The sequence below is a fragment of the Marinomonas aquiplantarum genome, assembly GCF_003314975.1.
In the GTDB taxonomy this organism is placed as follows: domain Bacteria; phylum Pseudomonadota; class Gammaproteobacteria; order Pseudomonadales; family Marinomonadaceae; genus Marinomonas; species Marinomonas aquiplantarum.
Window position 1 is genome coordinate 57,672 of sequence record NZ_QNRF01000001.1, and the last position, 115,343, is coordinate 173,014.

The following is a 115,343-nucleotide window of genomic DNA, read 5'->3' on the forward strand; positions in this document are numbered from 1 at the left end:
GCTTTCGCCTTGACGTGTTTATCCCGTTTTCTCTACTGCCTTGGTATCTGCGTTATACACTCGGCGCTTTGTGTGCCATTGGCCGTAAGCGCGCTAGTCAAAATCGAGGTGAACGACTGCGCTTAGCGTTGGAGTCACTTGGCCCCATCTTTGTGAAATTTGGGCAAATTCTCTCTACTCGTCGCGATTTATTAGACGATGACTTAGCCGATGAGCTGGCCAAATTACAAGATAAGGTGCCACCCTTTTCAGGCAAGGTCGCGAAAGCCATTATTGAGCGAGACTTAAAAGCCCCAATTGAACATTTGTTTGCAGCGTTTTCAGAAACACCCCTCGCATCGGCTTCAATTGCACAAGTGCATACGGCCACCTTGCACAGTGGTGAAGACGTCGTGGTAAAAGTCATTCGACCTAAAATCGAAAACACGATCGGCAAGGACATCAGTCTGCTTTACAGCTTGGCGCATTTTGTTGCCAACGTCAGTGAAGATGGCCGTCGCTTGCGCCCTATTGAAGTGGTGACCGATTATGAATACACCATTTTAGATGAACTAGACTTGGCGAAAGAAGCGGCCAATACCGGCTTACTACAGCGTAACTTTACTCAGTCTGAGTTGCTGTATGTCCCGCAAGTGTATTGGGACTATTGCCATCGAAATGTCATGGTGATGGAACGCATTTCAGGCATTCCCGTGGCCGACATTCCGGCTCTTAATCAAGCCAATGTCAACATGAAGTGCTTGGCCGAACGTGGCGTAGAAATTTTCTTCACACAAGTCTTCTCGCACAGTTTCTTTCATGCTGACATGCACCCTGGCAACATTTTTGTTGACCCAAGCAACCCTGACAAGCCCAAATACATCGCTATAGATTGCGCCATCATGGGCAGTCTAGATGACGAAGACAAAAGCTACCTTGCCCGTAATTTACTGGCCTTTTTCCAACGGGATTACCGCCTGGTCGCCGAGCTGCATGTAGAAAGTGGCTGGGTACCAAAAGGCACTCCGGTACATGCTTTCGAATCAGCAATACGCAGTGTCTGTGAGCCTATGTTTGCTAAGCCATTAAAAGACATTTCTTTTGGTCAGGTGTTAATCGGTTTGTTCCAGACGGCACGTCGCTTTAATATGGAAGTGCAGCCGCAGTTAGTATTACTTGAAAAAACCTTACTTAACATTGAAGGCTTAGGTCGCCAGCTGTACCCAGACCTTGATCTTTGGGTGACAGCGAAACCTTTCCTTGAGCGCTGGATGCGTGAACAAATGGGACCTAAGCGCGTGATGGAAGAAGTGCGCAAACAGGCACCACAGTGGGCTGGGCATTTACCGCAGATCCCTAACCTAGTGTTTACAGCCTTAACCCAACTGTCCCATCAGGAAGAGCGCATGCAAGCGCAAACCAATGAGATAAAAGAGCTAAGCCAAGAGCTGAAACTGCGCCGCCGTAACTGGCCATTCCGCTTATTGGGAGTATTCAGTTTAGCCGCAGCTTGGTTAGTCACCGAGCCGGACAAACTGCAACAACTCAAGCACGCAGACCTGACCAGTATTGGATTATTTCTAATAGGCTTGTATTTACTTGTCTTAAAACCGTAACATTTGAGAGACTATAATGAAAACCGATGTTTTGGCTGAGTTAGCAGCCACTCTAGAGCAACGCAAAAACGCTTCAGCCGATTCTTCTTATGTCGCTAGCCTGCATGCCAAAGGATTAAACAAGATCCTTGAAAAAGTTGGTGAAGAGAGCATTGAAACAATTATTGCAGCAAAGGACGCGATCACTTCAGGTGATAAATCTGATCTGGTCTATGAAACAGCTGACCTTTGGTTCCATACCTTAGTTATGTTATCTCATTTAGACTTGGGTCCTGATGCTATACTGGATGAGTTAGCTCGTCGATTTAATTTGTCTGGCTTAGAAGAAAAAGCCAGTAGAGACCAATAAGCAGTAGAAACGAATAAGCAGGAGAAATGTTATGTTAGGTGGAATCAGTATTTGGCAACTTCTTATCGTGTTGGCCATCTTAGTACTTATTTTTGGCACGAAAAAATTGAAAAACTTAGGCTCTGACCTTGGTGGCGCGGTAAAAGGCTTTAAAGAAGCGGTCGATAAAGACGGCGACGATGAAGCAGATAAAACCGCTCAGCAAAAAGTCATCGATGGCGAAGCCAAAAAAGACGATAAGAGCGCTTAATCCGTGTTCGATATTGGCTTTTCAGAACTGTTAGTTGTCTTTGTGGTTGGCCTATTAATATTAGGACCAGAGCGTCTTCCTCATGCCGCTAAGACAGCCGGTCTTTGGATTCGTAAAATTCGTCGCAGCATTAACTCAGTACAAAGAGAGATTAATGCTCAGCTTGATAACGAAGAGATGCAGCAAAAAATTGCCGAAACCAACAAGCGTATGCTGCAAGAAGGTCAGGCAATCCAAAACACCATCACTCCGCTTGCCGTGTCGCAAACTGAACCAGAGCCCGTTCCTGTCGCGACTGCGCAACACACAGACCAAGTCGATGCGGCTGGTCTGACGGAATCGCCTGAAGCAATAACCGATACGGACACAAAGGCAAAACAAGACACTAAAAGCAGCGATTAATAGATTCCTGATCACAAGATACGGGCAAGCCTTTTATGAGTACAGATTCATCCCAACAAGCCCCTTTAGTGGCTCACTTAATTGAGTTAAGGAATCGACTTCTTAAGTCGGTTTTGGCCATTTTACTGATTTTCATTGGCCTCTATTATTTTGCCAATGATTTATATTTGATCGTCTCCGAACCTCTGAGATTACTTTTGCCTGAAGGCAGCTCCTTGATTGCGACCGAAGTGGCTTCGCCTTTTTTAGCACCCTTAAAATTGACCTTCGCCATCGCGGTGCTATTGTCTGTCCCTTACACCCTATTCCAAGCTTGGTCTTTTATCGCCCCAGCCCTGTATAAGAACGAAAAGACCATTGCGATACCACTACTCATCTCCAGCATCTTTCTGTTTTACATGGGGGTGCTTTTCGCTTACTACGTGGTGCTACCTTTGATTTTTGGCTTCTTCACCACAGTCGGCCCGGGTGAAGTGACGGTCATGACGGACATTAATAACTACCTAAACTTTGTCCTCAAACTGTTTTTCGCCTTTGGCGTGACGTTTGAAATTCCAGTGGCGACTTATCTATTGATCAAAGCGGGCGCTACCACCGTCGCCAAACTCTCTAAAAAGCGACCTTTTATATTCCTTGGGTGTTTTGTGGTCGGCATGTTGATCACACCGCCTGATATTTTCTCTCAGACCTTATTGGCCATTCCCATGTGGATGCTGTTTGAAGTCGGCTTATTGGCAGGCCGCACAGTGAAAAACCAGGATGATGAAGAAAGCGAGGAGTCGGAAGACAATACTCAAGCAACAGAACCTAAAGCCTAACGGCTAAATTCATTTGAGCCTGACCATTCTGTGTCAGGCATTTTGCCCTGCAAGGTTAAATTGGTGTCACTTAATCCAGCATAAAAGTGACTGGCCCGTCATTGATGAAGGCAACCTTCATGTCAGCGCCGAAACGTCCCGTTTCAACCTTACCATGCTGAGCACGCACCTTTTCAACAAATGCATTAAACAAACGCTCACCTTCCGCTGGCACCGCCGCGCTAGAAAAGCCGGGGCGCAGGCCTTTTTTGGTTTCGGCCGCTAGGGTAAATTGCGACACCAGCAAAACACCACCACCAACTTGCTGGACATTCAGGTTCATCTTGCCCTCATCATCGCTGAACATGCGATATTTAAGCAATTTATCCGCAAGGCGCTGAACATCCATTTCAGTATCCCCTTTTTCAATCCCAACCAGAACCAGCTGACCATGATCTATGGCGCCAACTATCTCGCCATCAACTGTTACACTGGCATTCAAGGCTCGCTGCACTAATACTTTCATCCAAGTCCTCTTTTTCTTGCTCCATAAGCCAGATAAAACAAAAGCGCCCGAAGGCGCTTCTGTCGCTCCTAAGCCAAAAGGCTTATTTGCTGCTGCTCGCTTAATTGCTATGCTCAATTTGCTCTGAACATAGCATAAAACGCTTACTTACGGCCAGCGCGCTTACGCTCGTTTTCCGTTAGTAGTTTCTTACGAATACGGATGCTTTCTGGTGTCACTTCTACCAACTCATCGTCTTCGATAAACTCAAGCGCTTGCTCAAGTGTGTGCTTGATTGGCGGCGTCAGCGTCAAGGCTTCATCCGTACCAGAAGCACGTACGTTAGTCAGCTGCTTACCCTTAACTGGGTTAACCGCTAGATCGTTATCACGTGAGTGAATACCAATGATCTGACCTTCGTAGATGTCCACAGCGTGACCCAAGAACATACGTCCACGACTCTGCAAGTTAAACAAAGCGTAAGCCGCTGTTTTACCAGTCAACATACTAACCAGTACACCGTTTTGACGGCCAGTTACTTCACCGTCTTTAACAGGACCATAGTGATCGAAGACACTGGTCATGATACCGGAACCAGACGTCAGAGTTAGGAACAAACCACGGAAACCAATCAAGCCACGAGAAGGCACGATGAACTCAAGACGTACACGGCCCTTACCATCTGGCTCCATGTTCGTTAGTTCTGCTTTACGCAGACCAAGCTCTTCCATGATAGAACCTTGATGTTGCTCTTCAACGTCAATTACCACTTGCTCAAATGGTTCTTGGATTTGGCCATCAATTTCTTTTTTCACTACTTCTGGACGAGATACGCCCATTTCGAAACCTTCACGACGCATGGTTTCAATCAATACAGATAAGTGCAATTCACCACGACCCGATACGATGAACTTGTCAGGCGTATCGCCTTGGTTCACACGCAGTGCCACGTTGTGGATAAGCTCTTGGTCTAGACGGTCTTTGATGTTACGTGTTGTAACGAACTTACCTTCTTTACCGGCAAATGGTGAATCGTTAACGATGAAGGTCATGCTAACGGTTGGCTCATCTACGGTTAGAGCAGGTAGAGACTCAACGCATGTAGGATCACACAAAGTATCAGAGATGCTTAGACCATCAATACCAGTAATACATACAATGTCACCCGCGTAAGCTTGGTCAGTGTCGACACGTTGTAGACCATGGTAGCCCTTAACGTTTAGCACTTTACCTTTGCGCTCTTTACCATCAGCCGATTTCACAACGACTTGCTGGTTAGGAGACAAACTACCACGAGTAATACGGCCCACACCGATAACACCAACGTAGCTATCGTAATCCAATGCTGATACCTGCATTTGGAACGTGCCTTCTGGGTCAACATCAGGAACAGGTACACTGTCGACGATCATTTGGTAAAGCGGTGTCATGTCTTCTGCCATTTGCTCTGGATCATTACCAGAAATACCATTGATAGCAGAAGCATAAATTACAGGGAAATCAAGTTGCTCTTCAGATGCACCAAGACTGTCAAATAGATCAAATACTTGATCCATTACCCAATCAGGACGAGCACCTGGGCGGTCAATCTTGTTGATAACAACGATTGGACGTAAACCACGCTCAAATGCTTTAGATGTTACGAAGCGCGTTTGTGGCATTGGACCATCAACCGCATCAACCAACAACAATACAGAGTCAACCATAGACAATACGCGCTCTACTTCACCACCGAAGTCAGCGTGTCCAGGTGTGTCTACGATATTGATACGGTAGTCGTTCCATTTAATCGCTGTGTTTTTCGCCAAGATGGTAATACCACGTTCTTTTTCTTGATCGTTGGAGTCCATGATGCGCTCTGCACCTTCGTCTTTACGATCAAGTGTTCCTGACTGGCTTAATAGCTGGTCAACTAGTGTTGTTTTACCATGGTCAACGTGAGCTATAATAGCGACGTTACGTAACTTACTAATATCAATAGACATTTTATTTCTCTGTAATAAGCGAGGCTCAAATTAAGTGTCGCATTCCGCCCTTGCGAAACAGACTTTTAAGCACATCGGATCTAGATATGGGACAAAATTCGCGCAATTGTACCCTTATATTTGTTAAGTTCCCATTAAACTACACAAATAAATTCTATTTTCATGAATTTGCGGTTATTTAAAAGACATTCGAATCACGACCTTTGACAAGGAAATGGAACAGAGAAAATTGCACAGAGTTTGATCAAGCTAACTATTGAAGTGAACGGATTCAGGTAAGCACTTCTACAGACGTGATAACTCAGAAGGCGATTTAAACGACAACCCCCACTCCCCAAGAACCTCCTCACGTAATGCCGGCACCAAATCCTGACCTAAACCGGCGAAACTCTCTGCTTTGGGCCACACACCTTTATAGCCAGAATGCAGCGCGCCAACGCCATCATTACGCCACTCATAAAAGCGGGCATCTTTATCAGGTTCAAAAAATCGCTTAGTGCCATCTTTTGCCAAACCGTGCATTTTATCCCAGCCATAAATATGCTCCCCCAGTTTACATTCTATGTACAAGGCAACACCGATGGCCTCAGGGTCTGCATAACGACCATCTGAAAATGTCTTGGTTGGGTGCCAAGGTCGCCCCAAGGCATAGTTTTGAACCTCAACACCTGACTTAAAATCAATATTTTCACGATAAATACTACACCGTAAAAAAACAAACCCATACTGTCTATAGCGATTCGTACTAGGGGCTGCCACATACCCAAGCACCTTACTTTTCGAGGGATACACCTTACACAGCAACTCACAGGACTCCAACAACACACAACCGGAGCCAAACACAAAATCAATGTTGCCTTTTATCTGACAAGACCTTAGGTAACCTCTACCACCTTGCGCACAAAAGGTATCTTGATAGCTGTCTAAACAGACATCCTCTAAGAAAATTTGATCACTACGTTCATTCATCAGTAAAGCGACAGCTTGAGAGTGTTGCTGCTTGCTTGGGTCGTGATCTGGCTTTCTTAGGTTCTCAAGATAGTCCCATTGATTAGCAATCGTAAGCTGTCTTAAGGTGACATTAACGGCATCAATCTCAACAATTCGACTGCCAAGAGTGCTCGCTAACTGACCCGCCTCTTTCAACATACCTGCGCAAACGGCACCACAAAGCACCACTTCAGAACGCCCTGCGCCAACGATTTCCAAGTTGTCTCGAGTGATGTAAATGCACTCTTGATAATGGCCTGGCGAGAGATAAATTCGATAATAGGATTCATCCTTCGGTGCGGCCTCCAATGCTGCCTGTATACTAGAAAAAGTTCCTTCTTCCCCCTGCAAAGACACCAATGCATCAAAGATCTGCATTCTCATACTCCTCAGCCATACAAACAGACCGCGCAACCAATAAAAAAGGAAGACCATGTCTTCCTTTTTTGTTTTTCACAACACAACCAACAAATAGCCACACCGAGAAATTAATCCAACAGCGAACGCACGTAAGCTTCAATCTCAGGGCTCTGACCATTTTCAAACAAACACGCCTGGAAACGCACGCCCGTCACTGCGGATTTTACCAACTCTTGGTCCATGGCTTTTAGCGTGTCTAGGTAGTTATCCTTCATGGTAGCGGCTTTGACTTGATTTAAGATGGCTGCGTTACGAACCTGTGGCTCTTTACGCTCAACCGGATAGCCTTCACCACGCGGACCCGTAAAGGCTTTTTCGAAGATATATCGCGCATTCAATTCCGCCGCCCAACCAAAACCTTTCGCAAAAGCCATGGCAATGGCATTTCCATTATTAATTTGATTAAACAAAAAGGCGTCAGAAGGCTCCAAACAATAACCGCAAACCACACCTGGATGAGCATTTAGAGACATCATTGCCCCTTGCCCAGTACCACACCCTGACACCACAAAATCGACCGCTTTCGCATTGAGCAAAATACTGGCCATAATCCCCAGATGAATATAGGTTAAGTGATGGTCGTTTTCGTCACTCATACCAACATTGTAAACATCATGATTAAGCGGCTCCGCGACTTCGCTAAGCTGCTGTAAAATAGTGGCATTTTTGCCTGCTTGACTGTTTTCCATCATCAGCGCGATTTTCATATTAAGCATCCTGTTTTTGATAATAAGATTCTTCCAACCCAACAAAGTCTTTGCGCATTGGCGTGAAATTATCCAATAACACACCAGGCTCTAAGCACACACAACCGTGCATAACATTAGGCTCTTTGTAGAGCGTATCGCCTTGGCTAACAATTCGTGTTTCATCACCAATGGTAAATTCAAATTTACCTGACAAAACATAGGTAAGTTGTTCATGAGGGTGATTGTGCAATGGACCTACCGCTCCTTTTTCAAAATGCACCTCAACGGTCATGATGTTATCGGAATAGGCCATGATTTTGCGAGAAACCCCATCACCGAGATCTTCCAACGGGACCTGATCATTGTAAATAAACATAGGTTAACTCTTAGTATTCTTGTTTTAGACATTAACACTATAGCAGCCAAACAAAACAATACTCAACATTTTATGAAAAGCTGTTTTGATAAATTGAAATTTTAAGCATTAAGGTGGGATAAATAGATCGGTGGAAGACTTCTTTTCAGGCAAATTCTAGGCAAAAAAATAGAGGCCAAAGCCTCTATTTTTATTCATTATCTCAAACTGGTTAAGTACTAGGACTTAACATCGCCTAACTTTTCAGAAATGTCAGCAGCCGCTTCTTTTAATAAGTTTGTGTAGGTATCGAACTTCTCTTGAGTGTAACGCAAAGAAGGAAAAGACAAACTTAAACCGGCAACAACATTCCCCAAACGATCATAAATAGGGGCAGCGATGCAGCGCAAGCCTTCTTCTTGCTCTTCGTTATCGACTCCATAACCCTGCTGTTTGACTAAGGTTAGCTCTTCCAGCAATGCGTCAATATTTGGATGCGTACGAGCGGTTGAAGGCGTAAATTCCGTCTCTCTCAAGACTTCTCGTACATACTCTTCTGAACGCTCCGCCAATAACACTTTACCTATCGCCGTAGAGTAAAGAGGGTTACGACCACCAATGCGAGATTGCATGCGTAAATTATACTGAGCATCTACCTTGTAGATGTAGATAATGCCATCACCATCACGAATCCCAAGGTGCAAAGCTTCCTTAGTCAATTCGCCAATGCGATTCATGTGCGGCTCAGCCAAGGAAACCAAATCAACGTAATCTAACGCCTTGGAACTTGTTTCAAACAGTTTAAGGGTTAATGAATAGCGATCATCCTCACCTTCCTGACTAACATAACCAAGCATCTTCATGGTCTGTAGAAAGCGATACACAGTGCTTTTGGAAGTCATTACTTTTTGCGATAACTCTGTCACACCTGAAGCTTTCTTTTCAGATAAGGCATTTAAAATTGCAAACACCTTCATAACAGAGGAAACAGGTTCAATTTGCTGATTGTTGTTTTCTTCGTTTGCCATAAGTTAGTTTCATTTTTATTGAAATAGAATTTTATCAGTATAGTAGAAAATTTCTCATAGATACATCCCATCGCCTTGTCTTTCCATTTACCACCTCTGACACCAAGGTATTTTTGAGTGCTCCCAATAAAAACAAAAAAGAAACGGCTTTTTATTTTTATTGACTGCATATTGCTATTTTGTCTATCCTTGATTCTATTGAGACCAGAATACTGACAGAACGAAACAACAATAAGAGAGGGATTCATGTCACTCGGCCATCGACGATCTTTGCCATTTAAGCATTTTAAAGATGCCCAAACCGGCTCTAGTATTATTCAGCTAACCCCTGATAATGCAGTGTGTAACCGTAATTACTTCTATCAGAAATGTTTTACCAATGATGGTAATAAATTATTGCTTGCCGCTGATTTTGACCAGCACCGCAATTACCATCTCGTCGACTTAGAAGAAGAGACAACACTTCAGTTAACCGAAGGCGCTGGCGATAACGTATTTGGTGGCTTTCTCACTACCCAAGACGATGCCCTCATTTTCGTCAAACACAATAAACAACTGATTCGCGTCGACCTTAATACTCAAGAACACAGCGTGCTTTATGAGGTCCCTAAAGGCTGGGTCGGGTACGGCACCTGGGTACCAAATACAGATTGCACAAAAGTGGTCGGAATCGAAATTAAAGACAGTGATTACATGGCGTTAGACAGCTGGGAAAAATTTGCACAGCTATATCACCAAAACCCACGCTGCCGATTGATTTCCATTGACTTGAAAAGCGGTAAACGAAGTGTGGTATTTGAAGACAATATTTGGCTTGGACACCCTCTGTATCGCCCACATGATGACAACACTATCGCTTTTTGCCATGAAGGCCCACACGATCTTGTCGAGACTCGCATGTGGATGGTAAATGAAAACGGCGATCATGTGCGCAAAGTCTACGAGCAAGACCAAAATGAGTCCTGCACACACGAATTTTTCGTTCCAGATGGCTCTAAAATGATGTTCGTCTCTTATCGTCCGAACAGCCACCAGCGTGAGCTTTGCTCAGTAAATGCGGACAATTTAAGTTTTACGGTAGAAAGTGAAATGCCTGCCTGCAGCCACTTAATGAGCAATTATGATGGCAGCTTGGTGGTTGGCGACGGTTCCGGCACGCCGGTCGATGTGACAGACACATCAAGCCACCGTATCGACAATGACCCAAACTTATATGTGATTGATTTACATAAAAATAGCATCACAGCCATTGCGGAGCACAAAACAAGCTGGGCGGTTTTGGAAGGTGATCGTCAAGTGAACCACCCACACCCTTCATTCACACCAGACGATCAGTCCGTGCTATTCGGCTCAGACAGAAATGGCTCTCCTGCCGTTTACCTTGCTTCCATTAATTAAGTATTGCTCTCTGTACGAGTTTGCCCAGTTGCCTAGCAACTGGGCTTTTTTATTACTCAACCGTAACGGATTTTGCGAGATTTCGCGGCTGGTCCACATCCGTCCCTTTCACTACCGCAACGTGGTATGACAACAGCTGCAACGGAATGGTGTGAACAATAGGCTCTAGAATGGCTTCCACTTTCGGCACCTCAGAGAAGGTGACATTCTCTTCATTATGAAGGTCTGTATCTCGGTCCGCGAAAACGAAAAGCTCACCACCACGTGCTGCCACTTCTTGCAGGTTGGATTTGATTTTATCCAACATGTCATTATGCGGCACTAAGGTAATGATTGGCATGTCTTCATCCACAAGCGCCAATGGCCCATGCTTTAGCTCTCCTGCTGGATACGCTTCCGCATGGATGTAAGAAATCTCTTTTAATTTCAACGAGCCTTCTAAGGCAATAGGGAACATAGCGCCACGCCCTAAGAAAAGCGCATTGTGCTTATTGGCGAATTTATCGGCAATCTGCTTGATGTGCGCATCTTGCTGCAAAGCATCGTTTACATGAGCAGGCAAAGAGCGCATGGCCTGTACCAAAGCTTTTTCTTTTTCGGCACTTAACCCGTTTTCCACTGCAATCGCTACACTGGTAATCAGCAAGGCGGTCAGCTGTGTCGTAAAGGCTTTAGTGGAAGCCACACCGATTTCCGTACCGGCATTAGTCAACAAGGTCAAAGCAGATTCACGTACCAAGGTACTGGATGGCACGTTACAAATGGCTAAAGTAGTCAGATAATCTAGCTCTTTAGCCATACGTAGCGCCGCCAAGGTATCCGCGGTTTCACCCGACTGAGACAAGGTCAAAAACAAGGTGTTTTTTGGCACCGCTACTTTGCGGTAACGATATTCACTGGCTACTTCCACACTGCAAGGTAAGCCAGCCAAGTCTTCAATCCAATATTTTGCCACCATACCTGCGTGATAACTGGTACCACAGGCAACAATGTGAATGTTTTCGACTTTTTTGAGGAAGTCTGACTCAGCGCCAAAGCAGCTGGTCAGCACCTTAGAATCACTAATACGACCTTCCAAACACGCACTGATCACATTCGGCTGCTCGTAGATTTCCTTCATCATATAATGACGGAATTCACCTTTATCCGTAGCATCAACATTGTGGTTAAAAACGCTCACTGGTCGTTCTTGAACGTCACCTTTGACATCATAAATGATCACCTCATCACGCGACACTTCCGCCACATCCCCTTCTTCCAAGAAGATAAATTGATCTGTGACGTGCAACAACGCCAACTGATCAGAGGCAATAAAGTTCTCTTCAATACCAACACCCACTACAAGTGGACTGCCTTTACGAGCGGCAATAAAACGTTCATTGTCGTCTTTTTGTACGACACCGATCGCAAAAGCCCCTTCTAAACGAGATAAGCTCACTTGCACGGCTTTCAACAAATCAGGCTGAGTTTTCAATGCATCGTGAATCAGATGAACAATGACTTCGGTATCCGTTTCCGATTTAAATTCATAACCCTTTTCTTTTAACTCACGGCGTAATGGTGCATGATTTTCGATAATGCCATTATGAACCAGAGCGAGATCGTCGCCCGAGAAGTGCGGGTGAGCATTAGCTTCTGTTGGTTTACCGTGTGTCGCCCAACGGGTATGAGCAATGCCCATTTTGCCGTCCAAAGGTTGTTCAGCAAATTTGTCTCGCAATGCCTGAACTTTACCGACCGCGCGATGTGAGTACACGCCTTCTTCATTATTGATCGCCACACCAGACGAATCATAACCACGATATTCCAGTCGACTTAATCCTTCGATTAAGATTTTAGAGACATTACGACGTGCAATCGCACCCACTATTCCGCACATATTGAATCCTTTTGAGACAGACCGGCACTCGCGCCGATCTATCAATACTGTTTGTTTCAAGCTTTATGTCATATGTTGCAACATATGACGACATGTATAGGTATTATTTTGGGTTCTAACCGTTACTTTTTAACCGGTCTTGGCCAATTATCTTTGTTGGCCTGTCGAGAGCGGGCAAAGGCTAATTGCTTTTCGCCTACCGCCTTGGTAATGGTAGAGCCTGCAGCAATGGTCGCACCTTCAGCCACCTGAACCGGCGCCACTAGAGCAGAGTTTGAACCAATAAATACGTTATCGGCGACTTGTGTCAGATGTTTATTCACACCATCGTAGTTACAAGTAATGGTACCCGCGCCAACGTTTACGTTAGCCCCCATCTCTGTGTCACCTATGTAACTCAAATGATTGACCTTGCTGCCTTCACCAATGTTCGCTTTTTTGGTTTCAACAAAATTGCCGATTTTCGCTTTGTTCGCCAACCGAGTACCTGGTCGTAACCGCGCAAATGGACCAATATCGCATGACTCTCCAACTTGGCTGTCATCGATCATAGAGTGGCTTTTAATTACGGTGCCATGACCAATGACACAGTCTTTAAGGTGACAGTTCGGCCCAACTTCCACCCCATCACCCAACACAACCTTGCCTTCAAACACACAATTCACGTCGATGATCACATCTTCGCCTGTGGTTAGCTCACCACGCACGTCAATGCGAGACGGATCTAATAACGTGGCGCCATTTTGCATCAATTTAATGGCTTGTTGCTGCTGCCATTCACGCTCCAATGCGGCCAACTGAACTCGATCATTCACACCAGCCACTTCCGCTTCGTTTTCCGGTTGTACGGTGACAATCTCTATGCCGTCTTGCGCCGCCATAGCAATGATATCAGTGAGGTAAAATTCCCCCTGAGCATTATCATTGGTCAACGCAGCCAACCAAGTTTGTAACAGCTGGTTAGGCGCCAATAAAATGCCAGTATTCACTTCCTTAATAGTCAACTCTTCCGCTGACGCGTCTTTTTGCTCGACAATGGCACACACTTTTCCTTCGGCATTACGCACAATGCGTCCGTAACCTGTTGGGTTATCAAGGGAAATGGTTAACAACACTAAGGTTTTTGGCGTAGATAAGGCCGCCATTTTCTCTAGGGTACTGGCTCGAATTAATGGTACATCCCCATAAAGTGTCAAAGTGGCTCCTTCTGCTTGTAGAGAAGAAGCCACTCGGCGCAACGCATCGCCTGTACCCTGTGGATTATTTTGCCAAACCACATTGGCTGAAAAATCCTGACAATGCTCTGCCACTTGTTCGCCTTGATGACCAACAACTAGATGCAGTTTCGCGTCTGCCATGGAAGCCGCTGTCGACAGCACTCTTCTTACCATGGTGACGCCACCAACCTTGTGTAATACCTTGGAAAAAGAGGATTTCATTCGGCTGCCTTTGCCTGCAGCAAGAATTACGATGTCCTGACTCATGACGCTTCCTTGTATGATATCTGATGATGAATATTGGAATGTTAGCTATTTGACCTATTAGATCGTTTTCACCAAAACACAACAAGCCAAATTGTCAAAAATAAAATGACAATTTTATATTTCTTCGCTAACACTCTGATTTATGTCTTCTAATCGAGCACTCTAAATAAATAATTGTCAGCGTTTTTTCACCGACAAAGAAGAACATACTTTTATAAGTGAGATTGATTTACAATACAGCCAGCTGTCTCCAGTCATACTGTCCATCCGAGGGAAATGATGTCACAAATAGTTAACCACGATGCTCTAAATGCACTCTATGATTCACCTCACCCACTTGCAGAAGGCAAGGAAATCAAACACTTAGAAGAGCATGCTATTCGCTTTATTGAACACAGCCCTTATGTCGTCATTGCTACTACAGACCAAGCCGGATTTAACGATGTCTCGCCCCGAGGCGGAAAGCCAGGCTTTGTTAAAGTTTTGGATCCACATACTCTGGCGTTTGCGGACATGCCGGGGAACAACCGTTTAGACAGTATGAGAAACCTAATCGACAACCCAAAAATGGGGCTGTTATTTATGATTCCAGGAATAGGAGAGATTGTTCGCGTACAGGGTTCTGCGACTCTTCATACAGACGAAGCTTTGTTAGATACGTTTTGTGAAGGTCGAAAGCGTCCCAAACTGGTGGTAAAAATTGCCGTCGAAACCACTCTCTTTCACTGCCCGAGAGCCATTGCGTTCGCCAAGCTATGGTCAGACGATTACAACGTAGATCGAACCTTCTTACCATCTTTGCTCAAAATCATACAAGATCAGGTTGCGTCATAACGCAACCTAAATCACTAAGCTGACAAGGGGTTTACTCTACTGGGACAGGCATTGCATTCCTCTTGCAGCAATTCCACTAACAACCTTGTTGCAGGTCCAGTGCGTTCGCCTTTACCGAAAATAGCGTACAAATGAAAGTTGCGCTCACTACCAGACATCAAACTCAACTTTTTCAGTTTGCCATTGGCTAATTCTTCTGAAATATCCGCTTTCGGCAACCAAGCAAACCCAACACCGCTCACCACAATTTCTAGCGCCGATTGCACGCTAGAAACGGTCCATCGCCTTTCCGTGCCTAACCAACCCGCGTCCATGGAAGATTCCACAGCGGAATCACGGATCACCAATTGCAGTTCTCGACTCAGCCGCTCATTGTTAATCGCTTCTTTCTCTGCCATTAGAGGGTGTAACGGCGATGCCACCGCGACCAACTCTACTTCCACGATCGGATCAGCCAAATAGCCTTTCGGCACTATGCCACTGAGCACCAAGTCAGGTCGACCATTCTTGAGGGCTTCTAAACCACCGCTTAACACCACTTCTTTTAGCTGTACTTGCGTGCCTTGGCTCTGGGGTTCAAAGGCCTTCAAAGCACGCAGTAAAGCAGGGGTTGGAAACGTTTGATCAACCACTAATTCCAACTCTGGCTCCCAACCTTGCCCTAACGTATGTGCCAATTCTTCTAGCTCAACAGCCTCTTTGATCAAATGGCGGGAACGACGTAACAGAACTTCCCCGCGCTCAGTCAACTTGGCCTTTCGCCCTTCAATAATTAATAGAGGGTAACCTAGCTGCTCCTGCAACTTAGCCACGGTATAACTCACAGATGACTGACTTTTGTGCAAAGCTTCTGCCGCTTGTGCGAAGCCACCTCTATCAACCACGGCCTGTAAGACTCGCCATTGCTCTAATGTCACTCTTGGGGATTTCACGTTTGTGCTTCTTTCTCAAACCAATTTGTCATTAAAGTATCGTATTATTCGATCAATATCTCCAAAAAATGTCACTTTTTTATCGAATAATTTGGTTATATGATGATTTCACTTTCAAATCACAGAGCCATTAAAGCTCAACTCTTGTTAAGGAGATGTTTACATGACGACTTTATTACGTATTGATTCTAGTGCTGCTGGTGCTAACTCTAAATCTCGCCAATTGGCCGATGCTTTTGTTGAGCAATGGTTAGCGAAAAACCCGGATGGAAAAGTAGTCACTCGCGATGTTGAAGCGAATCCACTACCACACTTCACTGGCGAAACCCTAGGCGCTTTGTTTACACCTGAAGCCGATCGCACCGCAGAACAAAAAGCCATCGTTGCCATTGGTGACGAATTAATCGACGAATTGGAAGCGGCTGATTTGATTGCTGTTTCCGCGCCAATGTATAACTTCAGTATCCCGTCGACGTTGAAATCTTACTTTGATTACATTGCTCGTGCTGGTCGTACTTTCCAATACACAGAAACTGGCCCAGAAGGTTTGGTTAAGAAAGATGCTTACGTCTTCACGGCGAGTGGCAGCTTCCTTGCAGACACACCAATGGATCACCAAGCGCCGTACATCAACACATTCCTTGGCTTCCTTGGTCTAAACGTGAAAGAGACGTTTATTGCCGGTGGACAAGCCTTAGGTGAGCCAGGCGAACAAGCGTTTAATCAAGCGAAGCAACAAATTGCTGCTGCGGTTTAAACCTGCTTTAAGTTGATATTCCCTTTTTAAAAACGCCAGTTAATTCATTAACTGGCGTTTATTTATTTAATGCCTTACGAAAATCCTTGCGCCTTTAGGGCAATGCGTTTTCGGTTCACATCCACCTCTAACACCATCACCTTGACCACCTGACCGACTCGCACTAAATCTCGTGGGTCTTTTACAAATCGATCCGCCAGCTGTGAAATGTGAATTAATCCGTCTTGATGTACGCCCAAATCCACGAATGCCCCAAACGCCGCGACATTCGTCACCACACCTTCTAGCGTCATACCCTCTTGCAAATCTTCTAATGACTGTATCGTCTGGTCAAAAGCCGCGTAGGTGAACTCTGGACGTGGATCTCGTCCTGGCTTGGCCAGTTCACTCAAAATGTCTGAATAGGTAAAGTTGCCAGCACTTTGAAAGCTAGGCGCTAACGTTTTCAACTGTTGAAGCGCCGCCGCATTATTCAATAACTCGCGGCTAGTCAGTGTCAGCTTCTTAGCCATACTCCGCACTAAATCATAGGACTCTGGATGAACGCCCGAGGCATCCAAAGGCTCTTTGCCATTCAAGATGCGCAAAAAACCAGCGCATTGCTCAAAGCACTTCTCGCCTATGCCTTTAACTTTTTTTAATTCCGAACGTGATTCAATACGGCCTTTGGATTCTCGATAAGCCACAATGTTATGTGCAATTCGTTCCGTTAATCCAGACACATAAGACAGGAGTGACGCGGACGCGAGATTGATATCAACACCCACTCGGTTCACACAATCCTCTACCACATTGGCAAGAGACGTCGACAAAGCGCTGACTTTAATATCGTGTTGATACTGCCCTACGCCGATGGCCTGAGGATCAATTTTCACCAGCTCGGCCAATGGATCTTGAAAGCGTCGTGCGATGGATATAGCCCCACGAATAGTCACATCTAAATCAGGAAACTCGGCACTGGCTATGAGGGAGGCCGAATACACCGAAGCACCAGCTTCACTGACCACAACCGCCTGACACGACAAGGCTTCTGACGCGATAAGGTCCTTCAGTAGTGCTTCTGTTTCTCGTGAAGCCGTTCCATTTCCGATTGCTGCCCAACGTACTTGGTGCTGTTTAATCAATTGACAGAGCTTGTGCTGGGCCGCTTGCACCTGCTTTTGAGGAGCATGAGGATAAATCACACCATGATCCAAAACATTTCCTTGCTCGTCGATCACGGCCAATTTCACACCATTACGAAATCCTGGGTCGACACCAATCACACGATGCGCTCCAGCAGGGGCTGCCATTAATAAATCTTCTAAATTATTCGCAAAAACTTGAATGGCACCTTCTTCCGCTTTTTCTTTTAGCTGTGCAAGCACATCGGTTTCTAATTTAGTCTGTAATTTTGTTCGCCAAGCAAGAGCTATGTAAGACTTTTGAGCCGCCGATAAGGACGCAGAGTGCTGATGATTGTCGAATAATTTTGTTAGATGGGGCAAATAAAGGAATTCAGGACAATCTTCATGTCCTTTAAACACAATGCCTAATTTTAATATATTCTCTTTCTTACCTCTAAACAGTGCTAAAAGGCGGTGAGAGACTACTTTTGAAACCGCCTCTTCATACTCAAAGTAATCGCGAAACTTTTCGCCTTCTTGTTTTTTTCCTCGTAATACTCGACTGGTAATCACGCCTTGTTTCATCATGGCTTGTCGAGCTACTTTTAATAAATCACTGTCCGTCGAAATTTTTTCGACCAAAATGTCTTGAGCACCCTGCAAAGCCAACTTGGGATCGAGATTGACTGTATTCTGCTGACACCAAATCGCTACTTTCGCAACATCTGAGAGACACTTCCCTTGCCAGAGAGCGACTGCTAAAGGCAACAAGCCCTTTGCGACCGCGTCGTCCATTTTACTTTTTCTGGACTTCTTATAAGGCGCATAAATATCTTCTAATTCTGTTTTCGATATCGCGTTTCGAACTTTTTGTTTAATTCCTTCGGGGACATTCATTTCTTTTGATAAGGCAGACAGAATGCTCTCACGACGTTTATTTAATTCAACAAGGTATTGCCATCTTTCATAAAAGGCTCGCAGTTGAATATCGATCATGCCTCCCGTGTTTTCTTTACGATAGCGGGAAATGAAAGGCACACTGGCACCTTCTTCAAACAAATCAATAATATTGTTGGAATATTGTCTTGATAATGAAAACTCGTCACTTAAAACTTGAGAAATGCCTTTCATTTATTAACCTATTTTCTTACACATTGATAACAATTAGCAGATAAAATTGTATTAGCATATTAATTATATTTTGATTAGAATCTACAACGAAATTAGACTTTTCGATTACATTGAATATAATTTATGTATTCTATTTTAATTTGTTAAAGCATTAAAACAATGTCTTTAAAAGACATTTAATAATCGTTGTCATTTGAACACATATATAACTGGGTTTAAAAGATGGATCTATTTTTCAGTACAGGGCCATACGCAACCAGTTCTCACCGTTAAATAGGGGAAATCAATGAGTTTATTAATTGAGTTAGCTGGCAATAAAGCAAAAGCACGTGCTGCCGCAAAAGAACTAAGCGTTGCACAACTTGAGAATCTAATTGCGGGACTTAACAACGCATTAGAAAAAGCAAAAGAAGAAGAAGCGTCTAAAGCCGCTGAACAAGCAGAAAAGTCTGCTCGTGCTGAAGAAATTGCTAACTTAATTGCTAAAAGCGGTTTAACCATGGAAGAAGTCGCTCTTCTTACAACACCAAAAGCTGGTGCCACAAAAGGTAAAACAGTTGAACCTAAATACCGCCTTGAAGTAGCTGGAAAAGTTCATGAGTGGACAGGCCGTGGCCGTACACCAAAAGTTTTCCAAGAATACTTTGACGCTGGCAACAGCCGTGAGAGCGTGGAAATTAAATAATTCAGCGCCCATAGCAGAAAAATAAAAAAGCGACCTTAGGTCGCTTTTTTATTGTCTAAACAAGAATCACCTTTTGTTTTGCAACTTAGGTAAACAGCAAAATTTAGGCAAACTCATTTATCTAAAGTTACTTCTTAGTGTAAATTAAATCCCAAACACCGTGTCCCAATTTTTCGCCACGGTTTTCAAATTTAGTAAGAGGGCGCCATTCAGGTCGTGGGTAATATTGCTCTTTACCTGCCGCATTTTCATACAGGCTTTGCTCTTCCATCACTTCCATCATATGCTCTGCATAAGGCTGCCAATCGGTTGCCATGTGGAATTGCCCGCCTGTTTTTAAAACATTTGCCACTTGCTGTGCAAATAACGGCTGCACAATGCGTCGTTTATTATGCTTCTTTTTATGCCATGGATCAGGGAAAAACAACTGAAAGCAACTGGCTTCTTTTTCTGGCAAACACTTTGCCATCACTTCAATGGCATCATCGCAATAGACTTTTAGGTTAGTAATGCCTTGCTCTTTAGCTAGCATCATTAACTTGGCAACGCCAGGCGGGTGCACTTCAATACCAATGAAATCTTTTTCAGGTGCATTTTTGGCCATTTCCGCCAAGGAAGCCCCCATTCCAAAACCCACTTCTAAGACCACCTCAGACTCACGACCAAATAGGGTTTTGTAATCAATACGGCCGTCTTCTAAATTCAGGCCATATACTTCCCAATTGGCATCGTAATTCTTTTGCTGGCCTTCCGTCATGCGTCCGCCACGAACGACAAAGCTTCGTATGGTGCGCTTTTTGATTGCTTCTTGAGGACCAGACTCTGGCAATTCAGAGTCTTGAATTTCGGTTTGTTGATCTTTCATGCTGCTCTATCGTTTCAAGTTGCTCTAGTCGAGAGATCTAATGCGACCAAAAAGGCCAAACATCAGTCTAAAATTGGGGCGCTATGCTAACGTAAAAACGCGCCTCTGTCCCGCTTTCCATCACTCTATCTGTTGAAGCGTATTAAAGGGGTTTGGCTTGCCATAATCGCCAAACGAGCCAAGCCCACGCGATTAAATAACAGGTTCCGCCCAAAGGCGTTAGCATCCCCAGCCAAGTTAATTTGGTAAATGCCATTACATACAAACTGCCCGAAAATAACAGATTACCAAGGAAAAATAGGACAAGGATTCGCTGTACAGCACCAATATAGTGATAAAACAAGCAAACCAGTAATCCAGCCAAAGCATGATAAATCAGATATTGACTGGCGGTCTGCCACCAGGCCAAGGCTTTAGGATCAAATATACTGGTTAAAGCATGGGCGCCAAATGCTCCCGCCGCCACCGACAGGAAGGCTTGAAGAGCAAATAAAGACGCCCACTTGGCGGGAAAAGAAGTCTTTGTCATAGGTTATTCCAACACATTCAAATAACCGTTGCTGCCCATGGCATAATAGCGATTACTCAAGCCAAAGGACAACGCAATGACACTGGCACCAGAAGGACGTTTTTTCCCTTTATGCACTTGCCACTCTTGCAACATTTGCCCTGTACTGACTTGCAATAAGGTTACTTTACCGTTTACTTCGCCTGTGAGTAGTTGACGATTGTCATCAGAGAAAATGGCTTTGCTGATGGTGACATTACGGTATTTCAGCTTACCGGTATCAATTGACGTTAATTCTCGACCATTTACCAAAGACCAAACTTTGGCATTGCCTAACTGAGCTGAGGCGAAAGCATATTTGCCATCCGCTGAAATCGACACCGTTGAAATGCGATTATTCAGTGTCCATTCAAATTTTTTCTGTCCCGTTTGCAGATCCCAAACCATCACCTTAGATAAGTCATCACCGGTAACCCCTAAACGACCATCGGCTGTCACATCCACCGCTCTCACCTTGGCACCGGTTCTTAACGTCTGACGAATACCGCCACGCTTCACATCGAAATAACGAGCAGTCTGATCATCTAAGCCTAATAAGGCATAATCACCATTTTGAGTCAGCTTAACCGACAAGATATCGCCAGGTGTCGTCCAATAGCCATCGGATTGACCATTGACTGTTCGCCATAGAACTAAGGTACGAGCTTCCGCGGTTACCGCAAATTCACCACTGGGCGCAATATCAACACTGTTGAAAGAAGAGAATTCGCCCTGGGCATGATTCCAGCTAAAACGACGTTCGTTAACAGACGTCTTCCAATAACTGCCACCGTGCTGGATGGAACCAACCAAAGCGTAGGCTCCATCATGGCTTAAATCAGCGGAATAAAGTCCTTGTGTCGCATATTGAGCCGTTCGGACGGGTGATTCCGCAGAACAGGATAATAGGGCCACGCTCATCATGACCCAGGCTCTGTTCTTAAGCGCTTTTTTCACTGTGCGCTTCATGTAATTCCCTAATTAATTTATCTTCGTACTGAAAACGTTCCGCCAATACCACCGTTAACGCTTGTAAAGAAAACGGTAAGGCTTCCAATTGGGTGTTGCAGTGTTCTTTGGTGTCGTACTTGTCATTAAATTCAATCACCACCTCAGTAGTGTTATCAATTTCTGGCAAAAGTTCGCCCAACAAGACAATGGCACCGTCATCGTGAAACTCTTTGGCTTCTAAAGCCAATTGTTCGTAAACCGTGAAATGACCAGTAGACACATAATCCACCAACATTTCACAAAGACTCAGAATCTTAGGCGTATCAGTCGGTGTAAATTCCCCACGCTCTCGAAGGAAAAGCAAAGATTCGATCATTTGTCGGCGCTGTTCTAACCAACGGTCAATGATTTCATGTACACCGCCCCACCGCTCTTGAGCTGTTTTACAACCTTCTAACATATGCAGACTCCAACCTAATTCGTTATTTTTACGTCTTGTGCCAAGCATATTCCTATCAAATCAGCCCTGCAAGGCAATCCCCTGCAGGGATTTGTAACCTTTTATGGCAAGGATGTAGCTTTATTTTTAGACAATGCAATCATCCCATTGATAATGGCCATCCCCACAAAGGCGACTAAGGTCCAGCCGGGAATACTCAAGCCCATAAATGTCCACACCACATCCCCACATTCTCCAGTGCCCATTATCATAGCTTGCATGATTTCCTGCCAAGGAAACACCTCGAACATATAACTCAAACCGGGCAAACAAGCAGGTAATTGGTCTTCAGGCAAATGCTGTAAATATAAATGGCGAATGGCTAAAGCTGCTCCCAATATCGAAAATACCACAACTAACCAAGCACATACTCGACGAACTTTGACACTATCGAGTAAGGCAGAAATTAGAGAGATCACACCCACACCTAAGAACATGATGCGTTGCAGCATACACAAAGGGCATGGCTCTAACCCCATTTCATATTCCATATAAAATGCCACGCCTAGCAAGGCAAAAGCGGTGAACGCAATGAGTCCATGAAAACGACGGGCGGTGATAAAACTTGTCATATAGGGGTTCCTAAAACATCCAACAAAACAAAAACTAAGTCATTGTGACAGCAAGAATACCGGAAAGTGCAAAATTCCTACTGACAGCGAGCTAAAATGCCAGTTAGTATACTCACTATTGTAATGAATACGAGAAACGAACATGTCATTGATGATGCCCTTATGTCGACAAACCATCGCATTGCTCCTAATGTGCCTAAGCAGTGTATTTGTGTCCAGCGCGTATGCGAATGATGCACCGACACCCGCTTATATTGAGCTGAAACCCATTTTTATTGTGAATCACCTTAGTGAAGGTTCGCAGCTAAAATACATTAAAACCAGCATCAGCATTCGTACCGATGAAACTCGCGTGGACTTGATTGAACATAATATGCCTTTAGTTCGTGATGCCATCGTGATGTTTTTAAGCGCACGTACAACAGATCAGGTTTCCGGTGCCATTGCCCGTGAACAGACACGAGAAGATGCCGCTAACGCGGTCAATGAGGCCCTAAAGACAGAAACGGGCATTACACCAGTGAAAGACATCTTGTTTGCCAGCTTCGTTACACAATAGTCCTTTTAAAAACAGAAAAAGCGCGACCAAACTCTGATTTAGCCGCGCTTTTTTTCGTTCTAGCTGTCTTTACAGCTCAGTAATGTCATCAGGGGTTACATACCCTGTTAACTTATCGGTTTCTTCGTTATTGAAGAACTTATCCATCTGCTCCATCACGTATTTCCGAGCGTCTGGCTGCATCAAGTTAAGTTGTTTCTCATTGATCATCATGGTTTGCAGAAGTTGCCACTCTTGCCATGCTTGCTTTGAAACCGTTTGCAGGATCTCTTGCCCTTTCGCTCCAGGCAAAGGAGCTCTGTCTAACGCTTCCATTTCTGTTTGATACTTTTTACAAAAAACCATATTCGCCATAAGACTGTCTCGTTAGCTTAATTGATTAACCGGATTGCTTGTTATCGATTACTTGTCTTCATAATGGCGCTACAAACGCAAAATTCAAGTTTTATCATCAAGGTGCATTACCCTAAAGTAGCACGCAACACGCCTAATAATACAAACACCAAAATCAACAAGAGAATGGATGGTCGTTGCCACTTCAACCAAACGAAGCCAATCACAACCATCAACACATCTTGCCAAGCCAATACGCTAGAAGTGCCAATGGGATGATACAAGGCCGCCAACAAAATCCCCACAACCGCCGCATTTAACCCAGCAACGGCGGCCAAAAAGCGACGATTGTCAGACAGTTTTTGCCATACTGCTTGCGCGCTCAGCATGAGTAATAGACCACCAAGAAACACCGCCAATGTCGCAACCAAAGCCCACAACCAACTAGGCGCGCCTTCCGGTGCGGCTGCCGCCCCTAAATAACTAGCCATGGTAAACATGGGGCCTGGCACAGCTTGTGCGGCGGCATAGCCAATAAGGAGATTGGTGTTTGAAACCGTATCCGCAACAAAGGACGACAGCATAGGTAAAACCACATGACCACCGCCAAACACCAAAGCGCCTGCTTGATAAAAATCCGCGAACAGCTGCCCCAGCCCTTCAGTTAAGAAAAAGCTCAGTACAAACAGCAAGATCGCCAAACCAAAAAACACGCCCGCCATGGACACACTGGGCAACGCCGAGTAAGCCTTAGGCTCCGTGTCCAAAAGCAGAATCGAGATGACCGCGGCCACCAACAACACCACAAGACTGATGTAGCTCACTGGCCCCCATATCAACACGGCCGCACTCAACAATGCCAAAAACACCGTCAGTCTTGATTGGCAAAACGAACGCCACATGGTCAAACACGCATCCGCCACCACAACCACGGCCAACAATTTGAGCGCATGAACCACAGCATCAAAAATCGCTTCACCCTGCCAAATGTGGCCAAATTGCGCCAACAACACCATCATAATAAAAGAAGGTAAAGTAAACGCGATAAACGCCGCGACACCGCCGAGTAACCCAGCACGATGATAACCTAGGGCAAAGCCCACCTGACTCGACCCTGGACCTGGGACAATCTGACTCAAAGCAACCCACTGCGCATATTGAGATTCGACTACCCATTTTCGCTGTTGTACAAAAGCTTGATTAAAATACCCAAGATGCGCCGCTGGCCCACCAAAACTCGTCCACCCCAATAAAAAGAACGCGGTAAACACCTCCGCGACCCGAGTAAAATAAGCTGAATGTTGCTTGGTTGAATCCAACATAATGTGTGTCCTGTTGATGCGTTAATTCAATTCATTCAGATCTTGCTCTAAGATACGTCGAACCGGCGTGGGAAGCCCCAAGGTCAACGCATCCGAATGTGAAAACCACTGATATTTATTGGCTTCCATTACGCCTTTAAGTGCTGCCAATTTGACGTGACTTGGCACAATGTCTAAATGGTAATGGCTAAACGTATGTCGAAAAGGTGACAAGGGTGTGACAGACAACACATTCGTCACAAATCTTTGTTCTGCGTGTAGCACAATAGATTCCTCAACCGCCAATTCTGGCAAGCTCCACAAGCCACCCCAAATGCCCGTTGAGGGTCTTTTTTCCAATAAAATGCGTTGCTCATCGTCGGTCAAGACCAGCATTTGAATTTGCTTCTCTGGCTTGGCGGCTTTTTTGGGCTTACGAATGGGAAATTGCGTCGGATCCGGTGTTTTACTGGCCTGACAATCGGCTTCCAACGGACATAGCAAACATTGAGGTTTAGAGCGTGTGCATAAGGTTGCCCCGAGATCCATCATCGCCTGAGTGTAATCACCACATCGCTGACTGGGCATATAAGCCTCTGCCAAATGCCACATGGCTTGCTCCGTTTTCTTTTCACCTGGCCAATTGGGTACAGCATGAAAACGAGCTAACACTCGTTTCACATTGCCATCTAGAATCGCCGTTTGCTTGCCTCGCGAAATCGACAAAATAGCAGCCGCTGTTGAGCGCCCAATGCCCGGCAATTCGCACACACCTTCCAAGCTTTGCGGAAATTCACTGTCAAACTCGTCAACCAGTCTTTTCGCCGCCTTGTGCATGTTGCGCGCACGGGCATAGTAGCCAAGTCCACTCCAATGAGCCAAGACCTCGTCCTGTTCAGCGGCGGCCAAGGTTTCCACTGTCGGGAAAGAGGTCATAAACTTTTGATAATAGGGAATGACCGTAGTGACTTGAGTCTGCTGTAACATGATCTCAGAAATCCACACACGGTATGGGGTTTTATTATCCTGCCAAGGCAGGTTTTTGCGCCCATGCTCATCAAACCAAGCTAATACTCGGGGCGCAAAATATTCGACTGGTTGCATTCTTTTCTCACAACAAGGCTTGCTTTATGTCATTTAAAACAAGCTTTTCAATTTATCTTTTAGCTTTTCCTTGAGGCGTTCCTCTTCGGCTTCGCGCTTTGCTTCTAACTCGGCTTTTAATCGAGCTTCTTCGGCTTCACGTTTGGCCTGTAATTCCGCCTTCAAATCCGCTTCTTTTTGTTTCAACTCTGCTTTTAATTTGGCTTTTTCTTGCGCCAATTTCTGGGCTGCCTCTTGCTTCGCTAAATTCGTAAACAAGGTCCCAAAGCCTGCTAAATCTGGACGACATAAGCCGGCAGGGTCGTCGCTAAATGCGCCTTTACAAACCACAGGAAAAGTTAATTGTGACACGGTTTCATTGACTTGGCATGCGTCATCCAACTGGCTACCAGTAATGCCCACATTCACCTGATAATTCAATGACTGTGTGGGCAAGGAAATGGTGCCATCTCCCGTCACTTGTAAGCCAGCCGAGCTCATGGTTAAACCTGGCGTCGAGATTTGTCCATCAACAATGTGAGCAGGAAAGCGCATGGTCTCAAAGGGAGTATCGTCACCAAATTGACTGGCATTGAGTGTCTCCTTGCGAATCGATGCTATGCCTTCACACACGCTTTTGGTTAAGTTTGCTCCCACCAAAGCACCTTGTTTCATTTCCACCAGCAAATCACCTTGTATCGATGACATCAGGGCATCAACACTGTTCCCTTGACTGGTTAAATCACCACTTAAAAAAGTTTCACCGGCGATTTTATCCATCGCCATAAAGTCCGTCAGCAAAGGCTGAACCTGAACCCCAGATACGCTTGGTACCACCTCGATCTTAGGTGTGTTACCACGAACGTCTAAGCGTAACTGAGAGCTGACTTTGCCTTGGTAAAGCGAGGCTTGCAGAGGAGCAATGCTAACGACCCCATTAGATTGCGTGGTATCCAATGCCAGTTGATCAATGGTGAGGTTTTTGACCTTAATGTCATCAAATATCAAACCCACATGACCATTAAGCCCGCGAATCAACTCTACTGGTATCAAGTCTGTTGCGGCCGTATTGGCTTGAGCTTGAGGGCTCTCGGCTGTGTTTGTTGTTACAGCCTCGACCTCCGTGTCAACGGGCTCGGGTAAATAGCGATCCAAATCCAGATTCGCACCGGCAATGCTGACATCCCAACGCAAAGGAGCAAGAGACAATACGGCGTTAGCTTCAATTTTCGTATCATCCAACGCAATAGAAATAGGCTGTATGGTCACTTCGTCTAAACTGCCTTCCAGCGCGACATTGGCACTGGCTTTCGTCAAAGCCGTTGCATCTGCCATATCTGGCAATGGTACCTGCAAAGCGTTTAGTAAGGTGCGTGGGTTAAACGTCCCAACCGATAAAGTCGCAGCAAACTGAGGGTTACTTAGCACTTCAAACGCTTGTATTTTGGCGTCTAAATTAAGACCCATCGAGCTCAGCGCCAAGCCATCAATTAGCAGATTTTCTTGGGGCAAATCCATCGCCACACTGACCGCACTTAGCTTAGCCTCTAGTGGGCTAGCAGGGATTGACTCACCCGATACTTTGGCTTGCACTACCAAAGCATCCAATAAAAGGGATTCACGTTCAGGAAACACGGTCAATTGGCTGTTTACACTCGCTTCCATCTTAAGCGGTTGGTTTCCTTGTAAGTCACTCTGGGTCACACTCGCCTCCATCACCATTGGCCAAGCTTGATCCCATTGAACATCTTGCAACTGTATATCTAGATCCGCCTCAATTCGCTGCTGAGTTTGTTCATCTCGATAGACGATCTGTGCATTCTCAATACGCAACTCTTCTAGGTGTATGTCTGGAATTTTCATCTGGCTACTTTGCGCAGTCTCTTCGGCTGAGGAACTCACGTTCGAACTGCCTTTAACCGCCGCAGTATTAGCATCCGCTTTTGAAGAAGGCGGCAGCTGTAGTTGCCAATTGCCTTCACCTTGAGCATTTTTATGAAGATGGGCTTTTAGGTTCACTAAATTGACCTTGTCCACCTGAATGGTTTGTTCCAGCAAAGGCATAATGGCCAGACCAAATTCAGCGCGATCAAATTGCACGATTTCAGCGTCAGACCCTATGGCCACACCAATGTTTTCCAGTTCTAAGCCTAACCAAGGAAAAAAGGACCAACTAATGTCGCCTTCTAAGCGCAGCCTCACATTGGCTTTTTCCATTGCGACCTGTTTCAGCTCATCTTTAAAATCGTTCGGGTTCACAAACAGCCCGACATAAGCCAAAGCCAAACCAATCAAGGCCAGTAAAATCAAGACAAAATAAATAAATCGCTTAAACCAAACCATCAACAAACGCTCCCTATATAGGCGCAAAACAACGCGCAATTTTGTTCAAAAACACACCAATGATGAGCACAATTGGTGTCGCTATCATAGCATCCGAAGAGCGGGTTAATCGATGCAATAGCCAGAACTCATGAAAAAACCTACCTATAAGGCATAGCCGCTAACGAGCCCTCGTTCTATAATGGGCGCACTATGTCATTAAAGTGGCGGTCAGTCGCCATCAACTGTGGAGAACCCAATCAATGTCCGATCGCGTTGCCAGTGTCGAGCGCAATACGCTTGAAACTCAGATCAAGGTGTCGATCAACCTAGACGGTACCGGTAAATTTAACTGCGTCACAGGCGTGCCTTTTTTAGATCACATGCTTGAGCAAGTGGCTCGTCATGGCCTTATTGATCTAGACATTCATGCGGTTGGTGACCTTCACATTGACGCTCACCACACGGTAGAAGATCTAGGCATTACCCTTGGTCAAGCCTTTGAAATTGCCGTTGGTGATAAAAAAGGCATCAAGCGTTACGGTCATGCTTATGTACCTTTAGATGAAGCACTTTCTCGCGTGGTCATCGACTTCTCTGGTCGTCCAGGCTTAGAGATGCATGTGCCTTTTACTCGTGCTTCTGTTGGTGGTTTCGATGTGGATTTGTTTTCAGAATTCTTCCACGGCTTTATCAATCACGCCAAAGTGACTTTGCACCTAGACAACTTGCGTGGCAAAAATACTCACCACCAAGCTGAAACGATATTCAAAGCGTTTGGACGTGCTTTGCGCATGGCGTTGGAAGTGGACGAACGCATGGCAGGTCAAATGCCATCGACAAAGGGCTGCTTGTAAGCCGCTAGTTGTTTTAGGACAGGTAAAATATGAGTCAAGTTCACACGTCAACGGTTGCCGTCATTGATTACGGTATGGGCAACCTACACTCCGTCGCAAAAGCCTTAGAGCACGTGGCCGACGAACACACCCAAGTGATTGTCACCAGTGACCCAGCCGTCATTGATGCGGCTGATCGCGTGTTGTTACCAGGTGTTGGCGCCATTCGAGATTGTATCGGCGAAATGCACAACACAGGTTTGGTGCCTAGCATTCAAAAAGCCATGCGCGAAAAACCCTTTTTAGCCATTTGTGTCGGCATTCAATCCTTGATGTCACACAGTGAAGAAAATGGCGGCGTGGATTGCCTAAATCACTTTGAAGGTAACGCTTTATTTTTCGGTGATAATCACAAAGACCACGATGGCAGCAAACTCAAAGTGCCACACATGGGATGGAATCAGGTCAAACAGAGTATTTCGCATCCTCTTTGGCAAGGTATTCCAGACAACGCGCGCTTCTACTTTGTTCACAGTTACTACGTTGTACCGAGCAATCAAAATGAAGTAGCCGGGACATGCGATTATGGTTTGGAATTCTGCGTGGCGTTAGCTCGCGACAATGTCTTCGCGGTGCAATTCCACCCAGAGAAAAGCCATAAAGACGGTTTGCAACTTTATAAGAACTTCATCCATTGGGATGGCAAACCTTAGCCCTCCAATTAATAAGCGAACGACGTAACAGATTAGGAGCCGATATGGGCTTAGCAAAACGAATTATTCCTTGTCTGGATGTGGACAATGGTCGCGTGGTAAAAGGCGTACAATTTGTTGATATCCGCGACGCTGGTGACCCAGTTGAGGTCGCCAAACGCTACGATGAACAAGGTGCGGATGAAATCACCTTCTTAGACATCACCGCCAGTTCCGATGATCGTGAGACTACAGTACACATGGTCGAAGCCATTGCGGCACAAGTCTTCATTCCACTGACCGTCGGGGGTGGCATTCGGACTTGTGACGACATTCGCCGCATGCTGAATGCCGGTGCCGACAAAGTGGGCATCAATACCGCCGCCGTATTCAACCCAGAATTTGTCCGTGAAGCGGCGCAACGCTTCGGGTCGCAATGCATTGTCGTTGCCATTGATGCAAAGAAAGTTAGCGCTGAAGGCGAACCAGACAAATGGGAAATTTTCACTCACGGTGGCCGTAAGCCAACGGGTTTAGATGCAGTTGAGTGGGCGAAGAAAATGGTCGACTACGGAGCGGGGGAAATCCTCCTCACTAGTATGGATCGTGACGGCACTAAAAATGGTTTCGACTTGGGCGTCACTCGCGCCATCAGCGAAGCGGTTCATGTCCCTGTCATTGCCTCAGGCGGTGTCGGTAATCTGGATCACTTGGTCGACGGCGTCACTGAAGGCAAAGCCGATGCGGTCTTAGCCGCCAGTATTTTCCACTTTGGTGAATACAGCATCCAACAAGCCAAACAGCGTATGGCTGACGCTGGCATTGAAATGCGTCTTCCATAACACTCATCAAAAAAAAGCCTACTGATTAGCAGTAGGCTTTCTTCATCACGTTTTGCCAAAGAGCAAATATGTCGAGTTAAATAACTCACCCTCTAAATTTAGACAATGAAATACCCCTTCGCCACCTTGTCTTAATAAAATTTAATTATTAGTTTTTGATTTCTTACATTCAGATTCAATTTCTTACATTAAGAACCTTGTTAAAAACGCCTCAAATCACATACAGTGAACTGATAAGTCCATTTGAGTAAGAAACGCTTATGAAAAAGAATCTGCATCTCATTGATCGTTCGTTGCGCGGCATTATTGGTGTGACAGTGACCGCCTTCGCTTTATTTAATGGCGACTATTTTCAAGAGCCAGTTTTGGAGGTATTACTTGGCGTTTTTGGAGCACTCAATTTGATATCACTCGCGACAGGGTGGTGCCCTATTTATCATCTGGCCAACATCAGTACTCGAAAACCAGAATAACCATACCTGAATGTCAGATTTCAAAGAGCTTGATCAAGACAAATCACCAAGGCTCAGACTCATTCTTGGCTGTCTGGCGATGGCGTTTTTCGTTTCCGCCATTTACATCACGGTGTCGTACCGACTCGCCTCCGATTTGGGTCTCAAAACCGAACTTAATGCGTTGCACCAGCAAACCATGCTACTGCAATCTGAAATCACACAAGATCCTGCGCTTTCTGCACAACAGCTGACGCAATTTGTGAATACCATATACTTACACGATCATGTACAGGTACCGACTCTGTACGTTCAGGTAGAAGGTAAAGAATTCAGCTGGTCTACACGCCAAGGCATCACAGAAACAGACCTAGTAAAACTGATCGACAGTATACAAAACACCATCAAGGAACATACTGACCATAGTCACTCAATGCCGAATGGCATTGAAACCTTTGCTGGAAAAAAATATTTATGGCAGTTAAGTCACCTAGGCCAGTACAAAACAACCGTCATCATTCAGTCACAAAGCCTTGAAGACACCTTGTCTTACATTATCAAAAGACTGTCTATCACTTCATTACTGGTTTTTTGGTTGGCCATTTGGCTAGCCTTAACCATTTCGTCATGGATCAACCAAAAAATCCAAGAAAAGAACCACGCCCTACGTAAACTAGCAACCTATGATGCGTTAACCAATTTACCCAATCGCCTATATCTGAATAAGGTGATGAGTCAGTTCATGGACAAAAAAGTATCAAGTAAACATCAGCAGCCTGCGAAAGAAGGCTGTTTGTTTGTTATTGATTTGGACAACTTTAAAGAAGTGAACGATACGTTTGGTCATGCAGCAGGTGATAAGTTACTTCAATCCGTCGCCAATAAACTTGCAGCCAATATAACAGAACAACAGATATTGTTTCGGATCAGCGGTGATGAATTCATTGTCTGGTCACCCGATACCGGTATTGAAGAGGCAAAAGCCACAGCTCAAGCTCTGATTCTCGCCTGCAATGAACCTGTCATGATCAATCAGCTTTACATCAATACAGGCGCCAGCATTGGTTTTGCCCATTATCCATCCCATGCTAATGACTATGAAACCCTCATGGTTTATGCAGATACCGCTATGTACGATGCCAAACAAGGTCGTAAAGGTTGGAGTGTGTTCAGCCAACATGATAGATCACAAGGCGCGCATCGTTTGGAGCTAAGAGCGGACTTGGAAGAAGCGTTTATTTCACAGCATATCTTGTTAGATTATCAACCTAAGGTGAATCTTGCCGACGGTAAAATCATCGGTGTTGAAGGCTTAGCCCGTTGGCATCACCCCGTACACGGAGTGCTGTCGCCATATCATTTCATTGAACTAATTGAACAGAGCGGTCGCATCCAAGAATTTGGCCGCTACGTGATTAAACAAGCTATAGAGCAGCTTTCCGCTTGGCAATCACAGGGCATTCATACCCCTATCGCAATCAATGTTTCACCTTACAGTTTATTGGATCCGGAACTGCTGGAGTTCACCTTAGCGCTATTGAAACAGCATGACATCTCACCGAGCATGTTAGAGATTGAATTGATTGAATCCTCCATCAGCATCAATGTGGAATACATTTTTAAACGACTGCACGAATTCAAGCAAGCCGGCATCAAATTGGCTATTGATGATTTTGGTACAGGAATGAGTTCACTTTCTTACATCAGCCATCTTAATGTGCATTTCATCAAAATAGATAAGTCATTCATGCAAGATGTCGAACAAGATACGAAGAAAAGAGCCGTTATTTCAGCAGCCATTCAGTTAGCCAGAAACTTCAATGGCTCAGTCATCGCAGAAGGCATTGAGACGAAACAGCAAGCAGATATCATCAAAGCAATGGGGTGTGAGTTTGGGCAAGGCTATTACTTTGCCAAACCCATGTCAGCACAACAAGTGACTCTATTGATACAAGCAGACCAGCCTCTGCCCTTTTCAATAGAGTCATCGTTTAATGATTAGGCTCTAGCCTAAACCTAAAGCATCAAAATCACTGGCGTCATGACGTTCGTGTAGTTGCGCACCATCACCGAAGGAGCGATTCACCACACGACCGCGCTTCACCGCTGGGCGCTCTTCAATGGCTTTCGCCCAACGCAGCAGATGGGTATAACTGGTCACATCCAAGAACTCAGCGGCATTGTATAAATTACCCAGCACCAAGTTGCCGTACCAAGGCCAAACGGCAATATCAGCAATGGAATATTCATCACCAGCAAGGTAAGTATTTTCCGCTAAATGTTTGTCCAAGACATCCAGCTGACGCTTAGTTTCCATGGTAAAACGATCGATTGGATATTGCATTTTAGTAGGCGCATAAGCGTAAAAATGCCCAAATCCGCCGCCTAAATAGGGCGCTGAGCCCATTTGCCAGAACAACCAGTTTCGACATTCGGTTTTTGCTTTAAGGTCTTTTGGCACTAAAGCATCAAACTTTTCCGCCAGATATTGCAGTATGGAGCCCGACTCGAAGACTCGTGTTGGCGGTGTCGTACTGTGATCCATGAGCGCCGGAATCTTGGAGTTCGGATTGATATCAACGAAACCGGAAGAGAATTGGTCGCCTTCACCAATGTTAATAAGGTAAGCATCGTATTCCGCTTCCTTAATGTCCATTGCCAGCAGCTCTTCCAACATAATGGTGACTTTTTGGCCGTTAGGCGTTGCCAATGAATGCAACTGAAGTGGGTGCTCACCTACTTCTAATACCTTATCATGTGTCGCGCCAGAGATAGGGCGATTGATATTAGCGAACTGACCACCACTCTTGCTCTGCCATTGCCAAACTTTAGGTGGAACGTATTCCTGCTTATTCTCATCACTCATAATGCTTCCTCATAAATACTGTGTAACAAATGACTTTGTAATAAATATCAGATCTTAATCGTCTAAAAGATAGTAAATTTATTATGGGCTTGATTCATGGCTTAACAAGCACCGACCACCAATTTAATGGGTAAAAAATAAGAAACCCACATGAGGTATACAAATGAAGCGTCTCGATTCGACCACTCTGTTACATAAACTGGCGATAACCGCAGGGGTAAGTTTGTCTCTAACCATGACACCATCTGTCCAAGCGGAGCAACAAAGCATGATAGTGGCAGGCGGCTGCTTTTGGTGTGTGGAATCTGATTTCGAAATGGTGCGGGGCGTCATTGATGTCATTTCGGGTTACACGGGAGGACAAACACCCAATCCCAGTTACAAACAAGTCTCTGTCGGTAACACAGGGCATTTCGAAGCGGTCACCATCTTGTTCGATGATGAAAAAGTGTCACTAACGACTTTGGCCGAATACTTTTGGAAAACCATCGATCCGACGGATCCGAATGGCCAATTTTGTGACAAAGGTGAACCTTATCGAACCGCCATGTTTTATCAAAATGCCGAACAAAAGGCGGTGTTTGATGCGTCACTGGACAAAGTAAAGTCGACCAAGCCTTTTTCAGCAGACATAGTCACCCCCATTTTGACAGCCGCTAAATTCTACCCAGCGGAGGAATACCACCAGAGCTATTACACCAAGAACCCTATTCGATATGCTTTCTATCGCTCAAGCTGCGGACGTGATCGACGTATCGAAAATCTATGGGGAGAAGTGGCCAGTAAAAAATATCATTAATTCGAAAAAACAAGGAGTTAATGAGTATCGTCTTGTCGAAATGAGATTCAACCTCTAGTATGAAAGACAAATATCGACTGGAGGAATCCGCACTTGAATCCCATATTACAGGCTCAAAAGTCTCATAAATCGATTCGTCAGTATACGGATCAAAACATCGACAGCGCGCTATTAGAGGAACTGATTGCCGCAGCACAAGGGGCTGCTTCTTCCAGTTTTATCCAAGCCTACTCCATCGTTCAAGTGACTCAGCCGGAGCATCGCCAACAGATTGCGAATTTGGCAGGCGGTCAAAAATGGGTTGAGCAGGCGGCAGAGTTTCTTGTCATTTGTGCGGACTTAACCCGAGTGGAGTATTGCAGCCAAAAGCAAGGTTTAGGCAAATTAGAAGGCCAAACTGAGCACTTCATCGCCGCCACAACGGATGCGACCTTTATGGCGCAAAACCTGATGTTGGGGGCTGAATCCGTCGGCCTAGGAGCGGTTTTTATTGGAGGCATTCGCAATGACCCTCAACAAGTAGCCGAGCTGTTGGCTCTTCCCGATCAGGTGTACCCTATTTTTGGTTTATGTTTGGGGTATCCCGACGCAGAACCGGAACTCAAACCCCGCTTACCCGTGGCGAATATTTTACATAAAGATCAATACGATACTTCACGATGTGCTGCTGATGTCGAAGCTTATGATGCACAAATGCAAGCCTATTACGCCAGTCGTGACAGCAATCAAAAGCAAAGCAATTGGTCTGAACAGACCGCCGCTGCCGTACAAAAGAAAAAACGTGAGCATATGCTAGGCTTTTTACAAGCTCGCGGATTTCTGAAGCAATAACCCCTTACTCTTTACATTAATCGAAAAGGAAAACTCATGTTAAAGCATGTCCCTCAGGTCACTTTTAAAACCCGTGTGCGTAATGAAGACCTTGGTGGTCCAAATCCATTTGAATGGAAAGATGTGTCTACCAATGATTTATTTAAGGGTAAAAGCGTTGTGGTTTTTTCTCTGCCTGGTGCATTCACGCCGACCTGTTCCACCTCACATTTGCCTCGTTATGAAGAACTGTACGAGGAGTTCAAAGCACAAGGCGTTGATGCGGTTATTTGTGTTTCGGTAAACGATGCTTTCGTAATGTTCCAATGGGGCAAAAGCCAAAACGCCAAAAATGTCTTCTTATTGCCTGATGGTAATGGTGATTTCACTCGCCAAATGGGCATGCTAGTGAAAAAAGAGAACCTTGGCTTTGGTATGCGCAGCTGGCGTTATGCGATGCATGTTGAAGATGGCGAAATCAAACAAATGTTCAGCGAGTCAGGTTCTCAAGATGATGCGCCAAGCGACCCATTTGAGGTATCCGATGCAGACACTATGTTGGCTTATCTGAAAAATCGTTAATCTTAACTCACAATAAATAACAAAAAGGGAAGGTGTATTAATGCACTTTCCCTTTTTTATGCTGCTTATTTCATGTGTAATAAAGAATCTGTTAAGACCTTTCAGTAGGTTTTAAGTTATACCCATTAGATATCAAAAAAGAAGTACCAAATCATGCTGGGGTATTTTCGCAAGCAGTCCATCATACTCGATATGATATTGTCATCCGTCCTGTTGCCATCTTGGCAAAAGCTAACGGTCTACCTTCTTGTGTCCATCGGCATTAGCCTATATGCCCATCATGCTCTCTACCTATACCAAGAACAACGCTCCCTGCAAAATTACTTGGAAGGGGTCATTGACCGTACTAAGCAATCCGTTTTCCAAATGCGTACCAGTCTAAATTTGGCCATGACCAATGACCAAATAGCTTGTTCCGAAGACGACCTCAATAGCTTACGAGAGACTCTGTTAAAATACACTTATGTTGAAGATCTAGGACGCATTTCAGCCGACCATAAACTTCTGTGTTCTGCCTTATGGGGAACCTTTACGTCCCCGCTTGAACTTCCCGCTCAAGGCCATCAAGACAGTCATTTCAGCCTTAGTTGGCCCGACACAACAGGACTTTTCGTCACAGGTCTGCAGCGAGCCGTGTTCAGCTCTGGCGATGCTTTTGTGGTTCCCTCTCCAGCCACCTTTGCTGATTTAACTCGTTACGCTCGTAAAACAGGCAGCGTACTGTATTATTCAAACGAACAGCATATTTATCAGACCTTCGATGACATCACATTTGAAGAAGCGCAAAAAGCCATGTCTTACTCAAAAGATAATGTGCCATTGTTCCCTACTGCGAATAACCTACTAACATTAACAATCTGTCCTGCTGGTTTTAGCTTTTGTGCCGCAGCAATCGATAAACAAACGGGCTATTTCGACATGAGTGTTAAGCAGTGGCTTTGGTCTATTCTTGTTGGGGTATTCTTTGGGTTGTTTACTGCGTTTAGCTGGGCCATTTTTAAATCTAACCGACGCTCGTTGATCTACCGTTTAAAATACGCTTTAAAGAACGACTTGATCTATTCACTTTACCAACCCAAAGTGCAGTTAAACACAGGTAAAATCATTGGTGTTGAAGCACTCGCACGTTGGCAGGACCAAGAACTGGGCACCGTTACACCGGATAAATTCATTGCTTGTGCGGAACAAAATAAACTCATCACGTCTCTGACTCAACAGCTTGTGGTGAAAAATTTGGACGACATGCACCGCTATTTGCAAGCTGACTCAGAATTTACTTTGAGCATCAACTTATCCATCCAGGACCTTTCCAATCAAAGTTTTCTGCATTTCATTGAAAAACAAATAAAAAACAGAGGCATTAACCCTGAACAAATCATTTTTGAGGTGACCGAACGCTCAGCGGCGCAAAATGATGTATTAAAACAAGCAACTAAGCGTTTTATTCGTAAAGGTTATCAAATTTCACTGGATGATTTTGGTACGGGCTTTTCAAATCTGTCTTGGTTAACTGCCTTTGAACCGAATGAAATCAAAATTGATAGAATGTTCATTCAATCCATTGGCACACAAACCGTCAATCAAATCACTTTAGACAGTATTTTTCAGTTGGTCAGAAACTTGAATGTAAAGCTTGTTTTTGAAGGCATTGAATCACTTGAGGAAGTGGATTATTTAACGCAACACACACCAAACGCCATCGGACAAGGCTGGTTGTATTCTAAAGCAGTCGACGCTAAAACAATTGGTAAACAGCTGAAAAATCAGCCATTTACCTCTTCGGCTTTTTTGGCTCATAACGTGGATTGAGCTTTTTTAAAAATCCAGATTGTCTAAATCATCAATGATCTTATTGGCACCTTGTTTGACCTTTGAGGAGTGTTCAATAGCCTCACTCAATTGAGCTAAAGCATCATCTAGATCTTGCAATAACGCCAAATAGGATGTGTGAATATCGGCCAAGTCTGGTTCAGCAGTTTTCGACATGGCGTCTGATAACTGACGACCTTTTGCCAATACTTGCTGCATAACTCTTTCCGCTTGCTGTGTTGCCTGAGTTACTTCTTCTGTTCTGTCAGCCAAGGTACAAGCACCTTGTTGCAAGGCTTCAAAAGCACGATAGAAGTGCTCGAAACTGTCACCAACTAGATTAAGCAAACTGCCTTTCGGAAACCTTTTTTGGGTGAAATAGTGAACGCCATCGCGCTCGACTTTTTTCAGCAGAGCAAGAGCTCGATTCGGGTCCTCACCTAATACGCCAATCGTGTTTCGATACACCCACCACAAGACACACACAATCAGTAAAAAAGACGACAACGCGAGCGCAATGACAAGGTAAGTATATTGACTTAAGGTTTCATCTAACTCGTCCATATAAACGCCAATGCCGATCATCCATCGCCAATCCGGCAATAGGGTCATACCATTGACTTTCACATACAAAGCATTAGAAGTGGCTTTACGGCTTTCCCCAACATTAAACAGAAAGGTATGTTCATTTAAGTCACCGATATACTTAGCATAAGAAGGCTGAAAAACACCAACAACCGAGTCTTTAACATGCACCCTAGCAATGCCATTGGCATCGTTTGCCCAAACATAGTAGTTGTCGAATCGCATCGTTGAGAAAAGTGCTTCAACTTTTTCTTCTGCCTCTTCACGCGTTAATGTTTGGTTCTTTTCTTGTTCTATGTAATGACTCGCCTGATTCACCGTAAATTTTAAAATTGACTGAATTTCATGTTTTCGAGCATCAATCAGGCTTTCTTTTAAGGTATGAATGGACAAATATGACAAGCCAACAATCACGAAAAACACAACCAAGACAATCAAATTGAATTTACTGGAAAGCTTCATACATTCTCTCTCTGTGTACTATTGGCTAATTCCACTATACGATGCTTGAACGCAAATTAATTGTTTTTTTATGTAGTTCATTCTCTCGTCATATCGAAGTTTTAAGCACATAAAAATGATGATGACTCGCCTTCTTAAATAGACAAGCAAATAAAATCGCTTATAAATCCAAAACAGAGGGTGGCACCAAGCTTTTATCCACTAATTGCATTAACAGACCTCGGCTTCGCTCTCGCAGAGCGTCACGTAATAACCGCACCGCTGGTGTAATAGATTGTCGACTTGGGCAAATCAACCATAATTCACCTTGCTCAATTTGATAATCTTGCATCAATGGCAGCAAACGCCCTGCTAATAAATCCTCTGCGATATCTAAACCAGATTTCACCGCCAATCCCTTACCCGCTAAACACCAGCGCCTTACCATGTCACCATCATTGGCGGACCGAGCCGCTTTAGGCTTCGCTTTAAAATGTTTACCACCATCGGAAAACACCCAGGTGTCATTCAAGATATCTTGCAATTGGTAAAACAAACCGCTGAATTGAGACAGCTCATCAGGGTGAGTTGGCACACCATACTGCTCAACATACTGCGGACTGGCGACTAAAAAACGAGGTACATTACAGATTTTAAAGCCATATAAGTTAGCATCTGTAGGCTCTCCATAACGTAACGCCATATCCAGTGCATCACGGTAAAAATCAATATTGCTATCGCTAATATGTGCCCGCAACGCTACCTTAGGGTGTTGTTGTATAATGTCATCGATCCAAGGCAGGGCGAGGTTCCTTCCTAGATCCGACGATACCGCGATGCGCACTTCGCCATGGATGCTATCCGTCTCTTGATACATGCTTTGTTTGGCCTGATCCAGCATCGCCAAGGCTTCCTGACATTGCGGTAAATAACGCTCACCAGCGCTAGACAACCTTAAATGTCGCGTTGTCCTAACAAACAATTCACTGCCTAACTGAGCTTCGACCCGTTTGACGGCCGCACTGGCTGTAGCTACCTGCATATCAAGGTGTGTTGCCGCCGCGGTGATACTGCGAAACTCTGCAACCTTAATTACCACCAATAAATCGTCTAGCTGCATTATCTAATCTCAATATTGTAAAAAATGTTTATTATCAAATATTATTTGACAATAATTCAAACCATAGCCGCTTTTTCCCCTCTCTGACAAGCCCTACCATAGCACCATCTTTTGTTGACCCAGTCCCAATTTACGGAGAACACACATGTCACATGAAATCATTAAAGACTTAGAAGCACGCTACACCACCAAACAATACGATGCGGAAAAACGCATTTCAGCGGACGATTTGGCCGTTATCTACGAAAGTCTTCGCCTATCAGCGTCTTCCATTAACTCACAACCATGGAAGTTTGTTGTGATCGAAAGCGATGCTGCCAAACAACGTTTCCATGACACCTTTGCCAACAAATTCCAATTTAATCAGAAACACGCCAAAACCGCGTCTCACATTATTTTGTTTGCACACAAAACCCATTACAGCCGTGATGATTACGCCAAAGTGATTGATCAGGACGTTAAAATAGGTCGTACCCCTGAGGAAAATCGCGAACAAGCTTTTGGCGCGTTTGCCTTTGTTGATATGAACACAGATGAACAAGGTAACAATGCCGCTTGGACTAAAGCACAAACCTACATTGCTTTTGGTAATACCTTGCACACCTTAGCGCGTCTTGGTATCGACTCTACGCCGATGGAAGGTGTGGATCACGAACTAATCAGTGAATTGTTTGCCGACGAACTAGAAGGTTACCAATGTGACGTTGCCCTCGCCATGGGCTACCGTGATGAAACAAACGACTACAACGCGCCTTTGCCAAAATCACGCCTAGCCGCTGAAGACGTTGTCACAGTGCTATAAGCAAAGCAAGATTCCGTTCCCTTTTTAAAGCAGGCCAACAGGGCCTGCTTTTTTTTGAGACTAAATTTTCACACTTAACAAGCCTTCGATTACTTCTCTAAGCTGCTGTTGGATAAAGGGTAATTTACTTTTATCCAAGTGATATTCGTTTTGCTGAGCGGCATTTTCATCTAGGTAAGTGGCTTGAGACAGCTCCAGCTGAATGGCGTGAATGCCTTCTGCTGGCTGGCCAAATTGGCGAGTGATGTAACCCCCCTTGAATCGACCATTGAGTACTTGGGTGTAATTTGGTCGTAAGATTTGCGTGAGCATACTCGGCAGAGCCATATCACAAGACTCACCATTGTTGGTGCCCCAGTTAAAGTCCGGCAATTGTCCTTCAAACAACATAGGCACTTCGGCGGCAATGCTGTGAGCATCAAACAAAATGGCATAACCAAACTTGTCTTTCAGGCGAGCTAACTCTTTGGCAATGGTATCGTGATAAGGGCGCCAGATTTGCTCTTTGCACGCTTGGCGATGCGCTTCTGAGGGCGTTTTCCCTGCTTCAAAAACAGCTTGATCAACAAATAAAATATCAGGAAACAATCCCGTGGTTTTGGTCTCATAAAGCGGCTTGTCGTCGTAAGGGCGATTCAAATCAATTACATAACGTGAATAGTTGGCTTTAATGCAACCAACGCCCAAATCAGCCAGATTGCCGTATAGCTCTGGAATAAACCAATCCGTATCCGGCAGTTTAGCGGCCAAATCCGTCAACCCCGCTGCCACTTCTGGGGTTACATTGAGACCCGAATGGGGCATGCTAACCAATAATGGAGAATCTCCTTGAGTAAACTCGAACGGAGACTCAATAGAAGGCACAGATTCACTCATGATGTTAATTTCCCCTGCTGAATGCGCTGTTTCAATAACTGACCGCCCAACCAATAGCACAGCTCGCCTGGGCTTTCCACATCCCAGCACACAAAGTCCGCCGTTTTGCCAACCGCTAAAGAGCCGTGTGTCTCTTCGATACCAAGGGCTTTTGCCGCATGAGTCGTGGCACCGGCCAAGGCTTCTTCTGGCGTTAAAGCAAACAAGGTACAGGCCATGTTCATCATCAAACGTAACGATAACGCAGGTGACGTACCTGGGTTCGCATCAGTGGCAATGGCCATCGGCACCTGATATTGACGTAACCAATCAATCGGTGGCTTTTGCGTTTCTTTTAAGGTGAAAAACGCCCCCGGCAACAAAACCGCCACTGTGCCTGACTCGGCCATGGCTTGGACATCTGCCTCTTCAATGAACTCAATGTGATCCGCAGACAACGCCTGAAACTTAGCCGCCATGCGAGTACCACCTTGTGAAGTAAGCTGCTCCGCGTGAATTTTGACGGGCAACCCCAAAGCTTTGGCTTTTTCAAAATAACGTGACACCTGCTCAGTACTGAAAGCAATGCCTTCACAAAAAGCGTCCACCGCATCCGCTAACCCTAGGTCAGCTATTTGCGGTAAAACCTCTTCGCACAAATAGTCTATGTAAGCGTCTTTGTCAGCAAACTCTGGTGGCATAGCGTGAGCCGCCAGACAAGTCCGTTTCACCTGTATCGGTAGCAGCTCTTCTAACTGAGCAGCTACTCGTAGCATTTTGAGTTCGCTTTGCAGAGACAAACCATAGCCAGATTTGATTTCGACCGTGGTCACACCGTCTTGAATAAGACTGCTCAAACGGCGTTTGGCTGACGCCAATAAGCTCGCTTCACTGGCCTCACGGGTTGCCTTCACAGAGGCGGCAATGCCGCCACCTTGTTTAGCAATGTCTTGATAGCTGACACCGTTCAAACGCTGCTCAAATTCCCCCGCACGATTGCCACCAAACACCAAGTGCGTGTGACAATCAATCAGACCTGGTGTGACCCAACCACCCGCAAAGTCATGCTCCTGCTGAGCCTCATAAGCTGGCAGTTTGCTCATGTCATCAAGCCACACAATGCGACCGCCACGAACACCAATAGCAGCGTTTTCAATCACTGAATAGAGCCCATCTTGCATGGTCGCCACATGAGCGCCGTACCAAAGACTGTCTAGAATCAAGGGACGATCAGAGTGCCCCGTTGCATGAGTCATAGGGTCTCCTTTAGGCCACACTTGGCAATAAAGCAGATGGCATCGCCCCATTGTGAGCCGCTTCTTTTAGCAACTCATTGGCCTTAGCAATGTCTGGAGCAAAATAACGATCTTTGTCGTAAAACGGCACTCGAGCACGCAATGTCGCGCGAGCCTGTTCTAATTTTTCGGTTGATTTCAACGGTGCACGAAAATCCAGACCTTGTACGGCAGACAGAATTTCAACCGCCAAAATACCACGCGTGTTTTCCGCCATGTCTTTCAGACGGCGAGCGGCGAACGTCGCCATAGACACATGGTCTTCTTGGTTTGCCGAGGTAGGTAAACTGTCTACTGAGGCAGGGTGAGCATAGGTTTTGTTTTCACTGGCCAAGGCCGCTGCCGTCACTTGTGCGATCATGAAGCCTGAGTTCACACCACCATTGTCTACCAAGAAAGGCGGCAATTTACTCAAATTACTGTCGATCAGTAGCGCCATACGACGCTCAGACAAACTGCCGATTTCAGCGATTGCTAAGGCCAGATTATCGGCCGCCATGGCCACAGGTTCCGCGTGGAAATTACCACCAGAAATGATGTCGCCTTCGGCAGCAAACACCAAAGGATTATCCGATACGGAGTTGGCTTCCACGCATAGGGTTTTGGCGGCGTTACGAATTTGTTCTAAACACGCCCCCATTACTTGTGGCTGACAACGCAATGAATAAGGATCTTGCACCTTCTCACAGCCCTGATGCGAATCACCCAATTCACTGCTGTCACCCAATAAATGGCGATAAGCGGCGGCGGCATCCATTTGAGTCTGATGGCCACGAACTTCATGAATACGCGCATCAAAAGGACTACGACTGCCCAATGCAGCTTCTACCGATAGAGCGCCACAGGTGACAGCGGACGCAAACAAATCTTCTGCTTCAAACAAGCCTTCTAATGCAAAGGCCGTCGACGCTTGCGTGCCATTCAGTAGTGCCAAACCTTCTTTTGGCGCTAGGGTAATGGGCGACAATCCTGCCACTGCCAAAGCTGCTTGACCTGAAATGACCTCACCACGGTAACGGGCTTGACCTTCGCCCAGTAAGATCGTGCTCATGTGCGCCAACGGTGCCAAATCACCCGATGCGCCAACAGAGCCTTTTTTCGGAATACATGGATACACTTCTTTATTGATCAAGGTAATCAAGGCTTCGATAACTTGCAAACGGATACCAGAAAAGCCACGAGCCAGACTGTTGACCTTCAAGGTCATGATCAGCTTCACCGTGCTGTCATCCATTAACTCACCAATGCCGGCCGCATGGGATAAGACAATACTGCGTTGCAGTTCTTCCAAATCATCTGGGGCGATACGAGTATTCGCCAGTAGACCGAATCCCGTATTAATACCGTAGACCGTTCTGTCTTCGGCAATGACATCATTCACCACTTGCGTGCTGGCATGAATGGCGGGGATAGCTTGTTCATCTAAACTCAGTTGAACTGACTGGCGGCTAATTTGGCGTAGCTCATGAAGGCTCAATTGACCTGGCTTTATTTTTAATTCAAACATGATGTTCCTCAATCTGTATTATCGGTTTTTCATCTGCGTCTCCATATCGAAACACCTGTTATCACAGGTTCTTAGCCGCAAATAAAAAACCATACGAGCAAGAGGCTCGCCCTTACTCGGTGTCTGTTTGTGTGTTATTACTTGCCAGTGATCATTGGCAGATTTAAGTTTTGTTCTTTGGCACAATCGATCGCGATATCGTAACCCGCATCCGCATGTCGCATCACGCCCGTTGCTGGGTCATTGGTCAATACACGGGCGATTCGAGCAGCAGCGTCGTCACTGCCATCACACACAATCACCATGCCTGAGTGTTGGGAAAAGCCCATGCCGACACCACCACCATGATGCAAAGACACCCAAGTGGCACCCGAAGCCGTATTCAACATGGCGTTCAATAAAGGCCAATCCGATACCGCATCCGAACCATCTTGCATGCCTTCGGTTTCACGGTTGGGACTAGACACAGAACCGGAATCAAGATGATCTCGACCAATCACAATCGGCGCTGACAATTCGCCTGATCTGACCATTTCATTAAAGGCCAAGCCTAACTTAGCGCGCTGCCCAAGACCAACCCAACAAATACGCGCAGGCAAACCTTGGAATTGAATGCGTTCACGGGCCATGTCTAACCAGTGATGCAAATGCGCGTCATCTGGAATCAGCTCTTTTACTTTAGCATCGGTTTTGTAAATGTCTTCTGGGTCACCTGACAAAGCGGCCCAACGGAAAGGACCAATGCCACGACAAAATAGCGGACGAATGTAAGCTGGCACAAAGCCTGGGAAATCAAAGGCATTATCGACCCCTTCTTCCATCGCCATCTGACGAATATTGTTACCATAATCAAAGGTCGGAATGCCCATTTTCTGGAACGCGAGCATGGCTTCAACGTGTTTCGCCATCGATTGTTTAGCGGCTTTCACCACAGCCTGTGGCTCAGTTTGTGACTTTTCGCGATACGTTTCCCAACTCATACCCAGAGGCAAATAGCCATTTAATGGATCATGAGCTGAGGTTTGGTCAGTGACCATATCTGGACGAATACCACGCTTTACCATTTCCGGTAAAATCTCGGCGGCATTGCCACACAAAGCAATGGAAACGGCTTGGCCAGCTTCTGTGTACTTTTTAATGCGCGCTAACGCGTCTTCTAGGTCTGTCGCTTGCTCATCCACATAACGAGTACGCAAACGGAAATCGATACGACTTTGCTGACATTCAATGTTCAATGAACAAGCACCCGCCAAGGTCGCGGCCAAGGGTTGTGCGCCACCCATGCCACCTAAACCTGCGGTTAACACCCAACGACCGGTCAAGTCGCCATCATAATGCTGACGTCCCGCCTCAACAAACGTCTCATACGTTCCTTGCACTATGCCTTGGCTACCAATGTAGATCCACGAACCTGCGGTCATTTGACCGTACATAGCCAAACCTTTGGCATCTAATTCGTTAAAGTGTTCCCAGTTCGCCCAGTGAGGCACTAGGTTAGAGTTGGCAATCAACACTCGCGGCGCATTTGAATGGGTCTTAAATACCCCGACAGGCTTACCCGATTGTACCAATAGGGTTTCGTCTTCTTCCAAATTCGTTAATGACTCAACAATTTTGTCATAACATTCCCAATCCCGCGCTGCACGACCAATACCGCCATACACGACAAGCTCTTCTGGGTTTTCAGCAACATCCGGATCAAGGTTATTCATGAGCATGCGCATAGGCGCTTCGGTCAACCAGGACTTTGCCGTGAGTTTTGTTCCTGTTGCGGCTTTTACTACGCCAGCTCGGTAACGTTTATGAGGAGTATTAGAATGAGCCATGTTAATCACCTTTTGGTCATTTTAGTCATTTGACTTTTTAAATGTATATACAACTTAAAGCAAAGATAGTGAGTTCGTTTTTAAGATGCAAGTAATTTTTCCAGAAAAACAGCGAAAATATGCACATAAATAGGTGCATTAAAAACCCAAAACCAGACAAACCAAATAAAACCAGTGACATATCAAGAGGATAAAAACCATCAAGGATTAATGAAAAAATAACAACTTGTATATACAATATTTTTTGATTTAAACTTGATGGATTGACATTTACTGGACGAAAAACAATGCATGACTCTCAACCAATCCAACATTTTTTTGCCAAACAGGCCTTGTTACAAACTGGCTGGGCTGAAAACGTGCTGTTTACCGTTCAGGAGGGTCACTTTTTGTCCATCACAGCAAACAGTCAGGCGACAGCAGACAGCATCCTCTTGTCTGGACCTGTCTTACCCAGCATGCCAAATTTGCATTCCCACGCTTTTCAGCGGGTCATGGCGGGCATGGCGGAAGTCTGCTTGAACCCTAATGACAGTTTTTGGAGTTGGCGTGATTTGATGTACAAGATCGTGCAAAAACTCTCACCTGAGGACGCAAGAATCATCGCCAGCCAGCTGTATATCGACATGCTAAAAGCCGGTTACACACAAGTGGGGGAATTTCATTATTTGCATCATGATCTCGGTGGACAGCCTTATTCCGACCCTGCCGAAATGTCGAAACAGATACTGGCCGCTGCGGACGAGTCCGGCATAGGACTCACTTTACTGCCCGTCCTCTATGCTCACTCCGGCTTTGGAGGACAAGAACCAAATGCTGGACAGGCACGCTTTGTTCATTCCACCGAAGACTACCTCGCGCTTTTTCAACAATGTGAACACAGCTTAAAACCACACGCTTTGCATCAATTGGGCATCTGCTTTCATTCATTGAGAGCCGTCACCAAAGAGCAAATACAACAGGTTCTGCCTGCATTGGATTCACACTACCCCATTCATATCCACATTGCCGAGCAACAAAAAGAAGTGAATGACAGCTTGGCATGGAGTGGTCAACGGCCGGTTGAATGGCTGCACAATGAAATCGGTTTTAACGAACGCTGGTGCTTAGTCCACGCCACTCATCTAAACCATGACGAACTCACTGCGATCGCTCAGCAGGGTGCCGTTGCAGGATTATGCCCGACCACTGAAGCGAATTTAGGGGATGGTATTTTCCCCGCCACAGCGTTTGAACAAGCCAATGGACGTTGGGGCATTGGCTCAGACAGTCATGTCAGCTTGTCACTGGTGGAAGAACTACGCGTATTGGAGTACAGCCAACGATTACGCGATCAGCAGCGCAATCGACTTTATCGTCAACAGGAAAACCGAGTTGGTGACCACCTCTACCAACAAGCTTTGCTGGGCGGCAATCAAGCGTGTCATGTGTCTTTGGGCTTACAAGCCAAACACCGCGCAGATTTTATTGTGCTCGATCCAAACTCGCCCTTTGTGGCCGCCAGTCAACCAAAAGACTTGATCAACCGTTGGCTATTCGCCACTAACGAAAACCTAATCAAGGATGTGTTTGTGGCGGGACAACACACCATTAAGAACTTTCATCATGAACAAGAAGAACAACACAAAGCTGACTTTATCAAAGTCATTAAAAAGGTGATTTACGATGCTGAATGACACGTCGATCTTCGCGATCCTACAACAAGCCGATTACCCAATCGTGCCGTGGAAAAATGGTTTAGGGCACACCCGAGACATTGCCAGTCTATCGGATGAACAAGGTTTACGATACCGCATCAGTCAAGCGTCTGTGGTAGAGAATGGTTTATTCTCAGACTTTCGTGGTTTACACCGAACACTGGTGCTGCTTTCGGGTCATGGACTCGCCATGACACATCAGAATGAGCAAGGTATGCAGCACGTTCAGTTGTCTAACCGATTAGAGATGGCGCACTTTTCAGGCGGTGACCAAACCTTTGCGTCACTCACAGAAGGTCCGATTGAAGATGTGAACATAATGACCAGGGAAGTCGACACTAAGGCCAAAGTCAGCGCACTGCATGCGCCCACGAAGCTATCGTTTGATCCCATTCAGTCAAATACGTTACTGCACGCTATTTACTGTGCTGAGGAGTGTGAACTGTATGATGCTCACACGGATCACTTCCATGCTATTCCCGCTCACTGTTTTATCTCTCTCGTCGATATTGAAAAGGCCTCAAAAGCCCTCAATAAAAAGCGCTTTAACTTGCTCAAAGGTCGAGTCATTCAGATCCACATCATCAAATCGTCAGAGCAAGCACGACCTTCATGAATCCCCAGCGTCACTAACGTCCGAAATGACCAAACAATTGGAATCGAGATCCTGGATGAAGTAAACGTGCAACCGTGACAATGTCTTCTCCAGACCAAGTACGGCGTTTAATTTGCAAACAAGGCTCTTGCGGTGACACTTGCAAGCGCTGACACTCTTCCTGATTAGGCAAAATGGCTTCCACCAAATGTTCGCCTTCCGTCATGGGTGCCACGCTCATCAAATATTCATAAGAAGTGTGTGTTGAAAAGTCTTGCTGATCATAGTCCGGCGCCAAACTGGCGTTGACGATGCGCTCTTCGATTTGAATGGGTAAATCATTTTCAAAGTGCAAAACAACGGAACGAAAAATGGGATGATTGGTTCGAACCCCTAAGCTAACGGCTTCTTCCACACTGGCTTTGGCCGATTCCAACACCAAGAGTTCAGACTGATGCTGATGACCCCGAGCAGCAATTTCTTCGGCGATATTATGTACTTCAAATAACGCCGAATGCGCTTTCTTCTCCGCCACAAAGGTCCCCAGACCTTGGTGACGTACTAAGAAGCCTTCTGCCGTCAATTCACGCAACGCACGATTCACCGTCATACGGCTCACGCCCAAGGCTTTGACCACTTCCAGTTCCGACGGAACACGCTGATTCACTGACCATTCACCAGAGGTAATCTTTAGCACAATCGCCTGTTTTAACTTGGCGTATATTGGCTGCGATACATCAGGCAGATCATCAAACAGATTCGCGACATTGATTGTAGTTGGCTCAGACACAAGGCGTTCCAGTTAGCACATGAATGTGTGCAAATTATACCGTTAGTCAACCAAAACAAACAATTACAACAACATTATATTGGCATCATCCACAGAGCTGCTAACCATGATAATCCCATTAACAAGGAGAAAATCACGCCCCATCTCGGAGTGGTTGCCGATAATCCTGCTTGTTTCTTGCGACCACGAACCATAGCGTCAATGAGTCGCTCTTTTAAATGCACCTCATGATAAAGCACGGCCAAAATATGCACCGCCACCAGCCCCAATAACCAATTGGGCAAAAAACGATGTATTGACGCTAAAAAGCTCGCCACCTCTTCGGACACTAAGCCATTAAAAGGCCCAAACCAGAAGATATCATCACTGCTAAAGAGCCCGGTTCCCCATTGCACAGATAACACCGTCAGTAATGTCACCACCATCAAAGCGCCTAATGGATTGTGACCAAGATAAGGCTTTGGTTGCCCTTGCAATAAGGATTTAGCGAATTGCCACACCCGCTTTGGCCCTCTTACAAATTGTTGAAATAAGGCATAACGAGAACCAAAAAAACCGTATAACACCCGAGCGATAATGACGCTTGATAAGCCATAACCAAAGTAGAAGTGGTACTGAAGGTAATCTTCTTCTGCCTTCCCTGTGATGATCAAGCCCGTAAATAACACCACCATTAACCAATGACTTAGTCGTACTGGCCAATCCCAAACCAATGTTGATTTCATTTTCATCCCCTGCCCGTTTTGAAAATCCCATCTTTATATTTGTAAAACAATTAGATTAAGGAAGGTACGAATAAGTCTACTAAGCCTGCATTCTTCGTTGAGCACCTCGACAATAGGCCAACTATTCACATTCGGCGCTCGCCTCGAATAACAGGCTTTTATCCAAATGCTGAGGCAAGAGAGCTTGTTCACACCTTCCTTAAACACTATGCTACAAAAGTCACCTTAGGAAAATCCCCGCATGACCTATTGTCAAAAGCGAGGGATCAAACCAATGATGACCACCATGCTTTAACCATCAGTTTTTAACCAACGCGCTGTCACTAAAACGTGTTTGAAACGAAAAGTAGGCTGAAGTTCAATATGATTTTATTCGTGCTTGTTGTCGTGTGTTTAGGGCTATTACTGACCTTCTATGCCAATGCCTTTAAGGGGCGTTTTTTCAAACGCCATCATTTGTTGGTGGACTTAGACCTAGAAACGGTTAACGAGCACCTACAAGACCTTAATAACTGGACAGATTGGTTGCCTTGGCTGCTGTTTGAAAAACAAGCGAAGATAGATTTTGAATACGCCAACCCATTATCCCCCTTGCCATCTTGTTTAGTCTGGCGAGGGAATTTGATCAAGCAAGGTTCGGTGTCTTTAGAAGCCTCTCGGCCTAATGCTCAGTATTACCACACTCTGGTTGAAGCCCCCGCTTTTTACCCTTGTGATTTTCACTTCAACTTAGACCTAACAAAACAAAAACACGGCACCCTAATCAGCTTTCAAGTAACTGGAAAATTGCCTTTTTTTAAGCGCTGGCAACAGGGTGATTATGGAATTCGAGCGGATAAAGACGCGGAATTGGCTATGTTGTTGCTCAATGCCGTCCTGCAGACAAAAATGCTGGACGACAACCACGATGTGATGCCCTTTGAATTCTTAGCGAACACTCAACTCGACAATTTGGATGCCGTCACACGACCATTTACTGTCAATCACCAACCCATGTCACAAAAAATGGATCAAGGGTTTCATGATTTAATAACCACCTTAGGGCCAGAAAACCCACCAGCCGGTCCCAGCTTTGCGTTATACCGACAAGTCGACTTAGCCAATCATGTCTTTATTGGCCGTTTGGGCATTCCCGTACAAAACATGACGCCTTGTGAACTCTGCCCTGAGCGCATTGTGTTACCCGGTGACTATTTGGCCTTACGCTACACTGGACGTTATCAGCACTTGTCTGTGGCTTGGCATGTACTCTACCAATTTATGCGACTGCATAAGCTCAAGCCTCATCGTCGCCGCGAAGGCATCGAAATTTTTGAAGTCGGTCCTGCGCATGCTGAACAACCTAAGCACTATGTCACTCGCATTTGCTTGCCAATTAAAACATTGGCCTGAGGCTCATTTTATGGGACAGTTTGAGCTCCATGTTGTTTTATTCGGTTAAAAATCATTATGTCAAAATCGCCTACATTCCTTGCCCTTATCGACAGTTTGGTTCGCATCCTGCTGACCATCATCATTTTTTATACTGTGAACTATTTTTTTGCCGTTGAAAACACACTCATTCTGGCGCTCGTTTCAGTGGTCATTGCCCATGTGGTTTTTCGAAGCTTCCTCGGCTTATTACGTCGTCAAAAACCACCACACGAAGCAGACTCAGAATAACAGTAAAACCAATACCCCCTGATCAGCACGACATAGGCTCAATGGATGAATCACCTTGTCGTTTAGATTCATTCGACAAGAGTTAGCTATGAACACACTATACCCACAACACCTTTCTACTCTTATGCAGCGCTATGAGAATGCCATGGCGCACTTTGAGTTAGACGCAATTGTCATTGCATCAGGGCACAAAACCTATTATTTCCAAGACGATCACTGTCATCCCTTTCACGGCTATTCAGGGGCACAACAATGGCTGCCGTTTGACATAGGTGCAGACACCTTCCTGATTATCCAACCTGGGCAAAAACCTACTTTAGTCTGGCCAGTTCGGGACGATTTCTGGCATGCCCCTAATCCCATACCTGAAGGAGAATGGCAGAATCATTGGCATATTACTCCTACACGTCGTGACGATAAATGGTGGCAAAGTCTGCCTAAGCAATCCGCTTGGCTTGGACCAAAGCCAGACATAGAAAAATGGGACATTGCCTCTTGTGATGGCTTAAACGCCTACGTCGATTTTGCCAAAGCAGTAAAAACACCGTTCGAAATCCAAGCGCTACAACGAGCCAGCCAAGCCGCCGTCCATGGTCACCTTGCGGCCAAGCAGGCGTTTTTGGCAGGCAGCAGCGAATTAGATATACACCTGGCATTTTTATCAGCGAGTCAACAGACTTCGGCTCAAGAGCCTTACCCTGGTATTGTGGGATTAAACGAGCATGCCGCCGTTTTGCACTATGAACACAAAGCCAGTCATGCCATACCGAACTCTCGTACCCTACTGATTGATGCCGGTGCCAGCTGTCATGGCTATGCCAGTGACATTACCCGCACCTATACTCGTCACCACGACGATTTCTCCGCTCTGATTACAGGGCTAGATACCTTAGAACAAAGCCTATGCCAGCAAGCCGTAACTGGGGTGGCATTTCGAGACTTGCACCAATCCTGTTTAATCGGTGTGGCGCAGCTGCTGAACGACCATAAAATCTGTTCATTAGGCATTGAAGAGCAACTTGAAAAACACATTCCGCAAGTTTTCTTTCCTCACGGTTTGGGGCATTTATTAGGTCTGCAAGTACACGATGTGGGAGGTCATCAAGTTGATACATCAGGACAGCTGAGTTTGCCTGATGATCAGGCTCCCTTTCTACGACTCACTCGAACCTTAGAAGAGGACATGGTCATTACCATAGAACCCGGTCTGTATTTCATTCCTATGCTAATCGAGAAGATGCAAGCCAACGTCGCTCACCATGGTTGTGATTTAGAACGCATCCAACACTTTATGCCTTACGGCGGTATCCGTATCGAGGATAATCTGCAGATCAAATCTGAGTCATCGATCAATTTAACTCGTGACGCTTTTCACGCAGCCGACTCTGACTAATGCAAAGAACAACGTCCCGTTACAAGAGAACAAACAGAAAGACGTGATCTAGACTTTCGTTTAAATACGGCTTCCGTCCATCCTGTTCTCCATATTAAGAGGGGGAAAATGGTTTTTTTCGTGTCGAAATGCCATTTTTCCCAATGTAGCCTATGACGAATCCTCTCTAAAATGAGTAAAATATGGCACTTGATAGTGCCTTTTCACGTTCACTACTCATTAAGCTAAATAATCGACTTATCCGATTATCTATTCGTTCTAATACATAAAATTATAATAATATTTTGACCTTAGTTGATGTGCTTAACTAAGGCTAACCGGAGACAGCATGAAAAAAACAACAATAGCACTACTAGCCGCTATATCATTCTCATCAACTGCCAGTGTCGCAGCCTATCCAGATAAAGACATCCAAGGTGTCATCATGTGGGGAGCCGGTGGCTCAACGGATACCGTCATGCGCTCTGTCGCACCTTATGCAGAAGAAGCATTGGGCACAGACCTCATCCTAACCAACAAAAGTGGTGGTGTTGGCGCGATTTCAATGAAATACGTGAATAAGAAAAAAGCCGATGGCTACACCTTGCTAATGGGGGCTGAAAACCCTCAAATGCACAAAGTGCTTGGTCTATCAAATATCGACTACAGCGACATGGTGCCGCTGGCCATTCTTGCCCGCGGTGTCCCTATGATGGTGGCAAGAAACGATGCGCCTTATAACACTATGCAAGAGTTTATCGATTACGTAAAAGCTCACCCTGGTGAAGTGAAAATCGGCTCCACAGGGAAAGGTGGCTTGCCTTCCATCATCATGGCGATGATTGATTCGCAAGTAAAACTGGATTACATCAATATTCCATACAAGGGCGACGGCCCAGCTTTAACCGCCCTTCAAGGCAACGCAATCGATGTCATGCCTGCAGTATTGGGGGCGACAAAAGAGCAAATCAAAGCGGGTCGTATGAAAGCCATCGGTCTGATCGATAATCAAGCAAACCCTATGCTGCCTAACGTGGCTCCGATCACGGACACACTTCCAGGCCTAAACAGCTACCTTCCTTGGGGGCCTTTCTTTGGTGTTTTCGTTCGTAAAGGTACGCCTGATGAAGCGGTTAATAAATTAACCAGTGCTTTCTCAACGGCTGGAGAAAGAGAGGAATTTACGTCTATGATGTCTAATCGCGGTTACTCTGTGATGAACATTTCTGGACAAGAAGCGGTCGACTTCCTAGACACTTACCGCTCAGTGTCATCATGGTTGGTTTACAAAGCGGGCGTTGGCAAATTCTCTCCTGAGAAGTTCGGCATCCAAAAACCGTAACAAGCGATTGTTCATCGCTATCACTCAAGAGGCATCCTTTTTAATAAGCGATGCCTCTTCTCAATTCTGTTTTATCTGGAGAAGTCATGTCCAGTCATGAACCTACCCCTAAAACACGTAAACCGGGTGAGCGTCTTTTCACTTTTTTATTGGTCATCGGCAGTGTGTACTTGTTTTGGCAGGCGTATCAGATTGCAGGTTTCAGTGATCTAAGCTCGGCGGGCGCATTTCCCATGGCAACAGCTGCGACGATGATTTTAGCCGCCTGTTTTATCTTCGTGAATACGTTAAAACGGCCTACCAGCCAAAATACGTCTTTCTTCACTCACTGTTTTCCGCCTATCGTGGCAATGATCATGGCGTTGATCTTAGTCTATGCTGTGGTACTAGAAAGCCTTGGTTTTATACTGTCTAGTTTTGTTTTTTTATTTATCACCATTCAATTTCTCTATCGTCGCAGAATGTTAACGACATTGGCCATCAGCCTCTTCTCCCTAATCATGGTTTACATTGTGTTTCGTCTCATTTTTCAAGTTGTGCTGCCTGAAGGCATCGTACCTGAACGCGATATCATCGCCTCAATAACCGCCTTATGGAGATAGTCACCCATGGATGCTTTAAATTATTTTGCCATGTCTTGGCTTTCACCTGAATTATTAGCACTCACGGCTCTTGGTACTTTTTTAGGTATTTATGTGGGGGCGATTCCAGGGTTGTCGGTCACTATGGCCGTTTCCATCTTAATTTCCTTTACCTTCTCATGGGATGTGAACAACGCGCTTTGCTTAATGGTTGGCGTATACATGGGTGGCGTTTACGGTGGTTCTCGTACGGCGATTTTACTGAATATTCCCGGCGCGCCTTCGGCCATTGCTACAGCGTTAGATGGTTATCCTCTCGCTAAAAAGGGTCTAGCAGGCGAAGCCATCGGCTTATCCACGGTTATGTCTGTCGTGGGTGGCTTTATCGGGATATTGGTTCTGGCATTAGCTGCTCCCTCAATTGCCGACTTTGCCATTACCTTCCAACCTCGTGATTACATGATGTTAGGGATTTTAGGCATCATGTTAGTGGGTTCATTATCCGGTAGCAGTTTAGCAAAAGGCATTTTTGCCGGAGCCTTTGGCTTATTAATTGGCACCGTTGGTTTAGACCCAATGACAGCCGATGAGCGCTTCACGTTTGGTATAATCGAGCTTTGGGATGGCATTAATCCTGTCGCGGTGATGATTGGTTTATTTGGTATTTCAGAAGCCTTACATCAACTGCAACATATGGATAAAGCCGTCATCAAGCAAAAGATTTCTCGAATCATTCCTAGACTCTCAGATGTCAAAAAATACCTGCCACTGAGTGTACGAACTTCGTTTATTGGCGTGATTGTTGGTGCCTTACCAGGGACTGGGGGCGACATTGCGGCGCTGATGGCTTACGACCACGCAAAACGCTCAACCAAGGAACCAGATGTCGCATTTGGTGAAGGCGCAAAAGAAGGTCTCATCGCACCAGAATCTGCTAATAATGCCGCTGTTGGCGGTGCTTATATTCCTATGCTCACACTGGGTATTCCGGGAGATGCCGTCACCGCGGTATTTATCGGTGCCCTGTTCATTCATGGTTTAAACCCTGGTCCCTTGTTGATGGTTGAGCAACCACACATGTTCTGGTTCACCGTGGGCAATTTAACACTGGCCAATATTTTCATTCTCATTTTTGGTTTAACTGGCATCAAGTTATTCTCAAAAATAGTGGAATGCCCAAAAGGCATTTTAATCCCTCTCATCTTCCTTCTGTCTATCGTTGGTGCTTACGCTATTAACAACGCCATTACCGACGTTTGGTGGATGCTTGCCTTTGGCGTCTTTGGTTACTTTATGCGTCTTTACGGATTTCCCGTTGGCCCGGTGATTTTAGGCGTGATCTTAAGTGCCTTAACAGATGAAAACTGGCGACGAGCGATTTTGACTGAACGTGGTAGCGTCATTGATCTATTCGCTCATATGTTTACCAGTCCATTATCTGTCGTATTATTGATGACTATAGTGTTGATTTTAGTTACGAAAACACCACTCTGGAGCAAGGTGATCAAACCAAAGTGTTTTCCTAACGCATCCTAAACAGGCTGATAGGATCGACGAATGACGAGGGACCGTCATTCTCTTGTTTAGGCGAGAAGTCGACAGTAACAAGGGATAAAAAATCGCCCCCATCGTAATGCATCAAAGAGTGACATTTCACATTAAAACGGCTATTTTAAGTGCGCTTTAAAGCATCCGTTAATAAAATATAACCACATGTTTTTGTTGACTATTTGGACAAGTCTTTCGCTTTAGACTGGATAATTTTGGTGCGCCAATATCGTTTCTAACCAAATCAGTGCATCTTTTCTAATTTGAATAATCATCGCAATTTTATAATCTACTGCAAACAAAATTGAACGCAGTACAAACTTCTAGACATTTGTTTAGATCACAGAACATCAAACTAAACTTTCAATCCCATCAAACTATGGCAAATATATTGCTTTTTTTAAGTCATCCCCCTATCACAACTACATTGAAGTAGTTGCATGAATGCAACGGAGCATTTAAAGCATGACATTAAAAAGTAAAAATATGGCCCTTTCTCCTAAGGAGTTAAGCTGGTTACCTTGGTTTGGCGCAAATGGCCGCTTCTCACTATTTCGATCTTGCTACTTAAACAAAGATACCTATCAAAACGTTGAACAAACCTTTGAAGGTATCGCCAATACACGCGTTAAATTACTTGATAACTGGGTTAACAATCAGTGGTCGCAACTTGAAGTATTGTTAGAAATTATTTCTGAGCGTTTCCCCAATATTGAAACCAGCGCCCTTGAAGAACGCTTCAATATTGTAGCCGACGTCAGTGAATACTTTGTCATTGATACCGAAGGCAAGGTCCTTAACTCCACTGAAAAAAGTCGCATTGGGCAAAATGACCTACCGGCTAATGCGGTCTCGGAAGGGTTAAAAGATTACTTCTTACACGGCCCTTACGTCGATCAAAACACTTTAAAAATAGGCCCTTCTAGCTCAAAATTTCATGACGCCGTCACCCTGATGTTTTATCTTCCAATCAAGCATAATGGCAACACGTTAGGAGCCGTTTGTGCTCGTGTGCCAAACGATGTGCTGGGCGATTTAATTCAGCGTGAAGCTGGACACATTTATAAAGAGTCCGGTGATAACTATTTGTTTATGGTTAAACCAAACTTTGACCCCAGTATTTTACCAGGTACGGCTTTATCCAGATCACGATTTGAGGACAACACCTTCAGTCACGGTGAGAACCTCAAAAGCGGAATAAACACCAATTGGGGCGTCGTCAAAGTAAAACAACATACAGAGTTTGAAATTCGTTTTACCGATCCAGCCACTCAACAATTGCACCCAGGCGTTCGAGAAACCATTAAAAATGGCCAAAATTTGTTTGTCACTTACCCAGGCTACTCGGACTATCGACATATTCCCGTCATTGGTAAAGGCGTCACCTTTCAGCTGAAAGGCAGCCCTGATAGATGGGGCATGATGTGTGAAGGGGATTTAGAAGAAGTCTATCGACGTCGATCTATCAACATTAAGTTAATGAAAGGCTACCTTTTCGCCTCCACTTTGCCCTTATTAATTTGCTCCGCTTTGCAGGCCTTTACCAATCTCTCTGTCGCCAGTAACTTAGTCATTTCATTTGCCTGCTTATTGCTGGCAGGGGTTTTGTTTAATCGTTTAGGAACACGAAAAATCAGTCAGAATATGAGCCAAATGACAGCCGTTATTCAAGCCATTGCAGAAGGGGAAGGGAATTTAAAACAGCGCCTAAAAGGTGACCTTAGTAATGATGAAACGGGAGACATGGGCCGTTGGATGAACAGTTTCATTGATAACTTAGACAACACCATAGGTGAGGTGATTTCAGCCAGCAACAATGTGAAAAACTCCAACCAATTCATGGTTCACACCAATGAAGAGGCCAAAGACGCTTCACATTATTTGGCCTCAACGGTAGAAGACATGCTGACCATGTTCCAAAAGCAAGTCGATGAAGTTGAAAGTGCTTCACAAACCGCAAACGATCTAAAACAAACCATGGACCAAGTGGTGGCAGGCGCACAGAAGCGTCTTGAAGATGCCAAAACAGGCACCCAAGAAATTCGCGATGTGGTCCGCACTACAGCAGAATCGGTTAAATCCTTAGATCAGAAAACCAATGAGATTGCTGGCATCATCACCACCATTTCCGATATCACCAACCAAACCAACTTATTAGCACTCAATGCCGCCATTGAAGCGGCTCGGGCTGGTGAACACGGTCGTGGGTTCTCTGTGGTTGCCGATGAGGTTCGCAGTTTGGCGTCCAAAACCGCTGAGGCCGCAGAAGAGATCCAAGCGATGCTAGAAGGCATCCAAGAGGAAACTCGTAATGCGGTGAATTTCATGGAAAAAGGAGCGGAAAACGTTGACCGTAACTTGCAAGTAAACGAGCAATCAGGCAGTGAGGACAACAACTTATACGAGTTAGTCGAGACACTTTTTGAAGCCATGTCACTGCTCAATGACAGCAACAAAGAGAACGCCAATACCGCGCAAGAAATGGGTGCCGCAACCGAGCAAATGAAACGCTCCATTGCCGCCTTACAACGACGTTCATCACGAGTGGGATTGTCTGCCTTAAAGCTCAACTCATTAGTCGGTCAGTTCCAAGTTTCCAAGCATTAGTCACACCAGCTAGGGAAGGTACGAATAACAGTCTTTTATCCACATGCTGTGGCAAGAGGACTTGTTCTCACCTTCCCTAGATTAAGCGTCCTTTGTTGACGCTTAATCTAGCTTTCTTAGTACAACCAAACTTCTCGTCTTGTAGCACGCCATATCGCGCTGATGAAAATTGCACATTTCTTTGCTTGACTTATCTTTCAATATATACGAAATTTCACATATGTTATTTTTCACATATATAAAGATTCCATCTTATTATGACGCCAATACAATTTTATAAATGCTTAGCCGACGATACTCGACTTAAGTCCCTATTATTAATTTCCCAAACGGGCGAAGCCTGTGTGTGTGATCTAAAGGACGCTTTACAATTGGATCAACCTAAAACCTCACGGCATCTGGCAGAGCTACGTAAATGTGGCATTTTGCAAGATGAGCGCCGAGGAAAATGGGTCTATTACAAATTACAGGATGACCTGCCGAATTGGGCAAAAGAGGTCATTCACGAAACAGCAAAGCACAACCCAGACTACTATCAGCAAGCATTAGAAACACTAAAAGCTTGTCAAGCTGCATCAAACCGTTGTTGTTAAACACGAGGCCAATATGAAAATCCTATATATTTGTACCCATAACCGTTGTCGTAGTATTTTGTCCGAAGCCATTACCAATGGCATGGCTGGTGGTCTAATTAACGCAAAAAGTGCTGGTAGCCAACCAGCAGGCGAAGTACATCCATTGTCATTGAAATACCTAGAGCAAGCAGGCTACCAAACCACAGGGCTAATCAGCCAATCATGGGATGACTTTGAAGATTTTGAGCCAGACCTAGTCATTACCGTCTGCGATTCTGCGGCAGGCGAAGCTTGCCCGCTGTATTTTGGCAAGAGTCTAAAAGTACACTGGGGACTTAGCGACCCTTCCAAACTAGAAGGCAGTGAAGCACAACAAGAAGCCGCTTTCATGGCGACCATTAAGGCGATTGAAGAGCGAGTCGAACAACTAAAAACACTTGCTCAACGCCATCTTGACGCCGAGCAACTCAAGTTCGAACTTTCGATTTTGGGAGCCAAATAATGAACTCGCAAGACGCCTCTTTGCCAAACATCGATCGCGAACAATGGCGTGAAACTAGCCATGACCAATTCAGCTCAACGCCTAGCACGCATAAGCCACGCATTTTGTTGCTCTACGGCTCATTGCGAGAACGCTCATACAGCCGCCTAGTGGTAGAAGAATCGGCTCGCTTGTTAAATGAATTCGGCGCGGAAACCCGCATTTTCAATCCACAAGGTTTGCCACAAACAGACACAGAAGATGAAAACCACCCTAAAGTGAAAGAGCTTCGTGAGCTGATGATGTGGTCAGAAGGCCAAGTGTGGTGTTCTCCTGAGCGTCACGGTTCGATGAGCAGCATTTTTAAAAGCCAAATTGACTGGGTGCCACTCAGCCTAGGAGGCGTTCGTCCGACACAAGGAAAAACCCTTGCGGTGATGCAGGTTTGCGGTGGATCTCAGTCCTTTAACACAGTAAATCAGATGCGCATTTTAGGGCGCTGGATGCGCATGGTGACCATCCCAAATCAGTCCTCGGTGGCAAAAGCCTTCTTGGAATTTGAAGAAGATGGTCGAATGAAACCCTCGCCTTACTACAATCGCATCGTGGATGTCATGGAAGAGCTGATGAAATTCACCTTGCTGTTGAGAGATAACAAAACATTCATGGTAGACCGTTACTCTGAACGCGTTGAAAGCGCTGAGCAATTAAGCCAACGAGTAAATCAAAAATCGATTTAAACCTGACATTGGATAAGTACTTTAGGAAACAAACATGGGATTATTTGAACGTTATTTAACGGTCTGGGTAGGCTTAGCCATACTAGCCGGTATTTTGTTGGGCAGCTTAGCACCAGACGTTTTTGCGTCTATCGCTAGCTTAGAATACGCCAATGTGAACTTTGTCATGGCCATTCTGATTTGGTTAATGATCTACCCTATGATGGTACAAATTGATTTCTCTTCCATCAAAAACGTAGGCAAACAAACCAAAGGTTTGGCACTTACTCTTGTCATTAACTGGCTGATTAAGCCCTTTTCAATGGCCTTACTTGGTTGGCTTTTCTTCAAAGGTCTATTCGCAGATTGGGTCGATCCGCAAACCGCCAATGAATACATTGCCGGGATGATCTTACTGGGTGTAGCACCTTGTACCGCCATGGTATTTGTGTGGAGCCAATTAACTAAGGGCGACGCCAATTACACCTTGGTTCAAGTCTCCATCAATGATGTCATCATGATCTTTGCGTTTGCCCCCATCGCAGGCTTCCTGTTAGGTGCAACGGACATTCATGTTCCTTGGGCGACCTTACTGGTCTCCGTATTGTTGTACGTTTTAATCCCTTTAATTGCTGGTGCTATCACTCGTAATTCATTGGATAAAGCCAACGATCACTCTCGATTAGAGGGTTTCCTAAGCAAAATGAAACCTTGGTCTATCATAGGTCTGATTGCCACTGTGGTACTTTTGTTTGGTTTCCAGTCCGACACCATTTTATCAGACCCACAAGCCATCATTCTGATCGCCATTCCCTTGCTGATTCAGACATACGGCATTTTTGCCGTGGCGTATTGGTTAGCATTGAAGTTCAAATTGCCTCACAACGAAGCGGCGCCAGCGAGCTTAATTGGCACCTCGAATTTCTTCGAACTGGCCGTTGCAGTCGCCATTTCATTGTTCGGTCTGCATTCTGGTGCCGCCTTGGCCACGGTTGTGGGAGTGTTGGTTGAAGTCCCCGTCATGTTATCGCTTGTGTGGTTCGCGAATCGAACGCGCCACTGGTTTGCTTAAGGAGTTATTAGCATGGTTTTGATACACCACAACCCTGACTGCGGAACATCACGTAATGTTTTGCGCATTATCAAAGACGCAGGCTATACACCTGTGGTCATTGACTACCTCAAGGAGGGCTGGACCAAAGCTCAGTTGTTAGCCTTATTTGCCGCCGCGGATTTGACGCCAAGAAGTGCTTTGAGAGAAACCAAGTCCCCCGCCAAAGAATTGGGGCTACTAAACAAAAGCGTGTCTGACGACATCATCTTAGAAGCCATGTTAGAGCACCCTATTTTGGTCAATCGTCCGATTGTGTGCTCTCCCAAGGGGGTCAAACTGTGTCGCCCTAGTGAAGCCGTGTTGGATTTGCTGGAACAGTGGCCAGAAGGCCCTTACGAGAAAGAAGATGGTGAGTTAATACTAGACGCCAAAGGCAACCGCCCGGCTCATTAACATGGTCGCGTAATACCTTTCAGTATGCTCAGCCCCTAAGACAACAAGCACATTACGCTTGTTGTCTTACTCTCGAAGATTGCAGTGAGTGATATTGACGCTATGTGCGTTTACTCACTAACCCTTGGATCCCCAAGACATAACCTTGAACACCCATTCCCACCACCATACCTGCAGCAACGGGTGAAATGTAAGAATGATGACGGAAGGATTCTCGAGCATGAACATTGGAAATATGCACTTCTATGACCGGCACATCAGCCCCTTTAATCGCATCATGCAAAGCAACAGAGGTATGAGTGTAGGCACCAGGATTAAACACCACGCCTAACATGTCTCCGGATTTTACCTTTTGCCCTGCTTCGTGAATCAAGTCGATCAATACACCTTCATGATTCGATTGATGACATACTACTTGATGTCCTAACGCCGCTGCCGCATCCGCGCACAGCTTTTCAACATCCGCTAACGTTTCGTGGCCATACTGAGCTGGCTCACGAGTGCCCAGTAAATTTAGATTTGGGCCATTAAGTACCATAATACTCGCCATATCACACTCCAAAACAGGTCTAATGCGTCATTAGTTGGTGGCTAAAAAACGCAACAATATACTCAATGTCAGAAACGATAACACAGTTGTCACTAATAAGGTGCTGGCGCAAAAACTTCGCTGACCATATTCACCACAGACAATAGGGTAGGAACTGAACATCGGCATGGCCGCAAACACCAATACCGACACTTTTAAGGCTGGATTCATCTCTGGGGTGAACATCAGCAGTAGCATCACCAATACAGGGAACAAGATCAACTTCCCTACCGCCACCAACGCAATCGCACTCAAATGTCCACGAATGGACACGCCGACTAATGAGCCACCAATAACGACTAACGCCGTTGGCGCCGCGCCATCGGCCAACAGTGACAAACCTCGTTGAGCAAACTCTGGTACTGGCAATGACAATATTGAAAAGCACATCCCAGCCGTCAAAGCGATCAGCAATGGGTTGGTCGTAATACGTTTGATCACCACCCAGCCTAAGCTTTTTGAGTTGGCCCCCTGTTGCTGACGTTGTTGTCCTAGCATGGTTTCAATGAAAATCAGACACACGGGTAACAGAATCAGATTTTCGACCATCAGGGCCATGACAAAGGCTTGTGTCATTGGCTCATCAAAAAACTGCAACAGCACCGGAAAACCAATAAAAGCGCTGTTTGACATGGTCGCCCCAACACCAAACACACCGGCTGTGACAAGGTCTGCCTTAATGAGTTTCCAACCCAGCAAGATGGTGACCAAAAAGGTTCCTAAGCCACCAAGCGCGTAGACTAAAATATAATCGGGATGAAACACCTGCCAAAAATCCATGGCAGAGAGTTTGACAAAAATCAGCGACGGTAAGGCCAGATACAAGACAAACCGGCTCAACCCTGCCAATGCGTTTAACGGAATAAAACCGTAACGAGCAGCGGCAAAACCCACTAAAATCAACAAAAAAATCGGGGCGGTAATGTTTAAAACCACGTCCATCTGAGAACACCTTAGATTGCTCATCAATCAAATTAAAGCTGGCGGTTCCGTTATATTCTCACACACAAAAAACCAACAAAACCTTTTTTAATTTGATTTTTTTGTCATTCAATTTTGATATAGTCATTCTAAGTCACCAGAAATTGAGGGGCATATGGAAGTATCCATTCCAAACTTACGACATTTACGTGTTTTTCTTGCTGTTACGGAATTAAAAAGCATTACACGAGCGTCCGACAGTATATTTTTATCTCAACCGGCTATTACTCAAGCCATTGCTAAATTAGAAGCCTCTTTAGGCGCGCCCCTATTTGAGCGTCACTCTGATGGTATGTATCCAACCGCCTCGGGAGAGATTTGGCAAAAACGGGTTAGCCGCGCCATTGACCATATTCAAGTCGCCACCCAAGACATTGTCAAAGATCAATCGACAAAAGAGCGCTCACCGAAAAATCTTGTGGCCTTAATCAGTACTACTCAGCTGCGGGCGCTAGTGGCCGTCAGTGAAGCACAAAATTTCAGCATCGCCAGCCGCAACCTAGCGGTATCTCAATCGTCAGTGCACAGAGCCGCTCGGGATTTAGAGCGCTTACTTGGCGTCACTTTGTTCGAAAAAAACAGCTTAGGTACCAGCGCAACGAAAGCTGCACAAGCCTTGGCGAAAGCCACTAAATTGGCGTTCAATGAATTGCGTCAGGGGATTTATGAAATCAACGCGCTGCAATTTAAAGATGTCAGTACCATTACCATTGGCAGCATGCCACTGGCACGTATGACCATCTTACCCAAATCCATTCTGCGTTTTAATGAGCGCCACCCTGACGTTAATATCAAGGTCACAGAAGGCCCTTATGCGGATCTATTGCATCACTTGCGCCAAGGTGACATCGACATCATATTAGGCGCATTACGTTATCCAACCCCCGCCGACGATGTGATTCAAGAAGAGCTTTGGGCGCCGCCTTTATCCGTCATTGCCCGTCAAGATCATCCCTTACTTAATCAGCCCAACATCAGTGCGGCTGAATTGGCTCAATACTCTTGGGTGGTGCCTGCTCAAGGCACACCAACAAGACAGGCGTTTGAAGACATTTTTAACGAAGCGAATGTTCCTTTACCCAGCCGTTTAGTCGAATCCAGCTCACAAATATTAATTCGAGAATTGTTATTGGAAAGTGATCGTCTTACCTTGATGTCAGCACATCAGGTTGAGCGAGAAATCAATATTGGCTTGTTAAAAGTCATCGAGTTTCCTTTGGAGCATACTCGACGTCCAATTGGTTTATGTGTCCGAAAAAGCTGGCTTCCGACGGTGACTCAATCTCACTTTCTGAGCTTGCTAAGGGAAATTTCCGAACAAGTACGATGACGTAAGGCATTTTTCGATTGCAAAAAATGAATAGCTTAAGCGATGAATGGATTACCCCTAAAACAGTACCAGTGCTAGATTGAACAGCATTACAAAACACTAAGGTGTGTTTTCCTTCTAACAATAAACACTCGCACTTTTAGGAGTAGACTGATGAGAATTTGTATTGCGGGCGCTTCAGGCGCTTTTGGCATGAAACACATGGATGCCATTGCGGCCATCGAAGGGGCTGAAGTCACTTCCGTGGTAGGCACGAAAATTGATGCCATCAAAGAGTTTGCCGAACAACGTGGCGTCGCTCACTTCACAACAGACCTAGCTGAGAGCTTAGCGCGTGACGATGTCGACGCCGTTATCCTAGCCACACCGACACAAATGCATGCCGCACAAACCATTCAATGTTTGGAAGCTGGCAAACATGTGATGTCTGAAATCCCGATGGCGGATAACATCGAAGACGCTCGCAAAGTCGTTGAAATCAAGAAAAAAACCGGCTTAGTAGCAATGGCGGGACACACTCGTCGTTTCAACCCTTCGCACCAGTGGATTCACAATAAAGTCTTAGCCGGTGAACTGACCATCCAACAAATGGATGTGCAAACTTACTTCTTCCGTCGTTCCAATAAAAATGCGCTTGGTAAAGCTCGCTCTTGGACTGATCACCTACTGTGGCACCATGCTTGTCACACGGTAGATTTATTTCAATATCAGACCGGTGAAACGGCCACCAAAGTACAAGCCATGCAGGGACCAATTCATCCAGAACTGGGTATTGCGATGGACATGAGCATTGGTATGAAAGTATCCAATGGGGCTTTGTGTACCTTATCTCTATCCTTTAATAACGATGGTCCATTTGGTACTTTCTTCCGCTACATTTGTGATAACGGCACCTATTTAGCACGTTATGACGATTTGTATGATGGCAATGACAACAAGATCGACTTAACTGGCGTGGCGGTTTCGAACAATGGCATTGAACTCCAAGACCGTGAATTCATCGCCGCCATTCAAGAAGGCCGTGATCCGAACTCTTGTGTGACTCAAGCCATTGACGCGATGGAAACCCTTCATCGTTTAGAGCAATGCTTAGAGGATTAATACCAATCTCTCTTTGCTACCAACAGGAAGCTTCGGCTTCCTGTTTTTGTTCTACCCCTATAATATGCCGGAGAAAATAACGAGGATCTGTTATGTCAAAACACCCACATCTCGCCAACCCAAGTATCGGCTTAGGCTGCATGAACCTATCACACGCCTATGGTTCTCCTGTTCAACAAGATGATGCCATCAAAGCCTTACAAGAAGCTTTTGAAATGGGCTACCGACATTTTGATACCGCCACGCTATATGGTGGTGGAGCCAATGAAAAGTTGGTTGGTCAGGCGCTAAAAGCGCATCGACAATCCTTCTTTTTAGCCAGTAAGTGCGGCATGGCGATGGTGGATGGAAAAAAACAAATTAATGGCCGCCCCGAAACGATTCGACAGCAATGTGAGAACAGCCTAAAGCGTCTTCAGACCGACTACATCGATCTGTATTACCTTCACAGACTTGACCCTGATGTGGCCATAGAAGAAAGTGTCGGCGCATTAGGTGACTTAGTAAAAGAAGGTAAGATTGGCGCTATTGGCTTATCAGAAGTCTCTGCCTCAACGCTAAAAAGAGCGCATCAAGAATCCCCTGTGACAGCCATCCAATCAGAATACTCATTATGGACTCGTAACCCTGAAATCGCCGTTCTGCAAGCTTGCCAAGAACTGGACGTGACCTTTGTCGCATTCAGCCCATTGGCCCGTGGCTTTTTAACTGGTGGCCTAATGAACGCAGATGACTTAGAAGAGAAAGACATCCGTAACAATATGCCACGCTTTCAAGCAGAACATTATGAGCACAATCTAGCACTGTTAAACGACTATTTATCTCTTGCTAAAGACATTGGTTGCACACCGGCACAACTTGCATTGGCTTGGTTACAAGGCAAACATAACAATATTGTCCCCATTCCAGGGACTCGTTCGGTTCATCATATGCAGGACAATTTGGACGCGATCCAGCTCAATTTGGATGCCGCTCAAATAGCTCTACTGGATGACATGATTAACCAAAATACCGTTCATGGCCCTCGCTACAATGCGGCGCAACAAAGAGAGATCGACACAGAAGAGTTTTAATCTTACTGCTTTAGCCCCGCAAAGGGGCTTTTGTTATTCTTTGTTAGTTTTTCTTAAAATCAGTCCCTTTCTTTACTGATAGTAACAAATTCAGCCGCCACCCTTCTTTTCTGAAAATATTACATAAATTAATTAAATCAATTAGTTAAAAAATATATCCTACTTTTTTATTACACATTGAAGGTCTATCAACACAGTTAGATACGCATCCTTTCAGATCATTACCTTTCTAAAACGTGAAACTTGTATTCAAACTATTTTAAACACACTATAGTTTTTGAAATTGTGTAGGAATAGGATTACAGACATGTAGTCGATTTCTAACATTAATTCAGGCTAGATCAGACGTTTGCCAGACCAGAGACTAGATAGGGAATGTAATTATGTTTTTTAATAAAGCCAATAAGAACGCCACACAGACACATGAAAAGCCATTGTCTGAAAATGCCGCTTTCCTAAAAGCCATGAACAAATTTTGTGCCACTATCAGTTTTTTACCTGATGGCACCATCATCGAAGCCAATACGCATTTTCTCAATGCTGTTGGCTACACTCTTGATGAGGTGAAAGGACAAAAACATGTTATTTTCTGCCCTAGCGAAGTGGCAAACAGCGCTGAGTACAAAAATTTCTGGCCTCAACTCGCATCAGGTAATTGTCAGCAGGGCACCTTTCTACGTCAAAAGAAAAATGGCGAAGACTTATGGATTGAAGCCACTTACTTTCCGATAGAACAAGACGGTAAAGTGGTCAAAGTGGTTAAAATTGCTTCGGACATTACAGCAGCAAAACACTTGGCCGACAGCCACAAAGCGGTATACGATGCCATTGACCGATCAAGTGCTACGATCGAATTTCAGCCTGACGGCACGATCATTACAGCCAATGACAATTTCCTCAAGACCATGGGATTTAGCTCAGTACAAGAAATTATTGGTACGCACCATAGAAAATTTTGTAAAGACGAGTTTTACCAACAAAACCCTCGTTTTTGGGAAGAACTTGCCAGTGGCGATTTCAAATCCGGTCGGTTTGAACGCGTCAACAAGCAAGGTGATACCATCTGGTTAGAAGCCACCTACAATCCCATCTATGATGACACGGGTAAAGTCACCAAAATCTTAAAAGTCGCGGCCAATATTACAGAGCGAGTCACCGAGCAACTGGCCATTCAACACGCCGCCGAAGTCGCTCACTCAACGTCAGTTGAAACGGCACAAGTCTCTGAAAACGGAGCGAAGATTTTGCGTAACACAGTAGAAGCATCAAATCAGATTGTTACCGATATTGAAGCTTCCACCGAGCTGATTGAAAGCTTAAATCAGCAATCTGAAAACATTGCTAAGATTGTCACCACCATTGGCTCCATTGCCGATCAAACTAACTTATTGGCGTTGAACGCAGCCATTGAAGCGGCACGGGCAGGAGAACATGGTCGTGGTTTTGCTGTCGTAGCCGATGAAGTTCGAACCCTTGCAGCACGAACCAGCACCTCAACGGTCGAAATCGAAAATATGGTGGCTCAAAACAGCGATCTAACTCGCCAAGCCAAAGCCAGTATGAGTAAAGTCAGTGAGCGTTCTGGTGAAAGTGCGCAATTGATCGAAGAAGCGTCGGGCATTATTCAAGAGATTCTAACCGGGGCAGAACACGTTGCAAATACAGTGAACAAATTGCTTCACGAAAATAATAACTAAGCCTTATTACCTTTCTTACAAGCATAAAAAAACGCGCCTTCAAGGCGCGTTTTTTGTCATCATAAGCCAGTGTTATTTAGGCATTTCATGCTCAAGTAGCAGCAAGCCTGCTCCAGTATTGGAAATCGGTGCATGATAGTTACGATGTAACTCCGTTACCTTGCCTCGCAATACACCACGCATGGCAATCCACATATTAAGCTCAACCGTTTGCGCGCCACCGATCTTCACCAAATCAAGATTAGAGTAGGTCGTAAGCTCTTCAGGGCTATCGACAAGCTTGTCCATACACTCAAGGTCAAACTGTCTGTTTAATGTACCTGCCGCCTCGCCATCTAATTGATGCGATAAACCGCCGGTGCCAAAAATGGCAACCGTCATATCCGAATCAAAAGACTCAATCGCCTTACCAATCGCTTGGCCCAAAGCATAACAACGCTTTGGTTGTGGCATTGGATGCTGCTCACAGTTAATACAAACTGGGATGACTTTTACATGGCCATATTCATTACCCGGCCACATCAGACTTAGTGGAACCGTTAAACCATGATCCACCTTCATTTCTTGGCAAATGGTCATATCAAAACCATCTTCCACTAAACTATTGGCAATATGCCAAGACAACTCAGACTCTCCTGTGACAGGAGGGATAGTTGCAATACCCCAGCCTTCATCTGAATTGTGATATTCATCTGCGACACCAATGGCAAACGTCGGCTTTTTATCGATGAAAAATTCCAAACCATGATCGTTATAAAAAAGCACGATCACATCCGGTTTTTTTTCATTTAGCCATTTACGCACAGGTGGATAACCATCAAAGAAAGGCTTCCAGTAAGGGGTTTCTTCTGCTTTGTTTGCCATCGCATTGGCAATCGCAGGGATATGGGACGTTGTGACGGCACCAATAATATTCGCCATTATGCTTCTCCTGAACCACGTTTCACTAACATGGCTTTGAATTCTTCAAGACTCATACCGGTTTGAATGGCGCCAATGTCTTGCATGTTAAGTTTTAGCAGACCCGCAAACTTAGCCACATAATAAATACTGCCGCCTTGTTGCAAGAGTCCAATGATGTCTCGCTCATGAATGGCCTTAATTTGCGCTTCTGTTAAGCCAAATTTGGCGCAATAGGCATCAGGGTCTTTGTTAAACTCATCTCGAGCGGCTTGCTCATTAAACGAGTAACACATTTTGTTTAACCCATAGCCTTTCTTTGCCATCTTGCCATCAAACAGGTAAGTGCCTGGTACAGGTTGAGTCGGATCATTTGCTGTCATCATTCACACCTTTTTATTTTGTTTTCTGTTACCTGAGTAACCGATTATGACCAGTAAAGACGCATTGGATTATCCACCAGCAAGGCTTGCTGCAGCGTTGCCGTCGTTGCAATATGAGGAATCACATCCACAAGATGTCCATCATTTGGCGCTTCTACTTTCATATTTGGATGCGGCCAATCTGTTCCCCACAACACGCGATCAGAAAACTGCTCAACTAGGGTACGGGCAAATGGATAGACATCAGAATAATCTGGCGCATGCTGTGTTAAGCGTTCAGGACAGCTCACTTTACACCAGACATTATCATTGTCTGCCATGAAGTTCACAAAACGCTGAAAATCTGGGTGATCGACACCATTGGCAACATTCGGTGTGCCCATGTGATCAACAACAATAGTGGTATTTAATGACTTAAGGAAAGGAATGAGCTCTTCTAAATCCGCCGCTTCAAAATACACCACAATGTGCCAACCAAAAGGACGAATCTTATCGGCAATAGAAAAATAAACTTCCTTAGGCGTACTGTCGACTAAGCGTTTTACAAAATTAAAACGCACACCTCGAACACCAGCAGCATGCATCTTTTCAAGCTCTTCGTGGGTAATAGAATCATCCACAAACGCCACCCCACGAGCCAGATCGCCTGCACTTTCTAATGCATCAATAAGGGCTGAGTTATCCGTACTATGGCAAGAAGCCTGCACGATAACGTTACGAGAAAAACCTAAGTGATCACGCAAGGCAAACAATTGCTCTTTTGAGGCATCACAAGGGGTATATTTACGCTTTGGGTGATACGGAAACTTATCCGCAGGACCGAATACGTGACAGTGTGCATCGACCGCGCCCTCAGGTGCTTGGAAGGACGGCTTCGCAGGGTTAGGATGAAAAGGTATGTAAGTTTTGTCCATCATAATCGAATGCCTTATTTATCATTGTTTTAATCAATCGATTCACAAACCATTAGCATGAGCAAAGACCTGCCCATCAAACAGCTTCCTAGCAGTACGTAGAATCGCCGCACTGTCTAACTGACCTTGTGAATCTTTGTCTAATATAACGGTCATGGCACCAATCGGATGCTCAACATCCAGTGACATGCGCTCACCATCGGTATAATGTACCAACTCATGAGCAGGCGAGCCTTCTAAAATGGCCGCGGTGGCCACACTGACCGCACCAAGCACCCCAATCGAAGCATGGCAGCGGTGAGGAATAAAGGTACGTGTCGAAATCGCCCCACCTTCAGTAGGCTCACTGACCATTGACATCTTTGGTACAGATTTGGTCGTTACATCGCCCAAATTCATCATGGGACCAACCTGTAAACGAATTGATTCCAACTTTGCTTTCAGCGTCTCATTGGCTTCTAATTCATCCCGTGTCTCAGTACCACTAATGCCCATGTCGGCTGCCTTTAGCACGACCACAGGCATGCCATTGTCGATACAAGTAACAGGAACACCGTCGATCACATCAACAACATTACCGGTGGGCAATAAGGCCCCACAAGTCGAACCCGCAGTATCCTGAAAGACAATCGGCACCGGGGCAGAACAACCAGGCACACCATCAATTCGAGCATCGCCCTCATACTGCACTTCACCGTCTTTAACCGACACTCGAGCAACGGCAATCTGCTGGGTATTTTCCATGAAAATACGCACTGGCGTTTCACCTTCAGACGCTTTCACCAAGCCTCTTTCGATCGCAAAAGGACCAACCCCAGCTAAGATGTTGCCACAATTTTGCGCATCCGTGACCACGGCCTGATCGACAAACACTTGTAGAAATAAATACTCTACGTCCGCATCCTCTCGGCTGGCTTTCTTGACGATCGCCACTTTCGACGCCAATGGGTCTGCCCCACCAATGCCGTCTATTTGACGGTCATCTGGTGAGCCCATAATACGCAGCAGTAACGCATCACGTTCCGCCACATCGGAAGACAAATCTTCCGCTAGAAAATAAGCGCCCTTTGACGTGCCACCGCGCATCCACATGCAAGCAATGCCGTTAGACATACTTCAGCCCTTTTTCTTTCAAACGTGGGCGCATGTTGTATATGTCTAAGCCCAACTCACCATTGGCCATGCGCACTCTTTTGGCTTCTTCATTCGCCATTCGAGCGCGTGCTAACTCTAATACTTCAGCGGCTTTTTCACGACGTACAACGACCACACCGTCGTCATCTGCGACAATCACATCACCAGCATGAACCGTTTCATCTGCACAGACGATTGACACATTGACAGAACCAACGGTTTCTTTGATTGTACCTTCCGAAAAGATTGCTTTGGACCACACAGGGAAATCCATCTGACGTAGATCACGAGTATCACGAACGCCACCATCAATCACCAAACCGACGACCCCACGTGCTTGCGCCGAAGTAGCCAACAAATCACCAAAGAAACCATGGTTAGAAGGTGATGTTGGTGCAAACACCATCACGTCCCCCGCCTGACATTGTTCAATGGCCACGTGCATCATCCAATTATCGCCTGCTGCGCCAGAGATGGTCACAGCTGAGCCAGCAATGGTCTTATCCATTTGAATTGGACGCATGTAATGCGCCAATAACCCCACACGGCCTTGCGACTCATGTATGGTCGCCACACCACATTCCGCTAAGCCATCAATAACAGATTGATCTGCACGCTCGATATGTTGAACTACGATATTTTCTCGCATCCTCTTCCCCTTATACTTTCAGACGACTGAACACGCGACGCGCATTGCCTTCGAAAATTTCTTGTTTTTGTTCCGCAGTAAGCACCGTATTGTTATCAATATAGCGCTTAGTATCGTCAAAGTAGTGACCTGTTTCAGGGTCAACACCACGAACGGCACCAATCATCTCTGAGGCAAACAGGATATTTTTCGTTGGAATAATGTCTAACAGTAGGTCGATGCCACGTTGGTGATACACACAAGTGTCAAAGTAAACGTTATTCAAAACGCGCTCCGCCAGATCAAATCCTTGGTCTTGTGCCAAGCCACGGAAGCGCCCCCAATGGTAAGGCACTGCACCACCACCGTGAGGAATAATGATCTTTAATTCAGGGAAGTCTTTGAACACATCCGACATCATTAGCTGCTGAAAGCCTGTGGTGTCAGCCCCTAAATAATGGGAACCTGTAGTGTGGAAGCAATCATTACAAGCAGCGGATACGTGAATCATAGCCGGAATATCATATTCACACATTTTTTCGTAAATAGGATAGAAAGAGCGATCAGCCAACGACGCATCTTGCCAGAAACCACCACTTGGATCTGGGTTTAAGTTAATGCCAATAAAGCCCATTTGCTCAACGGTTCGCACAATTTCAGCGACAGACTTAGCAGGATCAACACCCGGAGATTGTGGCAGCTGCGCAACAGGGGCAAAGTTTTCTGGGAATAAGTCACACACTCGACGAATCAAGTCATTCTGGTGCTCTGTCCAATATTGGCTCGTGTATTCATTACCAATATGATGTCCCATCCAACTAGCACGAGGAGAGAAGATGGTCAGATCTGTGCCACGCTCTTGCTGTAATCTCAGTTGATTATTGACAATACTATCGCGGATTTCATCATCTGATACGACTACCTTGCCTTTTTCACCGACAAAGGCGGGATCTTTCGCAACTTGATCTTTTTGTTTATCTCGGTATTCCCCAACACCTGGCGGGGTTGTCGTGTAGTGGCCGTGGCAATCTATAATCATGTTACAACTCTCTATTCTTATTAAAGTAACAAACAAACTGAAATAAACTGACGTAATAAACGCGCTATTTCATTTTTTGATTTGTTTGAGAGTATTGATTTGCGAACGGAATTTGGCTATTTCATTTTAGCCGAAAGGGTATTGCATTTTGAGATAGCTGTTTTGAACTTTCTAAATGGCAGACATAAAAAAGCCGCATTACGCGGCTCTTAAAATCATTCAAAGTGAGATTATAACTGGCTTAACACATATTCAGCCGAGCTCACCTTGTATTCACCAGGTTCATCAAGCCATAACTCTTGCACGATACCATTTCGAACAAGCATGGCATAACGACGGCTACGGACACCCATTTTCGCGGCGGAAATATCCAGCTCTAAGCCCATTGAACAAGTAAATTCAGCCAAGCCATCAGAGGCCATGATGAGGTTTTCAGCATTATTCGCCAATCCCCAAGCATGCATCACAAAGACGTCATTAACAGACAAGCAAACAATGTCGTCTATGCCTTTTTCCTTTAATGCATCGAAGTGAACCACAAAACCAGGTAAGTGGCTGCTGCTACAAGTTGGCGTAAACGCCCCCGGTACAGCAAACATAAGCACAGTTTTATCTGCAAAAAATTCGGTTACATCGATGGTCTCAGGACCCTCTTCTCCCATTACCTGAAATGAGCCATATGGCAGCATATCACCAACAAGAATCGACATTCTATTTATCTCCAGAGAATAAGGTTGCGCTATATTAACGCAACCCTCCGGTAAAACACCATTAAACAATCTTAAATTGACTGAGCAATTCTTTTTGTCGAGATGCCAGAGTCGCTAAGCCTTCACTATCACGAGCACTCTTATCCGCCCCAGACGCTGCTTCCTCAGACATGCTTGAAATCTCAATAACATTGTCACTGATCTCGTGGGCTACTGCTGATTGCTGTTCTGCTGCCGTGGCAATTTGCGTACTCAGATCCCGAATTTCTGCCATATTATTTTGCAGTTCAGATAAGGATGTCCCCACAGAACGCGCTTCGCCAACACTAGATGTCGCACTTTGTCGGCTTTCTTCCATACTGCCAACAGCTTTTTTCACACCCTGTTGCAGCTGGGCAATCACGCTCTGAATTTCTTCTGTTGAACTGTGCGTGCGCGTCGCCAATGTTCGAACTTCATCGGCGACCACGGCAAAGCCTCGACCCTGCTCACCAGCACGCGCTGCTTCAATCGCTGCATTCAGTGCCAATAAGTTCGTTTGCTCAGCGATGTCTTGAATCACATCCAAAATACTATCAATGTTTTTAGAGTATTCGTTCAGCTGGTTAACCACACTGGTTGATTCTTCAATTTGCGCTAACAAATCTTCAATCTTCGCGATATTAGCGTCCATCTGGGTACGATTTTGGCCCGCTCTTTGATCAACCGATTGAATTTGATGCAAGATAAATTCTGAGCTTTTCGCGACCTGCTCAACCGTTGATGCCATCTCAGACATAGATGACGCAACTTCTGTTGTACGCTCATTTTGCGAACTCATTAGACGTTTTGACTCGCCTGCGATCTGTACATTAGTGGTCGCTGACGCGGCGACTTCAGTGGATGATTGATCAATTTCAGCCATCACTTTTTGCAGTCTTTCAACCAAACCATTTACCCAACCTGACAATTCGCCAAATTCGTCTTTGGTTTTGACTTGGCTACGCTGAGTGAAATCTCCTTCTGAAATCAGTCCCAATACTCGCATCACTTCTTTCAGAGGAGAACGAATGCTTCGACTTACCCAGACGGCCACTAAAATGGCGATCACAATAGACACCACAAACACCACAGAAATCACCAGACGAGATAAATTCGCCGCACTGCTGGCTTCTTGCTTCGCCACCGCGGCCATTTGATTGGCTTCTGCTAACAGCACTTGCACCGATTCATCCACTACCTTCATGCTGCCAGACAATTGCTTCGCCAATCGCTCTGACTCTTGTGTTAGACGAGTATTTTCAAAATACTTATTGATGACACCTTCGTCCGACTGCACACTGGTTTCTACTTCATCAATCAGTCCATTAATGCTGTCATCTTTGAGATAGGCTTGCTTCTCTCTGAGACTGCCAATCACGTTAACCATGTCATCGCGCAAACTTTGCATACTGGTCAGATCACGCAAATCAAAATAGTCGTTAACAGACACTTGTAAACTTTGCGCTTGGCTCACCATATAGGAAGCAGCAAACTGAATTTCCGAGGTATCACCCCCTTCTTGTAAAAAAGCCAAATCTTCCGCGGTGAAGTTAATCGCGTCTTTTAAGTCTAATTTTTCATCTGGAATAGCCGCTTGTAGTTCCAACATTCTTTTATGATTGGAAAAGGCCACATCCGTTAGCTGCATAAAAACGTCAACTTCTTGATCGATCTTCGTCAAGGCATCTTGCATCACAGGAGAGCCCTGCAAATCGTCCGCTAATTTGCTTGAAATCTCTTGATATTGTGTCTTCAAATTAGCAAATCGCTGCGATAGCACATCAAGAGACTCAGGTGACTTACTCAATAAATACTGCAGTACAGTCGCATTGGACAGAGCAAGACCGTCCCTTAGGGAATTGCTGTTGGTCATGATATTCGACACTTTGCCGGTGACCACATTGAGTCGATCTTCTACTTTATTGGTACCATGAAGACCCGCTCCTGCGATGGTTAATAACAAAACCAACAACACGCCAAAGCCAAGTAAAATCCTCTGAATCACAGATAACGACATAAACGCCCTCTTTTCCATCTTTGTATATTTTGAATTCGCAAGCCAAGGCGAAAACATCATAATTTGACCATTTAATCAAAATAATAACACTTTACTGACACGCTTTAATAATCCATATATGACCATTTGCGACTTTTTAATGAAAAAGCCCAATCTACGTCTTACATTTCCTTCGATCTAGCGATCTGTTAGATTTACTCTCTTTCAATGATTTAAGAACCTTGCGCAGCCATTATGGACCTTCCTCTTTACGAAAAGATTGCTAACCAGATTGAGCAACAAATCCAAGAAGGTATTTTTTTGCCGGGCGTCAAAATTCCCTCTGTGCGTAAATCCAGTAAGCAGTTAGAGGTCAGTGTTGCAACCGTACTTCAAGCTTACAGTTTACTTGAGGACAGAGGCGTTATTAAAGCACGTCCTCAAAAAGGCTATTTCGTCCAAGAAAACAGCCTAAAACTTAATACAGAATTGCCGCTAAAGCCGGCCAAACAAGAACAAAGCGTTCACGCTTTGCTGCACCGCCTGCTGCACGTTTCCCAAGACGAAAACATTGTTCAATTCGGGGCTGCCATTCCGAAAAGCCACTTTTTGCCCATTCGACAACTGCAACGTTCTGTCGGTCGCTTAATGCGTCTGGAACCAGAAATTTGTGCTGCTTACGAATTCACGCCTGGCTCACTGGCGCTAAGAAGGCAAATCGCCATTCGTATGTTAGACAGCGGCTGTCAGCTGCAACCCAGTGATATTACCATCACATTAGGTTGCCAGAACGCTCTTATGCTTGCTTTGCAAGCCGTCACCAAAGCCGGTGACACTATTGCAATAGAGAGTCCGGCGTACCATGGTGTGTTGCAAGCCATAGAAGTGCTGAAACTAAACGCAGTTGAAATTAATTGCTCTACCGTCACTGGTCTTGATCTCGACCAATTAGAAATGGCCAATCAACAGCATGATATTAAAGCTTGTATTGTGACCCCTAATAATCAGAACCCAACCGGGGCGACTTTAAACCATCAAGCACGCCAACGTTTGATCAAACAATCCAATGATCATGATTTCATGATCATTGAAGACGATGTGTACGGGGAATTAAGTTACCAAGATAAACGTGAACGAGCGTTAAAAGCCGACGATGTTTATAATCGGGTCATCTACACCAGCTCTTTTTCAAAAAGCATTGCCCCAGGCTTTCGAATTGGTTGGATTATCGGCGGCCGCTTTCAAGCCCCTATTGAACACCTCGCCTACGTGCAATCTTTGGCCATCCCCACCCTAACCCAAACAGCCATTGCGAACTTTTTAGAAAATGGCGCTTACGATCGTCACCTACGGAAAACCCGAGCCACGTATCAAGAAAATTTAATGCGCTGTCAGGAACAGATAAAAGCGCATTTCCCCGAGGGCACTCAGACATCTAACCCGAAAGGTGGGTTTCTGTTGTGGGTCCGTCTGCCTACTAGCATTGATACTATGCAACTGCACGCTCAGGCACTTGAAAAGAACATTGGCATACTTCCTGGATTGGCCTTCAGCCTTCACCATCAATTCAGTCACCACTTTCGCCTAAATTACGCCCTAAATTGGGACTACAACACAGATATTGCACTAAAAGAGTTAGGACAGCTTTGCCATCAACAAGTTAGCAAAAACTAAGTTCATATCCGCAAATAAATAGGGTAGCATCGAGTTAAACGCCTCAAGCAAACTGTATATAAGTAGAAGTTATGAATTTGATTCAACGCATCTTAAAATCCATCTGTACAGGCAGAACAAAAAGCGTACAATTCGCATTCTTTTTTAAACACTCAGCCATTTTGGCCGATAACTTGACTATATAAATTAAAAGCTGGCTTTTTTGTGATGGAATTTGTAGCACATCCGAGAGACCTTCCATTAGAGATCACCCTAATTGAAGATCAGCCGTTTCCTTCTATTTGTGAGAATAGAGATGGCTTTGTCGGTATAACCTACCTGAGCGTAAACCCGTTTAACGATGGCTGCTCTGTAGAAATAACATTGGAAGAAATCGACCCAAACTTCTGTGTCTCTGGGCGCATAGCTTGGTGCAATAAAGAAAGCGAAGGCTATTTAATTGCAATCGAATTCCCGACCAAAGAAGAGTGTTATTGTGTGCGTATGATAGAGCAACTTTCGCAAATCGAGCATTATCGACGCCAAGCGAAAAGCCAAGGTCGACGCTTAAACTATAACGAAGCCGCGGCCGAATGGATCCAGAAATTTGCCGCCAGTTTTCCCGCATTTACCGCCTAACCTAAGCCAATACGAATCACATTATGACAGCAACACTTTCTCAAGCGGATATTGACATTATCACAGCTCAGCTTGGCCGTACGCCAAGTGGTATAAACGCAATCGCTCACTCGTCTCCTAATGGCACACCACAAGTGCTTGAAATGGAAACATGGGTATTCGATCAACCTTTCCCTACCTTATATTGGCTTTCAAGCAAAGCCATCGATAAAGCTCTGGCGAAAATTGAAAGTCAAGGCGTTGTAAAACAGCTAGAGCAAAGAATCAAAGAAGATGAGGCATTGCGAGAAGCTCATCATGCCTCTCATCAAGACTATGTGACTCGACGTTGGCAAGTCATGAGCGACGAGCATAAAGCCATTATTGAAGAGAAAGGCTTTAAGCCTTTGTTTGATAAATTAGGCATAGGTGGCATTGCTAACTGGGATCAAGTACGTTGTCTACACATGCATTACGCCCATCATTTAGTGGGTGATAATGTGATTGGCCGCATTATTGACGAAGAGTATAACATTCGCCAAATTGCTGATGCCGAGTAAATTTAAAGCTGACAGTCGAACAAAAAAATGGCTTTGCAGGGGAACTGCAAAGCCATTTTTTATGCTCTAAGTAACGCTGGAGATCTACTTTGCCGCAGCCGCTTCTAGCTTGGCTTTCAGCTCATCCGCTGTTTTCACACTTGGCAAAATCGCTCGAATACGGTTAAACGCATTTTGTGCTACTTCAGCACGCTGAGCATAAGTGGTCAATGCGCCACCAGTCCAACCCGCTAACTTAACCATTTCATTTTTAAAATTATTACCAGCAACGCCATGCCCGCCCAGCGCCATTAAGGCATCTTCTATTTGTAAATAGCTAGGACGTTCGCCACCGAACTTCATAAAATCATCTTGTTGCACTTCGGCAAACTGTTTTGACATCGCAAAAAACCTTTTCTAAAACTTATGATACCTTTAAGTTAGCCACAATTATGACGAGGCACAAGGGCACACTTGTAGAAAAACGTAAACACACATTAAGTGTTTGTACGAACTCGGTTCACCGCCTTTTGCCAGCCCTCATACAAGGTATCGCCTGAGGCTTTATCCATTTCAGGCTGGAAAGTATTATCCGCTTCCCATAACTGACTGATGTCCTCCAAAGACGAATAAATCCCCACTTTCATACCCGCTAAAAACGCCACACCCAACGCTGTGGTTTCCGTGACGCAAGGGCGTTCTACCGTGACGTCTAACAGATCACTTAAAAACTGCACCATAATGTCGTTGACCACCATACCGCCATCCACTCTCAGGGAACGAAAGTTGGCTCCGTCTTGCGCCATCGCATCCACCAGGTCCCGTGTTTGATAACACACGGAGCGCAACCCCGCGCTGACAATATCCTCAACACTGGTGTCACGCGTTAAACCTATCATGGCACCACGGGCATCAGGGTCCCAGTAAGGCGCACCCAAACCAGTAAAGGCGGGGACCAGATAAACCGAATCGTCATTCAACGCTTTTTGCGCCAAGCTTTGCGTTTCTTTGGCATCACTGAACAGTTTTAGACCATCTCGTAACCACTGGATCGCCGCACCAGCGACAAAAATGCTGCCCTCTAATGCGTACGTTACCTTGCCGTTAAGACGATAGCCGACTGTCGTCAGTAGCTTATGCTCAGATTTTAGTGCCTTATCCCCCGTATTGAGAATCATAAAGCAGCCTGTTCCATAGGTGCTTTTTACCATACCTGGGGTAAAACACGCCTGACCCACTAACGCTGCCTGTTGATCCCCAGCGATACCATTTACTGGAATGCTGGCACCCAACCATTGAGGATCTATGTCACCAAAATCGGCACTGCAATCCATCACTTCAGGAAAAATCACGTCCTCAATGCCAAATAATTCAATCAACTCTTGATCCCATGCTTGCTGATGAATATTGAACGCCATTGTCCGAGCAGCATTGGTTGCATCCGTCTTATGGGATTTACCTTTCGTCAGATGCCAAAGCAAATAACTGTCGACCGTACCAAAGGCTAATTGGCCAGCCTTAGCTTTTTGTTTCGCTCCTTCTACATTTTCCAATACCCAACGTATCTTGGTGGCGGAAAAATAGGGATCAATCAACAAGCCTGTTTTTTCTTGAACCTTCTCTGCCCACCCCTGATCAACCAAGGACTGACAATAAACACTGGTGCGTCGATCCTGCCAAACAATGGCATTGTAAACAGGTTTGCCTGTCGTTATGTCCCAAAGAATGGTGGTTTCCCTTTGATTGGTGATACCAACACTGGCTATCTCTTGTGCAGCGATGCCTGTATCCTTAAGCACAGATTGACAGACCGCCAAGGTTGAAGACCAAATGGCCTCTGGATCATGCTCTACCCAACCATCATTGGGAAAGATCTGAGGAAATTCTTGCTGAGACTGACCAATGCGATTGGCTTTTTCATCAAATACAATAGCGCGTGAACTGGTAGTACCTTGGTCGATTGCAAGAATATAATGGGTCATGGCAGATTCTCTTTGAGATATCGGTCACTTTCGATAAGCGACTTAATTGTTGTTTTGTTTTTTGAACATGAATATTCAAATTCGAATATTCTATATTAAAAACCAATGGGGACTCCTTTAGCAAGAGTAACCTGTGAGAGGAGAAGAAAACGGTATGGGGCAGCTTTCTCGCCAAGACAAGATCGTCGCGTTAGTAAAAGACAAAGGCTACGCATCCATTGATGAACTGGCCACGCAATTTTCCGTCACACCACAGACCATTCGACGTGACATCAACGAACTGGCAAAAGCAGGTCAAGTACGTCGTCACCACGGCGGCGCCAGTTACGATTCCAGTACCACCAACGTCGCCTATGCCACACGACAAATTTTACAACTGGGCGCAAAAGAACAAATCGCCAAACGCATCGCTGCTGAAATCCCAAATAATGCTTCCTTGTTTATCAACATAGGCACCACGACGGAGACAGTCGCCCGAGCGCTGCTCAACCATCACGGCCTACAAGTGATTACCAACAACCTTAATGTTGCCACCATTCTCAGTGGCAAAGAAGACTTCAACGTCATCATTGCTGGCGGTACCGTCCGATCCCGCGATGGTGGCGTTATGGGTGAAGCAACCATCGATTTCATCAATCAATTTCGCGTTGACTTTGGCATAGTCGGCATCAGTGGAATTGATCCACATGATGGCTCTCTACTCGACTATGACTATCAAGAAGTACGAGTAGCACAAAGTATCATTTCCAATTCAAGAAATGTCTTCTTAGCCGCTGACAGCGAAAAGTTTGGTCGGAATGCGGTAGTGAGATTAGGCAATATCACTCAAGTAGATCGCCTCTTTACCGATGAGCAACCACCGAAAGCCATTAGTAAACTCATGAAAGAACATAAGGTTCAACTCGAACTTTGCAAGCCAAAACACTAATTTCATTCTCCCTTCACTCTTTTTGAATCATTAGTTTTATGAGTGACCATGCTTTATATGGTCACTAAATCTTCACATTATCAGGCTTGCTATTCCCTCTACCTAGGTTTAGTATCGAAACTAAATGTTCGTTTTCGAACATAATCTATTTTCGATTATGAGGCTAAGCATGACTCAAACACATTTTGATCTCTTCGTAGTAGGCGGTGGCATTAACGGTACTGGCATTGCGGCAGACGCTGCTGGACGAGGCTTATCCGTCGGCCTATGTGAAATGGGCGATCTGGCCCACGCCACATCATCATCAAGCAGCAAGCTGATTCATGGTGGATTGCGCTACCTAGAACATTATGAGTTCCGTCTGGTAAAAGAAGCCCTGAACGAGCGTGAAGTATTACTAAAAGTCGCCCCTCATCTAGTTACCCCGATGCGCTTCCAAATGCCTCACCGCCCTCACTTACGTCCAGCTTGGCTGATACGCATTGGCATGTTTCTTTATGACACATTGGGCAAGCGTGAAACCTTACCAGGCTCAAAGCGCGTCAAATACGGCACCGACAGCCCTCTGAAAGAGGATATCAAACAAGGCTTTGAGTACTCGGATTGCTGGGTAGACGACGCGAGATTAGTGGTGACGAATGCAATCAGCGCACAACAACATGGTGCGTCTATTTTCGCTCGAACTCGTTGCTCTTCAGCGAAAAGAGTAGATGGCAAATGGCAAATTATTCTGACTGATGAAGCCACAAATGAAACGACTGAAGTCACTGCAAATGGCTTAGTCAACGCCGCTGGCCCTTGGGTTTCTTCCTTTATTGAAACCAAGGTAGAGCGCAAAGCACCTTACGGTATTCGCATGATCAAAGGCAGCCACATTGTCGTGCCTAAGCTTTATCAACATTCAAATGCCTTTATTATGCAAAACACAGACAAGCGTATTGTGTTTGCTATTCCTTACCGTGACGACTATACACTGCTTGGCACAACCGATGTGGAATACAAGGGTGACCCGAATAAAGTCGCCATCTCGGAAGACGAAACCAATTACATCTTGCAAGTGGCTAACGATCATTTCAAACAAAGCCTAACACCGAAAGATGTGGTGTGGAGCTACTCAGGTGTGCGTCCACTTTTAGAAGATGAATCTTCTGACCCTTCTGCCGTGACACGTGATTACACGTTACACCTTGATGATGATTTAGGACCCCCTCTGCTTAGTATCTTTGGCGGCAAGATCACCACCTATCGTAAGCTGGCGTTATCAGCCATGAAAAAACTGGCTCCCTTCTATCAGCAAATGGGAGAGGAATGGACACACAGCAAGCCACTTCCTGGTGGTGAATTGGGTATGTCACTGGACGCTTACGCTATGAAGCTTCAACAAGATTTCCCTTTCATTGGCGCGCATTTAGCACAACGCTTTGCCAACAGTTACGGCAGCCGTACTCAATTAATCTTAGGTAATTTGGATTCCGTGGCAGCGTTAGGAAAAGATTTCGGTAACGAGTTGCATCAAGCAGAAGTCGATTATCTGATCGAGCAAGAATGGGCTCGTAGCGCGGAAGACATTCTATGGCGCCGAACCAAACTCGGTTTGGAGTTCACAGATGACCAGGTCACTGCTCTAGAAGAGTACGTTCAATCTCGGCTTTAACCAGCCAGCTCTTCTGTACGTTTGCCCGCCTAGTCGATTGTCTAGGCGGGCTTTTTTTGCTTTACTAACGACCTCCTAAACATTCTTTGACGCCAACAATGGAAGCTAGCCACATGGATCTCACGCTGTTCGATTTACCAATTTGGATCTATTTGGCCTTGTTTGCTACGGCGTTTGTTGCTGGCGCCATTGACGCCATCGCAGGCGGTGGTGGTTTGATTACTGTTCCTGTATTACTGGCCGCAGGCCTTTCTCCTGCACAAGCCCTCGCCACCAATAAACTACAAGGCTGCGCAGGCACTTTGTCCGCCTCCTACCACTTTATTAAAAAAGGTCAGGTAGATCTAAAACAAATGCTACCCGCCATCATAATGACGGCCATTGGCGCGATATTGGGCACCTTATTAGTGTCTTATCTCGACAGCAGTTTACTGCTCAAAGCCGTACCCATTATTTTGATCGCCGTCGCGGTTTTCTTTTTCTTCTTACCCAAAGTTCAGCCTTATCTAGCCAGCAAATTTTCCCTAAGTCATCTGCAATTTGCTGTCATCATTGGCACCAGCATTGGCTTTTACGACGGCTTAATTGGCCCAGGCACAGGCGCTTTTTTCTCTACTGCTTACCTTTGTCTAATGGGCTTAACACTAGTATCAGCGACAGCTCACACTAAAATTCTCAATGCCACCAGCAATGTGTCTTCTTTGCTGGTGTTTACCTTTAGCGGTCATATCATCTGGACACTGGGCATTGTAATGGGAGTGGGACAATGGCTAGGCGCACAAATTGGCTCGCGCCTGGTGATTACAAAAGGGACTAAATTAATCCGTCCTATGGTCATTATTATGTGTTTAGCCATTTCCGTGAAACTGCTTATCGACCAGTAACCTTTAAGGTTTCCGGTTTTGTTAACGCATCGTCTGGCGAATATTGATAACATTCCGCCACCAACCATTTTAGCAACTGCTGAACAGGCTCCCTTTGGTATTGCGCTTCTGGACAAGCAAACACATAAGCATGGTTTTCATCCAAGATATCATCAAACGGTTTCACTAAACGACCATGCTGAATATCGTCCATCACCAATGGCGTTCTACCAAGCGCCACACCTTGTCCCGCAATCGCCGCCTGCACCGCCAAATCGCCACGGTTAAAACTGATACCTCGAGATGGCTTAACACCTTTTGCATTGGCTAGCTGCAACCAACGCTCCCACTCAGCATAAGGACTTGAAAAACGCCATTCAGAATCATCATTGAGCAAGGGCACATCGGCTAATTGATTAGCATGGGTTAAGCCACGCTGTTTAAGAAAAGCGGGGCTGCATACAGGAAACACCTTGTCCTTCATCAGAGGCACCAAGTGGCTTTTGGCATTGTGTACATGACTGTGAACAATGGCAACGTCAATCCGATCACGCTGAAAACTCACCTCTCTATCGTTGGCCTGGATGCGCAGCTGCAGATCAGGATAAGTTTCTTGCAAGCTGCCCAGACGAGGGATCAACCATTTCGTCGCAAAAGAGGGCATCACTGAAACAGACAGAATGTTTGAGCTTTCTTCTTCCTGTAATTCACTGATCAAACCACTGATTTCATTAAAACTATGATTCAGCTGAACAGCCAGTCTGGCACCAGCAACCGTCAGCTCTAAACGCCTATGGTGACGAGTAAAGAGACTGAATTTCAAACGCTCTTCCAACTGACGAATTTGCTGACTCACCGCACCTTGAGTAAGGTGCAGTTCCTCTGCCGCCTTAGTAAAACTCAAGTGACGTGCCGCAATCGAGAAGGTATTCAGCCCTGTGAGCGGAATAGATTTCATATTTGCTTACCCTTAAAAAGAAACACGAAACAAACAATACAATGAAGAGTTTAGCATTAGTCTTGCTAATGCTAAAACTCAATTTATATCGTTTGTCAGTTAATCTAATTTCACTAGAATAAGCATCATATCTTTGGATTCTTACAGCAATCTAAAGAGCGTTAATACAGCCCTAACTGTATGAACCCTAAGGCATGCCCCCACAGTCGTGTCTTAGGCGAATATCACCATTCCCACAGGATGATGCTATTCAAGCTGCTAGTTACTTTTATTTAAGCCGGACCTATGTCCGGCTTTTTTTATGCTTATCACAACCGACAAAAACAAAAAAAGCGATGGCATTCACCATCGCTTCCTGAATATCTAATGGTCGGTTAATGACTCATTATGCCGCCTTGTCTTCCAATAGCAGCGCTTTAGAGAACTGGCCCAACGCCAACTTTTCCATCAAGCGAACCACTTGGCAGCTGTAGCCGTACTCATTGTCGTACCAGACATACAAGGTTGCTTGGTTGCCGCGCACCTTAGTAGACAAAGAATCCAAAATACCTGCTTGTTGCGAGCCAATGAAATCAGAACTCACTGCATCTGCTTCTTCACTGAAGCCAATTTGACCAGCTAATTCAGTGCTGTTAGAAGCGGCTTTTAACAAGGCATTAATTTCGTCTACTGACGTGCCCGCTTTAAGATTCAAGCTCAATACAGCAATAGACACATTAATGACAGGAACACGAATTGCACTGCCACTCAATTTACCTTCTAGTGAAGGAATGGCTTTTGATACTGCTTTGGCAGCACCCGTTTCTGTCATCACCATGTTCATACCGGCTGCGCGGCCACGACGATCACCTTTGTGAATATTATCAATCAAATTCTGATCATTGGTGTAAGCGTGAACCGTTTCAACGTGACCAGATTCAATACCAAACTTGTCTTCTAACACGGACAAAATAGGCGTGATGGCATTAGTCGTACAAGATGCTGCAGAGACAATCTTATCTTCTTCGGTGAGATCAGAGTCATTCACACCAAACACAACATTCTTCATTGATTTGCCAGGCGCGGTAAGCACAACACGCTCAATACCAGGTCGGTTCAAATGCACACTTAAACCATCGTGATCGCGCCAGCGGCCCGTATTATCAACCAACAAGGCTTTTTCAATGTTGTAAGCCGTGTAATCAACTTCTGCCGGATCCGATGCGTAAATGATTTTAACCGCGTTGCCATTAATCATTAACACTTGATTCGCTTCATCCGCTTTCACAATACCGTCATAAGCACCATGAACTGAATCGTATTTAAGCAAACTAGCACGTTTCGCTAAATCATTCGGCCCAGCATTTCGCACCACGATCGCAGCCAACTTCATGCCTGGCGTGGTATGCCCAAGCGCACACATGCGACGTGCAAGCAAACGACCAATACGACCAAAGCCATACAGCACGACCGGTACTTCAGTGCCATCAGAAGGCTGAGCGGCTAACATAGAGGTTAAATCAGCTTGCGCTAACAAGTCCTCTAGCTCCACACTCGTTTGAAGCAGTTCGCTTGCATACAATTCTTCTAACACACCATAGACTTGCACTAGATCTAACTCAGGATGTTGATCAAAAGTTGCCATTAATCCTGTTACAGAATCCGCCATCAGAGTGTTACCTGCTAGCTGAACTTTGATGGATTTTTCACGGCCAAGTTTACCAAGAAGTGGAATCATGGATTCTACTTGCGAGAGAGATTGTAACCAAGTGCTTGTCATGTTGTGCTCCCAAATGACGCTGTCGTATCAATATGGGCGCAGTCTACCGCCAGTTTTGAGCAAAAACAAATTGTAAGAAGACTACGAAAAGTCTTTAAAATCCGTAATTTAGGGGATTATTTTATAGAAATAACGAAATATAAAAGAAGAGTTAGAAACTTTACTACAGAAGCAAAGCATTGAAGCGAAATTTTAACGGAAGCAGCCCATTATGTTGTAAATTAGCAACGAAAATAGACAGGAAATTTCATCAATTATTTTCACAAATGACGTTTTCTTTCCGCCAAAATGCCCAACAAACAAAAACACGCCAGTACCAACACAGGGCGATACATTAAATCCACTTGCGTGATCCCCCAATACACCAATGGCTGAGTCCACAACGTCAGCAAACCATAGCCAAAGGTACACATAAGAATAAAAGCTGCGATACGCGCAATAAAAACCCACGAAGACACTAAGCGTTTAAGGTAACCATTAATACGATCACCATAAATCACCAAACAGGTAGCCACCAATGCCAAAGCAACATCCTGTAAGTGCGGTTGCAAGAAGTGCGCTAAGCGAAGATTGAGATCGAGAATAAACATAGATTGATTTACTGCTAGGCCAGACTAATAATTACGAGACAGGGATTCTACATCAATTCGCCCTGAGCTCTGAATGACTTTAGGACGCTCATCCACATACATGACCGATACATCGACACTGGTATTGTTTAAACTAACCTTTGTATAGTCTTTGAGTCGCCATTCCACGTCACCAAGACCATTATCCAGACGACCAGAACTTGGCGTACCGTACTTCTTTAACAGTAAATCGCCCAAAGCACGGCGCTGACGGCTACTTTTCACCACACCAGAAAGTAACGCCTGCACTAAATACCCAGACTCGTTACTCTGTACGGTTAAATCGGTCACACCGAGAATCCCCTCAGGGCCAAGGCTGTAACTTTGAATGCCATCTTGATAAGAGGGGTAACTTTCTACACCCATGGATTTTAGTTGTTCGCCCAAATCTGACAATTTCAGATTATTAAAGGGTAAACCAAACAATTCTAACTGACCTGATACTCGTGCGGTGCTCGCTTGAGTATTCGCCCATAAAGGCTGCGACACCAAAACAAATAAGGCGAGGATACAAGAAGTAATCACCCTAGGCATGAATCTATCCCTACATACATCGATATTCCACTTTTGCCGCCAAAAACGGCCAAACCTGATATATAATACAACACGAATCGCTCCGACAACTCAAGGAGCACAGACAGTTTATTTTATTTGAGGTAATACATGGCACTCGTTATTGGCATCACTGGGGTATCTGGCAGTGGAAAAAGTCGACTTTGCTCCCTGCTAGCAGAAGGACAAGATTCAAAGATCACTGTTCTTTGCCAAGACAGCTTTTACAATGGCTGCGGCAGCATAGACCCGGATGTCTACAACTTCGATGACTTGAATTCATTGGATTTAGAAAGCCTAACCTTGGCGATCCACAATTGTAAAAATCGTCAGCAACCGAATGAGATCCCAGTCTACGACCACTCTCAACACAAACGCATTGGCTACCGTAATTTAGAACCAACTCACGTGGTGCTTGTAGAAGGCCATATGATGTTTCAAGATCCAGGCATTCGTGATGCCGTTGATTATCTATTGTTTGTCGATACGGATATGGACATCGCCATCGTTCGTCGCTTAAAACGAGATATTGCTGAGCGTGGCCGAGATGTAAATGAAGTCACCAGCCGCTACATGCGCCATGTTCGCCAAGCCTCCATTAAAACGATTGGCATTCGAGACAAAGCGGACTTTATCATCCCGAATAACAAAAGCTTCACCAATGCGGCCAATTTATTACGCAACCACATTGACTTCTTACTCAAAGAAAAAGGCGCTAAATAGCGCCTTTTTCTTTCATAGAATACGAGGAAAACTCTTACTTCTTAATATCATCAAAGAAGCGTTTCACCCCATCAAACCAACTCTTTTGCTTTGGAGAGTGGTTCGTACCTTCGCCCATGGTTTCAGACAATTCCGTCAACAACTCTTTTTGGCGAGCCGTTAGGTTCACTGGCGTTTCCACCACAACCTTACAGATCAAGTCACCCACTGGGCCACCACGTACCGGTTTCACACCTTTGTTACGCAGACGGAATAATTTACCCGTTTGACACTCTGCCGTGACTTTCAAACGCACACGACCATCTAATGTCGGCACATCGATTTCGCCACCCAAAGCGGCCGTTGTGAAACTGATCGGCACTTCACAGTACAGATTCGCACCATCACGCTCAAAAATGCTGTGCGGTTTCACCGACACTTGAACAAACAAGTCGCCCGCTGGACCACCATGTGTTCCCGCTTCGCCCTCACCAGAAAGACGAATACGATCGCCCGTGTCCACACCAGCAGGAATTTTCACGTTTAGTGTTTTGTATTCTTGCTTACGGCCTTGACCATGACAATCTGAACAAGGATCAGAAATAACCTGACCTTGACCGTGACATTCTGGACACGTTTGCTGTACAGAGAAGAAACCCTGAGACATACGTACTTGACCAGCACCGCCACAGGTTCCACAGGTTTTAGGAGTAGACCCTTTCTTGGCACCAGAACCGTCACACGTCTCACACTCTACCAAGGTAGGAATGCGGATCTTTTCTTCACAGCCCCAAACGGCTTGTTCTAAATCAAGCTCTAGGGTGTAGCGTAGATCGGAGCCACGACGAGTTCGGCTTTGACCACCACCACCGCCGCCAAAAATATCGCCAAAAACATCACCAAAGATGTCACTAAAACCACCCGCTCCAGCACCGCCAAAGCCACCAGCTTGACCATTTACACCTTCATGACCAAAGCGGTCATAAGCCGAGCGCTTCTCTTCAGAAGACAATACCTCGTAGGCTTCCGCCAGCTCCTTGAATTTATCAAGGGCTTCTGGGTTATCTGGGTTCTTATCTGGGTGATACTTATTCGCTAAAGAGCGATAAGCTTTTTTGATCTCTTTCTTATCCGCGTCTTTGGCTACCCCAAGAACGTCGTAATAGTCTCTTTTGCTCATCGCAGGTATTCCTGAATCGTAAAAGTCTGCATGTCTTATTTAAGCAGTAACAAGCGCTACAGCTTAAACAGCAAGGCACGGTTGTAAACCGTGCCCGCCATCGCTTGCCTCGCAATGAGGCGGTTTCATCAGAATCGACGATTATTTTTTATCGTCTTTTACTTCTTCAAATTCCGCGTCTACTGCATCGTCTTGCTGAGGTTGTGCTTGTTCAGCACCTTCCGCAGCACCGGCAGCAGCTTCTGCATCAGCGTACATTTTCTGAGCCAATGAACCTGACGCTTGCGTCAAGGCATTGGTTTTCTCTTCGATCTTCTCTTTATCGTTAGATGTTAACGCTTCTTCCAATTCAGAGATTGCTGTTTCGATCGCCGTTTTCTCTTCTTCAGTCGCTTTATCACCTGCATCTGCAAGTGTCTTACGAGTCGCGTGGATCATGCCGTCAGCTGTGTTGCGAACTTGTACAAGCTCTTCAAACTTACGATCTTCTTCCGCGTTCGCTTCCGCGTCCTGTACCATTTTTTCGACTTCTTCATCGCTTAGGCCAGAAGATGCCTTGATCACGATAGACTGCTCTTTACCGGTCGCTTTGTCTTTCGCAGAAACGCTCAAGATACCGTTCGCATCGATGTCGAAACTTACTTCGATTTGTGGCACGCCGCGTGGTGCTGGCGGAATGTCAGCCAAGTCGAAACGACCTAGTGATTTGTTTTGTGCCGCTTGCTTACGCTCACCCTGCAAGGCGTGGATAGTTACTGCATTCTGGTTGTCTTCAGCTGTCGAGAAAGTTTGTGATTTCTTCGTCGGAATCGTTGTGTTCTTCTCGATCAAGGTCGTCATCACACCACCCATTGTCTCGATACCTAGAGACAAAGGCGTTACGTCTAGCAATAGAACGTCTTTCACGTCACCAGCCAATACCGCACCTTGAATAGACGCACCGATGGCAACCGCTTCGTCTGGGTTCACGTCTTTACGTGGCTCTTTACCGAAGAATTCAGTCACTTTAGATTGAACCAAAGGCATACGAGTCTGACCACCAACCAAGATAACTTCGTCGATATCAGAAGCAGACAGATCTGCATCTTTCAGTGCTTGGCGGCAAGGCTCTAGAGACTTGATCACCAACTCTTCAACCAAAGACTCCAACTTAGAACGGGTCAATTTCACGTTCAAGTGCTTAGGACCAGTCGCATCCGCAGTGATGTAAGGCAAGTTTACTTCTGTTTGAGAAGAAGACGACAACTCAACTTTGGCTTTCTCGCCCGCTTCTTTTAGACGCTGTAGCGCTAATGGATCGTTGTGTAGATCAATGCCAGTGTCTTTCTTAAACTCAGCTGCCAAGAATTCGATCACACGCATATCGAAGTCTTCACCACCTAGGAAAGTATCACCATTCGTAGACAATACTTCGAACTGTTTCTCACCATCAACGTCAGCGATTTCGATGATAGAGATATCGAATGTACCACCACCAAGGTCATAAACCGCGATAGTAGAATCGCCTGAGTTCTTATCTAGGCCGTATGCCAAAGCCGCTGCTGTTGGCTCGTTGATAATACGCTTAACATCTAGACCAGCGATTTTACCCGCGTCTTTTGTTGCTTGACGCTGAGAGTCGTTAAAGTAAGCCGGTACAGTAATAACCGCTTCTGTTACGCTTTCACCTAGGTAATCTTCTGCTGTCTTTTTCATTTTCTTCAAGACTTCTGCAGATACTTGAGGTGGCGCTTTCTTATCGCCTTTGATTTCGACCCAAGCATCACCATTTTCTGCAGAGATGATTTTGTACGGCACCATAGAGATGTCTTTCTGTACTACGTCATCTTGGAAACGACGACCGATCAAACGTTTTACCGCGAACAAGGTGTTGGTTGGGTTAGTCACTGCCTGACGTTTTGCAGATTGACCAACTAGCACTTCACCGTCTTCAGCAAAAGCAACAATCGAAGGTGTTGTACGATCGCCTTCCGCATTTTCAATTACACGCGCTTTTTCACCATCAAGAACAGCAACACAAGAGTTTGTTGTCCCTAAGTCGATACCAATGATTTTACCCATCGTTTGTCTCTCCAATAAATTCGTTTATAACAAGGTTACTTCTGTATTTGGGTACGCTTAAACACTTTTCAAGCGTCCAGTGTCAAAAAAATGACGGTCACATTATGCGGCGCTTGAAACCACGACCATTGCAGGTCTCAACAGACGACCATGCAAGGTATAACCCTTCTGAACAACGTCCATAACTGTATTAGGTTCTAGCTCAGGGTTTGGCACCATCGTCATCGCTTGATGCAACTCTGGGTTGAAGGGTTCGCCATGTGGATCAACGGCTTTAACTTCAAAACGAGCCAAAGTTTCAAGCAAATCTTTTAAAGTAAGCTCAACGCCTTCTCGAACCGGATCCGCTTCGCCCGTGTCGGCCGCAGAAGCAAGAGCACGTTCTAGGTTATCCGCTACGTTAACGATGGCTTTGGCAAATTTCTCTAAACCAAACTTATGCGCTTTTTCAACGTCCTGTTCCGCACGGCGACGAACGTTTTGCGCATCCGCTTGGGCACGAAGAGCCGCTTCTTTATACTGGGCTACTTCTTCCAATGCTTTCGCAAGTTCGTCGCTTTCAGCTTCCGCTTCTAACAGCTCAGCTTCTGGCTCTAATAGCTCTTCCACTGCTTCGTTTTTTGCTTCACTGTTCAAATCTTGCTCCGCCTCTTGATTAGGATTTTTTTGCTGATCACTCATTGTTTAACTCCAAATAACAGAAACTATTCTTTCTCTGTGCTGGGTATATGGGGACGGCTTTTTACCTTTCAACACTAAGACCGCATTAAATTTAAGGGAATTAATTCCACACCAGACACTTGTCAAAAAACAACCAAATACTGTATAAATAACCATATAAAAATTTTCTCTTTGTGGAGCCAACTATGCTAACCAGCATCGCAATATCCAACTTTGCTATTGTGGAGTCCTTGGAGCTTGAGTTTAAACAAGGTATGACCGTCATTTCTGGAGAAACCGGCGCAGGCAAATCCATCATGGTGGATGCCTTATCTCTGTGCTTAGGAGACAGAACCGATGCCGGAGTCGTTCGCCATGGAGAGAAAAAAGCCGATATTTCCGCCAGCTTTGATATTCAAGACTACCCGCATGTTTATCAATGGCTGGAAGAAAGAGACTTGGAACAAGAGCAAAACTGCATACTGCGCCGCGTCATTAGCAAAGAAGGCCGCTCTAAAGCCTACATAAATGGTCGCCCTTGCACCTTGAGCGACCTCAAAGAAGTGGGTGGCCAGTTAGTTGATATTCATGGCCAGCACGAACACCAGTCGCTTCTAAAGAAACACGCACAACGCCAACAGTTGGATGAATATGGTCAACTCACCGAACTCAGCAAACAGGTTCAGCAGCAATATGCTGTTTGGCGCCAACTGAAAGAGGAACTCTTTGCCAAGCAAAATCAGTCAGCCGAGCAAGAAGCCAAGGTGCAATTACTTTCTTACCAAGCGCAAGAGCTCGAACAGCTTGACCTAAAAGAAGGGGAAATCGAGTCGTTAGAGCAAGAACAAACTTTTCTCTCAAACATTGCGGATTCTCAGGTCAAAGCATACCAAGCGAGTAATTTATTAGCTGACAACGAAGAAGGCAGCATCTGCTCTTTACTCAACCAAGCCATTCACAGTGCCAGTCAAATCAACCCTCCGACACAGGAGCTGGAAAGTGCACTAGAAATGATGAACGCCGCACTCATTCAAGCACAGGAAGCGACAGACAGTCTCCGTCATTACCAAGACACTCTTGAACAAGACCCTGAGCGCTTAACCAGTGTCGAAAATCGCTTATCTGATATTTATGACACAGCACGCCGCCATAAATGCTTACCTGACACTCTAATCTCATTACGAGAGTCAGTTGAAGAGGAACTGTCTAAATTACAAGGCGGCGAAGAAAGCTTAGAAGCGCTCAAAGAAAAAGAGGAATTAGCCTATGAAAAGCTCACTGCTTTAGCGACTAACCTCACAGAACAGCGCATTAGCACCAAAGACGAATTGGCGAAAAAGGTTGAAGAACAGATTCACGGCTTAGGCATGCCTCATGCTCGTTTCTATATTCAATGCCAACCACTCAATCAAGTCACCGCCAATGGCTTTGAAGACATCGAATACATGATTGCTTCCAACCCAGGCCAACCCGCTCAACCGCTTCGCAAAGTGGCTTCTGGTGGTGAATTGTCTAGGATTAGTTTGGGCATTCAAGTGGTCACCGCCCACACCTCAACCATACCAACTTTAGTCTTTGACGAAGTCGATGTCGGCATCAGTGGTGGTATTGCAGAAGTCGTTGGCCGCATGTTGCGCTCTGTTGGTCAACGAGGCCAAGTGTTCAGCGTGACGCACTTAGCGCAAGTGGCCGCACAAGGGCATCAACATTTACAGGTGAGCAAAAAAGTCATTAATGAAGCCACATCATCCGAGGTCAAAGTGCTGAAAGAACAAGACCGAACGCAAGAAATCGCTCGTTTGCTAGGCGGGCTTGAATTAACAGAACAAACCCTCGCTCACGCGCGCGAGATGCTCAGCAACGTGCAGCTGCAATAACCTGTTAAAAACTTCGTCAGCTGCCGCCGGTCAATTCTTCCGAGCAGACAGCAAAAAGGGCTTAAACCCTAAAAGTTTAAGCCCTTCCTTTGCTCACAAAGGAAGCCACCGTTAAGAGGCACCCTTCGCTATTGCTCTGTGGTTATTTTTTCTTTGGACGCACGTACATAATCAAACTGTGGTCTTCAATATCATAACCGTGTTCTTCAGCGATTTCATGCTGACGCTTTTCAATCACTGGGTCAACAAATTCAATCACTTTTCCTGTGTCTAAACAGATCATGTGATCATGGTGATCGCCTTTTTCCAACTCAAATACCGCTGTGCCAGCTTCAAAGTGATGGCGTTGAACCAATCCAGCCGTTTCAAACTGAGTCAGAACTCGATATACAGTGGCCAAGCCAACGTCTTCTCCTTGATCAAGCAAGGTACGGTAGACATCATCTGCACTTAGATGGTGGTCACCTGCTTTCTCAAGAATTTGTAAAATTTTCACTCGTGGCAAGGTTACCTTGAGTCCCGCTTTCTTTAGCTCTTGATTTTCGCTAGTCATGAGTCATTCTCTATTCGATCTTATTGATAATTACTTTATCATTAGCATACCAAAGTAAGGATAATACAAATGAAAAAATCAGTTTTAATTTTATGTGCCGCACTTTCTTTAGGTGCATGCAGTTTATTTCCACCGCCTTACAAGGTTCCAGTTACTCAAGGAAACCTTGTAACACAGGATCAGCTTTCTCAGCTTAAAATTGGTATGTCCGAGTCTCAAGTCACTTACCTTCTCGGTAACCCAATGATTCAAGACACTTTCAAACCAGACGAGTGGCACTATGTGTACACGTCTCAATACGCTACTTCTGAGACAAAACAGAGCGAAGTAACCGATCTCGTTCTTACTTTCGACAATGGCAGCCTAACCAAGATTAAAAATCATTAAGATTTTGTGCTTTTTGCTGCTCGGTTGGCCCTAGCTTGTTTAGGGTCAACTTTCAGTTCACGATACAGCTCGACTCGCTCACCTTCTTTTAGCACTTGCTGGTCAGCATTGCGTACCGCTTTGCCAAAAATACCGACTTTCACGTTTTCCACGTCTAACTCAGGAAAAAATACATCAATGTTGGAACGGCGTACAGCATCACGCACAGTACAATCTTCTTCCACTTCCAATGACACAATTTTCTGCTTTTCAGGCAAAGCGTAAGCCACTTCCACTCTCATACTATTCACCATACACGACTTTTGCGCGCTTACTGAAAGAATCTACCATGGTATTCGCTATCTGACTAAACACACCACCAAACGCAAATTTCAGCATACCACTTAATTCGAATTCGATACTCAAAGCGATTTTACAGCTTGTTGATGACACTTCAGTAAAGGTCCACACACCATGAAGGCGTTTAAAAGGGCCTTCTACTAACGTCATCTCAATACGACGATTCAACTCTAAAAAATTCTTCGTCGTAAACGTCTGCTTTACTGGCCCTTTGCCCACTTCCAAGGAAGCAACAATTTCCGTTGGGGTTTGCAAAATCAACCTAGACCCCAAACAACCCGGTAAAAATTCAGGATAAGCATTGACGTCATTCACTAAATCATACATTTGCTCACAACTAAAATTAACATGAGCAAAACGTTCTATACGACTCAAACTAAACTCCTATCCAACCCGCCAAGGTTATGACCATCATGGCAGGAATACTGATGTATTTTAACGTACCGTACCACCATTCAAAATGGCTAATTTGCTTGGTTATCATTTCATTCTGCAACATGGTACGCGGAATAAACCAAGCCACCAAAATAGACAGCAAAATAGCCACTACTGGTAACAAAATTAAAGACGTCAGCTCATCTAACAATTCAAAGAAGTTCAGCCCAAACATAATTTTACTGTCCCAATGGTTAAATGACAGCAAAACGGCAATCCCGATAAACCATACCGCAATTCCCATAAGTAATGCGGCCTTTAAACGGGCAATGTAAAACTTCTCATGTAACCAAGCGACAAACAGCTCCAACATGGAAATGGCTGAGGTCAATGCAGCAATCACCAGCAGAGCAAAGAAGACACTGGCAAAAAACTGACCGCCAGGCAAACCGCCAAAAATAATCGGTAATGAAACAAAGGTTAGACTGGGTCCGGCTTGCACATCAATTTGAAAGGAAAAGACCAAAGGAAAGATCAACAAGCCAGCAAGGATCGCCACTAACAGATCAACCCCAACCACAATGCCACAGGCACGAGTAATCGACATACGTTTGCTCATGTAAGCACCGTAAGCAAACATCGCCCCCATCCCTACACTCAAACTAAACAAGGCCATCCCCACGGCAGCCAAGACAACGTCAAAGGTAATGTCTTGCCACGACCAACCAAACATAAACTCTAAGGTCTTAGACATGTCACCAACTACCATAGAGTAAGCAGACAAACCTAACAAACTGACCACCAAGGCGGGCAATAAAATTCGTACTAAGGCCGACAAACCTCGCGTCACGGATTGGCCTACCGTCAGTACCACCAGCGCCATAAAGACAGAATGCCAAAGCAGCATTTCACTTGGATTCGCTAACAATCCTTTAAACATGCCGACAGCGCCAGCTTGAGTGATTTGTTGAAAATCCCCAGAGATTGCTCGCTCCAAATAGCCAATTGACCAGCCCGCAATCACACTGTAAAAAGTCAGTATCAAAAAGCCTGTAATACCTGCCAGCCAAGGCACTATCACCCAAGCCTTATGAACAATACGCCGCTCACTTAAATCATTTACTGTGTCTACTGGGTTAGAACGAACCGTACGGCCAAGAGCGACCTCCGCCACCAGCACGGGCAAACCGACCAGTAACAAACATAAGCAATAGACTAATAAGAAGGCGCCGCCGCCATTTTGCCCAAGTACATAAGGGAATTTCCATATATTCCCTAAGCCAACCGCCGACCCACTGGCCGCAAAAATAAATATCCACGGACTTGACCAAATACCTTGTAAACATCGACTTTCAGGCATAAATTTAGGCTCTAAGAAAACAACAAAGTGAGAATGAGAAGAGACCACCTTAGAAGGAATAATGACTCTACTCAAATAAATTTAGTAAACAGATGTGAATTTTCCATCATTCAGGCGCATACCTCAAGAAAAGCATAGGTTTTTGCCTCTATCGACCGTATAATTTTTCCCTATGAGCAAAGTAAAGAAAAAATCCAACAGTACTGGCACCATTGCCCTTAACAAACGCGCCAAGTTCGACTACTTCGTAGATCAAAAATTTGAAGCTGGCCTAGCCTTGTCTGGCTGGGAAGTGAAAAGTTTACGCGAAGGCAAAGCGCAACTTGTCGATTCCTTTGTCATCATTCACCAGAATGAGGCTTGGCTAGTCGGCGCGCGTATTACACCATTATTGAGTGCTTCTACTCACGTCGTATGCGAACCTTTGCGCCAACGCAAACTCTTGCTGAACCGCAAAGAAATTGATCGCATCATTCAAGTGACAGAGCAAAAAGGTAAAACGTGTGCTGCCATGGCACTTTACTGGAAAGGCAACAAGATCAAATGTGAAGTTGCCTTAGTAACCGGTAAAAAAGACCATGACAAACGAGACACAGAACGTAATCGCGATTGGTCTCGTGATAAAGAAAGATTGATGAAGCACAAAATATAAAGTGTGGAATCATTGTGTCTGACTAGCGTAACCGCATAGGATTCGTTAGAATGGCCGCAACTTCGGGGATGACATGGTTTCGACGCCGGTTACAAAACCTGAGGTGCATGTCGAGAGTGATACGTGATCTCGTAAATCCACATGTATCAATTATATAGTCGCAAACGACGAAAACTACGCTCTAGCAGCTTAATAACCTGCTAGTGTGCTGCCCCCAGGTTGCTTGTAGCCCGGGATTCCGCAGTATCATAAATTACGAGATGCTATCCGATGCCCTGCCTGGGGATAAGGATCTAAGACTAATCAGGCTCGCCGACTATACCCTGTCCTTCGGGCGGTAGTTGGTCAAAAAATAGAAGTGACTAAGCATGTAGAGCCAATGGCAGAGGACTGACGGACGGGGGTTCGACTCCCCCCATCTCCACCAATCAAGCGCTTGATTTTAAAAGAGTTTGCACTTTTAAAAATGAAGTCGGTGCTCATATGAGACACCAAATAAAAAAGCCACCTTCGGGTGGCTTTTTTATTTGGTGTAACGAAAACTCATAGACCTGCTGCTATTTACCCAACCCGTCACCATGCCCCCATTCCTAATGCTTCAAATTCTCATACTGACAACAAAAAGCTCACACCCGTTACGCAATTTTGCGTGTCTCGCTCTACACTGAAAGTAAGCATTGGCTGGGAGAATTAAGTATGAAAACAGGTACCCTCTTTGTGAGAGACATTATGTCGCGTGACGCGTATTACGTTTATCCTGACACCAGTATCATTGATTGTGTAAAAGGGCTCACACAACGCCGTTTGCCAGGTGCACCAGTGGCCGATAAGCTAGGACATTTGATTGGTTTTGTGTCTGAGCAAGACATATTGCCGGCACTGATGCAAAGCGCTTACTACAGTGAAGAGCCGAAAGATGTCAGTTCGGTCATGCAAACTAATGTGCTTAGCGTCAGCCCAAACGATCACATTATTGAGATCGCAAAGATGATGGCCGAACCCAAACCTAAAGTGTACCCAGTAGTACAAGAAGGCCGCATTATTGGCATCATCACCCGCTATCATATAACGAAAGCCTTACTCGCTGACTTAGAAATCGCGGTGCCAGTTTAGTCTAAGCCGTCTCCGTCACGGAGACGCCCTTCGTGACCTTGTTGTGAGACATTGTTGCCTCAAGACACGCTTACGTTACGACGATTAGGTGAAACACTTGGCGCCTTAATAAAGTGTTTCAGATTCAGAGCCTGGATGTTGATTAAGGTATTTTTCCGCCTGTGCTCTACCCATGTATTTGCCTAAGGTTTTCAACGGCACCTTGGTCAAATCGACCACAATCAGGCCATCTAACGCATCATTGAAGTCGTGATCCAGATTAAAGCAGATCAATTTACCATTCATTTTAAGGTATTGCCTGAGTAATACAGGCAAACCTTTACCCTGCTCCATACGAGCTAAGATCTTTGATAATAGCTCGACACTGGTTAAAGCCGACAAAAGATTCGGTTGCCAAAACTCTGTACTATTTTGCGCCAAAGGCGTGGACGCTTTAACCAATTTGGCTCGCTGTTGATCATAATGATGTAAAGATAAGGTTTGCATCATAAGTTGTCGTGCACTGTCACTGTAATCATTACTAATACTGACCGGCCCAAACAAATGCGTGTATTGTGGGTTACGTGCCACCAAAGCAGCGATTCCCTTCCATAACATCAGCAAAGAGTTGAGGTTCTTTTGGTACGCCTCAGCCACCACAGAACGCCCAACTTCAATGCTGTTTCCCATGCTTGCCAAAAAAGCTTGGTCATATTGAAATAAGCTACGTGAATACAAGCCTTGCAGCCCTTTCTCCTTAAGCAACTGATCCACAAAGCCCAAACGATAAGCCCCGACGATTTTCTGATCCGTTTTGTGCCATACAAACAATTGCTGATAGTAATGGTCATATTCATCGAGATCACACGCTAACCCACTGCCCTCACCAACCGCACGAAAGTTTTGCTCTCTAATGCGTCCAATTTCCTGCATGATACTGGGCAGTTGATCGCGGCCAGCACAATACACTGCAAACTCGCCTTGCTCTAATAACAAAGCCTCAGCCGGTAATGCCACTATGTCGTTTAATAAGAGCTCGGTCGCCAGCGGCGTAACCACTTTTGGCAAGCTTTGTTGCTGAGTATCAGATGACAATAAATAGGTATTAAGACGCAGGTAATGAACTAAATCTTTTTCATCACTGAAACCTTTTAATTCTGCATAATCAATGGCTTGCCCAATTGATAAACGAATACGCTGAGCTCGCTTGTTCAGCAGTTCTTTCGCTAACATGGCGGTTCTCAAAAGTGGATGGATTCGCCCTGCTCGATAAAACATGGGGCTATTTTTCCCATCAATAAAAATGGGCACCACAGCCGCTTGGCTACGGTTGATAAATTTCGCCACCGAATGACGCCACGCCACATCAGCTAACACCTTGCTGCCTTTAGCATAACTGGACACCTCTCCTGCCGGAAAGATCACTAACACACCGCCTTCTGCCAAATGTTGATTAGCCTCACGAATTGCCACACTGTTGGTTTTGGTGGCTTGACTGCCACCAAACACATTCACACCAATAAAGAGATCGCGAATTTCTGGCAAACGCTTAAGCATTTCATTTGCTAACACTTTTACATCTTGCCGCACACCGGCCAGCAAATCCGCCACAATGACGCCTTCAATCGCACCTAAGGGGTGATTCGCAACAATCACAACTGGCCCTTGTTTGGGAATATTCTGCAATGAACCTGATGCCAATTGATAATCAATATCCAAAGCTTTGAGCGTGTAATTCATAAACTCAAAGCTGGATTGTGTTGGCAAACGTTGTTGATATAGAGCGTCCAGCTTACTCAACCCTGTCAGCCACTCAATACACTTTTCACCAAGACCAAAAGGTGTGACTCTGGGCAAACGAAATGGACTATCTTTCATTTTGTTCTCTCTTTACTGACTTATTGCGACATCATTTCAGGCCAATTTTGATCCGCTTGAGTGATGTGCAAACGACGATCAGCATCCCATTTTTGTTTTACCGATTTGTTATAGTTGAGATATAACTTACCATCGACAATGGCCCATTGCTCTGGGTCAGAAGAAGCAAAGCTGTTGTTGGCAGAAACCGCCCAAGCACAATAACCACCATATTGTGGCGCGTATTTTTCAGGTTCTGCCAAGAACATATCCAAATGCTGTTGCGAAGCAAAATACCAATCTGCCCCCTGGTATTCGGTGTTAAATTTAGCCTTGCCTTCAATGGCCTTTTGCTCTGTAAAATAGGCTACCGTGTCATAGCCACTGAGAGCTTTATTACTGAAGTAACCCGTTGAAATAGGGTCTTCCGCCCATGCCCAAGGGCAGATAAAAAGAGTGATGATGACGATAAGTTTTTTCATTATTTGCTCCTCAGGAAGCCTCAGACATGGCCGTTTGTTTCGATAAAGAAAGGCGATTCTGCGCCAAACTACTCGCGGTTAAATGATCGCAGGGCGATCCCGCCACATAACTCATATGCTGCTCAGTTGGGGTCACCGACACATGGGTAAAACTGACAGTTTGTGCATCTTCGCGGTGCAAACAGATGGATTTATAACCCTGCTCTTCATGATGATGACAATGAAACGCCAAGCGTGCAGCATGACTGGCTTTGCTCCCCACTGTGTCCAGATACGCCGCTTTACGATATTCCGTCACAGGCCCTAACGCCACCGCAGAAGAAAACACCGGTGACGCCATGGTGCCGATACTCAAGGCTTCTCCATCCCAATGAAAAGCCTGCGCCGATGTCCGCCCTTCACAAAGGCTAAGATCAAAGGACAACAAAATAAACGGCGCAAACTTGTTAAGCCTAATATTGCGCAATGCCTGCTCAACATCATTCAAGCAGGTATGTTTAGCCAATCGACTGAGCAATAAGCCACGACTTATTATGGGGGTTGCTGCAATCTTGCCTTGATAATTGTTTAGTAAACACAAACTCAAGCCCGCATTATTGGTACTAATCCAACTACCTTGCCCAACAGGATCAATTGGCATCAATACCTCTACACCAGAGAAGTGCAGCCTGTTCGGAGGTAACGCCTCAGGGCGGGTTTTCTGTTCATCACGATTAAAGTAAATCTGATAACCCTGTTCATTAATGCACCAGCTAACGGAACACATCGCTAGGACCTCCCCAAGTACGTCAGCGTTGCTGGGGCAAAACCAAAATCGGCTTCCACGTGACCACCCAGTAACGTCATGGTGACCTTGGTCATCGCGAAATGATGATTTGCATGAAGAGCAATAAAAGTCAGCTCTCTTTCCAAAGTAGAACGCATTTGGGCGGATTGTGTTTGGCTGACAGAGACTTCTGAAATGACTTGCACTGGCGCTTTCACATCGGCCACCGTCAAGCTTTTAAGCCAAGCCAATAATTCTTCTATTTCAGCCAATGCTTGCAGGCGACAGGTTTCCACTCTGTGTCCACGACGCCGTTGATTGTAATCAATAACCCTTGTCTGATGAGTCGACAAGCTTCCCCCAACGTCATCCGAGTAGACGCCTAGATAAACACCTTGATACACATCTAAGATATGTCGAAAGTGCTCCCCTATACTGCTGGTGACATAAGGTTCCGCAGACGCTAAATATTGCTCACCAGTCAGTGAAGACAAAAAAGCCTTACCTTGTTCAAGGGCATCAATACATCCTTGGACCACGGCCAATTTATTGCTAAAACCTGTCTCCTGATGACGTTCACTGCTCAGTATTGGAATCATATCTACTCTCTTTCCAGCGCTTTTTAATGGTCCTATAAACATTCAGTCGGTACTTGGGTATTCTTTAGTAAGTTGTTTCTCTTCTCGCCAAGCAGCCAATAACTGACGCAAGGCAGGCGGCCGATGACCGCGTTTTTTTTGCTTAGCTCCAATCGAGTACAACAATCGATATTGCTTTAGCAAGACACTAAAAATACTCCGCAACGATGCGTTTCTATCCCAAATATGAGCGGCCTCACTGCTTGCACCATTGAGCTCTAAGATGGTGAATTTTTCACCTTTCATAAAATCATGTAGGTTGTCGAATTTAATGTCTAAACGACCATAGTAATAACCCTTCACGTCTTTCAGTAATAAATCCAACTTACGTGTTAAGGCCTCAGTAATGTATTGGTTACCATCTCGAAAAATGGCACCGCGACTGTGACTACCAGCAAAGGCTAACTGAAACTCTTCATCTGCTTCAGGTACCCAATCTAGAATAGATTGATGACGAGGGAGGTATAAATGACGCAATTTGCCAGCTCGAGGATGACTTTCAATCAGGCTTTTCAATGTCTGCCGACCATCCCCGACAACTGAAGGCGAATACTTTAACGTTATGGAGAAAATCTCACCTTTTTGCTGCCCTGGCTGACGCACATAAAACACGCCTGCCTCGGCTTTATAGGGGGCTTTTTCTTGCAAAACAAAACGCGCTTCGAACGGAAAAGATCGAATGTATTCCGCCAATTGATCTTCGGATTGTAAAAGCTTAACGCCAACACCTCGGCAACCAAGGTCTGGCTTTGCTACCAGAGGAAAACGAATATCACGTTGTTTCAGCTCTTCTAAGGCAGCCCTTAATTGCTGCTCTATTGGTGATCGGTCTTTTTTTCGTACGCAATAAGTGGCAATCCACATCGACGCCAAACCGCCAGCCAAATTCATAATGTCATGCTTTGACTCTCCGACCATACCGCTTAACTTAATACTTGGATTGGCCACCAAAGGCAGCCGAAAGTCGCGATAGTAGATCCCCTGAAAAACACTCTGCAACACCACTGGCGTGTAAAAAAACCAAGTGGGCAGAAACTCATAGGGCGAAATAGTACGCTTCGAGTCGCCTTCCAATATCGGCATACCACCATTCACTTTATGGGCCGGGATCAATGAACATTTCGTCATATTACTTATTAACACCTTTTAAATATGTCTTTTTAATCAAGCGGTTTACACCGAATAAACCGAGCAAAGCGAATGGAATCAGTAACCATTGATATTGTGTCGCTACCAACCAAGTTTGCTGACCAAAAATAAAAATGATGCCAAATACCACACCACTCCAAAGCGCTGTCGCGACAATCACAGCCCCAAAAAACAGACCAACAGGCAACGCCAAAAAGCCAGACAAAGTAAAACCAACGGTTCTCAACCCCGGCACAAATCGAATCATAAAAAGGTTTAACAACATGTGAGTTTCAAAACCCTGTTTGACCGTATGAAAATAAGGCATTTTCAATACTTTCAGCCGTACACAACGCAAACGCCGACCGCTTCGCCCCAACCCATATAAGGCTAGATCACCAGTCGCAATGCCAATAAAAATCCCCATTAGCGCCCACGCTATTGGCATATTGCCTTGTGACGCCAAAACGGCCGCAGTCACAATGGCCAAATCTTCCAATAGGTAGGACAGCAAAATAATGCCTATAAACAACCAAGTAACCGATGTCGTCCGATCTGCAAGCATGGATTGAAGCGTTTCTAACAATGTCTTGCCCTTGCTGCCACTTGTGGATGTTGGGGATTAGTCGTAGGCAAAGAGTGGTTTATTACAGTGAATGTCGTTTTATTTCGCCAAGAAGGGTTTCTTTAGGGAAACCACGCCATAAGAAACGACTTTTCAAAGCTCAACGCAAAAAAATCGTTACACCAGCGGCATGAGCCTCAAACCTTCACTTTGAGAGCAGAGCAAGGTACATTGCCCCAGATGACTATTTTCACTGGCAAAGCCGTTCGAGAAAATGTCTAAGGAAATCAGCCCTAAACAAGATAGATAACCCTATGAAAGACATTAAAAGCCTTTTCCGTAACCTTGAAAAAAAGCTTAAACAATCAAAATGGTTTGAAGATGATTGGGAAATCTATAATCGCGGACCTTACTTACAACTTTATAAAACAAGTTGGCATAACCATAACCAAGGTGGGGTTCATTTCGAAACCTACATAGAATCCCCTCAAATCAAACAAAAGTCCTTTCCAATTTGTTTGCACGCAGAAGAAGACTGTCCATCGAGAGGCGAGTTTATTCAGCGATTTTTAGACTTAGAAGAAGAACGCATAAAAGGTTGGAAGGGCTACCAAATTATTGCCAAGGATCATCACATTCTACAAAAAACCTTGCCGCTCAATTTTAAGAACTTAGAGCAGCGCCTTTATGATGAGTTGAATCAACTAAGAAAACTTGAGTCGAGTATAGAGCAAGCTTTACATGAGCTTGAGGCTTAAATTCTACAACGAACAACACCTTACCGATGCGGAAAAAAATGAAATCTCAAAAAAGCCCATGTATTGATGTCTGTGTATTCTCTGGCCCGAAAGGCTGGTGCATTGGTTGCGCACGTACTCGACAAGAATGTCAGCAATGGAAAACGATGAAGCCTTACGATAAAAACAAACTGGAAAAAGCCCTCAAAAAAAGATTACATCAATTAAAAAGCCACCCCTCCGAATAGCACCTAAAAACTGCAAATTCACCATAAATACTACCTCGTAGTTAAAACAAAAAAACCAATAGTCTAAATTTTTGTCTTCGTTAGCCAGATTAAGATACATTCGGGAGATTGAATAATGAAGGTACGAATAACAGGCTTGTATCCACATACCAAGGCAAGAGGACTTGTTCACACCTTCCCTAACTAAGCAGAAAACAAATAAGGGGAAAACGCTGCCTATAACACCATAAGGTCTTAAAACCCGCTTTTATATAATGAAATTTTATTAATCCTTCCGACGTTTCCTGCGTATGCAACTATACTGATGGAAAGCCACAAAAGTTTGGGCGTGGCTGTATCAGGACTTTTTCCAACACATTTACGCTTTATTTCAAAGCAAGGGGGAATCCATGATCAATCATGTTTGGGGTCTTATTCATCATCCGGATAAAGAGTGGCGAGCGATTAACGAAGAGCACGAAACCGTAAGTCACATGTTTTATCACCACGTGCTCTGGATGGCCGCCATACCGGTTGTCAGTACTTTTATTGGTACCACGCAATTTGGTTGGACCATAGGCAACGAATCCATAAAAGTCTCTATGATGGATGGTTTGGGGCTTGGTCTGCTGTTCTACGCACTCATCCTAGTTGCTGTCGCAGCCGTTGGCAGTGTGATTCATTGGATGGCACGAAATCATGCGAATCGTCCACCACGCCGAGAATGTATTGTCTTTGCTGGCTACATCGCCACACCTCTGTTTTTGAGCGGTATCGTTGCGATTTACCCTATTATCTGGCTGTGCTTATTATCTTGCGTGATCGGCATAATTTACACCGGCTATCTGCTTTACAGAGGCACACCTAGCTTTTTAGGCATCAGCAACAAACAAGGTTTTATCCTATCAAGCACAACTCTTGGCATTGGCGTACTGGTTTTGGAAGCCTTATTAGCGGCAGTGGTTCTTATTTGGAGTCTAGGCTCTGAACACAGCATTATATGGAAATTCTTCTAACGCCACTCAATCCAACTAGGTTTGTCGCGTCTGTGGTTATTTAAAAGCGACAAGCCTAGTTAGGCCATCTACCATAACAATACTGCACATCCTCTAATAACATCACTCAAAAAAACATGGTGCTTGGTCATTCAAAACACTCATAACGAGGCAGCAATTTATTACCACTATCCTTCTAAGTTGATGAAAATTACGATAAACAACGGAACTTTTTCTGTCGTTAACTCTCTCAATTCTACTTATTCTTAATCGCAATCTGTGCTATTTTCACTGTTATCTCTTTAGGTAAGGTTTTGTCGGGTAAGGACAAACCAAACATAGTATGATTGCAGAACACGTTGATAAGGCTGAATGTAGGATTAACATCATGCTCACACTCTGTATTGACTCTGTTTTACCGTTAATTTGGAAGGAGTTATCCCCTTGAGTTCACTGATCTGGCTACCGTTTCTCCCTTTATTAGGGACTCTGGTTCCTCTTCTTAGTGCTCGCTATAGTCGAACGGCTTGTGCCTTTTTGACTGCAGCACTCCCAGCCTTAACCTTATTACTCGTGCTGTTACACGCCGGTGAAATTTTCCAAGGAGAACGTTTTCAAGCGGCGTTGCCTTGGATTCCAGCCATTGGCCTGAACCTTTCGTTTCGATTGGACGGACTTGCACTGCTGTTTGCTATCTTGATTCTCGGCATCGGCTTACTCGTTATTCTGTACGCCCGTTATTATCTTTCTGAAAAAGATTCCATCGGCAAATTTTATGCTTATCTGATCCTCTTTATGTTCGCCATGCTTGGTGTGGTGCTATCCAATAACCTTATCCAAATTTGGTTTTTTTGGGAGCTCACCAGCATTAGCTCCTTTTTACTGATCAGTTTCTGGGGACATAAAACCGAAGCCCGAAAAGGCGCTCGCATGGCATTAACGGTTACTGGTGCCGGTGGCTTAGCGCTACTGGCTGGTCTGTTAATCTTGGGTAACACTGTTGATAGCTTTAATCTACAAGACATTCTCGACAGCGGCGATTTCATTAAAGCCAGTGCCAATTACCCTATTATTGTGGTGCTGATCTTAATTGGTGCCTTTACCAAATCCGCACAGTTTCCTTTCCATTTTTGGCTACCCAATGCCATGGCGGCACCAACGCCTGTCAGTGCCTATTTGCACTCAGCGACCATGGTAAAAGCAGGTATCTTCCTAATGGCACGGTTCTATCCAGCCTTAGCGGATACCAATCTATGGTTCTTAATTGTCAGTTTGACCGGCTTAGCCACTTTCTTGGTTGGTGCTTATATCGCCATCTTCCAACACGATTTAAAAGGCTTATTAGCCAATTCCACGATCAGTCATTTAGGTCTCATTACTCTGTTGTTAGGCATGGGAACCGACTTGGCAGCGGTTGCGGCAATCTTCCACATTATTAACCACGCTACCTTTAAAGCGTCGTTGTTTATGGCGGCAGGGATTATCGACCATGAGTCAGGCTCGCGAGATATGCGCCAGCTAAATGGTCTGTGGAAATACATGCCCTATACCGCCACGCTGGCAATGGTGGCATCGGCTTCAATGGCTGGGGTGCCTTTACTAAACGGTTTCTTATCGAAAGAAATGTTCTTCACTGAAACCTTACACCAAGCCTCTCTGGGTTCTTTATCTTGGTTCATTCCAGTACTCGCAACCTTAGGTGGCGTTTTTGCTGTCGCTTACTCAACACGCTTTATTCACGATGTGTTTTTCAATGGTGAACCCATAAACTTGCCAAAAACACCGCATGAGCCGCCTCGCTATATGCGTGTGCCTGTTGAAATCTTAGTGGCCCTTTGTTTGTTGGTCGGAATTTTCCCAAGTTTAGTGGTCGGTGACCTACTGTACGCAGCAGCCAGTGCCGCCTTAAACACCCCAGCCCCAGAATACAGTCTTGCTATTTGGCACGGCTTCAACTTCCCTCTATTAATGAGTGTGGTTGCCTTGGTTGGCGGTCTTTACATGTACTACAATCGTACTCACTTATTTAAGTTTCAAGCACAATTTCCTGCCAGTGACCCTAAACTGGTCTTTGAAAGTGTCGTGCAATACATGACCAATAAGGCCAAAAGTATTATTGCGGTGACGGAAAACGGTTCCTTGCAGCGCTATATTTTCTTCACCTTGGCCTTTGCAGTGGTGATGACGGCATCGTCTTTAATGAAACTTAATACAACGGCAGGACAACGCCCTGAAATTCCTGTGGATGCTCTGTCTATTACCTGCGCTGTACTACTTACCATTTCTGCCTTAGCGACAGTCCTTTGGCACAGAAGACGATTAGTCGCACTATTGACTTTGTCCGTAGTTGGGTTGATTGTCTCACTAGCCTTCGCTCAATTCTCAGCCCCTGATCTGGCGCTGACGCAACTTTCCGTCGAAGTGGTGACCGTCATCCTGCTGATTTTGGCTCTCTTCTTCTTGCCGCAAAAAACACCAAAAGAATCGTCTCCACGACGTGTTGTTCGAGATTTGGGGTTAGCCTCACTAATTGGTGGCGTTGTAGGCACCATCAGTTATGCGTTAATGACTCGACCTTTAGACACCATTTCCACCTTCTTCACCGCCAACAGTAAAACGGGAGGCGGTGGTACCAATGTGGTAAACGTTATCCTAGTGGACTTCCGTGGTTTTGATACCTTGGGAGAAATTACCGTATTAGGTATCGCGGCATTGGGTATATATAAGCTGGTAGCTCGTATGAAGCTGTTCATGCCATCGTCAGATGATAATGGTTTGGCTTGGTCAACGGATCGTCACCCAATCCTATTGGCCGTCATTTCACAAAGTCTGTTGCCATTAGCACTTCTCGTTTCTGCCTATATATTCTTGCGAGGTCATAACCTTCCAGGTGGTGGTTTCATTGCTGGCTTGATTACTTCTGTTGCGATTATTCAACAATACGTAGCACACGGTGTTGAGTGGATCAAAACGCGAATTAAATTGGACTATCAAATCATGATTGGCTCAGGTATAGGCATCGCCACTCTCAGCGGACTGGGTAGCTGGGTATTCGGTCATACCTTCTTAACAACTTGGTTTGATTACTTCTATTTGCCATTGATTGGTAAATTCGAGCTAGCCAGCGCGATGATTTTTGATCTTGGTGTGTACCTCACTGTGGTCGGTGCGACCATGTTAATTCTCGCCAATCTCGGCCAGCTGACCACCAGCGAACGCCCGATTCAAAAGGAGCACGATTAATGGAAGGTCTATACGCATTTTGTGTCGGCTTGCTCACCGCTTGCGGCATCTTCTTAACCTTACGTGGTCGCAGTTTTTCTGTGGTAATTGGCTTGACGCTATTGTCTTATGCTGTGAATTTATTCTTGTTCGCCAGCGGCCGTTTAAAATTAAATGCGGCGGCCGTTTTGGGTGAGTCTGAACAATACAGTGACCCGCTACCACAAGCCCTCGTGCTCACCGCCATCGTCATAGGCTTTGCAATGACCGCCTTCGCGGTTATCCTCGCCATGCGTGCCCGTGCGGATTTGGGCAATGACCATGTGGATGGCAACTTACCTAAACTACCAAGTGAAGTATCGAATAAGTCGTCTGGAGGCAATAAATAAATGCAGCATTTGAGCATTTTTCCCATTTTAATCCCGCTGTTGTTTGGCGCGATTATGTTGCTACCACCGATTTCGAGAGACATTAATTCGCAACGAATCAGTTCCGTTATTGGCACTTTGTTTTTATTAATTTCGTCGGCGTTACTGCTGTATCAAATTGATACCTCTGGCACAGAACTTTATGCTTTAGGAAGCTGGCAAGCACCTTTTGGCATTGTATTGGTGGCCGATCGAGTATCCAGTTTACTGGTGTTACTCACTTCCTTCCTGGGCTTTGCTGTCATGCTTTATGCCATAGCAGGAAAAGACAAAGGAGGGGCTTATTTCCACCCCTTGTTTATGTTCCAGTTAATGGGCATCAATGGCGCCTTTTTGACTGGCGATATTTTTAACCTGTTTGTCTTCTTTGAAGTGCTTCTGATCGCCTCTTACGCGTTATTAATTCATGCAGGGGGTAAGCAGAAGACACAAGCAACCGTACATTATGTCATCCTAAACTTAGTCGGCTCCAGCCTATTCTTATTTGGCTTAGGCATACTCTACGGCACCCTAGGCACCTTAAACATGGCTGACATGGCCATCAAGGTCGGCCAGTTACAAGGGGAAAATGCAACCCTCGCCAAAACAGGCGCATTGTTTCTGTTGGTTGTGTTTGGTTTAAAGGCGGCCATGTTACCCATGCACTTCTGGCTTCCAAAGACCTATGCCAGCGCTTCCGCTCCTGTCGCGGCGTTGTTCGCCATCATGACCAAAGTCGGTCTTTACAGTATTTTCCGAGTCTATACCGTGATTTTCGGAGAACACGCTGGCGAGTTAGAAAACATTGCCACACCTTGGCTTTGGCCACTAGCGTTGCTCACCATTACCATTGGTAGCATTGGTGTATTAGCCAGCCCAAGTGTTCGAACCCTCAGCGCTAATCTGGTGATTGTCTCCAGTGGTAGTTTACTGGCCTGTGCCGCGATCAATTCTGTTGAAGCCACTTCAGCAGCATTGTATTACATGGTACACAGTACTTTAGCCTCAGCCGCGTTATTCTTATTAGCAGACCTAATTAGTCGTCAGAGAGGCCAAGCCGAAGACCGATTCGTCAAATCTCGTATGTTTACTCAACCTAAGCTAATGGGCTTTGCGTTTGCCATTGTGGCTTTGAGCTTAGTTGGCATGCCGCCATTCTCAGGCTTTGTTGGCAAGGTTATGATCTTGCAGGCAACACAATCATCAGTACAAACCATGTGGGTATGGCCATTAATCCTGATTGGTAGTTTGGGCGCATTGGTGACATTCTCCCGTGCGGGCACCACTTTGTTCTGGCGACACAGTGGTTCCGCATCCAATGACGCAGAGCCTGCATCAAAAAGTGAAATTGCCGCCATCGCACTGCTTTTACTCGCCGCCCCTGTGTTAGTCATTTTCGGAGGCGCGATTACAGAGTACACCTTGCAAGCGGCGACGGCTTTACATGACATTCAATCGTCAGCCTACGACTTAATTCCGGGGGTTAGCCGATGAAACTTTTGCCTATGCCATTCCATACGCTGCTACTCTTTGTCGTATGGTTATTGCTGAATAACTCAATGAGCGCCGGACACATGGTGTTAGCGTTATTTTTCGCCATTGCCATACCATTACTGGTCAATGGCATGCGTGACGAGCACCCCAAAATATTGAAACCATGGAAAGCCATTCTTTATGTGCTAATGGTGATGAAAGACATAGTGATCGCCAACGTTGAAGTGGCGTTGTGGATCATTGGTCCGGTCAAAAAACTGAAACCAAGCTTTGTTGCCATTCCTATTAATATTCAATCTGACCTTGGTATAACCATTCTCGCCAGTACGGTGTCATTAACCCCTGGTACTGTCAGTGCCGAAGTATCAGAAGACAAACAATGGCTGTACATTCATGCGTTACATCTGGACAACGAAAACGAATTGATTGAGACCATCAAGCAACGTTATGAACAACCAATCAAGGAGATATTTGGATGCTAACTTACACCATCATCATCGTTGCGGTGTGTATTTGTGTTGCCTTGATTTTAAACCTATGGCGTTTAATGGTTGGGCCCACGGTGTCTGATCGCATTCTGGCTCTCGATACCATGTACATCAATGCCATTGCGTTAATTCTTTTGTACGGCATTTACGCCAATACGGCTTTGTATTTTGAAGCGGCCTTGCTAATCGCCATGCTCGGATTCGTTAGTACCGCAGCACTTTGTAAGTACTTACTTCGCGGCGACATCATTGAATAGGATAAGAATATGCCACTTTATCTCGAAATTATCATTAGTGTGTGTCTGCTGATTGGCGGTCTGTTTCTCTTGGTGGGCTCTTATGGCTTAGCGCGCTTACCTGACATCTATATGCGCTTACACAGTCCGACAAAAGCCTCGACTCTGGGCATCACAGGGGTATTAGTCGCGTCTATGATCTATCAAAGTTACTCTAAAGGCTTTTTATCCATTCAAGAGTTTTTGATTACCTTATTTTTGCTCATTACCGCGCCAGTCGCCGCAAACATGATTGCAAAAACAGCACTGCATCATAGAACCAAAGCCCTTGAAAAAACCCAAGGGCAAGAATTAATGGCCAGCATCCGAGAAAGACAAACGCCTAACTCAACACAAGACGCTGACTAAACAAAGACGGTATGGCATCTGCCGACATGGGTTTGTAGAAATAATAGCCTTGGAATATTTCACAACCTAAGGATGCCAACGTGTCGGCTTGTGATGCCGTCTCCACGCCTTCGGCCACGATCATCAATTCTAGGTTATGCGCCAAATGTATGATGGTTTCGCAAATTTTGGCATCTTCTGTGTGCGTATCACATTCTTCTACAAACGATTGATCGATTTTTAAGGTATCCAAAGGCAAACGTTTTAAATAACTCAAAGAAGAATATCCCGTTCCAAAATCATCGATGGAAATCTTGATATTGAGGGCTTTTAACTCTGTTAACACCTCAACGCAGCGCTGAATGTCCTGTAACAATACGCCTTCCGTGATTTCAAACTCCAACATACTGCCAGGAATCTGATACTTGGCTAATCGATCCGCTACATACGGCACCAAAGAGTCCGACACCAAGTGACGACCGGACAAATTCACCGCAATGGGCACTATCTCCAAATCCTGCGTGCGCCACTGACTCATTTGTTTAAGAGCATTATCAATAACCCATTCATCGATTTTGACTATTAAACTCGACTCCTCGGCAATCGGTATAAATTCCGCAGGGGAAATAAAGCCTTTGTCAGGGTGATGCCAACGAATCAGCGCCTCCAACCCTAAAATATCTTGTCCATCACGACCCACTTTTGGTTGATACACTAAAGCGAACTGATTTGAAGCTAATGCGTCATTAATTTCTTTATCGATACCGAATTTTTTCGTCACCACATTAGCCATTTCAGATGTAAAGAACTGCGCATTATCCCGCCCTTTATCCTTCGCATAGTACATGGCGATATCAGCTTGTTGAATGAGCCGATCCGCATTAATACTATTCTGGCTCGAAAAGGTAATACCGATACTGGT

116 protein-coding genes and 1 other RNA gene (2 of these 117 cut by a window edge) are annotated in these 115,343 nt (G+C 45.2%); 59 read left to right on the top strand and 58 right to left on the bottom strand.

Annotated features, from left to right (window positions below):
• The 5 genes in view from ubiB to tatC are tightly spaced (at most 35 nt apart) and all read left to right on the top strand, a layout consistent with a single transcriptional unit that may run on beyond the window.
• Positions 1-1,595 carry the 3' portion of a ubiquinone biosynthesis regulatory protein kinase UbiB gene (gene ubiB, locus DFP76_RS00260; protein ID WP_113872684.1) on the top strand. The gene continues 49 nt to the left of window position 1, outside the view, so the window shows 1,595 of its 1,644 coding nt (coding positions 50-1,644); the start codon falls outside the window, past its left edge; it ends in the stop codon at positions 1,593-1,595.
• A 16-nt stretch (positions 1,596-1,611) separates the two neighbouring features.
• Positions 1,612-1,944, top strand: coding sequence for a phosphoribosyl-ATP diphosphatase (locus DFP76_RS00265; protein WP_113872685.1), 333 nt, complete (start codon positions 1,612-1,614; stop codon positions 1,942-1,944).
• A 31-nt stretch (positions 1,945-1,975) separates the two neighbouring features.
• Positions 1,976-2,194 carry a Sec-independent protein translocase subunit TatA gene (tatA, locus tag DFP76_RS00270; protein ID WP_113872686.1) on the top strand — a complete coding sequence of 73 codons (219 nt, stop codon included), beginning with the start codon at positions 1,976-1,978 and terminating at the stop codon, positions 2,192-2,194.
• A gap of 3 nt (positions 2,195-2,197) precedes the next feature.
• Positions 2,198-2,596 carry a Sec-independent protein translocase protein TatB gene (tatB, locus tag DFP76_RS00275; protein WP_113872687.1) on the top strand — a complete coding sequence of 133 codons (399 nt, stop codon included), beginning with the start codon at positions 2,198-2,200 and terminating at the stop codon, positions 2,594-2,596.
• A 35-nt stretch (positions 2,597-2,631) separates the two neighbouring features.
• The gene (gene tatC, locus DFP76_RS00280) at positions 2,632-3,414 is read left to right on the top strand and encodes a twin-arginine translocase subunit TatC (protein WP_113872688.1); all 783 of its coding nucleotides are present in this window, start codon (positions 2,632-2,634) and stop codon (positions 3,412-3,414) included.
• 70 nt (positions 3,415-3,484) lie between these two features.
• On the opposite strand, the gene dtd is transcribed toward tatC, so the two are convergent.
• The 6 genes from dtd to kdgR form a co-directional block, all read right to left on the bottom strand.
• The gene (dtd, locus tag DFP76_RS00285; protein WP_113872689.1) at positions 3,485-3,919 is read right to left on the bottom strand and encodes a D-aminoacyl-tRNA deacylase; all 435 of its coding nucleotides are present in this window, start codon (positions 3,917-3,919) and stop codon (positions 3,485-3,487) included.
• Between the two features lie 143 nt (positions 3,920-4,062).
• On the bottom strand, positions 4,063-5,883 hold the full coding sequence (typA, locus tag DFP76_RS00290) for a translational GTPase TypA (protein ID WP_113872690.1): 1,821 nt from the start codon (positions 5,881-5,883) through the stop codon (positions 4,063-4,065).
• 285 nt (positions 5,884-6,168) lie between these two features.
• Positions 6,169-7,251: a pectinesterase family protein gene (locus DFP76_RS00295; RefSeq protein WP_181799765.1), complete on the bottom strand. Its 1,083-nt coding sequence runs from the start codon at positions 7,249-7,251 to the stop codon at positions 6,169-6,171.
• A 110-nt stretch (positions 7,252-7,361) separates the two neighbouring features.
• A complete protein-coding gene (locus DFP76_RS00300; RefSeq protein ID WP_113872692.1) occupies positions 7,362-8,000 on the bottom strand; it encodes an RpiB/LacA/LacB family sugar-phosphate isomerase in 639 nt (212 codons plus the stop codon).
• A 1-nt stretch (position 8,001) separates the two neighbouring features.
• Positions 8,002-8,358, bottom strand: coding sequence for a cupin domain-containing protein (locus DFP76_RS00305; RefSeq protein WP_113872693.1), 357 nt, complete (start codon positions 8,356-8,358; stop codon positions 8,002-8,004).
• Positions 8,359-8,576: 218 nt separating this feature from the next.
• On the bottom strand, positions 8,577-9,365 hold the full coding sequence (kdgR, locus tag DFP76_RS00310) for a DNA-binding transcriptional regulator KdgR (RefSeq protein ID WP_113872694.1): 789 nt from the start codon (positions 9,363-9,365) through the stop codon (positions 8,577-8,579).
• Positions 9,366-9,611: 246 nt separating this feature from the next.
• On the opposite strand from kdgR, the gene DFP76_RS00315 reads away from it, so the two are divergent.
• Entirely contained in the window at positions 9,612-10,763 is a 1,152-nt protein-coding gene (locus tag DFP76_RS00315) for an oligogalacturonate lyase family protein (protein ID WP_113872695.1), read from the top strand.
• A gap of 52 nt (positions 10,764-10,815) precedes the next feature.
• Here the strand turns inward: DFP76_RS00315 and glmS are convergent, their stop codons facing one another.
• Both glmS and glmU read right to left on the bottom strand, forming a co-directional pair.
• Positions 10,816-12,642, bottom strand: a complete 1,827-nt coding sequence (glmS, locus tag DFP76_RS00320) for a glutamine--fructose-6-phosphate transaminase (isomerizing) (RefSeq protein WP_113872696.1) — start codon at positions 12,640-12,642, stop codon at positions 10,816-10,818.
• 122 nt (positions 12,643-12,764) lie between these two features.
• Positions 12,765-14,126, bottom strand: coding sequence for a bifunctional UDP-N-acetylglucosamine diphosphorylase/glucosamine-1-phosphate N-acetyltransferase GlmU (glmU, locus tag DFP76_RS00325; RefSeq protein ID WP_113872697.1), 1,362 nt, complete (start codon positions 14,124-14,126; stop codon positions 12,765-12,767).
• Between the two features lie 279 nt (positions 14,127-14,405).
• On the opposite strand from glmU, the gene DFP76_RS00330 reads away from it, so the two are divergent.
• Entirely contained in the window at positions 14,406-14,960 is a 555-nt protein-coding gene (locus DFP76_RS00330; protein WP_113872698.1) for an MSMEG_1061 family FMN-dependent PPOX-type flavoprotein, read from the top strand.
• A 14-nt stretch (positions 14,961-14,974) separates the two neighbouring features.
• Here DFP76_RS00330 and DFP76_RS00335 read toward each other — a convergent pair whose 3' ends face one another.
• Positions 14,975-15,892 (bottom strand): LysR family transcriptional regulator, encoded by a 918-nt coding sequence (locus DFP76_RS00335; RefSeq protein WP_113872699.1) that lies wholly within the window; start codon positions 15,890-15,892, stop codon positions 14,975-14,977.
• Between the two features lie 163 nt (positions 15,893-16,055).
• Between DFP76_RS00335 and DFP76_RS00340 the strand changes: the two genes are divergently transcribed.
• Positions 16,056-16,649, top strand: a complete 594-nt coding sequence (locus DFP76_RS00340; protein WP_113872700.1) for an FMN-dependent NADH-azoreductase — start codon at positions 16,056-16,058, stop codon at positions 16,647-16,649.
• Positions 16,650-16,723: 74 nt separating this feature from the next.
• Here the strand turns inward: DFP76_RS00340 and DFP76_RS00345 are convergent, their stop codons facing one another.
• Positions 16,724-18,886, bottom strand: coding sequence for a Tex family protein (locus DFP76_RS00345; RefSeq protein WP_113872701.1), 2,163 nt, complete (start codon positions 18,884-18,886; stop codon positions 16,724-16,726).
• A 286-nt stretch (positions 18,887-19,172) separates the two neighbouring features.
• Between DFP76_RS00345 and DFP76_RS00350 the strand changes: the two genes are divergently transcribed.
• Positions 19,173-19,571, top strand: a complete 399-nt coding sequence (locus DFP76_RS00350) for an H-NS histone family protein (protein WP_113872702.1) — start codon at positions 19,173-19,175, stop codon at positions 19,569-19,571.
• Between the two features lie 127 nt (positions 19,572-19,698).
• Here the strand turns inward: DFP76_RS00350 and trmB are convergent, their stop codons facing one another.
• From trmB to DFP76_RS00375, 5 genes are all read right to left on the bottom strand, one after another.
• Positions 19,699-20,436 carry a tRNA (guanosine(46)-N7)-methyltransferase TrmB gene (trmB, locus tag DFP76_RS00355; RefSeq protein ID WP_113872703.1) on the bottom strand — a complete coding sequence of 246 codons (738 nt, stop codon included), beginning with the start codon at positions 20,434-20,436 and terminating at the stop codon, positions 19,699-19,701.
• 142 nt (positions 20,437-20,578) lie between these two features.
• Positions 20,579-20,965: a DUF423 domain-containing protein gene (locus tag DFP76_RS00360; RefSeq protein ID WP_113872704.1), complete on the bottom strand. Its 387-nt coding sequence runs from the start codon at positions 20,963-20,965 to the stop codon at positions 20,579-20,581.
• Positions 20,966-20,968: 3 nt separating this feature from the next.
• Positions 20,969-21,952, bottom strand: a complete 984-nt coding sequence (locus DFP76_RS00365; protein ID WP_113872705.1) for a WD40 repeat domain-containing protein — start codon at positions 21,950-21,952, stop codon at positions 20,969-20,971.
• The gene (rsd, locus tag DFP76_RS00370; RefSeq protein WP_113872706.1) at positions 21,924-22,394 is read right to left on the bottom strand and encodes a sigma D regulator; all 471 of its coding nucleotides are present in this window, start codon (positions 22,392-22,394) and stop codon (positions 21,924-21,926) included. The genes DFP76_RS00365 and rsd overlap by 29 nt, the downstream gene beginning before the upstream one ends.
• 101 nt (positions 22,395-22,495) lie before the next feature.
• Positions 22,496-23,005 carry a disulfide bond formation protein B gene (locus tag DFP76_RS00375; RefSeq protein ID WP_113872707.1) on the bottom strand — a complete coding sequence of 170 codons (510 nt, stop codon included), beginning with the start codon at positions 23,003-23,005 and terminating at the stop codon, positions 22,496-22,498.
• Between the two features lie 142 nt (positions 23,006-23,147).
• Between DFP76_RS00375 and DFP76_RS00380 the strand changes: the two genes are divergently transcribed.
• Entirely contained in the window at positions 23,148-23,564 is a 417-nt protein-coding gene (locus DFP76_RS00380; protein WP_113872708.1) for a flagellar basal body-associated FliL family protein, read from the top strand.
• A gap of 69 nt (positions 23,565-23,633) precedes the next feature.
• Here DFP76_RS00380 and DFP76_RS00385 read toward each other — a convergent pair whose 3' ends face one another.
• From DFP76_RS00385 to DFP76_RS00400, 4 genes are all read right to left on the bottom strand, one after another.
• Positions 23,634-23,918: an oxidative damage protection protein gene (locus DFP76_RS00385; protein ID WP_113872709.1), complete on the bottom strand. Its 285-nt coding sequence runs from the start codon at positions 23,916-23,918 to the stop codon at positions 23,634-23,636.
• 107 nt (positions 23,919-24,025) lie between these two features.
• A complete protein-coding gene (gene chrA, locus DFP76_RS00390; protein WP_113872710.1) occupies positions 24,026-25,219 on the bottom strand; it encodes a chromate efflux transporter in 1,194 nt (397 codons plus the stop codon).
• Positions 25,220-25,240: 21 nt separating this feature from the next.
• Positions 25,241-26,302 (bottom strand): A/G-specific adenine glycosylase, encoded by a 1,062-nt coding sequence (gene mutY, locus DFP76_RS00395; protein ID WP_113872711.1) that lies wholly within the window; start codon positions 26,300-26,302, stop codon positions 25,241-25,243.
• 33 nt (positions 26,303-26,335) lie between these two features.
• Complete coding sequence (locus tag DFP76_RS00400; protein WP_113872712.1) at positions 26,336-28,624, bottom strand: AsmA family protein; 2,289 nt, start codon at positions 28,622-28,624, stop codon at positions 26,336-26,338.
• A 242-nt stretch (positions 28,625-28,866) separates the two neighbouring features.
• Here DFP76_RS00400 and hisB point away from each other — a divergent pair, with 242 nt between their 5' ends.
• The 5 genes from hisB to DFP76_RS00425 all read left to right on the top strand — a co-directional run bounded on the left by hisB (position 28,867) and on the right by DFP76_RS00425 (position 33,427).
• Positions 28,867-29,460 (top strand): imidazoleglycerol-phosphate dehydratase HisB, encoded by a 594-nt coding sequence (gene hisB / locus DFP76_RS00405; protein WP_113872713.1) that lies wholly within the window; start codon positions 28,867-28,869, stop codon positions 29,458-29,460.
• A gap of 29 nt (positions 29,461-29,489) precedes the next feature.
• Positions 29,490-30,152, top strand: a complete 663-nt coding sequence (gene hisH, locus DFP76_RS00410; RefSeq protein ID WP_113872714.1) for an imidazole glycerol phosphate synthase subunit HisH — start codon at positions 29,490-29,492, stop codon at positions 30,150-30,152.
• 44 nt (positions 30,153-30,196) lie between these two features.
• Positions 30,197-30,973, top strand: a complete 777-nt coding sequence (gene hisF, locus DFP76_RS00415) for an imidazole glycerol phosphate synthase subunit HisF (RefSeq protein WP_113872715.1) — start codon at positions 30,197-30,199, stop codon at positions 30,971-30,973.
• A 260-nt stretch (positions 30,974-31,233) separates the two neighbouring features.
• Positions 31,234-31,446: a YgaP family membrane protein gene (locus DFP76_RS00420; protein WP_113872716.1), complete on the top strand. Its 213-nt coding sequence runs from the start codon at positions 31,234-31,236 to the stop codon at positions 31,444-31,446.
• A gap of 10 nt (positions 31,447-31,456) precedes the next feature.
• Positions 31,457-33,427, top strand: a complete 1,971-nt coding sequence (locus tag DFP76_RS00425; RefSeq protein ID WP_113872717.1) for a putative bifunctional diguanylate cyclase/phosphodiesterase — start codon at positions 31,457-31,459, stop codon at positions 33,425-33,427.
• Positions 33,428-33,430: 3 nt separating this feature from the next.
• Here DFP76_RS00425 and yghU read toward each other — a convergent pair whose 3' ends face one another.
• Positions 33,431-34,291: a glutathione-dependent disulfide-bond oxidoreductase gene (yghU, locus tag DFP76_RS00430; RefSeq protein WP_113872718.1), complete on the bottom strand. Its 861-nt coding sequence runs from the start codon at positions 34,289-34,291 to the stop codon at positions 33,431-33,433.
• 163 nt (positions 34,292-34,454) lie between these two features.
• On the opposite strand from yghU, the gene msrA reads away from it, so the two are divergent.
• From msrA to DFP76_RS00450, 4 genes are all read left to right on the top strand, one after another.
• A complete protein-coding gene (gene msrA / locus DFP76_RS00435; protein WP_113872719.1) occupies positions 34,455-35,090 on the top strand; it encodes a peptide-methionine (S)-S-oxide reductase MsrA in 636 nt (211 codons plus the stop codon).
• Positions 35,091-35,183: 93 nt separating this feature from the next.
• Positions 35,184-35,921 (top strand): oxygen-insensitive NADPH nitroreductase, encoded by a 738-nt coding sequence (gene nfsA, locus DFP76_RS00440; protein WP_113872720.1) that lies wholly within the window; start codon positions 35,184-35,186, stop codon positions 35,919-35,921.
• Between the two features lie 36 nt (positions 35,922-35,957).
• A complete protein-coding gene (locus tag DFP76_RS00445) occupies positions 35,958-36,482 on the top strand; it encodes a peroxiredoxin (RefSeq protein WP_113872721.1) in 525 nt (174 codons plus the stop codon).
• A gap of 153 nt (positions 36,483-36,635) precedes the next feature.
• A complete protein-coding gene (locus tag DFP76_RS00450) occupies positions 36,636-38,291 on the top strand; it encodes an EAL domain-containing protein (protein ID WP_113872722.1) in 1,656 nt (551 codons plus the stop codon).
• 6 nt (positions 38,292-38,297) lie between these two features.
• Here DFP76_RS00450 and DFP76_RS00455 read toward each other — a convergent pair whose 3' ends face one another.
• Together DFP76_RS00455 and DFP76_RS00460 are read right to left on the bottom strand one after the other, a co-directional pair.
• Positions 38,298-39,338, bottom strand: a complete 1,041-nt coding sequence (locus tag DFP76_RS00455) for a cache domain-containing protein (RefSeq protein WP_113872723.1) — start codon at positions 39,336-39,338, stop codon at positions 38,298-38,300.
• 160 nt (positions 39,339-39,498) lie between these two features.
• A complete protein-coding gene (locus DFP76_RS00460) occupies positions 39,499-40,437 on the bottom strand; it encodes a LysR family transcriptional regulator (RefSeq protein ID WP_113872724.1) in 939 nt (312 codons plus the stop codon).
• Between the two features lie 145 nt (positions 40,438-40,582).
• On the opposite strand from DFP76_RS00460, the gene DFP76_RS00465 reads away from it, so the two are divergent.
• Positions 40,583-41,239 (top strand): nitroreductase family protein, encoded by a 657-nt coding sequence (locus tag DFP76_RS00465; RefSeq protein ID WP_113872725.1) that lies wholly within the window; start codon positions 40,583-40,585, stop codon positions 41,237-41,239.
• A gap of 60 nt (positions 41,240-41,299) precedes the next feature.
• Here DFP76_RS00465 and hutG read toward each other — a convergent pair whose 3' ends face one another.
• The 4 genes from hutG to hutU all read right to left on the bottom strand — a co-directional run bounded on the left by hutG (position 41,300) and on the right by hutU (position 46,722).
• A complete protein-coding gene (gene hutG / locus DFP76_RS00470) occupies positions 41,300-42,115 on the bottom strand; it encodes an N-formylglutamate deformylase (RefSeq protein ID WP_113872726.1) in 816 nt (271 codons plus the stop codon).
• Positions 42,112-43,350, bottom strand: coding sequence for an imidazolonepropionase (hutI, locus tag DFP76_RS00475; protein ID WP_113872727.1), 1,239 nt, complete (start codon positions 43,348-43,350; stop codon positions 42,112-42,114). The genes hutG and hutI overlap by 4 nt, the downstream gene beginning before the upstream one ends.
• Before the next feature lie 10 nt (positions 43,351-43,360).
• Positions 43,361-44,896: a histidine ammonia-lyase gene (gene hutH, locus DFP76_RS00480; RefSeq protein ID WP_113872728.1), complete on the bottom strand. Its 1,536-nt coding sequence runs from the start codon at positions 44,894-44,896 to the stop codon at positions 43,361-43,363.
• A 137-nt stretch (positions 44,897-45,033) separates the two neighbouring features.
• Positions 45,034-46,722, bottom strand: coding sequence for a urocanate hydratase (gene hutU, locus DFP76_RS00485; protein WP_113872729.1), 1,689 nt, complete (start codon positions 46,720-46,722; stop codon positions 45,034-45,036).
• A 287-nt stretch (positions 46,723-47,009) separates the two neighbouring features.
• Here hutU and DFP76_RS00490 point away from each other — a divergent pair, with 287 nt between their 5' ends.
• Together DFP76_RS00490 and DFP76_RS00495 are read left to right on the top strand one after the other, a co-directional pair.
• Positions 47,010-48,398 (top strand): formimidoylglutamate deiminase, encoded by a 1,389-nt coding sequence (locus DFP76_RS00490; protein WP_113872730.1) that lies wholly within the window; start codon positions 47,010-47,012, stop codon positions 48,396-48,398.
• Positions 48,388-49,035, top strand: coding sequence for a HutD/Ves family protein (locus tag DFP76_RS00495; RefSeq protein ID WP_113872731.1), 648 nt, complete (start codon positions 48,388-48,390; stop codon positions 49,033-49,035). The genes DFP76_RS00490 and DFP76_RS00495 overlap by 11 nt, the downstream gene beginning before the upstream one ends.
• 13 nt (positions 49,036-49,048) lie before the next feature.
• On the opposite strand, the gene hutC is transcribed toward DFP76_RS00495, so the two are convergent.
• Together hutC and DFP76_RS00505 are read right to left on the bottom strand one after the other, a co-directional pair.
• Positions 49,049-49,804: a histidine utilization transcriptional repressor HutC gene (hutC, locus tag DFP76_RS00500; protein ID WP_220150966.1), complete on the bottom strand. Its 756-nt coding sequence runs from the start codon at positions 49,802-49,804 to the stop codon at positions 49,049-49,051.
• Between the two features lie 74 nt (positions 49,805-49,878).
• Positions 49,879-50,529: a cytochrome b/b6 domain-containing protein gene (locus tag DFP76_RS00505; protein WP_113872732.1), complete on the bottom strand. Its 651-nt coding sequence runs from the start codon at positions 50,527-50,529 to the stop codon at positions 49,879-49,881.
• 363 nt (positions 50,530-50,892) lie between these two features.
• On the opposite strand from DFP76_RS00505, the gene DFP76_RS00510 reads away from it, so the two are divergent.
• From DFP76_RS00510 to arsC, 12 genes are all read left to right on the top strand, one after another.
• Positions 50,893-51,921 carry an AraC family transcriptional regulator gene (locus DFP76_RS00510; protein WP_113872733.1) on the top strand — a complete coding sequence of 343 codons (1,029 nt, stop codon included), beginning with the start codon at positions 50,893-50,895 and terminating at the stop codon, positions 51,919-51,921.
• A 57-nt stretch (positions 51,922-51,978) separates the two neighbouring features.
• A complete protein-coding gene (locus DFP76_RS00515) occupies positions 51,979-52,191 on the top strand; it encodes a hypothetical protein (protein WP_113872734.1) in 213 nt (70 codons plus the stop codon).
• Between the two features lie 88 nt (positions 52,192-52,279).
• Positions 52,280-53,584, top strand: a complete 1,305-nt coding sequence (gene pepQ / locus DFP76_RS00520) for a Xaa-Pro dipeptidase (RefSeq protein ID WP_113872735.1) — start codon at positions 52,280-52,282, stop codon at positions 53,582-53,584.
• A 328-nt stretch (positions 53,585-53,912) separates the two neighbouring features.
• Entirely contained in the window at positions 53,913-54,905 is a 993-nt protein-coding gene (locus tag DFP76_RS00525) for a tripartite tricarboxylate transporter substrate binding protein (protein ID WP_113872736.1), read from the top strand.
• Between the two features lie 86 nt (positions 54,906-54,991).
• Complete coding sequence (locus DFP76_RS00530) at positions 54,992-55,507, top strand: tripartite tricarboxylate transporter TctB family protein (protein ID WP_113872737.1); 516 nt, start codon at positions 54,992-54,994, stop codon at positions 55,505-55,507.
• 6 nt (positions 55,508-55,513) lie between these two features.
• Positions 55,514-57,022 carry a tripartite tricarboxylate transporter permease gene (locus DFP76_RS00535; RefSeq protein ID WP_113872738.1) on the top strand — a complete coding sequence of 503 codons (1,509 nt, stop codon included), beginning with the start codon at positions 55,514-55,516 and terminating at the stop codon, positions 57,020-57,022.
• A 477-nt stretch (positions 57,023-57,499) separates the two neighbouring features.
• On the top strand, positions 57,500-59,641 hold the full coding sequence (locus DFP76_RS00540; RefSeq protein ID WP_113872739.1) for a methyl-accepting chemotaxis protein: 2,142 nt from the start codon (positions 57,500-57,502) through the stop codon (positions 59,639-59,641).
• A gap of 257 nt (positions 59,642-59,898) precedes the next feature.
• Complete coding sequence (locus DFP76_RS00545) at positions 59,899-60,234, top strand: metalloregulator ArsR/SmtB family transcription factor (RefSeq protein WP_113872740.1); 336 nt, start codon at positions 59,899-59,901, stop codon at positions 60,232-60,234.
• 13 nt (positions 60,235-60,247) lie between these two features.
• A complete protein-coding gene (locus tag DFP76_RS00550) occupies positions 60,248-60,718 on the top strand; it encodes an arsenate reductase ArsC (protein WP_113872741.1) in 471 nt (156 codons plus the stop codon).
• Positions 60,718-61,437 (top strand): arsenical resistance protein ArsH, encoded by a 720-nt coding sequence (arsH, locus tag DFP76_RS00555; RefSeq protein ID WP_113872742.1) that lies wholly within the window; start codon positions 60,718-60,720, stop codon positions 61,435-61,437. The genes DFP76_RS00550 and arsH overlap by 1 nt, the downstream gene beginning before the upstream one ends.
• 34 nt (positions 61,438-61,471) lie before the next feature.
• The gene (arsB, locus tag DFP76_RS00560; protein WP_113872743.1) at positions 61,472-62,488 is read left to right on the top strand and encodes an ACR3 family arsenite efflux transporter; all 1,017 of its coding nucleotides are present in this window, start codon (positions 61,472-61,474) and stop codon (positions 62,486-62,488) included.
• A 12-nt stretch (positions 62,489-62,500) separates the two neighbouring features.
• Positions 62,501-62,923, top strand: coding sequence for an arsenate reductase (glutaredoxin) (gene arsC, locus DFP76_RS00565; RefSeq protein WP_113872744.1), 423 nt, complete (start codon positions 62,501-62,503; stop codon positions 62,921-62,923).
• Between the two features lie 100 nt (positions 62,924-63,023).
• Here the strand turns inward: arsC and aroQ are convergent, their stop codons facing one another.
• Together aroQ and DFP76_RS00575 are read right to left on the bottom strand one after the other, a co-directional pair.
• Positions 63,024-63,473 carry a type II 3-dehydroquinate dehydratase gene (gene aroQ / locus DFP76_RS00570; protein WP_113872745.1) on the bottom strand — a complete coding sequence of 150 codons (450 nt, stop codon included), beginning with the start codon at positions 63,471-63,473 and terminating at the stop codon, positions 63,024-63,026.
• Between the two features lie 30 nt (positions 63,474-63,503).
• On the bottom strand, positions 63,504-64,454 hold the full coding sequence (locus tag DFP76_RS00575; protein ID WP_113872746.1) for an AEC family transporter: 951 nt from the start codon (positions 64,452-64,454) through the stop codon (positions 63,504-63,506).
• Between the two features lie 154 nt (positions 64,455-64,608).
• Here DFP76_RS00575 and DFP76_RS00580 point away from each other — a divergent pair, with 154 nt between their 5' ends.
• The 4 genes from DFP76_RS00580 to DFP76_RS18315 all read left to right on the top strand — a co-directional run bounded on the left by DFP76_RS00580 (position 64,609) and on the right by DFP76_RS18315 (position 69,694).
• Positions 64,609-65,823 carry a LysR family transcriptional regulator gene (locus DFP76_RS00580; RefSeq protein WP_113872747.1) on the top strand — a complete coding sequence of 405 codons (1,215 nt, stop codon included), beginning with the start codon at positions 64,609-64,611 and terminating at the stop codon, positions 65,821-65,823.
• Between the two features lie 153 nt (positions 65,824-65,976).
• Entirely contained in the window at positions 65,977-66,924 is a 948-nt protein-coding gene (locus DFP76_RS00585; protein WP_113872748.1) for a Gfo/Idh/MocA family oxidoreductase, read from the top strand.
• 92 nt (positions 66,925-67,016) lie between these two features.
• A complete protein-coding gene (locus DFP76_RS00590) occupies positions 67,017-67,997 on the top strand; it encodes an aldo/keto reductase (RefSeq protein ID WP_113872749.1) in 981 nt (326 codons plus the stop codon).
• A gap of 383 nt (positions 67,998-68,380) precedes the next feature.
• Positions 68,381-69,694 (top strand): methyl-accepting chemotaxis protein, encoded by a 1,314-nt coding sequence (locus DFP76_RS18315; RefSeq protein ID WP_113872750.1) that lies wholly within the window; start codon positions 68,381-68,383, stop codon positions 69,692-69,694.
• Between the two features lie 72 nt (positions 69,695-69,766).
• Here the strand turns inward: DFP76_RS18315 and DFP76_RS00600 are convergent, their stop codons facing one another.
• The 8 genes from DFP76_RS00600 to DFP76_RS00635 form a co-directional block, all read right to left on the bottom strand.
• On the bottom strand, positions 69,767-70,615 hold the full coding sequence (locus DFP76_RS00600) for a class III extradiol dioxygenase family protein (RefSeq protein WP_063331705.1): 849 nt from the start codon (positions 70,613-70,615) through the stop codon (positions 69,767-69,769).
• Positions 70,615-70,980 (bottom strand): protocatechuate 4,5-dioxygenase subunit alpha, encoded by a 366-nt coding sequence (locus DFP76_RS00605; RefSeq protein WP_113872751.1) that lies wholly within the window; start codon positions 70,978-70,980, stop codon positions 70,615-70,617. Before DFP76_RS00605 ends, DFP76_RS00600 begins: the two co-directional genes overlap by 1 nt.
• A 41-nt stretch (positions 70,981-71,021) precedes the next feature.
• Positions 71,022-71,894, bottom strand: a complete 873-nt coding sequence (locus DFP76_RS00610; RefSeq protein WP_113872752.1) for an amidohydrolase family protein — start codon at positions 71,892-71,894, stop codon at positions 71,022-71,024.
• A gap of 39 nt (positions 71,895-71,933) precedes the next feature.
• Positions 71,934-73,004, bottom strand: coding sequence for a 4-oxalomesaconate tautomerase (locus DFP76_RS00615; protein WP_113872753.1), 1,071 nt, complete (start codon positions 73,002-73,004; stop codon positions 71,934-71,936).
• Positions 72,997-73,674: a 4-carboxy-4-hydroxy-2-oxoadipate aldolase/oxaloacetate decarboxylase gene (locus DFP76_RS00620; RefSeq protein WP_113872754.1), complete on the bottom strand. Its 678-nt coding sequence runs from the start codon at positions 73,672-73,674 to the stop codon at positions 72,997-72,999. The genes DFP76_RS00615 and DFP76_RS00620 overlap by 8 nt, the downstream gene beginning before the upstream one ends.
• Before the next feature lie 10 nt (positions 73,675-73,684).
• The gene (locus DFP76_RS00625) at positions 73,685-74,692 is read right to left on the bottom strand and encodes an amidohydrolase family protein (RefSeq protein WP_113872755.1); all 1,008 of its coding nucleotides are present in this window, start codon (positions 74,690-74,692) and stop codon (positions 73,685-73,687) included.
• A gap of 230 nt (positions 74,693-74,922) precedes the next feature.
• Positions 74,923-75,402, bottom strand: coding sequence for a peroxiredoxin (locus tag DFP76_RS00630; protein WP_113872756.1), 480 nt, complete (start codon positions 75,400-75,402; stop codon positions 74,923-74,925).
• A 61-nt stretch (positions 75,403-75,463) separates the two neighbouring features.
• A complete protein-coding gene (locus DFP76_RS00635; RefSeq protein ID WP_113872757.1) occupies positions 75,464-77,440 on the bottom strand; it encodes a methyl-accepting chemotaxis protein in 1,977 nt (658 codons plus the stop codon).
• A 234-nt stretch (positions 77,441-77,674) separates the two neighbouring features.
• On the opposite strand from DFP76_RS00635, the gene DFP76_RS00640 reads away from it, so the two are divergent.
• The 3 genes from DFP76_RS00640 to DFP76_RS00650 all read left to right on the top strand — a co-directional run bounded on the left by DFP76_RS00640 (position 77,675) and on the right by DFP76_RS00650 (position 80,250).
• Positions 77,675-79,093 (top strand): aminotransferase-like domain-containing protein, encoded by a 1,419-nt coding sequence (locus DFP76_RS00640; RefSeq protein WP_113872758.1) that lies wholly within the window; start codon positions 77,675-77,677, stop codon positions 79,091-79,093.
• A gap of 207 nt (positions 79,094-79,300) precedes the next feature.
• The gene (locus DFP76_RS00645) at positions 79,301-79,711 is read left to right on the top strand and encodes an energy transducer TonB (RefSeq protein ID WP_113872759.1); all 411 of its coding nucleotides are present in this window, start codon (positions 79,301-79,303) and stop codon (positions 79,709-79,711) included.
• A 23-nt stretch (positions 79,712-79,734) separates the two neighbouring features.
• Positions 79,735-80,250 carry a DUF501 domain-containing protein gene (locus tag DFP76_RS00650; RefSeq protein WP_113872760.1) on the top strand — a complete coding sequence of 172 codons (516 nt, stop codon included), beginning with the start codon at positions 79,735-79,737 and terminating at the stop codon, positions 80,248-80,250.
• A gap of 84 nt (positions 80,251-80,334) precedes the next feature.
• On the opposite strand, the gene DFP76_RS00655 is transcribed toward DFP76_RS00650, so the two are convergent.
• Positions 80,335-80,631: a hypothetical protein gene (locus DFP76_RS00655; protein ID WP_113872761.1), complete on the bottom strand. Its 297-nt coding sequence runs from the start codon at positions 80,629-80,631 to the stop codon at positions 80,335-80,337.
• 95 nt (positions 80,632-80,726) lie between these two features.
• Entirely contained in the window at positions 80,727-82,211 is a 1,485-nt protein-coding gene (gene glpK / locus DFP76_RS00660) for a glycerol kinase GlpK (RefSeq protein ID WP_113872762.1), read from the bottom strand.
• Between the two features lie 154 nt (positions 82,212-82,365).
• On the opposite strand from glpK, the gene DFP76_RS00665 reads away from it, so the two are divergent.
• From DFP76_RS00665 to DFP76_RS00675, 3 genes are all read left to right on the top strand, one after another.
• A complete protein-coding gene (locus DFP76_RS00665; protein ID WP_113872763.1) occupies positions 82,366-83,139 on the top strand; it encodes a DeoR/GlpR family transcriptional regulator in 774 nt (257 codons plus the stop codon).
• A gap of 169 nt (positions 83,140-83,308) precedes the next feature.
• Positions 83,309-84,793, top strand: coding sequence for a glycerol-3-phosphate dehydrogenase (gene glpD / locus DFP76_RS00670; protein WP_113872764.1), 1,485 nt, complete (start codon positions 83,309-83,311; stop codon positions 84,791-84,793).
• A 113-nt stretch (positions 84,794-84,906) separates the two neighbouring features.
• Positions 84,907-85,677, top strand: a complete 771-nt coding sequence (locus DFP76_RS00675) for a TSUP family transporter (RefSeq protein ID WP_113872765.1) — start codon at positions 84,907-84,909, stop codon at positions 85,675-85,677.
• Here the strand turns inward: DFP76_RS00675 and gcvA are convergent.
• The 4 genes from gcvA to DFP76_RS00695 form a co-directional block, all read right to left on the bottom strand.
• Positions 85,664-86,614: a transcriptional regulator GcvA gene (gene gcvA / locus DFP76_RS00680; protein ID WP_113872766.1), complete on the bottom strand. Its 951-nt coding sequence runs from the start codon at positions 86,612-86,614 to the stop codon at positions 85,664-85,666. The two genes, DFP76_RS00675 and gcvA, sit on opposite strands and share 14 nt — an antisense overlap.
• 385 nt (positions 86,615-86,999) lie before the next feature.
• Positions 87,000-88,373 (bottom strand): glyceraldehyde-3-phosphate dehydrogenase, encoded by a 1,374-nt coding sequence (locus DFP76_RS00685; protein WP_113872767.1) that lies wholly within the window; start codon positions 88,371-88,373, stop codon positions 87,000-87,002.
• A 260-nt stretch (positions 88,374-88,633) separates the two neighbouring features.
• Positions 88,634-88,963 (bottom strand): DUF3392 domain-containing protein, encoded by a 330-nt coding sequence (locus DFP76_RS00690; RefSeq protein WP_113872768.1) that lies wholly within the window; start codon positions 88,961-88,963, stop codon positions 88,634-88,636.
• A 24-nt stretch (positions 88,964-88,987) separates the two neighbouring features.
• Positions 88,988-89,536 (bottom strand): uridine kinase, encoded by a 549-nt coding sequence (locus tag DFP76_RS00695; RefSeq protein WP_113872769.1) that lies wholly within the window; start codon positions 89,534-89,536, stop codon positions 88,988-88,990.
• 129 nt (positions 89,537-89,665) lie between these two features.
• On the opposite strand from DFP76_RS00695, the gene DFP76_RS00700 reads away from it, so the two are divergent.
• The gene (locus DFP76_RS00700; RefSeq protein ID WP_113872770.1) at positions 89,666-90,277 is read left to right on the top strand and encodes a uridine kinase family protein; all 612 of its coding nucleotides are present in this window, start codon (positions 89,666-89,668) and stop codon (positions 90,275-90,277) included.
• Between the two features lie 34 nt (positions 90,278-90,311).
• On the opposite strand, the gene dnaJ is transcribed toward DFP76_RS00700, so the two are convergent.
• The 3 genes from dnaJ to grpE form a co-directional block, all read right to left on the bottom strand.
• The gene (dnaJ, locus tag DFP76_RS00705) at positions 90,312-91,436 is read right to left on the bottom strand and encodes a molecular chaperone DnaJ (RefSeq protein WP_113872771.1); all 1,125 of its coding nucleotides are present in this window, start codon (positions 91,434-91,436) and stop codon (positions 90,312-90,314) included.
• A gap of 141 nt (positions 91,437-91,577) precedes the next feature.
• Positions 91,578-93,497: a molecular chaperone DnaK gene (dnaK, locus tag DFP76_RS00710; protein ID WP_113872772.1), complete on the bottom strand. Its 1,920-nt coding sequence runs from the start codon at positions 93,495-93,497 to the stop codon at positions 91,578-91,580.
• A gap of 102 nt (positions 93,498-93,599) precedes the next feature.
• Entirely contained in the window at positions 93,600-94,178 is a 579-nt protein-coding gene (gene grpE, locus DFP76_RS00715) for a nucleotide exchange factor GrpE (protein ID WP_113872773.1), read from the bottom strand.
• A gap of 185 nt (positions 94,179-94,363) precedes the next feature.
• Here grpE and recN point away from each other — a divergent pair, with 185 nt between their 5' ends.
• Positions 94,364-96,034: a DNA repair protein RecN gene (gene recN / locus DFP76_RS00720; protein WP_113872774.1), complete on the top strand. Its 1,671-nt coding sequence runs from the start codon at positions 94,364-94,366 to the stop codon at positions 96,032-96,034.
• Positions 96,035-96,176: 142 nt separating this feature from the next.
• Here recN and fur read toward each other — a convergent pair whose 3' ends face one another.
• Positions 96,177-96,587 (bottom strand): ferric iron uptake transcriptional regulator, encoded by a 411-nt coding sequence (fur, locus tag DFP76_RS00725; RefSeq protein WP_113872775.1) that lies wholly within the window; start codon positions 96,585-96,587, stop codon positions 96,177-96,179.
• Positions 96,588-96,656: 69 nt separating this feature from the next.
• Between fur and DFP76_RS00730 the strand changes: the two genes are divergently transcribed.
• Complete coding sequence (locus DFP76_RS00730; RefSeq protein WP_113872776.1) at positions 96,657-96,974, top strand: outer membrane protein assembly factor BamE; 318 nt, start codon at positions 96,657-96,659, stop codon at positions 96,972-96,974.
• Here DFP76_RS00730 and DFP76_RS00735 read toward each other — a convergent pair.
• Genes DFP76_RS00735 through DFP76_RS00745 form a run of 3 tightly spaced genes read right to left on the bottom strand, consistent with a single transcriptional unit; the run spans position 96,971 to position 99,048 of the window.
• Positions 96,971-97,255: an RnfH family protein gene (locus DFP76_RS00735; protein WP_245931833.1), complete on the bottom strand. Its 285-nt coding sequence runs from the start codon at positions 97,253-97,255 to the stop codon at positions 96,971-96,973. The two genes, DFP76_RS00730 and DFP76_RS00735, sit on opposite strands and share 4 nt — an antisense overlap.
• A gap of 1 nt (position 97,256) precedes the next feature.
• On the bottom strand, positions 97,257-97,688 hold the full coding sequence (locus DFP76_RS00740) for a type II toxin-antitoxin system RatA family toxin (RefSeq protein ID WP_113872778.1): 432 nt from the start codon (positions 97,686-97,688) through the stop codon (positions 97,257-97,259).
• A 1-nt stretch (position 97,689) separates the two neighbouring features.
• The gene (locus DFP76_RS00745; RefSeq protein WP_113872779.1) at positions 97,690-99,048 is read right to left on the bottom strand and encodes a sodium-dependent transporter; all 1,359 of its coding nucleotides are present in this window, start codon (positions 99,046-99,048) and stop codon (positions 97,690-97,692) included.
• A 172-nt stretch (positions 99,049-99,220) separates the two neighbouring features.
• Between DFP76_RS00745 and smpB the strand changes: the two genes are divergently transcribed.
• The 3 genes from smpB (at position 99,221) to DFP76_RS00760 (ending at position 100,813) form a co-directional block, all read left to right on the top strand.
• Positions 99,221-99,700: an SsrA-binding protein SmpB gene (gene smpB / locus DFP76_RS00750; RefSeq protein ID WP_063331732.1), complete on the top strand. Its 480-nt coding sequence runs from the start codon at positions 99,221-99,223 to the stop codon at positions 99,698-99,700.
• Positions 99,701-99,764: 64 nt separating this feature from the next.
• Positions 99,765-100,127, top strand: a transfer-messenger RNA (tmRNA) gene (ssrA, locus tag DFP76_RS00755).
• A 269-nt stretch (positions 100,128-100,396) separates the two neighbouring features.
• A complete protein-coding gene (locus tag DFP76_RS00760; RefSeq protein ID WP_113872780.1) occupies positions 100,397-100,813 on the top strand; it encodes a CBS domain-containing protein in 417 nt (138 codons plus the stop codon).
• A 105-nt stretch (positions 100,814-100,918) separates the two neighbouring features.
• Here the strand turns inward: DFP76_RS00760 and DFP76_RS00765 are convergent, their stop codons facing one another.
• The 6 genes from DFP76_RS00765 to DFP76_RS00790 are packed head-to-tail and all read right to left on the bottom strand — an operon-like array spanning position 100,919 to position 106,249.
• Positions 100,919-102,670, bottom strand: a complete 1,752-nt coding sequence (locus DFP76_RS00765; RefSeq protein WP_113872781.1) for a bifunctional lysophospholipid acyltransferase family protein/GNAT family N-acetyltransferase — start codon at positions 102,668-102,670, stop codon at positions 100,919-100,921.
• Between the two features lie 20 nt (positions 102,671-102,690).
• Positions 102,691-103,131, bottom strand: coding sequence for a YHS domain-containing (seleno)protein (locus DFP76_RS00770; RefSeq protein ID WP_113872782.1), 441 nt, complete (start codon positions 103,129-103,131; stop codon positions 102,691-102,693).
• A 10-nt stretch (positions 103,132-103,141) separates the two neighbouring features.
• Positions 103,142-103,897, bottom strand: coding sequence for an NRDE family protein (locus DFP76_RS00775; RefSeq protein ID WP_113872783.1), 756 nt, complete (start codon positions 103,895-103,897; stop codon positions 103,142-103,144).
• A gap of 2 nt (positions 103,898-103,899) precedes the next feature.
• Positions 103,900-104,496 (bottom strand): DinB family protein, encoded by a 597-nt coding sequence (locus DFP76_RS00780; RefSeq protein WP_113872784.1) that lies wholly within the window; start codon positions 104,494-104,496, stop codon positions 103,900-103,902.
• Positions 104,497-104,538: 42 nt separating this feature from the next.
• The gene (locus tag DFP76_RS00785; RefSeq protein ID WP_181799766.1) at positions 104,539-105,663 is read right to left on the bottom strand and encodes an ATP-grasp domain-containing protein; all 1,125 of its coding nucleotides are present in this window, start codon (positions 105,661-105,663) and stop codon (positions 104,539-104,541) included.
• Position 105,664: 1 nt separating this feature from the next.
• Positions 105,665-106,249 carry a DedA family protein gene (locus DFP76_RS00790; protein ID WP_220150967.1) on the bottom strand — a complete coding sequence of 195 codons (585 nt, stop codon included), beginning with the start codon at positions 106,247-106,249 and terminating at the stop codon, positions 105,665-105,667.
• Positions 106,250-106,542: 293 nt separating this feature from the next.
• Here DFP76_RS00790 and DFP76_RS00795 point away from each other — a divergent pair, with 293 nt between their 5' ends.
• The 9 genes from DFP76_RS00795 (at position 106,543) to DFP76_RS00835 (ending at position 114,442) form a co-directional block, all read left to right on the top strand.
• Positions 106,543-106,986, top strand: coding sequence for a hypothetical protein (locus tag DFP76_RS00795; RefSeq protein ID WP_113872785.1), 444 nt, complete (start codon positions 106,543-106,545; stop codon positions 106,984-106,986).
• Between the two features lie 38 nt (positions 106,987-107,024).
• Positions 107,025-107,213, top strand: coding sequence for a DUF1289 domain-containing protein (locus DFP76_RS00800; protein WP_113872786.1), 189 nt, complete (start codon positions 107,025-107,027; stop codon positions 107,211-107,213).
• 389 nt (positions 107,214-107,602) lie between these two features.
• Entirely contained in the window at positions 107,603-108,208 is a 606-nt protein-coding gene (locus DFP76_RS00805) for a Yip1 family protein (protein ID WP_113872787.1), read from the top strand.
• Positions 108,209-108,631: 423 nt separating this feature from the next.
• A complete protein-coding gene (locus DFP76_RS00810; protein WP_113872788.1) occupies positions 108,632-111,430 on the top strand; it encodes a monovalent cation/H+ antiporter subunit A in 2,799 nt (932 codons plus the stop codon).
• Entirely contained in the window at positions 111,430-111,798 is a 369-nt protein-coding gene (locus DFP76_RS00815; RefSeq protein WP_063332803.1) for a Na+/H+ antiporter subunit C, read from the top strand. Before DFP76_RS00810 ends, DFP76_RS00815 begins: the two co-directional genes overlap by 1 nt.
• Positions 111,799-113,310, top strand: coding sequence for a monovalent cation/H+ antiporter subunit D (locus tag DFP76_RS00820; protein WP_113872789.1), 1,512 nt, complete (start codon positions 111,799-111,801; stop codon positions 113,308-113,310).
• Complete coding sequence (locus DFP76_RS00825) at positions 113,307-113,792, top strand: Na+/H+ antiporter subunit E (protein ID WP_113872790.1); 486 nt, start codon at positions 113,307-113,309, stop codon at positions 113,790-113,792. The genes DFP76_RS00820 and DFP76_RS00825 overlap by 4 nt, the downstream gene beginning before the upstream one ends.
• Entirely contained in the window at positions 113,786-114,055 is a 270-nt protein-coding gene (locus DFP76_RS00830; protein WP_113872791.1) for a K+/H+ antiporter subunit F, read from the top strand. Before DFP76_RS00825 ends, DFP76_RS00830 begins: the two co-directional genes overlap by 7 nt.
• Before the next feature lie 9 nt (positions 114,056-114,064).
• Positions 114,065-114,442: a Na+/H+ antiporter subunit G gene (locus tag DFP76_RS00835; RefSeq protein WP_113872792.1), complete on the top strand. Its 378-nt coding sequence runs from the start codon at positions 114,065-114,067 to the stop codon at positions 114,440-114,442.
• Here DFP76_RS00835 and amt read toward each other — a convergent pair.
• Positions 114,417-115,343, bottom strand: partial view of an ammonium transporter gene (gene amt / locus DFP76_RS00840; protein WP_113872793.1) — the final stretch only. 2,130 nt of this gene lie beyond the right edge of the window; only the last 927 of its 3,057 coding nucleotides appear in the window; its start codon lies beyond the right edge, outside the window; the stop codon is at positions 114,417-114,419. The two genes, DFP76_RS00835 and amt, sit on opposite strands and share 26 nt — an antisense overlap.

Bases quoted from the DNA above. Each gene is read 5' to 3' on its own strand.
- tatA (WP_113872686.1), top strand. From the start codon at position 1,976: ATGTTAGGTGGAATCAGTATTTGGCAACTTCTTATCGTGTTGGCCATC.
- dnaJ (WP_113872771.1), bottom strand. From the start codon at position 91,436: ATGAGCAAAAGAGACTATTACGACGTTCTTGGGGTAGCCAAAGACGCG.
- kdgR (WP_113872694.1), bottom strand. From the start codon at position 9,365: ATGGCAAACGAAGAAAACAACAATCAGCAAATTGAACCTGTTTCCTCT.
- DFP76_RS00585 (WP_113872748.1), top strand. From the start codon at position 65,977: ATGAGAATTTGTATTGCGGGCGCTTCAGGCGCTTTTGGCATGAAACAC.
- DFP76_RS00600 (WP_063331705.1), bottom strand. From the start codon at position 70,615: ATGGCGAATATTATTGGTGCCGTCACAACGTCCCATATCCCTGCGATT.
- DFP76_RS00295 (WP_181799765.1), bottom strand. From the start codon at position 7,251: ATGCAGATCTTTGATGCATTGGTGTCTTTGCAGGGGGAAGAAGGAACT.
- arsB (WP_113872743.1), top strand. From the start codon at position 61,472: ATGGGATTATTTGAACGTTATTTAACGGTCTGGGTAGGCTTAGCCATA.
- DFP76_RS00825 (WP_113872790.1), top strand. From the start codon at position 113,307: ATGAAACTTTTGCCTATGCCATTCCATACGCTGCTACTCTTTGTCGTA.
- DFP76_RS00380 (WP_113872708.1), top strand. From the start codon at position 23,148: ATGTCATTGATGATGCCCTTATGTCGACAAACCATCGCATTGCTCCTA.
- DFP76_RS00785 (WP_181799766.1), bottom strand. From the start codon at position 105,663: ATGACGAAATGTTCATTGATCCCGGCCCATAAAGTGAATGGTGGTATG.
- DFP76_RS00835 (WP_113872792.1), top strand. From the start codon at position 114,065: ATGCCACTTTATCTCGAAATTATCATTAGTGTGTGTCTGCTGATTGGC.
- DFP76_RS00775 (WP_113872783.1), bottom strand. From the start codon at position 103,897: ATGTGTTCCGTTAGCTGGTGCATTAATGAACAGGGTTATCAGATTTAC.
- DFP76_RS00745 (WP_113872779.1), bottom strand. From the start codon at position 99,048: ATGCCTGAAAGTCGATGTTTACAAGGTATTTGGTCAAGTCCGTGGATA.
- DFP76_RS00465 (WP_113872725.1), top strand. From the start codon at position 40,583: ATGTCACATGAAATCATTAAAGACTTAGAAGCACGCTACACCACCAAA.
- DFP76_RS00795 (WP_113872785.1), top strand. From the start codon at position 106,543: ATGAAAGACATTAAAAGCCTTTTCCGTAACCTTGAAAAAAAGCTTAAA.
- DFP76_RS00510 (WP_113872733.1), top strand. From the start codon at position 50,893: ATGATTTTATTCGTGCTTGTTGTCGTGTGTTTAGGGCTATTACTGACC.
- DFP76_RS00305 (WP_113872693.1), bottom strand. From the start codon at position 8,358: ATGTTTATTTACAATGATCAGGTCCCGTTGGAAGATCTCGGTGATGGG.
- DFP76_RS00515 (WP_113872734.1), top strand. From the start codon at position 51,979: ATGTCAAAATCGCCTACATTCCTTGCCCTTATCGACAGTTTGGTTCGC.
- DFP76_RS00400 (WP_113872712.1), bottom strand. From the start codon at position 28,624: ATGGTTTGGTTTAAGCGATTTATTTATTTTGTCTTGATTTTACTGGCC.
- DFP76_RS00590 (WP_113872749.1), top strand. From the start codon at position 67,017: ATGTCAAAACACCCACATCTCGCCAACCCAAGTATCGGCTTAGGCTGC.
- glmS (WP_113872696.1), bottom strand. From the start codon at position 12,642: ATGTGCGGAATAGTGGGTGCGATTGCACGTCGTAATGTCTCTAAAATC.
- DFP76_RS00635 (WP_113872757.1), bottom strand. From the start codon at position 77,440: ATGTCGTTATCTGTGATTCAGAGGATTTTACTTGGCTTTGGCGTGTTG.
- yghU (WP_113872718.1), bottom strand. From the start codon at position 34,291: ATGAGTGATGAGAATAAGCAGGAATACGTTCCACCTAAAGTTTGGCAA.
- DFP76_RS00545 (WP_113872740.1), top strand. From the start codon at position 59,899: ATGACGCCAATACAATTTTATAAATGCTTAGCCGACGATACTCGACTT.
- DFP76_RS00675 (WP_113872765.1), top strand. From the start codon at position 84,907: ATGGATCTCACGCTGTTCGATTTACCAATTTGGATCTATTTGGCCTTG.
- DFP76_RS00315 (WP_113872695.1), top strand. From the start codon at position 9,612: ATGTCACTCGGCCATCGACGATCTTTGCCATTTAAGCATTTTAAAGAT.
- DFP76_RS00350 (WP_113872702.1), top strand. From the start codon at position 19,173: ATGAGTTTATTAATTGAGTTAGCTGGCAATAAAGCAAAAGCACGTGCT.
- smpB (WP_063331732.1), top strand. From the start codon at position 99,221: ATGAGCAAAGTAAAGAAAAAATCCAACAGTACTGGCACCATTGCCCTT.
- typA (WP_113872690.1), bottom strand. From the start codon at position 5,883: ATGTCTATTGATATTAGTAAGTTACGTAACGTCGCTATTATAGCTCAC.
- DFP76_RS00765 (WP_113872781.1), bottom strand. From the start codon at position 102,670: ATGAAAGATAGTCCATTTCGTTTGCCCAGAGTCACACCTTTTGGTCTT.
- DFP76_RS00530 (WP_113872737.1), top strand. From the start codon at position 54,992: ATGTCCAGTCATGAACCTACCCCTAAAACACGTAAACCGGGTGAGCGT.
- DFP76_RS00665 (WP_113872763.1), top strand. From the start codon at position 82,366: ATGGGGCAGCTTTCTCGCCAAGACAAGATCGTCGCGTTAGTAAAAGAC.
- DFP76_RS00655 (WP_113872761.1), bottom strand. From the start codon at position 80,631: ATGTCAAAACAGTTTGCCGAAGTGCAACAAGATGATTTTATGAAGTTC.
- chrA (WP_113872710.1), bottom strand. From the start codon at position 25,219: ATGTTGGATTCAACCAAGCAACATTCAGCTTATTTTACTCGGGTCGCG.
- arsC (WP_113872744.1), top strand. From the start codon at position 62,501: ATGGTTTTGATACACCACAACCCTGACTGCGGAACATCACGTAATGTT.
- DFP76_RS00540 (WP_113872739.1), top strand. From the start codon at position 57,500: ATGACATTAAAAAGTAAAAATATGGCCCTTTCTCCTAAGGAGTTAAGC.
- glpK (WP_113872762.1), bottom strand. From the start codon at position 82,211: ATGACCCATTATATTCTTGCAATCGACCAAGGTACTACCAGTTCACGC.
- DFP76_RS00385 (WP_113872709.1), bottom strand. From the start codon at position 23,918: ATGGCGAATATGGTTTTTTGTAAAAAGTATCAAACAGAAATGGAAGCG.
- DFP76_RS00330 (WP_113872698.1), top strand. From the start codon at position 14,406: ATGTCACAAATAGTTAACCACGATGCTCTAAATGCACTCTATGATTCA.
- trmB (WP_113872703.1), bottom strand. From the start codon at position 20,436: ATGAAAGATCAACAAACCGAAATTCAAGACTCTGAATTGCCAGAGTCT.
- DFP76_RS00490 (WP_113872730.1), top strand. From the start codon at position 47,010: ATGCATGACTCTCAACCAATCCAACATTTTTTTGCCAAACAGGCCTTG.
- hutI (WP_113872727.1), bottom strand. From the start codon at position 43,350: ATGACTCATGCAACGGGGCACTCTGATCGTCCCTTGATTCTAGACAGT.
- DFP76_RS18315 (WP_113872750.1), top strand. From the start codon at position 68,381: ATGTTTTTTAATAAAGCCAATAAGAACGCCACACAGACACATGAAAAG.
- DFP76_RS00615 (WP_113872753.1), bottom strand. From the start codon at position 73,004: ATGTCTAACGGCATTGCTTGCATGTGGATGCGCGGTGGCACGTCAAAG.
- hutG (WP_113872726.1), bottom strand. From the start codon at position 42,115: ATGAGTGAATCTGTGCCTTCTATTGAGTCTCCGTTCGAGTTTACTCAA.
- DFP76_RS00340 (WP_113872700.1), top strand. From the start codon at position 16,056: ATGACGACTTTATTACGTATTGATTCTAGTGCTGCTGGTGCTAACTCT.
- fur (WP_113872775.1), bottom strand. From the start codon at position 96,587: ATGACTAGCGAAAATCAAGAGCTAAAGAAAGCGGGACTCAAGGTAACC.
- glpD (WP_113872764.1), top strand. From the start codon at position 83,309: ATGACTCAAACACATTTTGATCTCTTCGTAGTAGGCGGTGGCATTAAC.
- DFP76_RS00375 (WP_113872707.1), bottom strand. From the start codon at position 23,005: ATGACAAGTTTTATCACCGCCCGTCGTTTTCATGGACTCATTGCGTTC.
- DFP76_RS00830 (WP_113872791.1), top strand. From the start codon at position 113,786: ATGCTAACTTACACCATCATCATCGTTGCGGTGTGTATTTGTGTTGCC.
- DFP76_RS00550 (WP_113872741.1), top strand. From the start codon at position 60,248: ATGAAAATCCTATATATTTGTACCCATAACCGTTGTCGTAGTATTTTG.
- DFP76_RS00760 (WP_113872780.1), top strand. From the start codon at position 100,397: ATGAAAACAGGTACCCTCTTTGTGAGAGACATTATGTCGCGTGACGCG.
- dtd (WP_113872689.1), bottom strand. From the start codon at position 3,919: ATGAAAGTATTAGTGCAGCGAGCCTTGAATGCCAGTGTAACAGTTGAT.
- DFP76_RS00425 (WP_113872717.1), top strand. From the start codon at position 31,457: ATGTCAGATTTCAAAGAGCTTGATCAAGACAAATCACCAAGGCTCAGA.
- dnaK (WP_113872772.1), bottom strand. From the start codon at position 93,497: ATGGGTAAAATCATTGGTATCGACTTAGGGACAACAAACTCTTGTGTT.
- hisF (WP_113872715.1), top strand. From the start codon at position 30,197: ATGGGCTTAGCAAAACGAATTATTCCTTGTCTGGATGTGGACAATGGT.
- DFP76_RS00345 (WP_113872701.1), bottom strand. From the start codon at position 18,886: ATGAAAGGCATTTCTCAAGTTTTAAGTGACGAGTTTTCATTATCAAGA.
- grpE (WP_113872773.1), bottom strand. From the start codon at position 94,178: ATGAGTGATCAGCAAAAAAATCCTAATCAAGAGGCGGAGCAAGATTTG.
- pepQ (WP_113872735.1), top strand. From the start codon at position 52,280: ATGAACACACTATACCCACAACACCTTTCTACTCTTATGCAGCGCTAT.
- DFP76_RS00450 (WP_113872722.1), top strand. From the start codon at position 36,636: ATGCTGGGGTATTTTCGCAAGCAGTCCATCATACTCGATATGATATTG.
- arsH (WP_113872742.1), top strand. From the start codon at position 60,718: ATGAACTCGCAAGACGCCTCTTTGCCAAACATCGATCGCGAACAATGG.
- glmU (WP_113872697.1), bottom strand. From the start codon at position 14,126: ATGAGTCAGGACATCGTAATTCTTGCTGCAGGCAAAGGCAGCCGAATG.
- DFP76_RS00505 (WP_113872732.1), bottom strand. From the start codon at position 50,529: ATGAAATCAACATTGGTTTGGGATTGGCCAGTACGACTAAGTCATTGG.
- DFP76_RS00735 (WP_245931833.1), bottom strand. From the start codon at position 97,255: ATGAGAGTGGAAGTGGCTTACGCTTTGCCTGAAAAGCAGAAAATTGTG.
- DFP76_RS00610 (WP_113872752.1), bottom strand. From the start codon at position 71,894: ATGATGGACAAAACTTACATACCTTTTCATCCTAACCCTGCGAAGCCG.
- DFP76_RS00625 (WP_113872755.1), bottom strand. From the start codon at position 74,692: ATGATTATAGATTGCCACGGCCACTACACGACAACCCCGCCAGGTGTT.
- hisB (WP_113872713.1), top strand. From the start codon at position 28,867: ATGTCCGATCGCGTTGCCAGTGTCGAGCGCAATACGCTTGAAACTCAG.
- DFP76_RS00645 (WP_113872759.1), top strand. From the start codon at position 79,301: ATGGAATTTGTAGCACATCCGAGAGACCTTCCATTAGAGATCACCCTA.
- DFP76_RS00535 (WP_113872738.1), top strand. From the start codon at position 55,514: ATGGATGCTTTAAATTATTTTGCCATGTCTTGGCTTTCACCTGAATTA.
- DFP76_RS00815 (WP_063332803.1), top strand. From the start codon at position 111,430: ATGGAAGGTCTATACGCATTTTGTGTCGGCTTGCTCACCGCTTGCGGC.
- aroQ (WP_113872745.1), bottom strand. From the start codon at position 63,473: ATGGCGAGTATTATGGTACTTAATGGCCCAAATCTAAATTTACTGGGC.
- DFP76_RS00300 (WP_113872692.1), bottom strand. From the start codon at position 8,000: ATGAAAATCGCGCTGATGATGGAAAACAGTCAAGCAGGCAAAAATGCC.
- hutH (WP_113872728.1), bottom strand. From the start codon at position 44,896: ATGTTTGAATTAAAAATAAAGCCAGGTCAATTGAGCCTTCATGAGCTA.
- DFP76_RS00690 (WP_113872768.1), bottom strand. From the start codon at position 88,963: ATGTTTATTCTCGATCTCAATCTTCGCTTAGCGCACTTCTTGCAACCG.
- DFP76_RS00630 (WP_113872756.1), bottom strand. From the start codon at position 75,402: ATGTCGATTCTTGTTGGTGATATGCTGCCATATGGCTCATTTCAGGTA.
- DFP76_RS00575 (WP_113872746.1), bottom strand. From the start codon at position 64,454: ATGGACGTGGTTTTAAACATTACCGCCCCGATTTTTTTGTTGATTTTA.
- gcvA (WP_113872766.1), bottom strand. From the start codon at position 86,614: ATGAAATCTATTCCGCTCACAGGGCTGAATACCTTCTCGATTGCGGCA.
- recN (WP_113872774.1), top strand. From the start codon at position 94,364: ATGCTAACCAGCATCGCAATATCCAACTTTGCTATTGTGGAGTCCTTG.
- DFP76_RS00525 (WP_113872736.1), top strand. From the start codon at position 53,913: ATGAAAAAAACAACAATAGCACTACTAGCCGCTATATCATTCTCATCA.
- DFP76_RS00695 (WP_113872769.1), bottom strand. From the start codon at position 89,536: ATGCCTAGGGTGATTACTTCTTGTATCCTCGCCTTATTTGTTTTGGTG.
- hutU (WP_113872729.1), bottom strand. From the start codon at position 46,722: ATGGCTCATTCTAATACTCCTCATAAACGTTACCGAGCTGGCGTAGTA.
- msrA (WP_113872719.1), top strand. From the start codon at position 34,455: ATGAAGCGTCTCGATTCGACCACTCTGTTACATAAACTGGCGATAACC.
- DFP76_RS00605 (WP_113872751.1), bottom strand. From the start codon at position 70,980: ATGATGACAGCAAATGATCCGACTCAACCTGTACCAGGCACTTACCTG.
- tatC (WP_113872688.1), top strand. From the start codon at position 2,632: ATGAGTACAGATTCATCCCAACAAGCCCCTTTAGTGGCTCACTTAATT.
- DFP76_RS00460 (WP_113872724.1), bottom strand. From the start codon at position 40,437: ATGCAGCTAGACGATTTATTGGTGGTAATTAAGGTTGCAGAGTTTCGC.
- DFP76_RS00365 (WP_113872705.1), bottom strand. From the start codon at position 21,952: ATGAAGCGCACAGTGAAAAAAGCGCTTAAGAACAGAGCCTGGGTCATG.
- DFP76_RS00820 (WP_113872789.1), top strand. From the start codon at position 111,799: ATGCAGCATTTGAGCATTTTTCCCATTTTAATCCCGCTGTTGTTTGGC.
- DFP76_RS00445 (WP_113872721.1), top strand. From the start codon at position 35,958: ATGTTAAAGCATGTCCCTCAGGTCACTTTTAAAACCCGTGTGCGTAAT.
- DFP76_RS00420 (WP_113872716.1), top strand. From the start codon at position 31,234: ATGAAAAAGAATCTGCATCTCATTGATCGTTCGTTGCGCGGCATTATT.
- DFP76_RS00805 (WP_113872787.1), top strand. From the start codon at position 107,603: ATGATCAATCATGTTTGGGGTCTTATTCATCATCCGGATAAAGAGTGG.
- DFP76_RS00650 (WP_113872760.1), top strand. From the start codon at position 79,735: ATGACAGCAACACTTTCTCAAGCGGATATTGACATTATCACAGCTCAG.
- DFP76_RS00700 (WP_113872770.1), top strand. From the start codon at position 89,666: ATGGCACTCGTTATTGGCATCACTGGGGTATCTGGCAGTGGAAAAAGT.
- DFP76_RS00495 (WP_113872731.1), top strand. From the start codon at position 48,388: ATGCTGAATGACACGTCGATCTTCGCGATCCTACAACAAGCCGATTAC.
- DFP76_RS00800 (WP_113872786.1), top strand. From the start codon at position 107,025: ATGAAATCTCAAAAAAGCCCATGTATTGATGTCTGTGTATTCTCTGGC.
- hisH (WP_113872714.1), top strand. From the start codon at position 29,490: ATGAGTCAAGTTCACACGTCAACGGTTGCCGTCATTGATTACGGTATG.
- DFP76_RS00265 (WP_113872685.1), top strand. From the start codon at position 1,612: ATGAAAACCGATGTTTTGGCTGAGTTAGCAGCCACTCTAGAGCAACGC.
- DFP76_RS00455 (WP_113872723.1), bottom strand. From the start codon at position 39,338: ATGAAGCTTTCCAGTAAATTCAATTTGATTGTCTTGGTTGTGTTTTTC.
- DFP76_RS00640 (WP_113872758.1), top strand. From the start codon at position 77,675: ATGGACCTTCCTCTTTACGAAAAGATTGCTAACCAGATTGAGCAACAA.
- mutY (WP_113872711.1), bottom strand. From the start codon at position 26,302: ATGCAACCAGTCGAATATTTTGCGCCCCGAGTATTAGCTTGGTTTGAT.
- DFP76_RS00360 (WP_113872704.1), bottom strand. From the start codon at position 20,965: ATGACAAAGACTTCTTTTCCCGCCAAGTGGGCGTCTTTATTTGCTCTT.
- DFP76_RS00730 (WP_113872776.1), top strand. From the start codon at position 96,657: ATGAAAAAATCAGTTTTAATTTTATGTGCCGCACTTTCTTTAGGTGCA.
- DFP76_RS00780 (WP_113872784.1), bottom strand. From the start codon at position 104,496: ATGATTCCAATACTGAGCAGTGAACGTCATCAGGAGACAGGTTTTAGC.
- rsd (WP_113872706.1), bottom strand. From the start codon at position 22,394: ATGTTAGAAGGTTGTAAAACAGCTCAAGAGCGGTGGGGCGGTGTACAT.
- DFP76_RS00685 (WP_113872767.1), bottom strand. From the start codon at position 88,373: ATGACAAGCACTTGGTTACAATCTCTCTCGCAAGTAGAATCCATGATT.
- DFP76_RS00580 (WP_113872747.1), top strand. From the start codon at position 64,609: ATGGAAGTATCCATTCCAAACTTACGACATTTACGTGTTTTTCTTGCT.
- DFP76_RS00620 (WP_113872754.1), bottom strand. From the start codon at position 73,674: ATGCGAGAAAATATCGTAGTTCAACATATCGAGCGTGCAGATCAATCT.
- DFP76_RS00770 (WP_113872782.1), bottom strand. From the start codon at position 103,131: ATGAAAAAACTTATCGTCATCATCACTCTTTTTATCTGCCCTTGGGCA.